107 protein-coding genes, 3 tRNA genes, 3 pseudogenes and 1 riboswitch (1 of these 114 running past the window's edge) are annotated in these 112,681 nt (G+C 69.1%); of the genes and pseudogenes, 72 read left to right on the top strand and 41 right to left on the bottom strand.

Annotated features, from left to right (window positions below; translation table 11 throughout):
• From ACF1B9_RS13005 to ACF1B9_RS12950, 12 genes are all read left to right on the top strand, one after another.
• Window positions 1-302 carry the end of an FAD binding domain-containing protein gene (locus ACF1B9_RS13005; protein WP_391743964.1) on the top strand. The gene continues 595 nt to the left of window position 1, outside the view, so the window shows 302 of its 897 coding nt (coding positions 596-897); its start codon lies off the left edge, out of view; it ends in the stop codon at window positions 300-302.
• Window positions 299-2,431, top strand: coding sequence for a 2Fe-2S iron-sulfur cluster-binding protein (locus ACF1B9_RS13000; protein ID WP_391743965.1), 2,133 nt, complete (start codon window positions 299-301; stop codon window positions 2,429-2,431). Before ACF1B9_RS13005 ends, ACF1B9_RS13000 begins: the two co-directional genes overlap by 4 nt.
• Window positions 2,428-4,764, top strand: a complete 2,337-nt coding sequence (locus ACF1B9_RS12995; RefSeq protein WP_391743966.1) for a xanthine dehydrogenase family protein molybdopterin-binding subunit — start codon at window positions 2,428-2,430, stop codon at window positions 4,762-4,764. The genes ACF1B9_RS13000 and ACF1B9_RS12995 overlap by 4 nt, the downstream gene beginning before the upstream one ends.
• 143 nt (window positions 4,765-4,907) lie before the next feature.
• Window positions 4,908-5,444, top strand: coding sequence for a hypothetical protein (locus tag ACF1B9_RS12990; protein WP_391743968.1), 537 nt, complete (start codon window positions 4,908-4,910; stop codon window positions 5,442-5,444).
• A gap of 1,657 nt (window positions 5,445-7,101) precedes the next feature.
• Window positions 7,102-8,394: a type VII secretion-associated serine protease mycosin gene (gene mycP / locus ACF1B9_RS12985; RefSeq protein ID WP_391743970.1), complete on the top strand. Its 1,293-nt coding sequence runs from the start codon at window positions 7,102-7,104 to the stop codon at window positions 8,392-8,394.
• A 530-nt stretch (window positions 8,395-8,924) separates the two neighbouring features.
• Entirely contained in the window at window positions 8,925-9,320 is a 396-nt protein-coding gene (locus ACF1B9_RS12980) for a hypothetical protein (protein ID WP_391743972.1), read from the top strand.
• Window positions 9,321-9,323: 3 nt separating this feature from the next.
• A complete protein-coding gene (locus ACF1B9_RS12975; protein WP_391743973.1) occupies window positions 9,324-11,045 on the top strand; it encodes an alpha/beta hydrolase in 1,722 nt (573 codons plus the stop codon).
• Entirely contained in the window at window positions 11,042-11,662 is a 621-nt protein-coding gene (locus ACF1B9_RS12970; protein ID WP_391743975.1) for a hypothetical protein, read from the top strand. Before ACF1B9_RS12975 ends, ACF1B9_RS12970 begins: the two co-directional genes overlap by 4 nt.
• A gap of 96 nt (window positions 11,663-11,758) precedes the next feature.
• Window positions 11,759-12,421, top strand: a complete 663-nt coding sequence (locus tag ACF1B9_RS12965) for a hypothetical protein (protein ID WP_391743977.1) — start codon at window positions 11,759-11,761, stop codon at window positions 12,419-12,421.
• Between the two features lie 532 nt (window positions 12,422-12,953).
• A complete protein-coding gene (locus ACF1B9_RS12960; RefSeq protein ID WP_391743978.1) occupies window positions 12,954-13,607 on the top strand; it encodes a Scr1 family TA system antitoxin-like transcriptional regulator in 654 nt (217 codons plus the stop codon).
• Window positions 13,608-13,724: 117 nt separating this feature from the next.
• Window positions 13,725-13,973, top strand: a complete 249-nt coding sequence (locus tag ACF1B9_RS12955; RefSeq protein ID WP_391743980.1) for a DUF397 domain-containing protein — start codon at window positions 13,725-13,727, stop codon at window positions 13,971-13,973.
• Window positions 13,970-14,551 (top strand): AAA family ATPase, encoded by a 582-nt coding sequence (locus ACF1B9_RS12950; RefSeq protein ID WP_391743982.1) that lies wholly within the window; start codon window positions 13,970-13,972, stop codon window positions 14,549-14,551. Before ACF1B9_RS12955 ends, ACF1B9_RS12950 begins: the two co-directional genes overlap by 4 nt.
• A gap of 324 nt (window positions 14,552-14,875) precedes the next feature.
• Here the strand turns inward: ACF1B9_RS12950 and ACF1B9_RS12945 are convergent, their stop codons facing one another.
• Window positions 14,876-15,448 (bottom strand): hypothetical protein, encoded by a 573-nt coding sequence (locus ACF1B9_RS12945; RefSeq protein ID WP_391743983.1) that lies wholly within the window; start codon window positions 15,446-15,448, stop codon window positions 14,876-14,878.
• 3 nt (window positions 15,449-15,451) lie between these two features.
• Window positions 15,452-15,865, bottom strand: a complete 414-nt coding sequence (locus ACF1B9_RS12940) for a hypothetical protein (protein WP_391743985.1) — start codon at window positions 15,863-15,865, stop codon at window positions 15,452-15,454.
• Window positions 15,866-16,343: 478 nt separating this feature from the next.
• On the opposite strand from ACF1B9_RS12940, the pseudogene ACF1B9_RS12935 reads away from it, so the two are divergent.
• The 3 genes and pseudogenes from ACF1B9_RS12935 to ACF1B9_RS12925 all read left to right on the top strand — a co-directional run bounded on the left by ACF1B9_RS12935 (window position 16,344) and on the right by ACF1B9_RS12925 (window position 17,611).
• Window positions 16,344-16,768, top strand: a pseudogene (locus ACF1B9_RS12935) (phosphotransferase).
• A gap of 98 nt (window positions 16,769-16,866) precedes the next feature.
• A complete protein-coding gene (locus ACF1B9_RS12930; protein ID WP_391743986.1) occupies window positions 16,867-17,382 on the top strand; it encodes a DUF1269 domain-containing protein in 516 nt (171 codons plus the stop codon).
• A 91-nt stretch (window positions 17,383-17,473) separates the two neighbouring features.
• Entirely contained in the window at window positions 17,474-17,611 is a 138-nt protein-coding gene (locus tag ACF1B9_RS12925) for a hypothetical protein (RefSeq protein WP_391743987.1), read from the top strand.
• Window positions 17,612-17,669: 58 nt separating this feature from the next.
• Here the strand turns inward: ACF1B9_RS12925 and ACF1B9_RS12920 are convergent.
• Window positions 17,670-17,744, bottom strand: a tRNA-Cys gene (locus ACF1B9_RS12920).
• 674 nt (window positions 17,745-18,418) lie between these two features.
• On the opposite strand from ACF1B9_RS12920, the gene ACF1B9_RS12915 reads away from it, so the two are divergent.
• The 4 genes from ACF1B9_RS12915 to ACF1B9_RS12900 all read left to right on the top strand — a co-directional run bounded on the left by ACF1B9_RS12915 (window position 18,419) and on the right by ACF1B9_RS12900 (window position 21,910).
• Entirely contained in the window at window positions 18,419-18,553 is a 135-nt protein-coding gene (locus tag ACF1B9_RS12915; RefSeq protein ID WP_391795905.1) for a hypothetical protein, read from the top strand.
• A 231-nt stretch (window positions 18,554-18,784) separates the two neighbouring features.
• The gene (locus ACF1B9_RS12910; RefSeq protein WP_391743989.1) at window positions 18,785-19,219 is read left to right on the top strand and encodes a hypothetical protein; all 435 of its coding nucleotides are present in this window, start codon (window positions 18,785-18,787) and stop codon (window positions 19,217-19,219) included.
• A gap of 16 nt (window positions 19,220-19,235) precedes the next feature.
• Window positions 19,236-21,323 (top strand): hypothetical protein, encoded by a 2,088-nt coding sequence (locus ACF1B9_RS12905; RefSeq protein ID WP_391743990.1) that lies wholly within the window; start codon window positions 19,236-19,238, stop codon window positions 21,321-21,323.
• 134 nt (window positions 21,324-21,457) lie between these two features.
• Entirely contained in the window at window positions 21,458-21,910 is a 453-nt protein-coding gene (locus ACF1B9_RS12900) for a hypothetical protein (RefSeq protein WP_391743991.1), read from the top strand.
• A 60-nt stretch (window positions 21,911-21,970) separates the two neighbouring features.
• Here the strand turns inward: ACF1B9_RS12900 and ACF1B9_RS12895 are convergent.
• A tRNA-Cys gene (locus ACF1B9_RS12895) sits at window positions 21,971-22,042 on the bottom strand.
• A gap of 209 nt (window positions 22,043-22,251) precedes the next feature.
• Here ACF1B9_RS12895 and ACF1B9_RS12890 point away from each other — a divergent pair.
• The 4 genes from ACF1B9_RS12890 to ACF1B9_RS12875 all read left to right on the top strand — a co-directional run bounded on the left by ACF1B9_RS12890 (window position 22,252) and on the right by ACF1B9_RS12875 (window position 26,284).
• Window positions 22,252-23,724, top strand: a complete 1,473-nt coding sequence (locus ACF1B9_RS12890) for an MFS transporter (protein WP_391743993.1) — start codon at window positions 22,252-22,254, stop codon at window positions 23,722-23,724.
• Window positions 23,725-23,764: 40 nt separating this feature from the next.
• Window positions 23,765-23,965, top strand: a complete 201-nt coding sequence (locus ACF1B9_RS12885) for a CopG family transcriptional regulator (RefSeq protein ID WP_391743995.1) — start codon at window positions 23,765-23,767, stop codon at window positions 23,963-23,965.
• Complete coding sequence (locus ACF1B9_RS12880) at window positions 23,962-24,351, top strand: type II toxin-antitoxin system death-on-curing family toxin (protein ID WP_391743997.1); 390 nt, start codon at window positions 23,962-23,964, stop codon at window positions 24,349-24,351. Before ACF1B9_RS12885 ends, ACF1B9_RS12880 begins: the two co-directional genes overlap by 4 nt.
• A gap of 151 nt (window positions 24,352-24,502) precedes the next feature.
• Complete coding sequence (locus ACF1B9_RS12875; RefSeq protein WP_391743998.1) at window positions 24,503-26,284, top strand: DEAD/DEAH box helicase; 1,782 nt, start codon at window positions 24,503-24,505, stop codon at window positions 26,282-26,284.
• Between the two features lie 218 nt (window positions 26,285-26,502).
• Here the strand turns inward: ACF1B9_RS12875 and ACF1B9_RS12870 are convergent, their stop codons facing one another.
• Entirely contained in the window at window positions 26,503-27,051 is a 549-nt protein-coding gene (locus tag ACF1B9_RS12870; RefSeq protein ID WP_391744000.1) for a hypothetical protein, read from the bottom strand.
• A gap of 274 nt (window positions 27,052-27,325) precedes the next feature.
• On the opposite strand from ACF1B9_RS12870, the gene ACF1B9_RS12865 reads away from it, so the two are divergent.
• The 4 genes from ACF1B9_RS12865 to ACF1B9_RS12850 all read left to right on the top strand — a co-directional run bounded on the left by ACF1B9_RS12865 (window position 27,326) and on the right by ACF1B9_RS12850 (window position 33,009).
• A complete protein-coding gene (locus ACF1B9_RS12865) occupies window positions 27,326-28,942 on the top strand; it encodes a hypothetical protein (protein WP_391744002.1) in 1,617 nt (538 codons plus the stop codon).
• Between the two features lie 289 nt (window positions 28,943-29,231).
• A complete protein-coding gene (locus ACF1B9_RS12860; protein WP_391744003.1) occupies window positions 29,232-31,166 on the top strand; it encodes a hypothetical protein in 1,935 nt (644 codons plus the stop codon).
• A 335-nt stretch (window positions 31,167-31,501) separates the two neighbouring features.
• Window positions 31,502-32,143: an IclR family transcriptional regulator gene (locus tag ACF1B9_RS12855; protein WP_148838225.1), complete on the top strand. Its 642-nt coding sequence runs from the start codon at window positions 31,502-31,504 to the stop codon at window positions 32,141-32,143.
• 77 nt (window positions 32,144-32,220) lie between these two features.
• The gene (locus ACF1B9_RS12850) at window positions 32,221-33,009 is read left to right on the top strand and encodes a S16 family serine protease (protein ID WP_391744005.1); all 789 of its coding nucleotides are present in this window, start codon (window positions 32,221-32,223) and stop codon (window positions 33,007-33,009) included.
• On the opposite strand, the gene ACF1B9_RS12845 is transcribed toward ACF1B9_RS12850, so the two are convergent.
• The 8 genes from ACF1B9_RS12845 to ACF1B9_RS12810 form a co-directional block, all read right to left on the bottom strand.
• Complete coding sequence (locus ACF1B9_RS12845; RefSeq protein ID WP_391744007.1) at window positions 32,948-34,330, bottom strand: MFS transporter; 1,383 nt, start codon at window positions 34,328-34,330, stop codon at window positions 32,948-32,950. The genes ACF1B9_RS12850 and ACF1B9_RS12845 overlap by 62 nt on opposite strands.
• Window positions 34,327-34,524 carry a hypothetical protein gene (locus ACF1B9_RS12840; protein ID WP_391744009.1) on the bottom strand — a complete coding sequence of 66 codons (198 nt, stop codon included), beginning with the start codon at window positions 34,522-34,524 and terminating at the stop codon, window positions 34,327-34,329. Before ACF1B9_RS12840 ends, ACF1B9_RS12845 begins: the two co-directional genes overlap by 4 nt.
• Before the next feature lie 241 nt (window positions 34,525-34,765).
• Window positions 34,766-35,374, bottom strand: coding sequence for a helix-turn-helix domain-containing protein (locus tag ACF1B9_RS12835; RefSeq protein WP_391744010.1), 609 nt, complete (start codon window positions 35,372-35,374; stop codon window positions 34,766-34,768).
• Between the two features lie 86 nt (window positions 35,375-35,460).
• Entirely contained in the window at window positions 35,461-36,441 is a 981-nt protein-coding gene (locus ACF1B9_RS12830) for a glycine betaine ABC transporter substrate-binding protein (RefSeq protein WP_391744011.1), read from the bottom strand.
• 2 nt (window positions 36,442-36,443) lie between these two features.
• Window positions 36,444-37,343, bottom strand: coding sequence for an ABC transporter permease (locus tag ACF1B9_RS12825; RefSeq protein WP_391744013.1), 900 nt, complete (start codon window positions 37,341-37,343; stop codon window positions 36,444-36,446).
• A complete protein-coding gene (locus ACF1B9_RS12820) occupies window positions 37,340-38,539 on the bottom strand; it encodes a betaine/proline/choline family ABC transporter ATP-binding protein (RefSeq protein WP_391744077.1) in 1,200 nt (399 codons plus the stop codon). The genes ACF1B9_RS12825 and ACF1B9_RS12820 overlap by 4 nt, the downstream gene beginning before the upstream one ends.
• 94 nt (window positions 38,540-38,633) lie before the next feature.
• Window positions 38,634-39,281, bottom strand: a complete 648-nt coding sequence (locus ACF1B9_RS12815; protein WP_351073458.1) for an ABC transporter permease — start codon at window positions 39,279-39,281, stop codon at window positions 38,634-38,636.
• A 15-nt stretch (window positions 39,282-39,296) separates the two neighbouring features.
• Window positions 39,297-39,770 (bottom strand): Lrp/AsnC family transcriptional regulator, encoded by a 474-nt coding sequence (locus ACF1B9_RS12810; protein WP_391744015.1) that lies wholly within the window; start codon window positions 39,768-39,770, stop codon window positions 39,297-39,299.
• A gap of 133 nt (window positions 39,771-39,903) precedes the next feature.
• On the opposite strand from ACF1B9_RS12810, the gene hppD reads away from it, so the two are divergent.
• Complete coding sequence (gene hppD, locus ACF1B9_RS12805; protein WP_391744017.1) at window positions 39,904-41,049, top strand: 4-hydroxyphenylpyruvate dioxygenase; 1,146 nt, start codon at window positions 39,904-39,906, stop codon at window positions 41,047-41,049.
• Window positions 41,050-41,166: 117 nt separating this feature from the next.
• Here hppD and ACF1B9_RS12800 read toward each other — a convergent pair whose 3' ends face one another.
• Complete coding sequence (locus ACF1B9_RS12800; RefSeq protein ID WP_391744019.1) at window positions 41,167-42,882, bottom strand: tetratricopeptide repeat protein; 1,716 nt, start codon at window positions 42,880-42,882, stop codon at window positions 41,167-41,169.
• A 97-nt stretch (window positions 42,883-42,979) separates the two neighbouring features.
• Here ACF1B9_RS12800 and ACF1B9_RS12795 point away from each other — a divergent pair, with 97 nt between their 5' ends.
• On the top strand, window positions 42,980-44,347 hold the full coding sequence (locus ACF1B9_RS12795; RefSeq protein ID WP_391744021.1) for an FAD-binding oxidoreductase: 1,368 nt from the start codon (window positions 42,980-42,982) through the stop codon (window positions 44,345-44,347).
• A 23-nt stretch (window positions 44,348-44,370) separates the two neighbouring features.
• On the opposite strand, the gene ACF1B9_RS12790 is transcribed toward ACF1B9_RS12795, so the two are convergent.
• Window positions 44,371-44,847, bottom strand: a complete 477-nt coding sequence (locus tag ACF1B9_RS12790; protein WP_391744022.1) for an SsgA family sporulation/cell division regulator — start codon at window positions 44,845-44,847, stop codon at window positions 44,371-44,373.
• A 212-nt stretch (window positions 44,848-45,059) separates the two neighbouring features.
• Here ACF1B9_RS12790 and ACF1B9_RS12785 point away from each other — a divergent pair, with 212 nt between their 5' ends.
• Window positions 45,060-46,676, top strand: coding sequence for an RDD family protein (locus ACF1B9_RS12785; RefSeq protein ID WP_391744024.1), 1,617 nt, complete (start codon window positions 45,060-45,062; stop codon window positions 46,674-46,676).
• Between the two features lie 194 nt (window positions 46,677-46,870).
• On the top strand, window positions 46,871-47,650 hold the full coding sequence (locus tag ACF1B9_RS12780) for an RDD family protein (RefSeq protein ID WP_391744025.1): 780 nt from the start codon (window positions 46,871-46,873) through the stop codon (window positions 47,648-47,650).
• 87 nt (window positions 47,651-47,737) lie between these two features.
• Here ACF1B9_RS12780 and ACF1B9_RS12775 read toward each other — a convergent pair whose 3' ends face one another.
• Window positions 47,738-48,103, bottom strand: coding sequence for a hypothetical protein (locus ACF1B9_RS12775; protein WP_391744026.1), 366 nt, complete (start codon window positions 48,101-48,103; stop codon window positions 47,738-47,740).
• A gap of 371 nt (window positions 48,104-48,474) precedes the next feature.
• Between ACF1B9_RS12775 and ACF1B9_RS12770 the strand changes: the two genes are divergently transcribed.
• Both ACF1B9_RS12770 and ACF1B9_RS12765 read left to right on the top strand, forming a co-directional pair.
• Window positions 48,475-50,874, top strand: coding sequence for an immune inhibitor A domain-containing protein (locus ACF1B9_RS12770; RefSeq protein WP_391744027.1), 2,400 nt, complete (start codon window positions 48,475-48,477; stop codon window positions 50,872-50,874).
• 124 nt (window positions 50,875-50,998) lie between these two features.
• Window positions 50,999-51,334, top strand: coding sequence for a hypothetical protein (locus ACF1B9_RS12765; protein WP_391744028.1), 336 nt, complete (start codon window positions 50,999-51,001; stop codon window positions 51,332-51,334).
• 67 nt (window positions 51,335-51,401) lie between these two features.
• Here ACF1B9_RS12765 and ACF1B9_RS12760 read toward each other — a convergent pair whose 3' ends face one another.
• Together ACF1B9_RS12760 and ACF1B9_RS12755 are read right to left on the bottom strand one after the other, a co-directional pair.
• Entirely contained in the window at window positions 51,402-51,986 is a 585-nt protein-coding gene (locus ACF1B9_RS12760; protein ID WP_391744029.1) for an isochorismatase family protein, read from the bottom strand.
• Window positions 51,987-52,099: 113 nt separating this feature from the next.
• On the bottom strand, window positions 52,100-53,428 hold the full coding sequence (locus ACF1B9_RS12755) for a nicotinate phosphoribosyltransferase (protein ID WP_391744030.1): 1,329 nt from the start codon (window positions 53,426-53,428) through the stop codon (window positions 52,100-52,102).
• Between the two features lie 78 nt (window positions 53,429-53,506).
• On the opposite strand from ACF1B9_RS12755, the gene clpS reads away from it, so the two are divergent.
• The 7 genes from clpS (at window position 53,507) to ACF1B9_RS12720 (ending at window position 58,633) form a co-directional block, all read left to right on the top strand.
• On the top strand, window positions 53,507-53,821 hold the full coding sequence (gene clpS, locus ACF1B9_RS12750; RefSeq protein ID WP_093900291.1) for an ATP-dependent Clp protease adapter ClpS: 315 nt from the start codon (window positions 53,507-53,509) through the stop codon (window positions 53,819-53,821).
• 49 nt (window positions 53,822-53,870) lie between these two features.
• Window positions 53,871-54,455 carry a DUF2017 domain-containing protein gene (locus tag ACF1B9_RS12745; protein ID WP_376208043.1) on the top strand — a complete coding sequence of 195 codons (585 nt, stop codon included), beginning with the start codon at window positions 53,871-53,873 and terminating at the stop codon, window positions 54,453-54,455.
• Between the two features lie 482 nt (window positions 54,456-54,937).
• Window positions 54,938-56,377 carry an amino acid permease gene (locus tag ACF1B9_RS12740; protein WP_391744033.1) on the top strand — a complete coding sequence of 480 codons (1,440 nt, stop codon included), beginning with the start codon at window positions 54,938-54,940 and terminating at the stop codon, window positions 56,375-56,377.
• A gap of 124 nt (window positions 56,378-56,501) precedes the next feature.
• Window positions 56,502-56,933, top strand: coding sequence for a M67 family metallopeptidase (locus tag ACF1B9_RS12735; protein WP_361451049.1), 432 nt, complete (start codon window positions 56,502-56,504; stop codon window positions 56,931-56,933).
• Window positions 56,934-57,122: 189 nt separating this feature from the next.
• Window positions 57,123-57,248 (top strand): putative leader peptide, encoded by a 126-nt coding sequence (locus tag ACF1B9_RS12730; protein WP_391744034.1) that lies wholly within the window; start codon window positions 57,123-57,125, stop codon window positions 57,246-57,248.
• A gap of 105 nt (window positions 57,249-57,353) precedes the next feature.
• Complete coding sequence (locus ACF1B9_RS12725) at window positions 57,354-57,683, top strand: MoaD/ThiS family protein (RefSeq protein ID WP_391744035.1); 330 nt, start codon at window positions 57,354-57,356, stop codon at window positions 57,681-57,683.
• A complete protein-coding gene (locus ACF1B9_RS12720; RefSeq protein WP_391744037.1) occupies window positions 57,683-58,633 on the top strand; it encodes a PLP-dependent cysteine synthase family protein in 951 nt (316 codons plus the stop codon). The genes ACF1B9_RS12725 and ACF1B9_RS12720 overlap by 1 nt, the downstream gene beginning before the upstream one ends.
• Window positions 58,634-58,738: 105 nt before the next feature.
• On the opposite strand, the gene ACF1B9_RS12715 is transcribed toward ACF1B9_RS12720, so the two are convergent.
• Entirely contained in the window at window positions 58,739-59,245 is a 507-nt protein-coding gene (locus ACF1B9_RS12715) for a type II toxin-antitoxin system PemK/MazF family toxin (RefSeq protein WP_391744039.1), read from the bottom strand.
• 177 nt (window positions 59,246-59,422) lie between these two features.
• Between ACF1B9_RS12715 and ACF1B9_RS12710 the strand changes: the two genes are divergently transcribed.
• Window positions 59,423-60,175, top strand: a complete 753-nt coding sequence (locus ACF1B9_RS12710; RefSeq protein WP_391744040.1) for an MBL fold metallo-hydrolase — start codon at window positions 59,423-59,425, stop codon at window positions 60,173-60,175.
• Window positions 60,176-60,275: 100 nt separating this feature from the next.
• Here ACF1B9_RS12710 and ACF1B9_RS12705 read toward each other — a convergent pair whose 3' ends face one another.
• Complete coding sequence (locus ACF1B9_RS12705) at window positions 60,276-61,541, bottom strand: PTS transporter subunit EIIC (RefSeq protein WP_391744042.1); 1,266 nt, start codon at window positions 61,539-61,541, stop codon at window positions 60,276-60,278.
• Between the two features lie 258 nt (window positions 61,542-61,799).
• On the bottom strand, window positions 61,800-63,113 hold the full coding sequence (locus tag ACF1B9_RS12700) for a PTS transporter subunit EIIC (RefSeq protein ID WP_391744044.1): 1,314 nt from the start codon (window positions 63,111-63,113) through the stop codon (window positions 61,800-61,802).
• Between the two features lie 222 nt (window positions 63,114-63,335).
• Between ACF1B9_RS12700 and ACF1B9_RS12695 the strand changes: the two genes are divergently transcribed.
• From ACF1B9_RS12695 to rdgB, 4 genes are all read left to right on the top strand, one after another.
• Window positions 63,336-63,569, top strand: coding sequence for a glucose PTS transporter subunit EIIB (locus ACF1B9_RS12695; RefSeq protein WP_014156020.1), 234 nt, complete (start codon window positions 63,336-63,338; stop codon window positions 63,567-63,569).
• 190 nt (window positions 63,570-63,759) lie between these two features.
• The gene (gene rph / locus ACF1B9_RS12690; protein WP_391744046.1) at window positions 63,760-64,497 is read left to right on the top strand and encodes a ribonuclease PH; all 738 of its coding nucleotides are present in this window, start codon (window positions 63,760-63,762) and stop codon (window positions 64,495-64,497) included.
• 102 nt (window positions 64,498-64,599) lie between these two features.
• Window positions 64,600-64,995 carry a hypothetical protein gene (locus ACF1B9_RS12685; protein WP_391744048.1) on the top strand — a complete coding sequence of 132 codons (396 nt, stop codon included), beginning with the start codon at window positions 64,600-64,602 and terminating at the stop codon, window positions 64,993-64,995.
• A 21-nt stretch (window positions 64,996-65,016) separates the two neighbouring features.
• Window positions 65,017-65,619, top strand: a complete 603-nt coding sequence (gene rdgB / locus ACF1B9_RS12680; protein WP_391744050.1) for an RdgB/HAM1 family non-canonical purine NTP pyrophosphatase — start codon at window positions 65,017-65,019, stop codon at window positions 65,617-65,619.
• Window positions 65,620-65,683: 64 nt separating this feature from the next.
• Here rdgB and ACF1B9_RS12675 read toward each other — a convergent pair.
• The 4 genes and pseudogenes from ACF1B9_RS12675 to bcp form a co-directional block, all read right to left on the bottom strand.
• Window positions 65,684-65,767: transfer RNA gene (locus tag ACF1B9_RS12675), tRNA-Leu, on the bottom strand.
• A 44-nt stretch (window positions 65,768-65,811) separates the two neighbouring features.
• Entirely contained in the window at window positions 65,812-66,822 is a 1,011-nt protein-coding gene (locus ACF1B9_RS12670) for an HNH endonuclease (RefSeq protein ID WP_391744051.1), read from the bottom strand.
• A gap of 267 nt (window positions 66,823-67,089) precedes the next feature.
• A pseudogene (gene proP / locus ACF1B9_RS12665) lies at window positions 67,090-68,584 on the bottom strand (glycine betaine/L-proline transporter ProP).
• A 183-nt stretch (window positions 68,585-68,767) separates the two neighbouring features.
• Window positions 68,768-69,235, bottom strand: a complete 468-nt coding sequence (gene bcp, locus ACF1B9_RS12660) for a thioredoxin-dependent thiol peroxidase (protein ID WP_391744053.1) — start codon at window positions 69,233-69,235, stop codon at window positions 68,768-68,770.
• 128 nt (window positions 69,236-69,363) lie between these two features.
• Here bcp and ACF1B9_RS12655 point away from each other — a divergent pair, with 128 nt between their 5' ends.
• From ACF1B9_RS12655 to ACF1B9_RS12645, 3 genes are all read left to right on the top strand, one after another.
• Window positions 69,364-69,684, top strand: a complete 321-nt coding sequence (locus tag ACF1B9_RS12655; protein ID WP_391744055.1) for a DUF3618 domain-containing protein — start codon at window positions 69,364-69,366, stop codon at window positions 69,682-69,684.
• Window positions 69,685-69,784: 100 nt separating this feature from the next.
• Entirely contained in the window at window positions 69,785-70,123 is a 339-nt protein-coding gene (locus ACF1B9_RS12650; protein WP_391744056.1) for a GroES family chaperonin, read from the top strand.
• Between the two features lie 54 nt (window positions 70,124-70,177).
• Window positions 70,178-70,241, top strand: a riboswitch (guanidine-III (ykkC-III) riboswitch).
• A 38-nt stretch (window positions 70,242-70,279) separates the two neighbouring features.
• Window positions 70,280-70,600: a DMT family transporter gene (locus tag ACF1B9_RS12645; protein WP_376208069.1), complete on the top strand. Its 321-nt coding sequence runs from the start codon at window positions 70,280-70,282 to the stop codon at window positions 70,598-70,600.
• Here the strand turns inward: ACF1B9_RS12645 and ACF1B9_RS12640 are convergent.
• The gene (locus tag ACF1B9_RS12640) at window positions 70,594-73,089 is read right to left on the bottom strand and encodes a transglycosylase domain-containing protein (RefSeq protein WP_391744058.1); all 2,496 of its coding nucleotides are present in this window, start codon (window positions 73,087-73,089) and stop codon (window positions 70,594-70,596) included. The genes ACF1B9_RS12645 and ACF1B9_RS12640 overlap by 7 nt on opposite strands.
• A gap of 177 nt (window positions 73,090-73,266) precedes the next feature.
• Here ACF1B9_RS12640 and ACF1B9_RS12635 point away from each other — a divergent pair, with 177 nt between their 5' ends.
• The 4 genes from ACF1B9_RS12635 to ACF1B9_RS12620 all read left to right on the top strand — a co-directional run bounded on the left by ACF1B9_RS12635 (window position 73,267) and on the right by ACF1B9_RS12620 (window position 76,869).
• On the top strand, window positions 73,267-74,067 hold the full coding sequence (locus ACF1B9_RS12635; protein WP_391744078.1) for an ABC transporter permease: 801 nt from the start codon (window positions 73,267-73,269) through the stop codon (window positions 74,065-74,067).
• Window positions 74,060-74,947 carry an ABC transporter permease gene (locus tag ACF1B9_RS12630; protein WP_391744059.1) on the top strand — a complete coding sequence of 296 codons (888 nt, stop codon included), beginning with the start codon at window positions 74,060-74,062 and terminating at the stop codon, window positions 74,945-74,947. Before ACF1B9_RS12635 ends, ACF1B9_RS12630 begins: the two co-directional genes overlap by 8 nt.
• 112 nt (window positions 74,948-75,059) lie before the next feature.
• Window positions 75,060-76,133: an ATP-binding cassette domain-containing protein gene (locus tag ACF1B9_RS12625; RefSeq protein ID WP_391744061.1), complete on the top strand. Its 1,074-nt coding sequence runs from the start codon at window positions 75,060-75,062 to the stop codon at window positions 76,131-76,133.
• A 31-nt stretch (window positions 76,134-76,164) separates the two neighbouring features.
• Window positions 76,165-76,869: a DUF1707 domain-containing protein gene (locus tag ACF1B9_RS12620; protein WP_391744079.1), complete on the top strand. Its 705-nt coding sequence runs from the start codon at window positions 76,165-76,167 to the stop codon at window positions 76,867-76,869.
• Between the two features lie 59 nt (window positions 76,870-76,928).
• Here the strand turns inward: ACF1B9_RS12620 and ACF1B9_RS12615 are convergent, their stop codons facing one another.
• Window positions 76,929-78,179: an SGNH/GDSL hydrolase family protein gene (locus ACF1B9_RS12615; protein WP_391744062.1), complete on the bottom strand. Its 1,251-nt coding sequence runs from the start codon at window positions 78,177-78,179 to the stop codon at window positions 76,929-76,931.
• Between the two features lie 145 nt (window positions 78,180-78,324).
• Between ACF1B9_RS12615 and ACF1B9_RS12610 the strand changes: the two genes are divergently transcribed.
• On the top strand, window positions 78,325-79,707 hold the full coding sequence (locus tag ACF1B9_RS12610) for a DUF445 domain-containing protein (RefSeq protein ID WP_391744064.1): 1,383 nt from the start codon (window positions 78,325-78,327) through the stop codon (window positions 79,705-79,707).
• Window positions 79,708-79,816: 109 nt separating this feature from the next.
• On the opposite strand, the gene ACF1B9_RS12605 is transcribed toward ACF1B9_RS12610, so the two are convergent.
• A complete protein-coding gene (locus tag ACF1B9_RS12605) occupies window positions 79,817-80,119 on the bottom strand; it encodes a hypothetical protein (RefSeq protein WP_391744065.1) in 303 nt (100 codons plus the stop codon).
• Window positions 80,120-80,296: 177 nt separating this feature from the next.
• Here ACF1B9_RS12605 and ACF1B9_RS12600 point away from each other — a divergent pair, with 177 nt between their 5' ends.
• Both ACF1B9_RS12600 and ACF1B9_RS12595 read left to right on the top strand, forming a co-directional pair.
• Window positions 80,297-81,808, top strand: coding sequence for an MFS transporter (locus ACF1B9_RS12600; protein ID WP_391744066.1), 1,512 nt, complete (start codon window positions 80,297-80,299; stop codon window positions 81,806-81,808).
• A complete protein-coding gene (locus ACF1B9_RS12595; RefSeq protein WP_391744067.1) occupies window positions 81,805-82,386 on the top strand; it encodes a TetR family transcriptional regulator in 582 nt (193 codons plus the stop codon). Before ACF1B9_RS12600 ends, ACF1B9_RS12595 begins: the two co-directional genes overlap by 4 nt.
• A 180-nt stretch (window positions 82,387-82,566) precedes the next feature.
• Here the strand turns inward: ACF1B9_RS12595 and ACF1B9_RS12590 are convergent, their stop codons facing one another.
• On the bottom strand, window positions 82,567-82,914 hold the full coding sequence (locus ACF1B9_RS12590) for a hypothetical protein (RefSeq protein WP_391741532.1): 348 nt from the start codon (window positions 82,912-82,914) through the stop codon (window positions 82,567-82,569).
• Window positions 82,915-83,265: 351 nt separating this feature from the next.
• Between ACF1B9_RS12590 and ACF1B9_RS12585 the strand changes: the two genes are divergently transcribed.
• The 5 genes from ACF1B9_RS12585 (at window position 83,266) to ACF1B9_RS12565 (ending at window position 88,945) form a co-directional block, all read left to right on the top strand.
• Entirely contained in the window at window positions 83,266-84,783 is a 1,518-nt protein-coding gene (locus ACF1B9_RS12585; protein WP_391741534.1) for a purine-cytosine permease family protein, read from the top strand.
• A gap of 111 nt (window positions 84,784-84,894) precedes the next feature.
• Complete coding sequence (locus tag ACF1B9_RS12580; protein WP_391741536.1) at window positions 84,895-85,941, top strand: agmatine/peptidylarginine deiminase; 1,047 nt, start codon at window positions 84,895-84,897, stop codon at window positions 85,939-85,941.
• Between the two features lie 115 nt (window positions 85,942-86,056).
• Window positions 86,057-87,745, top strand: coding sequence for an amidase (locus tag ACF1B9_RS12575; RefSeq protein ID WP_391741538.1), 1,689 nt, complete (start codon window positions 86,057-86,059; stop codon window positions 87,743-87,745).
• A 279-nt stretch (window positions 87,746-88,024) separates the two neighbouring features.
• Window positions 88,025-88,603: a TetR/AcrR family transcriptional regulator gene (locus ACF1B9_RS12570; RefSeq protein ID WP_391741540.1), complete on the top strand. Its 579-nt coding sequence runs from the start codon at window positions 88,025-88,027 to the stop codon at window positions 88,601-88,603.
• Between the two features lie 75 nt (window positions 88,604-88,678).
• A complete protein-coding gene (locus ACF1B9_RS12565) occupies window positions 88,679-88,945 on the top strand; it encodes a hypothetical protein (RefSeq protein ID WP_391741542.1) in 267 nt (88 codons plus the stop codon).
• 15 nt (window positions 88,946-88,960) lie between these two features.
• Here ACF1B9_RS12565 and ACF1B9_RS12560 read toward each other — a convergent pair whose 3' ends face one another.
• Window positions 88,961-89,839, bottom strand: coding sequence for an AraC family transcriptional regulator (locus tag ACF1B9_RS12560; protein WP_391741543.1), 879 nt, complete (start codon window positions 89,837-89,839; stop codon window positions 88,961-88,963).
• 86 nt (window positions 89,840-89,925) lie between these two features.
• Here ACF1B9_RS12560 and ACF1B9_RS12555 point away from each other — a divergent pair, with 86 nt between their 5' ends.
• Window positions 89,926-90,729: a sulfite exporter TauE/SafE family protein gene (locus tag ACF1B9_RS12555; RefSeq protein WP_391741545.1), complete on the top strand. Its 804-nt coding sequence runs from the start codon at window positions 89,926-89,928 to the stop codon at window positions 90,727-90,729.
• A gap of 178 nt (window positions 90,730-90,907) precedes the next feature.
• Window positions 90,908-91,417, top strand: coding sequence for a hypothetical protein (locus tag ACF1B9_RS12550; protein ID WP_391741546.1), 510 nt, complete (start codon window positions 90,908-90,910; stop codon window positions 91,415-91,417).
• Between the two features lie 240 nt (window positions 91,418-91,657).
• On the opposite strand, the gene ACF1B9_RS12545 is transcribed toward ACF1B9_RS12550, so the two are convergent.
• The 4 genes from ACF1B9_RS12545 to ACF1B9_RS12530 all read right to left on the bottom strand — a co-directional run bounded on the left by ACF1B9_RS12545 (window position 91,658) and on the right by ACF1B9_RS12530 (window position 94,951).
• Entirely contained in the window at window positions 91,658-92,446 is a 789-nt protein-coding gene (locus ACF1B9_RS12545; protein WP_391741548.1) for an ABC transporter permease, read from the bottom strand.
• Complete coding sequence (locus ACF1B9_RS12540) at window positions 92,443-93,429, bottom strand: ATP-binding cassette domain-containing protein (protein ID WP_391795910.1); 987 nt, start codon at window positions 93,427-93,429, stop codon at window positions 92,443-92,445. The genes ACF1B9_RS12545 and ACF1B9_RS12540 overlap by 4 nt, the downstream gene beginning before the upstream one ends.
• Before the next feature lie 76 nt (window positions 93,430-93,505).
• Window positions 93,506-94,351: a DUF4097 domain-containing protein gene (locus ACF1B9_RS12535; protein ID WP_391744316.1), complete on the bottom strand. Its 846-nt coding sequence runs from the start codon at window positions 94,349-94,351 to the stop codon at window positions 93,506-93,508.
• Window positions 94,352-94,432: 81 nt separating this feature from the next.
• Entirely contained in the window at window positions 94,433-94,951 is a 519-nt protein-coding gene (locus tag ACF1B9_RS12530; protein ID WP_391744317.1) for a toxin-antitoxin system HicB family antitoxin, read from the bottom strand.
• A 226-nt stretch (window positions 94,952-95,177) separates the two neighbouring features.
• On the opposite strand from ACF1B9_RS12530, the pseudogene ACF1B9_RS12525 reads away from it, so the two are divergent.
• Both ACF1B9_RS12525 and ACF1B9_RS12520 read left to right on the top strand, forming a co-directional pair.
• Window positions 95,178-95,636 (top strand): annotated as a pseudogene (locus tag ACF1B9_RS12525) (TetR family transcriptional regulator).
• A gap of 445 nt (window positions 95,637-96,081) precedes the next feature.
• Window positions 96,082-97,497: an FtsW/RodA/SpoVE family cell cycle protein gene (locus tag ACF1B9_RS12520; protein WP_391744319.1), complete on the top strand. Its 1,416-nt coding sequence runs from the start codon at window positions 96,082-96,084 to the stop codon at window positions 97,495-97,497.
• An 89-nt stretch (window positions 97,498-97,586) separates the two neighbouring features.
• Here ACF1B9_RS12520 and ACF1B9_RS12515 read toward each other — a convergent pair whose 3' ends face one another.
• Window positions 97,587-97,856, bottom strand: coding sequence for a hypothetical protein (locus ACF1B9_RS12515; RefSeq protein WP_391744321.1), 270 nt, complete (start codon window positions 97,854-97,856; stop codon window positions 97,587-97,589).
• A gap of 507 nt (window positions 97,857-98,363) precedes the next feature.
• Here ACF1B9_RS12515 and ACF1B9_RS12510 point away from each other — a divergent pair.
• The 5 genes from ACF1B9_RS12510 to ACF1B9_RS12490 are packed head-to-tail and all read left to right on the top strand — an operon-like array spanning window position 98,364 to window position 103,459.
• Window positions 98,364-99,248, top strand: a complete 885-nt coding sequence (locus ACF1B9_RS12510) for an ABC transporter substrate-binding protein (protein WP_391744323.1) — start codon at window positions 98,364-98,366, stop codon at window positions 99,246-99,248.
• Between the two features lie 8 nt (window positions 99,249-99,256).
• Window positions 99,257-100,228 (top strand): amino acid ABC transporter permease, encoded by a 972-nt coding sequence (locus tag ACF1B9_RS12505; protein WP_391744324.1) that lies wholly within the window; start codon window positions 99,257-99,259, stop codon window positions 100,226-100,228.
• Entirely contained in the window at window positions 100,225-100,998 is a 774-nt protein-coding gene (locus ACF1B9_RS12500; protein WP_391744326.1) for an amino acid ABC transporter ATP-binding protein, read from the top strand. Before ACF1B9_RS12505 ends, ACF1B9_RS12500 begins: the two co-directional genes overlap by 4 nt.
• Window positions 100,998-102,617, top strand: a complete 1,620-nt coding sequence (locus tag ACF1B9_RS12495) for an amidohydrolase family protein (protein ID WP_391744327.1) — start codon at window positions 100,998-101,000, stop codon at window positions 102,615-102,617. The genes ACF1B9_RS12500 and ACF1B9_RS12495 overlap by 1 nt, the downstream gene beginning before the upstream one ends.
• Window positions 102,614-103,459 carry a serine hydrolase gene (locus ACF1B9_RS12490; protein WP_391744329.1) on the top strand — a complete coding sequence of 282 codons (846 nt, stop codon included), beginning with the start codon at window positions 102,614-102,616 and terminating at the stop codon, window positions 103,457-103,459. The genes ACF1B9_RS12495 and ACF1B9_RS12490 overlap by 4 nt, the downstream gene beginning before the upstream one ends.
• A gap of 19 nt (window positions 103,460-103,478) precedes the next feature.
• Here the strand turns inward: ACF1B9_RS12490 and ACF1B9_RS12485 are convergent, their stop codons facing one another.
• From ACF1B9_RS12485 to ACF1B9_RS12475, 3 genes are all read right to left on the bottom strand, one after another.
• Window positions 103,479-104,402: a LysR family transcriptional regulator gene (locus ACF1B9_RS12485; protein WP_376217494.1), complete on the bottom strand. Its 924-nt coding sequence runs from the start codon at window positions 104,400-104,402 to the stop codon at window positions 103,479-103,481.
• A 9-nt stretch (window positions 104,403-104,411) separates the two neighbouring features.
• Entirely contained in the window at window positions 104,412-105,764 is a 1,353-nt protein-coding gene (gene lysA / locus ACF1B9_RS12480) for a diaminopimelate decarboxylase (RefSeq protein WP_391744330.1), read from the bottom strand.
• Between the two features lie 300 nt (window positions 105,765-106,064).
• Window positions 106,065-106,781 carry a TetR/AcrR family transcriptional regulator gene (locus ACF1B9_RS12475; protein WP_391744331.1) on the bottom strand — a complete coding sequence of 239 codons (717 nt, stop codon included), beginning with the start codon at window positions 106,779-106,781 and terminating at the stop codon, window positions 106,065-106,067.
• Window positions 106,782-107,106: 325 nt separating this feature from the next.
• On the opposite strand from ACF1B9_RS12475, the gene ACF1B9_RS12470 reads away from it, so the two are divergent.
• The gene (locus ACF1B9_RS12470; protein WP_391744332.1) at window positions 107,107-108,696 is read left to right on the top strand and encodes an MFS transporter; all 1,590 of its coding nucleotides are present in this window, start codon (window positions 107,107-107,109) and stop codon (window positions 108,694-108,696) included.
• 173 nt (window positions 108,697-108,869) lie between these two features.
• On the opposite strand, the gene ACF1B9_RS12465 is transcribed toward ACF1B9_RS12470, so the two are convergent.
• Window positions 108,870-109,469: a helix-turn-helix domain-containing protein gene (locus tag ACF1B9_RS12465; RefSeq protein WP_391744334.1), complete on the bottom strand. Its 600-nt coding sequence runs from the start codon at window positions 109,467-109,469 to the stop codon at window positions 108,870-108,872.
• A 91-nt stretch (window positions 109,470-109,560) separates the two neighbouring features.
• Here ACF1B9_RS12465 and ACF1B9_RS12460 point away from each other — a divergent pair, with 91 nt between their 5' ends.
• Window positions 109,561-110,541, top strand: coding sequence for an NAD(P)/FAD-dependent oxidoreductase (locus ACF1B9_RS12460; protein WP_391744335.1), 981 nt, complete (start codon window positions 109,561-109,563; stop codon window positions 110,539-110,541).
• Between the two features lie 75 nt (window positions 110,542-110,616).
• Complete coding sequence (locus ACF1B9_RS12455; protein ID WP_391744336.1) at window positions 110,617-110,733, top strand: thioredoxin family protein; 117 nt, start codon at window positions 110,617-110,619, stop codon at window positions 110,731-110,733.
• 234 nt (window positions 110,734-110,967) lie between these two features.
• On the opposite strand, the gene ACF1B9_RS12450 is transcribed toward ACF1B9_RS12455, so the two are convergent.
• Together ACF1B9_RS12450 and ACF1B9_RS12445 are read right to left on the bottom strand one after the other, a co-directional pair.
• Window positions 110,968-111,699, bottom strand: a complete 732-nt coding sequence (locus tag ACF1B9_RS12450) for an SDR family oxidoreductase (protein WP_391744338.1) — start codon at window positions 111,697-111,699, stop codon at window positions 110,968-110,970.
• Window positions 111,700-111,757: 58 nt separating this feature from the next.
• Window positions 111,758-112,657, bottom strand: coding sequence for an ABC transporter substrate-binding protein (locus ACF1B9_RS12445; protein WP_391744340.1), 900 nt, complete (start codon window positions 112,655-112,657; stop codon window positions 111,758-111,760).
• Window positions 112,658-112,681: the final 24 nt, after the last annotated feature.

Below are 112,681 nucleotides of genomic sequence, written 5' to 3'. Positions count from 1 at the left end.
CGATCGTCCTCGACCCGGCCCGGCGCGGGGTGCGCTGCGCGGTCGGCGCCATCGCGCCGATGCCGCTGCGCCCGCTGGAGGCCGAACGCTGGATCGCCTCACTGATCGACTGGGACGGCGAACGGGGCCTGGCCCCCGACGCGCTGGCCGCCTTCGGCGAGTACGTCGCCGCGGCCTGCATCCCGGACCAGGCACCGCCTGCCGACGGGGGAGAGGCGCCACCGCTGCCCCCCGCCGTACTGCATCTGCGGCGTACCGTCGCCGCGCTGGCCCGACGCGCGCTGGGGAGGGCACTGTCGTGAGCAACGAGGAACACAACGAACAGCACGGGCAGCGGGAGCAGCCGCAGCACGGGGGCTGGCAGCCGACGCCGCAGGGCGGCGAGTACGACGCCGAGGCGACCGCGTTCGTCCACCTGCCGCCGGAGGACCTGGCGAACATCCCGCTGGCCGCGCCCGGCCAGGGCTACGTACCGCCGATGATCGTGCCGCTGACACCCGCGGCCGGACTCGACCCGGCGGCCACGGGCAGCTGGGTCGTACAGGCGCAGGGCCGGCAGGAGCGGGGTACGGGAGCGGAGCAGCCGGAACCGGGCGCGGTGCACTGGCCGGACCCGAACCAGCAGCCGCAGTACGGGTACGGGTACCCGCAGCAGGAGCAGTACCCGGGAGCGTCGGCCGCGACCGGCCAGTGGAACTTCACCGAGTCCGCGCAGGCCGCCGGATCCACGGAGTTCGGCGGGCACGCCGACCATGCGGCCCCTGTCGACCAGGGCGGTCATGTCGACCACGGTGGTCACACCGGCCACGGCGGTCACACCGACCACGGTGGTGTGGTCAGCCACGGTGGCCATGGTGGCCATGGTGACCACGGCGGCCATGGGGGTGCGGTCGGCCACGGTGATCATGGTGGCCCGGTCGGCCACGGCGGTGCGGCTGGTCACATCAATCACGCCGACCACACGGGCCAGTCCGGACCCGCCGACCACACGGGCCAGTCCGGCCACACCGGTCAGTGGACGATTCCGGTCGCCGACGGCGACCTCCCGGAGGAGTCCGGCGAGTTCGCGGCCTCGGCCCTGGCCGCCCAGTGGTACCCGGACCGGACTCCTCCGGCCACGTTGCCGGGCGGTGCTCCCGCACCGTGGGCGACACAGCAGCCGGCCGCGGAGCCCGAGGTCGAGGTCGGGCCCGAGGCCCCGGTGGAGCCGGCCCCCGGCGCGGACATCGAGCCGCAGCACGCGCCGGAAGCTGATTCCGCACCCGATGCGCAGCATTCCGCGACGCCTTCCGCAGCATCCCCGGAGACCGCGCCCGCATCCCGTTCCGCGACGCCCACGGCGTCTTCCGTGGCGTACAGGGAGTCGCCGCAGGTCCCCGAGGCGGCATCGGAGACACCGGTCACCGCCGCGGAGGACGGCCCCGTACCCGCTGCCAGGGACACTCCCGTTCTCGGAGTGGACCTCACGCAGGTCCCCGCCGCCGCCCCGGCGGTCGACGGACTGCCCGAGCAGCGCCCGGCCGAGCCGTCGACCGGCGCGGCGCCCGACCCCGAGACGGGTACGACAGCCGACACGGACTCCGACACACCTCTCGGGAGCACCCCGGGAGAGGCGCCACTGCCCCAGGCCCCACCGCTCGAAGCGCAGACCGCCGAAGCCCGTCCCGCCGAAGCCCGATCCCCTGAAGAGCAGATCTCCGCAGCTCGATCCCACGAGGCCGAGCCGCCCGGAACCGAACCCGTCGGAGATCAGCTCCTCGAAGCCCATCCCGCCGAGGCCCAGCTCCTCGAAGCCCATCCCGTCGAAGACCAGCCCCTGGATGTCCCCAGCGAGCACCCCGCCACCTCCTACGTCCTGCACGTGAACGGCGCCGACCGCCCCGTCACCGACGCCTGGATCGGCGAATCGTTGCTCTACGTGCTGCGTGAGCGCCTGGGCCTCGCCGGTGCCAAGGACGGCTGCTCGCAGGGCGAGTGCGGCGCCTGCAACGTCCAGGTGGACGGCCGTCTGGTCGCCTCCTGCCTGGTCCCGGCGGCGACCACGGCCGGGAGCGAGGTCCGTACGGTCGAAGGCCTGGCCGTGGACGGTGAGCCGTCCGACGTCCAGCGCGCCCTCGCCAAGTGCGGTGCCGTCCAGTGCGGTTTCTGCATCCCCGGCATGGCCATGACCATCCACGATCTCCTGGAGGGCAACCATGCCCCCAGCGAACTGGAGACACGTCAGGCACTCTGCGGCAACCTCTGCCGCTGCTCCGGCTACCGGGGCGTCCTCGACGCCGTGAACGAGGTCATCGCAGGCCGCGAGGCCGGCGCCGAACCCGCCTCGTCGGACTCTTCGTCCCCGGAGTCCGACGAGGCCCGCATTCCGCATCAGGCCGCCGCCGGCGCCGGTGGTGTCCAACCGCACTCGCAGGACGGAGGCATGGCGTGAGCAACGACGCAGCCACCGCTGCCAACGCGACCAGCACACGGATCACCGCCCCATCGGTCGAGGGTCCCGACACCGAGCCGCCCGCACTCGGCCTCGGCGTCTCCCTCCAGCCCGCCGACGCGCGCGCCAAGACCGAGGGCACCTTCCCGTACGCCGCCGACCTCTGGGCCGAGGGCCTGCTCTGGGCGGCCGTCCTCCGCTCCCCGCACCCGCACGCCCGCATCCTGTCCATCGACACCTCGGGCGCCGCCGAGATGCCGGGGGTACGAGCCGTCATCACGCACGCGGACGTCCCGGGGGAGGGCGCGTACGGACGCAGGGTCGTCGACCGTCCGGTCTTCGCCTCCGACCTGGTCCGCCATCACGGTGAGCCGATCGCCGCGGTCGCCGCCGACCACCCCGACACGGCCCGGCTCGCCGCCGCGGCCATCGCCGTCGAGTACGAGGTCCTCGAACCGGTCACCGACCCGGAGAAGGCGTTCGAGGCCGAACCGCTGCACCCCGACGGCAATCTGATCCGCCACATCCCGCTGCGCTACGGCGACCCGGAGGCCACCGGCGAGGTCATCGTCGAGGGCCTGTACCGCATCGGCCGTCAGGACCCGGCCCCGATCGGCGCCGAGGCCGGACTCGCCGTGCCCCGGCCCGACGGCGGCGTGGAGATCTACACGGCCTCCACCGACCCGCACACCGACCGCGATCTCGCCGCCGCCTGCTTCGGTCTGGAACCGGACCGGGTGAAGGTCGTCGTCACCGGTGTCCCCGGCGCGACCGGCGACCGGGAGGACCCCGGCTTCCAGCTCCCGCTGGGCCTGCTGGCCCTGCGTACCGGCTGCCCGGTCAAACTGGCCGCCACCCGCGAGGAGTCCTTTCTCGGCCACGCCCACCGTCACCCGACGCTCCTGCGCTACCGCCACCACGCGGACGCCGAGGGCCGGCTGGTGAAGGTCGAGGCGCAGATCCTGCTCGACGCGGGCGCGTACGCCGACGCCTCGTCCGAGTCGCTGGCCGCGGCGGTCGCGTTCGCCTGTGGCCCGTACGTCGTCCCGCACGCCTTCATCGAGGGCTGGGCGGTCCGTACGAACAACCCGCCGTCCGGCCATGTACGCGGCGAGGGCGCGATGCAGGTCTGCGCGGCGTACGAGGGCCAGATGGACAAGCTGGCCGCCAAACTCGGCATCGACCCGGCCGAGTTGCGTCTGCGCAACGCCCTGTCCACCGGCGACATCCTCCCCACCGGCCAGACGGTGACCTGTCCGGCGCCGGTGTCCGAACTCCTGGAATCCGTAAGGGACTTCCCTCTTCCCTCTCTCCCCAAGGACTCCCCGGAGGACGACTGGCTGCTCCCCGGCGGCCCGGAGGGCGCGGGCGAGCCCGGCGCGGTGCGCCGGGGCGTCGGCTACGCGCTGGGCATGGTCCACATGCTCGGAGCGGAGGGCGCCGACGAGGTCTCCACGGCCACCGTCAGGGTCCACGACGGCGTCGCCACGGTCATCTGCGCCGCGGTGGAGACGGGTCAGGGCTTCTCGACCCTCGCCCGCCAGGTGGTCCAGGAGACCCTGGGCATCGAAGAGGTCCATGTGGCGTCCGTCGACACCGATCAGCCCCCGGCGGGCCCCGCCACGCACGGTCGCCACACCTGGGTCTCGGCCGGAGCGGTGGAACGCGCCGCCAAGATGGTCCGGACGCAGCTTCTCCAGCCCCTGGCCCACAAGTTCGGGATGTCCACGGAGCTGCTGCAGATCGCCGACGGCAAGATCACCTCCTACGACGGGGTGCTGTCCACGACGGTCACGGAAGCGATGGACGGCAAGGAACTCTGGGCCACCGCCCAGTGCCGCCCCCACCCGACCGAACCTCTGGACGAGTCCGGCCAGGGCGACGCCTTCGTCGGCCTCGCCTTCTGCGCGATCCGCGCGGTGGTGGACGTGGACATCGAACTCGGCTCGGTCCGGGTCGTGGAGATGGCGGTCGCCCAGGACGTCGGCCGGATCCTCAACCCGTCCCAACTGGCGACCCGTATCGAGGCGGGCATCACCCAGGGCATCGGCGCCGCCCTGACCGAGAACCTCCGCACCGCCCGCGGCCTGATCCGCCACCCCGACCTCACCGGCTACGCACTGCCGACGGCCCTGGACGCACCGGACATTCGCATCGTCAAACTCATCGAGGAACGCGACGTGGTGGCCCCCTTCGGCGCCAAGCCCGCCTCGGCGATCCCCGTGGTGACTTCCCCCGCAGCAGTGGCCGCAGCGGTTCGAGCCGCCACCGGCCGCCCGATCAACCGCCTCCCGATCCGACCCCAGGCCGCGGTGGCGGCGCCCAAGTCCTGATCCCTGCACGGTTGGCGTGATCCCATGCGCTCCGGGTTGCAGGTGCAACCCGGAGATGCACACTGTCACCGCTGCTGGCTAAGGTGAACCCCAAGGCTGAAGCCGAAGCGTCAATCGGCTGTTGCTAAACGGGGGAGGGTGCTGTGGGACAGAGTGATCCGGAGGCGGAGCTTTCGGCGTACGCAATGGGAGTCGCGGGCGGTCTCGGAGCCATGGGCGCCGTCGCCCCGGGCGCCGTGGGCGAACTGGTCACCGAACTTTCGTCGTTCACCAAGTTCCGCGAACGCGTTGAGGAGATCCTGCGCGACCTCAAGGCGTCGCCGGCGGGGCCGGGGAAGGTCGGCGAGGACCTTGTCTCGCGCTCGCACTTCGGCGGCGACGACGGTAAGTGGGCGGAGGCGGGGAGCGTTTACCAGTCGTACTCCAGCGTCATCAAGGAGCTGGAGAATCTGTCCAGGCTGCTGTCGGACTCCATCGAGGGTATGAGCATCGCGGTCCTCGCGTCCCACAAGGGCTACGAACACGTCGACCTGGACGTACGCGACCGCATGCTCGCCATCCAGCACAGCACGAACGCCCACCACGAGGCGGGACAAGCGGCGGCTGAGGCGGCGAAGAAGCAGAAACACTCGGTCGAGCCGAAGGAACCGGTGGATACGTCCGGTGGCGCAGGCGCTTGATGCGACACGACTTGCCCTGTAAGGGGACCACGGGGACAGGGAGAGAGACGGCGTCATGGGTACGAACTTCGACAACAGGACTCACAAAGAGATGCTGCAGTGGCTGGATCACGCCAACAGTGCCGAGATCCAGGCTGCGGCAGATCGTCTGGCGAGCGCGGCTACCGAGATCCGAAAGATTGCCACGGATCTGAAGATCCGTCCGCAGTATGTGGAGTGGAAGGGGCAAGGGGCCGACGCCTTCCGTACGTGGAGCGCGGACCTGGCCAATGCGACGCTGCGCCTCGGGGATTACGGCGAGGGCGCTTCGAAGTGGCTCGGTGAGGTGTCGAACGCGATCCTGTTGGCCCAGGCGTCGACTCCCCGGACAGATGCGAGTGCGCAGGCGGATCTGGAGGCGGCACTCGCGGCGCGCAACGATCCGGATGCGTCGGCGGTGGCGAAAAGGTCAGCGGAGACGTTGAACGCGGACCGGGAAGCGGCGGCTGCACAGATGCGGAAGCTGTCGGAGACGTACACCTTCTCGTCGTCGCAGATGACGGATCTGGCGAAGCCAGTGTTCCCGGCCGTTCCGGGGGCGATTGCACCGCAGTCTGGCGAGAGACGTGACGGAGCGCAGGACGGGCACGTTGGCCCTGGGACAGGATACGGATCTGTTGCGAGTGGTACTGGTTACGCCGTCGCACCGGGGCACAGCTCAGAAGCAGCATCTGGTGTGATCTCCCCAGTGGGGTGGACGGGCGTCTCCACGCACTCAGTGTCGCCCTCGGCGCCGCGGCCGGTCGACATGGGGATTGATGGGTTGGCCGTGCTGCCGGATGCTCCACCCTCCCCTACTGGTCCAGTGACGCCGCCGACCGCGCCTCGGTCCGACACTGTTCTCCCGCCGACAGTGGGCATCGTTCCGCCCGTTCCCAATGCCAGTCCCTCCCCGCTGCGAAGCACGAATGGCGGGGGCAGGACGATAGGGACGCCCCGTCCGCCAATGTCTGCCCCAGCCGTGGGACCGTTTGGCCCTGGGCCTGTGGGCCGACCTGCCGGGCCTGACGGGATCACCGGTGGCCGCGCGGTGCCCTCTGGCTCAGGGCGTTCTTTGGCCGGAATTCCGCGTGGCACGGTAATCGGCAACGAGAACCCCCATGGGACGGCGCCGATGGGTCGTGCACCGGGCATGAGCGGTGGTATCGGTCCAGGCACCTCTCCGCATGCTGCCAATGGTGGCGGTCGTCGACTGGCTGGGGAGACAGGTGGTGTGGTCGGCGGACGTCAGCAGCAGGCGCGCGGGGGATCCAGCCCGTTCACACCGGGAGGGTCGGGTTTGGTGAGAGGCAGCGCCTCGGGAGACGCAGAGCGCGGTACAGGTCTGGCAGGACGGGGTGGCGGGATCACCTCTAAGGGATCTCGAACGCATGAGGCAGGACGCGACGAGGGCAGCGAACGGCCGGACTATCTGGTCGAAGACGATGAAATCTGGCAGCAGGGCAGCCGACGGGTCGTCCCGCCGGTCATCGACTGATCAACAGGGAACTCACGAGGGATCCGGATGCGCATCAGGAGCAAGGGACTCACACGACGGCGATGCATGCTGTCAGCAGCCTTGGGCCTACTGCTGGTGGGTGTCGCTGCTGTGCCCGCGTCCGCGGACTCCACGCGTTCTATGCAGTGGCATCTCGATGTCATGAGGGCTGAGGAGATGTGGAAGACGAGTACGGGCAAGAGTGTCATTGTTGCCGTGCTCGACAGTGGTGTGGACCCGGCGAATCCGGACCTCGTCGGGCAGGTGCTCAACGGCAAGAACCTAGAGCCGGATGTTGCGGGTGACGAGCACACCGACTACGACGGCCACGGCACGAGCATGGCTGGGCTAATTGCAGGGACAGGTCGGAGCAACGGGGGCAACGGTGCGTTCGGGCTGGCTCCGGGGGTCAAGATTCTCCCGGTCCGTATGCCTGACTCCGGTGTAGGGGCAACCCAGGCAGAGGGGGACGCGAAGTTCAATCGGGTTGCTCCCGTGGCGATTCGGTATGCGGTTGATCGTGGTGCCAAGGTCATCAACATTTCCCTTGGCGCCCAGGCGGGGTCGCAGGCGCTGACGGACGCAGTGAAGTACGCGCTCGACAATGGCTCTTTGATCTTTGCTGCTGCTGGTAACAGTGGTAACGGAGCCAACCTGATTGAGTACCCGTCCGGGACACCTGGGGTCGTCGGTGTGGGTGCGGTCGGCCACGATTTCAAGAAGACCAGTGAGTCCCAGCACGGGCCGCAGGTCGATCTCACGGCACCAGGCATCGATATGGTTCACCCCTGCACCGGCGGGACCCAGTTGTGCAAGACCAGTGGAACCAGCGACGCCACTGCCCTCGCCTCCGCCTCCGCCGCCCTCATCTGGTCCAAGCACCCTGACTGGACCAACAACCAGGTCCTCCGCGTCATGCTGAACACGGTCGGCGCCCCGACCAGCGGAGCCAAGCGCAACGACTATGTCGGCTACGGCATCGTCCGCCCCCGCATCGCTCTGAAGAGTCCGGGCGACCCCGGCCCGGCGGACGTGTACCCGCTCCCTGATCTTGCGCCGGCCGAGAAGCCCAGCCCTTCCTCCGAGCCTTCCAAGGCGACCGGAAGCTCAAAGGACACCGACAAACCCGCCGTAGCAGCCCCCACATTCGACGACAACAGCAGCAACACCGGCCTCTGGATCGGCATCGGAATCGGCGCAGTCGCGCTCGTCGGCGCAGTGGCCGCCGCCCTGACCATCCGCTCCCGCCGCCGCATGTCTGCAGCCGCAGCCGTTACGCCCGCTTATACGCACCAACCCCCGTACCCCAATCCGTACCAGCAGACCCCGCCTCAGCATCGGCCCACGAACCCGCCTTACGGGTCCATTCCCGCCGCTTCCTCTGATTTCAAATCGTCTCATGACAGGCATCCCTACGATGAAAGGCGAAGCTAAAGCGCCAACTTGATACACATGGCGACCTCGCTTAGTCATCAACTGTCACTTACGGTGAAAGCATTGTGGGGGGCGTCGCGAGGACACCCCGAGCGAAGGGGATGCCCCGGCCGCAGAGAAGCCAGTTCTTGATATCCATTGCGAACGGGCCAGGCGGAGTTGCTGCGGAGAGGCCTGCCAAGCGGTCACGTCGGTGACCGCGTAGACGTTCTGGCGGGTGAGCCATCCGACCTTGGCGTCGGTGTACAACCGCCTGATCCGCGCGGCCTTGCACTGCGCCGGGTATGCCCACGCCGACCCGGTAGTCGTCGGCGCTGCGAGCACCCGCAGCTCACGCAACTCGTGTCCGGCGTCGCGCTCCGCGTGACGGGTGGCACGAAGTTTCGTTATGTACGGCATGGGCGAAACCCACCGCTGACCAGCACGGACTTTGCAGGCGCCCTGCGCTGGACTTAAGTATGCGTACTCAAGTCCTGCGCAGGGCGCGCTGTTGGCCTGCTTCAGCTTGAACACCGACCGAGGGGGAGCGTATGTCGACACCGATCGGCAGCCCCACACAGGGGTTCTGGATCGAACACGGCGAGGTGCGGAAAGCGGGCGAGGCGGCCCACAAGGTCGCCCAGGACATACCGGAGGACATCAAGGTCCTGTTCACGCCGACGGACGCGGCGGTCGCAGGGCTGGTCGGCTTCCAATCCGCCCAGGCGATCGACGACTGCCTGGAGGCGTGGACGAAGGCGCTGCGTTCATTGGCAGGCATGGTGGGGGGCGCAGCGGACGCGGTCATCAGCTCCAGCATGAGCTTTACTCACGAGGACCAGGAGCGCCGGAAGTTTTTCCTCGGCCTTGGCCCGTACGGCCCGGACTCCTCCGGCCCGCACGCTCCTGGGCTCAACGGGCTCCCCTTGACGCATGGAGGGCACTGACACATGCGAGTCTCGGAGCTCCGTGACGCCAAGCCACTCCTGCTGACCGACGCCGGCGATGCCTGGGACGGACTGGCAGAGAGTTTCACCGCTCAAGCCCTGGACTTCGGAAAATATCTGCACCGCCCTCTCGCTCAGGAGGGGGTCTGGGGCGGGGCGACTGCTGAATCCGCTGCTGACCGACTCGCCCGTATGCACCGCGACCTGAACGTCGCAAAGCAGGAACTCGACGGCGTGGGCACGGTGTTGCGAACCTGCGGTGAGGAGTTGGCCGCCCATCAGGGCCGCCTCAAGGCCGCCGTCGCCGATGCCACGGAGGCTGGCTACAAGGTCGCCGACGACGGTACGGTCATGGTCCCGACCGCCGACACCAGCCACATGATGGCGGACGACGTGGCGATGATGAACCGCGATCAGGCCACACGTGCTCAAGAGTTCGCCGACCGAATCGGCGATGCTCTGAGCGCGGCTCGGATTGCCGACAAGGAGTATGCGGCCGCGATCAAGCTCTTCACTGATGCGGCCAACCGGTGCGCAGGAGGCAAGTGGAGCACTGGCCTACTGGAATTGGCGACTGCGAACGAGCTTGACCGTGAGCTGCTGTCCGAACTCGGTATGCCGGACAAGAAGGCTTCACCCGACGCCGTACAGACGTGGTGGGCGGGTCTTTCCCCCACCCTTCAGGCCGAGTTGATCCACGACTACCCACAGCAGATCGGCAACCGTGACGGGATTCCGGCAACCGACCGCGACCGAGCCAATCGAACCTACCTGCCCCTGCTGTTGAGCAGCCTGGAGACCGACTATGCCGGGGCGGTCGGCGACGAAGCGGCAGCCCTCAAGGACAAGATCGATGGTGTGAAAGGAATCCAGCAGCAGCTGGACCGGGGACGCGAGCCCCGGCCCTATCTGCTCGGCCTCGGCCCGGAAGGTAATGGCCGCGCCATCGTGTCGTTCGGCGATCCGGACAGTTCGAAGAACGTCTCCGCGTATGTGCCGGGTCTGAATACCAAGCTGAGTGGGCATTTCGCGTCATCCGACGTGGACCGGGCCTGGAATGTCGCGCACGCCGCGAACAAGCTGTACCCGGATACCACGACCGCATCCATTGTCTGGCTCGGTTACGACGCACCCCAGCTGGACGGCCTCAAGTGGTCGGCCACCGACGTCATGGGTGACGACAACGCCGTGGCCGGCGCCCCGGCCTACGACAGCTTCCTGCGGGGCATCCGAGCCACCCATGAGTCCGGCTCACCGCATGTGACAGCTGTCGGGCACTCATACGGGTCACTGACTGTCGGTCAGGCTGCACAGCTGCCAGGCGGAATTCCCGCCGACGAGTTGGTCCTCGTCGGAAGCCCGGGTGTCGGTGTCGACAAGGCCGCCGACCTCGGGATGGGCGCCGACCACGTCTATGTCGGAGCGGCGGAGAACGACCAGGTGACCAACCTGCCCACGCCCAATCTTCTTGAGTATGTCTCTCCGGGAAGTGAGTACGGGCCCAAGAAGAATTGGTTCGGCACGGACCCCGCTGACAACCACTTCGGAGGCCATCATTTCAGCGTGGCCCCTGGAGAGGACACCGGCGTTGCAGGGCTTGTGGCTGGAGATCTGCCCGCGCATTCGATCTACTTCGATCCAATCGACGGCGGCGACTCCCTGAACAACATCGCAAGCGTCGTGGCCGGCCGCGGGGACAGGATCCAGTCTGTGGCGCCGAGATGACGCGTTTGGGCGGACCGGTACGACTACTGGGTTGTGCGCTGTTGGTGGCGGCGCTCGGGGCATGTGGAACCGACGATGGACAGAATGCCACGAAGGGCCAGAGCAAGAAGGAACAGAAGGTACCCACGATGGATATGCAGCAAGCCGGGCAGCGCTCGGAAGCAATCCTCGACGGCACGCTGGCGGCCATCCGCCCGCCGGTGAAATGGGTCTATGGTGCCCCTGCGGAGGCGGCCTGCAGCACGGATCTCAACGAGCCGACCGGCAGTACCACCGTCACCCGCAGCAGGAACATCCTCACTGTGGTTTCGGAGCACCGGCGCGGCAATTTGTTGGGAGTCGTACAGCGGTACTGGGAGCGGCAGGGCTTCCGGGTCGTCAGCGTCAACTCCGACAAGGACATGCCCTGGATCCGGGCCAAGGGCCCCGATGGGCTCACCGTCTCCATGGAAGTCGGCAGCATCGGCAACGTATCCCTCAGCGCAGGACTCAGCTGTGCCGAGAACTCTGCAATGACCTATCCGACGGGTACACCCGGCCGCCCTGGCGGACCGAAGGCGGAGGAGCTGAGACCGCGGGAACAGTCGGCCTTCTGGTCGTCCCGAGAGAGTCGTTGATCGCAGGTCGCCCCGTGTCCCGTCCGCCGAGCCGGTCCCTTGGCCGCTGCCGGCCGCGGCCTCGGCGTATCCGGGCCGGGGCCCTACGATCAAGGCATGGCGAAGCGCAAGGTGCACCAGAGGGCCAAGAAGGTGCTGGGTGCGGAACCGTTGGCCCTGGTGTGGTGCACCATCCCCCGGGCCATGCCGAAGCCGCCCAAGGACGTGCACCAGGCAGCGGGCAAGGGGCGGCTGAAAGGGCGCCACCACTGGCTGGTGTACGTGGGCGCGGTGGTGTTCTGTGCCGTCATCATCCCTATCTTTCTGATCGACATGCTCGGGAAGCAGATCGACAGGCTGTTCCGGGGTCGGGCGCGGCGCAGCGAGCCCGACCGGAGAAGAGAGACGCCGACCGCAGACCGCGGGCCCGGGGACGGTGTCTTCGACGGGGGCTGGAACCTGGCGGCAGGTCAGCTGCTGCTGCGGTGGTTCTCGCAGTCGCCCAGCCCGCGACGGCTGGTCCTGTTGGACCGGGACCGTATCTGTGTCGCGGCCTCGCCGCGCCGCCGTCTTGCGGCAACGAAGGCCAACGACTTCGGGATCGTGGCGGAATTCAGGGCCGACGAGGCGCGCATCGAGGCGGAAGCGGGGCAGCCGAGAGGCTTCGCCACGTTCCGTATCCGTTTCGCGGACGGCTCCTGGTTGGAGCTCGGCAATCTGGCCGAGCCCGAGGACGCCGACCACTTCCTGAGGACGGCGGCGGCCGGGGCCACAGGCTGAGCTCGGCCGCGGAGCCCTCGCGGGCACGTCGAGCGGGCTGCGTCGATGGAACAGACCGTGGTGCCGGGATGACGTGCGTGGTGAGATCGGTACAACTTCTGCGATGTGTGCCTCGGGTGTCGGCACACGCGGCCTGAGGGACCGACAGTGAGCAGGGGCAGGAGCACCTCGCTCCCGGCGGCCAGTCGTACTCCTTGCTCGATCCGGGCGGGATCAGGAAGTACGTCCACCGAGAGCCCGCGACCTCCCGTACGACCGGGCCCGGTTCGCCTTCGGTGAGCGTTCCGAGGTGCTGAAACACTGCCTCGCCCCGAACGCCTCGTAGCCGGATGGCGTCGAAGTGGATGCCGGCCAGGTGGAGTTGGAGCCCGGCGGCGGGTACCCATTCGGGGAGTCTCTTGCTCGTCATGACACCAAGGATTCCGGCGACTGCGTAGCGTGACCAGGAGGACGCGGTCCACATCGACGGGATGTGGTGAGGGTGGTGGTGGCTGTGGGGACGAGTGGTGAGCCGTCGCAGGTGCGGAGGCTCGTGGGGGAGCTGATTCGTATCCATCGGGTGCGGGCCGGGCTCACGCAGAAGGATGCGGCGGACAAGCTGTTGATCTCGGAGTCGCTGATGGGGGCGGTCGAGCGTGCGGAGCGCATTCCGGCGCTGGAGTTGCTGGCCGACGCGGACCGGGTCTTCGTCGCCGGTGGTGCGTTGAAGGCGTGCATCGAGCTGATCGACGAGGAGAAGTACCCGGCGAAGTTCCTGGACTGGGCGCGGCTGGAACGGCAGGCGCGGGTCATCAGTGCGTACGAGACGATGCTGATCCCGGGGCTGTTGCAGACGGAGGCGTACGCGTACGCCCTGTACCGGGCACGCAAACCCGCGTACACCGAGGACGAGATCGTCAGGCACGTCGAGGCGCGGCTGGAACGGCAGGCGGTGCTGACGCGCACGCCGCCGCCGTACGTCGGGTTCGTCATCGAGGAGTCGATCCTGAGTCGGACGCTCGGGGGTGCGGAGGTGTTGAAGGAGCAGTTGTTGCATCTGCTGGAGTGCATGCGGCGGATGAACCACCTCACCGTGCAGGTGATGCCGTCGGATCAGCACACGCACGCGGGGTTGAACGGGCCGATGCAGTTGATGTGTACGGCGGAAGGCCAATCTGGTCTTCGCGGAGGGCCAGGGCGGCGGTAGGTTGATTGCCAAGCCGGAGCAGGTGGTTGACACGTTCGATCTCTTCGGCATCCTGCGGGCCCAGGCGCTCAACCCCTGGAAGTCGGCGGAGATCATCGAAACGAAGGCGAGGCAACTGTGACCACCGGGCCCGAGCTCTCCTGGTTCAAGTCCAGCTACAGCAACAACGAGGGCGGCGCCTGCGTCGAAGTCGCCTACGACTGGCGCAAGTCCAGCTACAGCGGCAATGAGGGCGAAGCCTGCGTCGAGGTTGCCACCTGCCCCCACACCGTCCATGTCCGCGACTCCAAGGTCGTCGACGGCCCCACCTTCGCCGTCGCCCCGGCCGCCTGGACCGCCTTTCTGGCCGGCGCCGTCGCGGGATGACCGCGAGCGAATTGCGAGCCGCTGATCCCGGCCCCGCCGTCGTCCTCATCACCGGCGTGATGGCCTCCGGGAAGTCCACCGTTGCTCAGGCCCTGGCCGAGCGGCTGCCGCGCGCTGTCCATGTGCGAGGGGATGTCTTCCGGCGGATGGTGGTGTCCGGGCGGGCCGAGATGGTGCCGGGGGCGTACGACGAGGCCGTCGCCCAACTCCGTCTCCGGTACCGGCTGTCCGCGATGACGGCCGACGCGTACGCGGACGAGGGCTGGACCGCCGTGGTGCAGGACGTGGTGCTGGGGGAGGAACTGTCCGCATACGTCGAGCGCGTGCGGACCCGACCGCTGTACGTCGTCGTGCTCGCGCCGGAGCCGCAGGCCGTTGCCGAGCGGGAGGCCGGGCGGAGCAAGAACGGCTACGGGGCCGGCTGGACGGTCGAGTCGCTGGACCGGGTGCTGCGGGAGGAGACGCCGCGGATCGGGCTCTGGCTGGACACGACCGGGCAGAGCGCGGAGCAGACGGTCGACACCGTCCTCGCGGAGCTCGAAGGCGCGCGGGTGGTGGGTGCGTCAGAGTCGGACTGAGGTCCTGCTTGATGCGGCGACTGCGCTGGCGGCCGGTGATTCGCCAGGGGTTCGGTGTCCGGACGTACATGAGACCTGGACCATGCGGCTGCCGCTGTCCGGGCATCGGCTCGGCCTGTCACGCCGTGGCTGTCTGCTTGCCCCGCACCAGCCAGCACGCCTGGCACCTGGCCTACGCCCGCCTCGGCGGTCTCTCTTTCGACACGGCCTGGCGCCACACCTGAGTGTGCCTCCACCCCGACGAAGCGCGCTTCCGCCAGGCCGCCCATTGCGCCGACGTGCAGCGGGGCCCGTGGACGACGACTGCCCCCGCTGACGCCGGTCCTACGCCTCGCAGTCGTACTTCTTGGCGAGTTTGGCGGCGGCTTCCCGCACCACGGCCGCGCTGTTGCGGGTCGCGGTGTCCCGGTCGACGAGGCCCTTCTTCTCCGCCTGCGAGGGCGCGCTGAGCGACACCGTGATGTACGGGGCGGTCGAGCCCATACGGGCGGCGCAGCCGGCCGGCAGCGTGGCCTCGGCCTGGTCGGGGAGCGCCCAGCCGGTGAATCCGGGGCCGAGGGGGACGGAGCCCTTCTTGTGGTAGGGGGCGCTCCGGGTGTCCTCGATAACCAGATTGTAGATCCCGCGGGGGTAGTCGTTGTCCGGGTTGGCGCGCAGCACGTTGCACGCCTTGAACACCGCGTAGTCAGAGCTCTTGCCCTTGCTCTCCCACTCGTCCGCGCTGGCCTCGCCCCCCTTGCCGTCGTCGATCAGTTCCGCCGTCTCCCGGCTGAGCGCCCCGTGACACAGGGTCTGCGGCAGCGGCGGCTTCTCCTCGTCAGGCCAGAAGCTCGCCGTCACGACGGCCACCCCGGCGGCGCCGAGCACGATGGTCAGCGGCAGCCACTTCTTGTCCATCGGTTACTGTCCCATCCACTTGTCGGCGTCGCCCATGCCGTTCTGGTACCACTGCACAGCGATCGACTGGAGGTGGTCCTCGTACTCACCGGGGCTCGCGTCCAGCTCCGGCTCCTTGAACCCCTTCTCCATCGCCATCTTCCGCAACATGGCGTACATCTGGCGCTCGCCGTCGTCGTAGTGGTTGATCATATTGTTGCGGGCTTCGGCATCGACCTTGGCATTCAGCTCGTTCATGTACGCGGCCGTGCCGACGTTGACCGTGAGCTGGATGGCATCGCTGGCGATGGGGACGACAGCCAGAGGCGCGCCGATGATGTGGTAGTTCATCATCTTGTTCCAGTCGTTCTCGTCCTTCTGTGCCTGTCCGAGGTCGTAGATGATGTCGCCGCGCACACAGTCGAGGTGACCCAGCACCGCCGAGGACTGTTTGATCCAGGCACGCAGCTCGGGGTCCTCCTTGCGGTGCGAGTCCGCCGGGAAGCGGTCGAGTCCGTCGGCAGGACATGCCCCTGGAGGTCGCCGTGAGCGATCCCGGGTTCGACCCGGCCCTGCGCGGGAAGCTGCTGACGACATATGCGCGAACGCTCACGGATGGATTGGGGTGCACCAACGCACTGCAGATCCCGAGCACTCTTCCTGGGTGAGCGAGCGGCGTTCACAGCAGTAACGCACACGGAAGCCCTTGGGCTCGCCCTTGCGTCCTCGATGGACGCGGAAGCTGTAGATCGGCCGCGAACGCTCTCCGTTCTTGTAGCAGGTCATTCCGGCCATGGAGGCGCATCCGGAACCCCGGTCCCATACCCGGACCACTGGCGTCTGGCCGACCCGGCCCCAGGTCCCGGCCCGTGGCGGCCTCAGTGACTGGCTGGCCTCGTCCGACGCCTTCCAGCGGATGGTGGTGCCCGGGCGGGCCGAGATGGTGCCGGGCGTACGAGGGGCCGTCACCCAACTCCGGTTCCGGTACCGGTTGTCGGCGATGACGGCCGATGCGTATGCGGGTGAGGGCTGGACCGCGGTGGTGCAGGGCGTGGTGCTGGGGGAGGAGCTGGCCGGCTACGTCGGTCTCGTACGGACCCGGCCGTTGTACGTCGTCGTGCTCGCCCTGAGCTGCGGGCCATTGCCGAGCGGGAGGCCGGGCGGGGCAAGAACGATTACGGGGCCGGGTGGACGGTCGAGTCGCTGGACCGGGTGCTGCGGGAGGAGACGCCGCGGATCGGTCTCTGGCTGGACACGACCGGGCAGACCGTGGAGCAGACGGTCGACACGGTCCTCGCGGAGCTCGGGCGGGCGCGGGTGGTGGGAGCGGCGGAGAACTGAAGAGGCTGGAGGGCCGATGCATTCGGACTTAATGTCTTATTTAACAACAGTTCCTCTATAGTTGGTGCGGTAAAGCACCACGAGGAGGAGTCAGCCGCATGAGCAATCTGTTCGTCATCGCCTACGACGATCTCGCCACTGCCGACCAGGTCCGCGACAAGCTCCTGTCCATGAACCGCGAGCACCTCATCGAGCTGGAGGACGTCGTCGTCGTCGAACGGCGTGAGAAGGACGGCAAGATCAAGCTGCATCAGGCCGTCAACCACGTGGGTACCGGTGCCGCTGGCGGCGCGCTGTGGGGGAGCGTCATCGGGCTGCTCTTTCTCGTGCCGTTCCTCGGTGCCGCAGTGGGCGCCGCGGCCGGCGCCGCCGGAGGGTCCGTCGTCGACACCGGTGTCAACGACGACTTCATGAAGGAGCTGAGCGCCAATCTCCGGCCCGGCGCCGCCGCCGTCTTCGTGCTCGTCAAGACGTCCGTCCGCGACAAGGTCGTTCCCGAGATCGTCAAGTTCGGCGGTCAGCTGGTGCAGACCTCGCTCAGCAATGAGGACGAGGCACGCCTGCGGGAAATGATGAAGGAAGCGTTCAAGGAAGAGCCGACGACCGCCTCCTGATCTTCGGATCATACGAGAGAAGGCGACTGCCCGCGCCGCGCGCAGGGTGGTCGCCTTTCGTGTGTGGGGACCCGGTGCAGATCAGGTTTCGGTGCGGAAGTACGCCGTCCTTGTCGAACTCGGCGAATCCAAGCCGGTACCCGAGGGCGTCGTCGACCGCTGCGAAGCGCTGAAGGAATTCATCAACGGTTTCGTACTGTCCGCGGTCAAGGCCCAGGGCTGTTCCTGAAGAACGCCGACGCCCGTCCGGCGCAACGTATGACGCGTGCTGGGCGGGCGTACGGGCGTGGAGGCCGTGACCGGATTCGAACCGGTGTAACTCGAGTTGCAGTCGAGCCCCTGAACCACTCGGGCACACGGCCGTGTGTTCCTCGTCGTGGTTCGACCGTAGGGGCGGGGGTTCTCGGTACTCAAGGGTGCGGGGCGGGCTGCAATGCGACTGCCATACCGCGTTCACGATCGAGGTCTGTCGCCGCCCGCGCGGCACGTCGCGGTCCCACGACCAACGTACGAACGGCGGACCGTCTCGCGACAGGGGCCAAATGATATCTCGCCCCTTACTCTTGGGCTCATGAGTGCCCTGGGGTCAGGAGACGCTGGTGCCCGGTACCGACACATCCGCCGACGCGCGCATCCACCCCACCGACCACGATCGCGGCGGCACCCCGGCTACTCCTCGTCGTCCTCGGCGCAGTCGCCCAGCACGTCGGAGAGGTGCTGGGTGATGGGGTTGCCCAGCTCATCTTCGGTGCGGAACAGTCTGTGCACGGCGCCCATTGGATAGATGGCCTCCCCCGTGCCCCCTCCGGGCATCCCCAGTAGGGGCGAACTACCCGCTCTGTCAGGCTGGTTGACACGCCGCTCCTCAACAACCCGAACCCAAAGCGGCCGCGAAGGAGAAAGCCCGTGGTGGCGACGGACCTGTGCGGCGGTGTTGTGTCTGCGGATGCCTCGAAGACATTGCCGTTGATTTTGGAGGCAGTGGAGTTCTGGCCGGGCCGATGCGTACGCGGGCGAGGGCTGGACGGTCGAGTCGGTGGACCGGGTGTTAGGGGAGGAGGCGCGGCGGACCGGGCTCTGGCCGGACATGACCGGGCAGATCGTGGAACAGGCGGTCGGCACGGCCCTTGCTGGGCCCGAATGGGCGCGGGTGGTCGGTGGGGCGAGCTGAAGTCGCTTGGTGAGATGACAGGTTGTGCGGCCTGCGGAACTCGCACGTCATTCCGTGCGCGCGGGAACGGCGCGGACCTCGAGTTCAAGGGCTCCACGCCCAATGGGCCGACAGGATGTCCCCGCCCCCCGCCCCCGACTCCCGCGGACAGATCCGAGTGGATAGCGTGGGCGCTCGACGAATGCGGAGCTGAGGCTTCGGTGGTGCTCGAGATGTTGATACGGGGGAATCGTGACGTTCGACGCAGAATGGGCGGCGCTTCGGGCGGAGTCGGCGCAGCGGGTCGATATGCGACTCAACAGTGCCAGTGGTGGCGGTGGAGGGCAGAGCGGGCCTGCCGCGCCGGATCTGGCGGTCAACCAGGGCGACCTCGGTGCCATCGGACATGACGCCTACGAACTGCGTACCCGACTGTCCAAGGATGGTGACCAGGCCCGGCCTTCGACGTTCGACGCGTCGATCGCGCTCACCAACGGCAACTTCGAGAGCGGATCCGCGCTTCTGAAGGTCCACGACCGGTGGAACACGCAGCTGCACACTCTGCTCGACGCCTGTGCACAGATCTCGAACCATCTCAACTACACCAAATCGGCCCATGCGAAGGACGATGTCCAGATCGGCGGCGATCTGATCTCCGTGTCCAAGCTCAACGACTACCTCAAGTAATCAACGGAGAACGGACATGCTGAAGTACGAGGACATCATCGACGCACCCGTCGGCCCGCTCCAGACGGCGGCGGACGCATGGTCGGACATGGTCACCCAGTTGGACCTGCTCGCAACGGACGCCTCTGACGGCATGAAGGCCAAGGCCGACAAGGCCGAGTGGGAAGGCGCCAACGCGGGGGTGACCAAGGCGTTCATAGGCAAGACCTCGAAGGAGTTCAAGGACGCCGCCGCCGAGGCCAAGGGTGTCAAGGCCCTTCTTGAGGACGCGCACACCGCCATCAAGCAGGCCAGGGACGATCTGGTGCGTATCCGCGACGACGAGGGCCCGGGGGCCGGCATCCATGTCGACGCCAAGGGGAAGGTGAGGGCGCGGCACCCTCTGGAGGAGGATGCCGGGGCCCGCCACGACCCGGACTACCCGGACGCCTTGCGAAAGCAGCGGGCCGCCGTCGACGCCTGGCAGAAGAAGATCGACCTGATCGTCGAGAAATGCAGGGAAACCGACGAATCCTTCAAGCGCGCACTCGAAGCCAACGTGACGGACCGTCCCGACTTCAACGCGCCCGAGTACGACAGCCTGGGTGAGGAACAGAAGGACGCCGCGGAGGCGATCAAGTCGGCCGAGGACATGGCCCGGCTCATCAAGCAGAAGGGGGACGACATGTCCCCCGAGGAGTTCGACAAGTTCAACCAGGCGCTGGCACGGTACAAGGACAACCCGGTCTTCCAGGAGAAGTTCGCCACCACGCTCGGTGCGCGGGGCACGCTCGACTTCTGGGCGGATCTGGCCGATGTCAGCGACGGCGGGGATCTGATGAGGGCCCGCCGCGGTGACATGGCGGAAATGCAGAAGAACTTCAGCCTGGTCCTCGCGGGAGCGACGCAGTCCGACAGTCCCGCGATGCAGACATGGGAACGCGACATGGTGAAGCTCGGGGAGGAGCAGATCCAGACCCGGGGCTCCCGTGTCTACGGATTCCAGATCATGAGCAACTTCATGCGGGTCGGGGACTACGACGACAAGTTCCTCAACGACTACGGTAATGCGCTGGTGACCACTGAGAAGAAGATGAAGCTGCCGTCCCACTACTGGAACGACGGGATGGGCGGGCCGGGCAAACTCAACTTCATGGGGGAGGAGTTCGGACGGGATCCGATGACAGGCTTCATGAAGGCACTGTCCAACAGTCCCGACGCGGCAACGGACTTCTTCAACACGACGGAACCGAACGACAATGCCCAGTACCTGCTCTCGGGCAAGCGCGACGTGTTCGACGACACCCCGCTGAACCACGGCGACTCGAACCAGGCGAATGATGCCACGGGCAAGGCCCTGCTCGCCGCGGCCACCGGAATGAATCCGAACGACCCCGATGCCCCGCTGGTGGCGCACGGTCCGCAACACCGGGAAGTACTGGAGCGGTCACTCAAGTACATCGCGGAGGCGGGGGACGACTTCCCGTCCGAGATGCGCGACGACATGGCCATCGTGCTGGGTAACCATGCGGACGAAGTCCACTACTCGGCGAGCGCTCTGGCGGACGACGAGCGTGATCCGGCGCTGTTGGACCGGCACCATCTGATCGAGGTCGCCAAGCAGATCTCCCGGGACCAGGACGCCTACGGCATCCTCAACGAGTCCCTGAACCAGGAGATGGTCAAGGACATTCACCAGGACCACCCCAAGGACCCCGAGGAGACGCTGTTGCGGGCGGGGCGCACCACCGGCTTCCTGGAGGAGGCGCGCTACCAGGCACTGAAGACCGACAAGGAGGACCCCTCCTGGGACGCGAAGTGGCTGTATCACGGCTTCGGCGGTGCGGCGAACTTCATTCCGGTGGCGGGGGACGCGGTCCAGCGTGGCGTGGACGCTCTGGCCTACCAATGGCAGCTGGAGGAGCAGGGCCGGATCGACGAAGAGATCCAGCACGACAACTCGAAGACCTTTGACGTGCGCGAGCGGCAGCTCGCGGAACTCGCCCGACAGTGGTGTGCCGTCAATCCGAACACTGGAAAGAGTGAATACACGGCGACCGATGCCATCAGTGGCGCGGCGTACGACGGCAATCACCTTTTCCGTGGCCTGCTAGGAGACCAGTGAGCATCCATAGGAACGACTCGGCGCCCGCCTGCGCCAAGGGTCGCCGACGGCTCGGTGGTCGCTCTGCGACAATCGCCGGCCTGTGCGTGGCTCTCCTGTCCGTGGCGGGCTGCGGTGGTGGGCGGGACTATGCGGTGCCCGACCGGCTCTGCGGTGTCAGGGTCAGCCCCGACACCTTGGCCCCCTTGCTACCGGACGGTGCCGAGTTCAAGGAGAAGAAATACGACTTCAGCCCGGATCGGCCGCGCTGTCGGCTGATTGTTGACAAAAAGGTTGTGCTGCACATCAGAGGAGACGTGGTGAGTACGGACACCGATCCTTTCGAGGTCCGTGCCCGGAGTCTGCGGATGGGGGGTAATCCTGCTCCGGCGACCGGCCCTCTGGGACGGGACGCGCGCATCACGGACAGCTGGGCGATCGCTGTCAAAAGCTGTCACTACCAGGGTTCACCACACAAGTACGCCATTGAGGTCGAGCTGACTGCCGGGAAGTTGGTACCGACGGACACCGCCAAGCGCCGTAAGGCTCTGGAGGCGTTCCTCGACGGGTACGTGCCTACTGCACTCAAGGCCCAGGGCTGTTCCTGAAAACGCCGACGCCCGCCCGGCGCAACGTATGACGCGTGCTGGGCGGGCGTACGGGCGCGGAGGCCGTGACCGGATTCGAACCGGTGTAACTCGAGTTGCAGTCGAGCCCCTGAACCACTCGGGCACACGGCCGTGCGTTTCTTGCTGTGGTTCGACCGTAGGGGCGGGTGTTCTCGGTGCTCAAGAGCGCGGGGCAGGTCGCAATACGACTGCCACACCGCGTTCACGATCGGGTTCTGCCACCGCCCGCCCGGCACGTCGCGGTCCTACGACCAAGGGACGAGCGGCGGACCGTCTCGCGACAGGGTCCATATGAGATCTTGCCCCTTACTCTTGGGCTCATGAGTGCCCTGGAACCACGAGACGCCGGCACCGATACCGGCACCGCCGTCCCTGCGGCGATATCGACCCCGCCCGCCGCATCCGAAGGCGTGCTCGGGCGTACCTATCGGGCGCTCAGTGTCGGCATCGTCTCCGTCGTGTTCCTGATCGCGTTCGAGGCGACCGCCGTGGGGACCGCGATGCCGGTCGCCGCTCGGGAACTGCACGGCATTCCGCTCTACGCGTTCGCGTTCTCCGCGTACTTCACCACCAGCCTGTTCGCCATGGTGCTCTCCGGGCAGTGGGCGGACCGGCGTGGGCCGCTGGCGCCGCTCGCCACCGGGATCAGCGCGTTCGGGGCGGGGCTGCTGCTGTCGGGCACGGCAGGCGGCATGTGGATGTTCATCGCCGGACGGGCCGTCCAGGGGCTCGGCGGCGGGCTGGTGATCGTGGCGTTGTACGTGGTGATCAGCCGGGCCTACCCGGAGCATCTGCGGCCGTCGATCATGGCCGCGTTCGCCGCGAGCTGGGTGATCCCGTCCGTCGTCGGGCCGCTCGCCTCCGGGAGCGTGACCGAGCACCTGGGGTGGCGGTGGGTCTTCATCGGCATCCCCGTGCTCGTGGTCTTCCCGCTGGCACTCGCGCTGCCCGCCATCCGGCTCCGGGCGTCGGGGCCGGCCGATCCGGCGGCGCCCGTCGAGCCGTACGACCGGCGCCGCATCCTGCTCGCGCTCGGGATCTCGGTGGGGGCGGGGCTGCTCCAGTACGCGGGGCAGGAGCGGAACTGGTTCGCGCTGCTCCCGGCGGTCGCGGGTGTCGCTCTGCTCGTTCCCGCCGTGCGCGGGCTGCTGCCGCCGGGGACCGGCCGGGCGGCGCGCGGGCTGCCGTCGGTGGTGCTGCTGCGCGGGGTCGCGGCCGGGTCGTTCATCGCCGCCGAGTCGTTCGTACCGCTGATGCTGGTGACCGAGCGCGGGCTGAGCCCGACGATGGCCGGGCTCTCGCTCGCGGCCGGGGGCGGGACCTGGGCGCTCGGTTCGTACGTGCAGTCCCGGCCGCGCCTGGAGCCGTACCGGGAACGTCTGATGGTGGGCGGCATGGTGCTGGTCGCCGCGGCGATAGCGGCAGCGCCGTCCGTGCTGATCGACGCGGTGCCGGTCTGGACCGTGGCCGTGGCCTGGGCCTTCGGGTGCTTCGGCATGGGCATGGTGATCGCGTCGACGAGCGTGCTGCTGCTGAAGCTGTCGGCGCCCCAGGAGGCAGGGGCGAACTCGGCCGCCCTTCAGATCTCCGACGGGCTGTCCAACGTTCTGCTGCTGGCCGCGGGCGGGGCGGCCTTCGCCGCACTCGGCGGCGGCGCGGTGGGGGCCGTGCACGAGGCGGCGGAGGCGGGGGCCTCCGGGTCTCATCCGGGGGCGTTCGCGGTGGTCTTCCTGCCGATGGCGGGGGTGGCGCTGGTGGGGGCGTGGGTGGCGGGGCGGGTGCGGACACGGTAGCTGGTACCACTCTGGCCCCACTCCGCGGTACCGTTTTGGTATGGCTATGAACCTGCGTCTTCGTGCCGATCAGACCGAAGCACTCAAGCAGCGCGCCGAGCAGGAGGGGACCAGCATGCACGCCATAGTGCTGCAGGCCGTGGACGACTACCTGGCCAGGACCGCTCAGCAGGCCATCGTCCGCAAGACGGCCAAGGAGCAGGCGGCCAAGTGGAGCGAGCTCATGGAGCGGCTCAAGTGACCTGTGTCTACCTGACCTCCGAGGACACCCTCGTCATTGCCGAACATGCCTGCGCGGACATGCACGTCGTCGTGCGCGACGCCGGGCTCCTCGAATCGGCGGCCCATCGCCCCTCCGCGGCGATGTTCGGCGAGGAGGCATACCCGGATCCGATCGACAAGGCCGCCGCGCTCCTGCAGTCCTTGGCGATCAACCACCCGTTCTTCGACGGCAACAAACGCACGGCCTGGCTGTCGTGCGTGACCTTCCTCGCGATGAACGGGATCGATCTGCGTCCCGACATCGATGCCGCGGAACGCCTGGTCATCGCGGTGGCCACGGGGGAAATGGACGAGGTGAAAGTGATCTCTCAGGGGCTGCGCGAGCTGGTCGTCGACGACGTGTGACAGCCATCGCAATTCTGTGCGGGGCGGCGTAGTTCGAGGCGGTTCACGCAGCGCCCCCCGGTAAGGTGGCCCGGTTGTCGTATCGCGTACGGGTCCATCCCGGCCTGTACGGACAGCGCCCCACGTACCCGAGAGACCCGAACCGGAGACCGTGACTACTACCGCCTCCCACCACCTCTCACCCGCCTTTCCCGGCCGCGCCCCCTGGGGCACGGCCGGCAAGCTGCGAGCCTGGCAGCAGGGCGCCATGGAGAAGTACATCCAGGAGCAGCCGCGCGACTTCCTCGCGGTCGCCACCCCCGGCGCGGGGAAGACTACCTTCGCGCTGACCCTCGCGTCATGGCTGCTGCACCACCACGTCGTGCAGCAGGTCACCGTCGTCGCGCCGACCGAGCACCTGAAGAAGCAGTGGGCCGAGGCAGCGGCCCGGATAGGGATCAAGCTCGACCCCGACTACAGCGCGGGCCCGCTGAGCAAGGAGTACGACGGCGTCGCGGTCACCTACGCGGGTGTCGGCGTCCGCCCGATGCTGCACCGCAACCGGTGCGAGCAGCGCAAGACCCTCGTGATCCTCGACGAGATCCACCACGCCGGTGACTCGAAGTCCTGGGGCGAGGCGTGCCAGGAGGCGTTCGACCCGGCCACCCGGCGGCTCGCGCTCACCGGTACGCCGTTCCGGTCCGACACCAATCCGATCCCCTTCGTCGTGTACGAGGAGGGCAACGACGGCATCCGGCGCTCCTCGGCCGACTACACGTACGGCTACGGCAACGCGCTCGCCGACGGCGTCGTCCGGCCCGTGATCTTCCTCAGCTACAGCGGCAACATGCGCTGGCGCACCAAGGCCGGTGACGAGATCGCCGCCCGGCTCGGCGAGCCGATGACCAAGGACGCCATCGGGCAGGCCTGGCGTACCGCGCTCGCGCCCACCGGGGAGTGGATTCCCAATGTGCTGAGCGCCGCCGACAAGCGGCTGACCGAGGTGCGCAAGGGCATTCCGGACGCCGGTGGGCTGGTCATCGCCACCGACCAGGAGTCGGCGCGCGCGTACGCCAAGATCCTGAAGCAGGTCACCGGCGAGAAGGCCACCGTGGTCCTCTCGGACGAGAAGGCCGCGTCGAAGAGGATCGACCAGTTCAGCCAGGACGAATCCCGCTGGATGGTCGCGGTCCGCATGGTGTCGGAGGGCGTCGACGTGCCGCGTCTCGCCGTGGGCGTGTACGCGACCACCATCTCCACGCCGCTCTTCTTCGCGCAGGCCGTCGGGCGTTTCGTGCGCTCGCGCAGGCGCGGCGAGACCGCTTCCGTCTTCGTACCGACCATCCCGATGCTCCTCGACTTCGCCAACGAGATGGAGGTCGAACGGGACCACGTCCTCGACAAACCGAAGAGCGGCAGCGACGAGGAGAACCCGTTCGCGGAGGAGGACAAGCTCCTCGCCGACGCCGAGAAGCTGGAGGACGAGGAGACCGAGGACCAGCTGCCCTTCGAGGCCCTCGAATCCGACGCGGTCTTCGACCGGGTGCTCTACGACGGTGCCGAATTCGGCATGCAGGCGCATCCCGGGAGCGAGGAGGAGCAGGACTACCTGGGGATTCCGGGGCTGCTGGAGCCCGACCAGGTGCAGCTGCTGCTTCAGAAGCGGCAGACGCGTCAGATCGCCCACAGCCGTCAGAAGCCGGCCGGGGAGGCCGATCTGCTGGAGAAGCCGGCCGAGGCGCGGCCGGTGGTCACCCACAAGCAGTTGCTGGGGCTGCGCAAGCAGCTCAACACCATGGTGTCGGCGTACACGCACCAGAGCGGCAAGCCGCACGGTGTGATCCACACCGAGTTGCGCCGGGTCTGCGGCGGGCCGCCGAGCGCAGAGGCCACGGCCGGGCAGATCCAGCAGCGGATCAAGAAGGTTCAGGAGTGGGCCACCCGTATGACGTGAGGTGACGTGTCAGCGGTGTGCGGGTGCCGGCCCGGGGTGAGGACAGTGGTCCTCGCCCCGGGCCGGCGTCGTGTCCGCGGATCGGGTGGGGAGCGGATCGGGTGGGGAGCAGGGATCCGTGGTCCCCACCCCGTTCCCGTCCCGCTCCCGCCTCGTCCCTGGCCGGCGTCGTCCGGGCGGGCCGGGTGCGGTCGGCTACCGGACGGGCGCCGGGGCGGCTACCAGACGAACGCCGCGGACTGGTTGACCGTCGCCACGCACGGAACCGTGGCCGACGTCGGGGACGAGGCCACGATCTGCAGTGACCAGTTGGTGGCGCTCGGCGGACCGGACAGCACCACGGAGTTCGTGGTGTCACCCGCCGCCAGGGTGCCGGAGGTGAGCTTCAGCGGCCCCAGGGTGATCGGGTTGGGGCTGGTCATGCCGGGGTTGGTCTTCCCGGAGAACTGCACCTGACTGGTGACGCCGCCCGAGGTCTTGGTGAGCTTGAGCGTCGTCGTGATGCTGTTCGGGTCGGCGCTGGTGCCGGGCGGCATGGTGATCGCGGTGGAGTTGATCTTGATGGTCTTGGACGTGCCCGAGTCGGCCGCGGTCAGGGTGGCGAGACCGCTGCCCCAGGTGCCGCAGTCGTACGTGGCCGTCGCGGTGAGCGGGGCCACCGCCTGGGCCGTCGGTGCCAGGGCGAGAGCCGCGACGATGGAACACGCCGCGGCCGGCGCGAGCAGGAGGCGTCTTCGGTTCGAAGACAGCACTGAGGGGATCGACATGACGGGGAGAACTCCTTCCGGTTGAATTCCGCAGATTCGCGGTGAGTGCGGATCTGCGTGCCGGGCCCGGCATGTCGGGTGCAGTGAAACTGTGATCTTCAGAGATGTCAAGAGATGCCAACAGGTGCACTTAAAGTGCCCGCGGAAATGCTTTTCGGGCATTTCAGATAAGGATCAGTCAATTCTCTCTTGACTTCTCCGCACGCGACCTCCTCAATGTGCGCAATCAATGGCCATGGAGGGGTGTCTGGTGATTCGACGACGAAGACCCGGCGTGACCGGTCTGCTCGCTGCCTGCTTCGTACTGTCCCTGAGCTGCGTCGGCGCCACCGCCCAGGCCGCACCGCCGCCCGCGCCGCAGACCGCCGGTACGGTCGCTCCGACCGTCCACTGCGCCCTGCCCGCCGGTCAGGGCGAGGCCACCGGGCCGCAGCAGATGACCGTCGAACTGTCACCCGCGGTCGTCGCCCCGGGCGGCAAGGTGCACGCGAAGGTCACGCTCGGGCCGTCCCCCGCCACCAGCGCTCTCGCGCTGGACGACGTGCCGACCATTCCCAGCCTCGACCTCGCCATGTCCGGCGGAGCCACCGGCACCGTCACCGTGCGGGGCGCCGAGTTCACGATGGACATCCCGGCCGGCAAGCCCATCGAACTCCCGCCGTACGAGGGGGACTTCCTGGTTCCGGCGGACGCCTCCGGCGAGATCTCCTTCGCCCCGGTCCGTACGCTGACACAGACGAAGGTGCTCGGTTCGGTCTTCGAGACGCCCTGCGACGTGGTCGACGGGGGCGGCTCCGTCGGCACCGTCACGGCGGAGGGCACCGGCTCCGAGCCCGCACACCTGATCGCTCCCGCCGACCCCGCACGTCCCAACACCGCCGTGACACTGGGTGGTTCGGGATGGACGCCGGGCGGCGCGCCCGTTCCCTCGCTCTGCGCGGTGGGCGGTGGCGGCTGCGATCCGCTGAAGTTCAAGAGCCACACTCTCACCATCGACAGTTACGGAACGCTGCACGGCACGGCCACCCTCGCGGAGGCCGGTGCGGTGCCGGACGGCGCGTACGAGGTGAAGGTCAACGACGGCACGAAGGAAGCCACCGCTCCCCTCACCGTCAAGGCCGTCGCGGCCGGCGACCGCGAGATCTCGCTGTCGCGGAGCAGCGGACCGGTCGGCAGCGTGATCACGGTCAGCGGCAAGAACTACAACCCGGACCGCTGGATCAATGTCATCGGCCTCGACGCGACGGGCACCGGGCTCGACGACAGCGCGGTCTACGTGAAGAGCGGCCCGGACGGCACCTTCGCCGTCGAGTTCACCGTGATCTCCGACGCCGTCGTCGCCGTCCAGGCCGACGAGGGCAATGATCCGGCGACCGTACGGACCGCCCCGTTCACCGTCTCCACGGGCGAGGGAGGGGGCGGCGGCAGCGCCGACCAGAAGCTGAACACCTCGGTCCGGGCCGGGACGCTGTCCATGGTCCAGGACGGCGACACCGTCGACTTCGGTACGACGGTCCTGGGCACCGGCAGCGGTGTGCAGCGCTCCCGGCTCAACCGGGTCGAGGTGGAGGACGGCCGAGGCGTCAACAGCGGCTGGTCCCTCACCGCCACCCTCACCGGCTTCACCAGCGCCGACGGGGGCACCATCCCGGCGGACGCCGTCCGGTGGGCACCCAGATGCACGGCGCAGAACGGAAGCGTGGGGGTGCCGGTGGCCGGCTCGCCCGCCGTGCTCGGGAGCGAGGCGGCGAGCCTGTGCCGGATGAATCCGGACGGATCCCGCCCGTTCACGGGCGGCCGGTTCGACGCCGATGCCGATCTCACTCTGACGGTGCCCGGATTCACCCGGCCCGGAGATTACAGCGCCACCCTGACACTCACTCTTCTCTGAGATCCGTCACCGCCAGGGAAGTAAGGGAAGTCAGGGAAGTCAGGGAAGACAGGGAAGCCAGGGAAGCCAGGAAAAGTACCGGAGACGCCCGCCTGCTCCGTATCGCGATGGAGCAGGCGGGCGCCGCCATTTCGAATTCGAAGAATTTCCGTAGTCACGAAGGAGCCGCATGTTCGTACGGCCGAGATCGAGAAGACCGGAAACGAGATCGAGAGGACCGGTAAGGCCGGGGAGGCGAGGAGGGCCGCGCGCGGTATTACGTCGTGCCGTCGCGCTCACCGCGGGGACCGTGCTCGTCTGGACCGGTGGGACCGTCGTACTCGCCCCCGCCGCCCACGCGGGTACGGTCACCCCGACCGTCCACTGCTCCCTGCCCGCCGGTCAGGGCGAGGCCACCGGGCCGCAGCAGATGAGCGTCGACCTCTCGCCGGCCATCGTCGACCCCGGCGGCAAGGTCCACGCCAAGGTCACCCTCGGGCCGTCGCCCGCGACCAGCGGGCTCAGCCTGAGCAATGTGCCCACCACCCCCAGCATCGACTTCGCGATGTCGGGCGGCGCGACCGGCACGGTCACCGTCACCGGACCCCAGATCAACCTCGACATCCCGTCCGGGAAGCCCATCGAGATCCCCCCGTACGAAGGGGACTTCATCATCCCGGCCGACGCGAGCGGGCCGATCTCCTTCACCCCGGTGCGCAATCTGACGCGTACGAAAGTGCTCGGCTCCACCTATGAGACCCCGTGCGACGTGGTCGGTGGGGGCGGCTCCATCGGTACCGTGACCGCCGAGGGAACCGCGGGACATCCGGCCACCCTGACCGCGCCCGCGACCGCCGTCCGGCCGTCCACGGCCGTCGCCCTGACCGGCAGCCTGTGGACCGTCGGCGCCACCCCCGTACCGTCACTGTGCTCGGCGGACGGCGGTGGCTGCGACACCGGCAAGTTCGTCTCCGGCACCCTGGCGATCAGCAGCTCGGGGGAGCTGACCGGAAGCGCGGTCCTCGCCCCCGCGGGCACGGTGCCGGACGGCTCGTACCTCGTGAAGGTCGGCGACGGTACGAAGGAGGCGACCGCGCCCCTGACCGTCAAGGCGTATGTCCCCGGCGGGCCGCGGGCCATCGCGCTCTCCCGCGCCGGTGCGCCGGTCGGCAGCGTCGTCCAGGTCACCGGCAGCAACTACTTCCAGGACCGCTGGATCAACACCGTCGGCCTGGACGCGAGCGGGGCGACGCTCGACGACACCGCCGTCTATGTGAAGAGCACCCCCGACGGCACGTTCAGCGTCGACTTCACCGTCTCCGACCCGGCCATCGCCGCGATCCAGGTCGACGAGGGGAACGACCCGGCCACCGTGCTGACCACGCCGTTCACCGTGACCGACGCCTCCGCGACGCTCTCCGCGGGCGCGGCGAAGGTCAAACCCGGCGGGACGATCACCCTCTCCGGCGGTGACTGGCCCACCGGCACCACACCCGTCGCCGCGCTCTGCGCCGCCGACGGCAGCGGCTGCGACAGCGCGCGGATCAGTGGCTCCACCCTCCGGATCAGCGCCGACGGAACGCTCGCCGGTACGGTCACCGTGGCCGGATCCACCCCGCGTGCCGTGTACGCGCTCCAGGTCACCGCGGGAGGAGCGCAGGCGGTCACCCCGCTGACCGTGGCCCCGTCCTTCGTCGTCCTCACCCCGTCGGCCGGCCCGAAGGGCACCGCCGTCACCGTCCTCGGTCAGGGCTTCGCGAAGGTCGCCACCGTATCCATCGTCGGTCTGCGGGCCGACGGATCGCAGACGTCCGACCCGGCGAGGACCAAGGTGGTCGGGCTGGACGGGGCGTTCTCGCAGACCTTCACGGTCGACGCCACCGACACCGTCGCGATCCGGGTCCGGGAGGTCCTCGTCAACCCCCGTACCGAGACGGCGGCGTTCACCGTGCAGGACGGGAGCGTTCCCGCCGGGCCGGCCTTCGCGCTCTCGCCGCCCGAGGGCCCGGTCGGCACGGCGGTCCAGGTGACCGGGCGGGGCTTCGCCCCCGTTGCCACGGTCTCGGTGACCGGCCGCACCGCGGACGGGAAGCAGACCTCGGACTCGTACGTCACCCGGGTCATCGGACTGGACGGCACCTTCGCTCTCAACTTCACCGTCCGCGACCCGGCGACGAAGGCGATCAGGGCCTGCGAGGTGCTCGTGAACGGAAAAATTGTGCAACAGTCGTTCACGGTGAGCTGACGCCCGTTCACGTCCGGTGCACGGAGCGTCGCCGAGACGTCGGCCGACCTGGACGCGCGTAGACGTCCAGGCTTCGGCCGGCGCCGCGCTGACCGGCCCTTATGCTTCTTCACCACAACTCCCCTTCCGCTGACGCCCGGATTCTGGACGAGGTCTTCCGCTGAGCGGACTGGCTCGCTACTGTCCCCAAAAATGAACGCCCCGTGGCAACGCCGCCGCGGAGCGCAGCCGGTGCCTTGGCCAGGCCGGCGGCCTCTCCGTGCGCAGCCGCTGGGACCGGCGGCGCACTTTCCGTGGGACCAGCCGCCGCCGCTCACCAAAGAGGAGAGGGCGTCGTGACCGCGGAAACCTCCCAGACGCTCGACCGGGGACTGAGGGTCCTCAAACTGCTCGCCGACACCGACCACGGCCTGACCGTCACCGAGTTGTCCAACAGACTCGGCGTCAACCGGACAGTGGTCTACCGTCTGCTCGCCACCCTGGAACAACACGCCCTGGTGCGCCGCGATCTGGGCGGCCGGGCCAGGGTGGGTCTCGGCGTGCTGCGCCTGGGCCGCCAGGTGCATCCGCTCGTCCGGGAGGCCGCGCTCCCCGCGCTGCGCTCCCTCGCCGAGGACATCGGTGCCACCGCTCATCTCACGCTGGTCGACGGCAGCGACGCGCTGGCGGTCGCGGTCGTCGAGCCGACCTGGACCGACTATCACGTGGCCTACCGGGCCGGCTTCCGCCACCCGCTGGACCGGGGCGCCGCGGGCCGGGCGATACTCGCCGCCCGCCAGAAGCCGGTGGGGGAGACGGCCTTCACCCTCACCCACGGCGAACTGGAAGCCGGGGCGAGCGGGGCCGCGGCCGCGCTGGTGGGGGTGACGGGGGTCGAGGGCAGCGTGGGTGTGGTGATGCTCGCCGACTCCGTACCCGAACGGGTCGGCCCACGTGTGGTGGACGCGGCCCGTGAGGTGGCGGACGCGCTCAGGTAGGGCTTTCGGCGGGTGCGGGCCGGGGCGCCCGCGCCACCCGGCCCGCGCGCGCTCGCCCCGGCGGTTAGATTGGGCGGGTGCTCACTCGTCTCTCGCGCTCCCGCACCCTCGTCCTGTGCGCCCTGCCCGTCCTCGCCCTGTTCGGTGTGGCGGCCTTCGCGCCGCTGCCGTTCACGCTGGCGCAGCCCGGCACGACCGCGAACGTGCTCGGGAACGATCACGGCACGCCGGTGATCAGCATCAAGGGCGCGCCCGCCCGCCCCACCAAGGGCGAGCTGCGGATGACGACGATCGTCGCGACCGGGCCGACCGCCGATGTCGGTGTCGGCGATGTGATCGACAGCTGGTTCCGTACGGACCGCGCGGTCCTGCCCCGCAATTCCGTCTACCCGACCGGCGGCTCCGAGAAGGAGATCGAGAAGCACAACCTCGAAGACATGAGGGAGTCGCAGAACTCCGCCGTCGACGCGGCCCTGAACTACCTCGGCAAGCCCAAGGGCTCGGTCGACGTCACCCTGCACCTCGCCGATGTGGGCGGGCCGAGCGCGGGACTGTTCTTCGCGCTCGGCATCGTCGACAAGCTCGCGGGCGACGGCTCCGGCGGCGATCTCACCGGTGGCCGCACCATCGCGGGCACCGGCACGATCCAGGCGAACGGCGAGGTCGGAGCGGTCGGCGGGGTGTCGCTGAAGACTCAGGCCGCGCATCGCGACGGCGCGACCGTCTTCCTCGTCCCGAAGGCCGAATGCACCGAGGCGGGCGCCGAGCTTCCCAAGGGGCTCCGGCTGATCCCGGTCACGACCCTCAAGAACGCGGTGTCCTCGCTCCGGGCACTGGAGCAGGGCCACAAGGTACCGAGCTGCTGACCTCGGCGGCCGGTGACGGTACGGCGGCGTCCACCGCTCCCACCGCCCCGGACCCCGGCCTCTCGTCGGCCCCGGACCCCACCTCGTCCATCGTGCGCCACACCGGGAACACCACCGGGCTCAGCGTCGCCAGCAGATACACCGCGCCCATCGCCAGCAGCGCGCCCCGCGCACCCGTGCTCTCCACCAGCAGGCCCGCCGCGAGACCGCCCACCGGCATGGCGAGTTCGCCGCCCGCCGTGAGGACCCCGGAGACCCGGCTGCGCAGTTCGTCGGGCACGCTTCCGTAGATCACCGTCGTCAGGACCGGGTTCAGCACCCCGCCCGCGATGCCGCTCAGCGCCATGGTCACGGCGAGCGGCAGCGTCGTACCGGTCAGCGCCGCGACGGCGTACCTGGGCGCACCGCACAACAGCACGCACACCGTGAACACGGCCCGCCGCGAGAAACGGTCGCCGAACCATCCGTAGAGCAGCGCCCCGGTCAGTCCACCGGCGCCGAACAGTGCGGTGAGCAGCCCGATGTCGCGGGCCCCGCCCAGTTCGGCGGAGGCGTGCACCGGCAGCAGGACGGCGTTCCAGCCCTGATCGGTTCCGTTCATGAACATGACCATCACCACGACCGCCAGCAGTAGCCGATTGCCCAGCAAGTAGGCGTATCCCTTGCGCAGTTCGGTGCGGTACGCGCGCAGCGACACCGGTGCCGCGGCCTTGCGGGGTTCGGCCGCCCGCACTCCGCGCACCCCGAACGCGATGAGCAGCGCGGACGTCAGAAACGTCGCGGCGTCCAGCAGCAGCACGGTCTCCGCGCCGACCAGTGCGATCAGCAGGCCGGCCAGCGCCGCGCCGACCATCCGGGCGCCGCGTGAGACGGCGTCGAAGAGGCTGGCGGCACGGGCGAGGGTGGTCCCGGCGTGCTCGGCGAGATCCGGTACGAGGACGTAGCGTGCCGTGTTGCCCGGGGTGTGCAGGAGCCCGCTGACGGCCATCAGCGCGCACAGCGTCCAGAACGCCAGGGCGTCCGCGTAGTGCAGCAGTGGGATGGCGGCGACGGCGAGGCCGCACACCAGGTCGGAGGCGACGGAGACCCGGCGCCGTCCGATCCGGTCGATGACGGGCCCGCCGATCAGCGCGGAGACGACGATCGGCAGCGTCGCGCAGAAGGCGACGACACCGGCCCGCCCCGCACTGCCCGTGGTCTCCAGGACGAACCACGGAACCCCGATCAGCGTGAGCGAAGTACCGGCCGTGGAGATGGAGTTGGCGGACAGTACGGCGATGAGCGGGATGCGGTCGCGACTGCGGTCCCCCCGGCCGCTCATGCCGTACCGGGCACGGCGGTGGGGCGGTCGGGGCTGCGGGGCATGATGCGCAGCCCCGACTCCACGAGGAGCCAGCCCAGCCGGGCGCGCAGCGAGGCGCGCGGATCAGCCGGAGCGAGATCGAAATCCGTTGCCCGCTGCCGTAGTTGGGCAGAGCGCTGGTGGTGCAGCAGCAGATGGGTGTCGGGGTGCATGGCGGTGTCCTTCCGGTCGCAGGGGCTCGTTCCTCGGCGACTTCGTTCCACGGTGACTTCGTCGCACGGCCGGCTCGGTGCCCGGCGGCTTCCCGCACGGCCGGCCGGCGGCGTCGCGCGGTGGTCGCGTCCGCCGGACGGGTCCGTCGCCCTTCGGGCCGTTGCCCGGTGGGTTCGTTACTCGACGGGCTTGTTGCTCGGTGGGTTCGTTGCTCGGTGGGTTCGTTACTTGGCGGGTTCGTTACTCGGCGGGGCGAGGGAAGAGGTGCACATGGCTGCGGACGGTGGCCGAGCCCTCCGTGCCCTCCGGGACCCGGCCCTCATAGCTCGCGATGAGATCGTGGATCTTCCCGATCAGCTCCCTGGTGAGATCGGGGGTGAGGCGCACCTTGAAATCGCTGGCGTCCCAGCCGTGCAGCCACTCCTCGGGCCATTCGTGCATCGTGCCGAGCCAGGTGTTCAGTTCCTGGGCGTGTGTGGTGGCGATCTCGTGGAGTACGACGCCGACGGCGCCGCGCACCTCGGGATCCGGGTGACTCAGGAATCGGTCGCTGTTGAAGGCGGTGCCCGTGTGGACGGCCCGCCACCAGCGTTCGCGGCCCTTGCCGCGCTCGGGGTCGTCCTCGACGAAGCCGTACGTCGCCAGCTGCCTGAGGTGGTAGCTGGTGGCGCCGCTGGACTCGCCCAGCCGGTCCCCGAGACCGGAGGCGGTGGCGGGGCCGAACTCGCGGAGCGCGCTCAGCAGGCGCAGTCGCAGGGGGTGGGCGAGCCCGCGCAGGGTGCGGGCGTCGACCGTGTGGACCTTCGGACCTGCGACGGCGCTCTCGCCGTCGTCCTCTGTTGCGGGCATGGCTCAACCGTAGAGTTGCAAAACTCTCTTTGCAACGGTTTTTTTGCAGCGATTTCTTTGCGTCTGGCCCGGAGGGTCGCGACGGCTCACCCCTTCCTGATGAACCCCTCCTGGATCAGCCACTCCTTCGCCACGTCGTGCGGGTCCTGGCCGTCGACGTCCACTCTGGCGTTGAGCACTTGGGCGACCTCCGTCGTCAGCTTCCTGCTGACCGGGTCCAGCAGCTCCGCGATCTGCGGGTACTTCTCGAAGGTCTTGCTGTGGACGACGGGCGCCGCGTTGTAGTTGGGGAAGAAGTGCTTGTCGTCCACGAGCACTTCGAGGTCCATGGCCTTGATCCGGCCGTCCGTGGTGAACACCTCGCCCAGCAGGCAGGAGTTGGACTTCGAGACCTGGGTGTAGATGATCCCGGCGTCCATCTTCTTGATGTTGGCGGCCGGCAGCGTCATCCCGTACGCCTTCTCCATGCCCGGCAGCCCGTCGTCGCGCGAGGCGAACTCGTTCTCCACGCAGATCGTCACCGCCGACGGGTTCTTCCCGGCGAGCGCGGCGACGTCGGAGAGCGTCCTCAGGTGGTACTTCGCGTTGTTCCTCCGGCTGATGGCGAGCGCGTAGGTGTTGTTGAGGGTGGACGGCGGCAGCCAGGTCACGCCGTTGCGCCGGTCCTCGTCACGGACCGCCTCCCACTGCTTCAGCGGGTCGGCGATCGGCTTCGCGTGGCCCAGGTAGGTGATCCAGCCGGTGCCCGTGTACTCGTACATGGCGTCCGCCCCGCCCTTGACGATCGCCTCGCGCGCGCTGATCGACCCGGGCAGGTTCGTCCGGTCCAGGACCTCCGCCCCGGCGGCCTTGAAGACCAGGCCGATCATCTGGCCCAGGACGATGTTCTCGCTGAAGTTCTTCGAGGTGACGGTCAGCGAGGCGCCGGACAGCGGCTTTCCCCGGCCGACGGAGCCCGGCACCACGTCGTCCACCATCGGCGAACCGCTCTTCAGCCCGCACCCGGAGAGCAGCAGTGCCAGGGCGAGCACCCCCACGAGCCCGGCACGCACCTTTCGCGGGCCCATCCTCAGCCCACCTCCAGTCCACGCGGCGTCAGTGCCAGCTCGACCAGCGAGGCCAGCCAGTCCACCAGCAGCGCCAGCACCACCGTCAGCACGGAACCGAGCACCAGCACCGGCATCCGCTGGGTCTGGATGCCCGAGGTGATCAGGTCCCCGAGGCCGCCGCCGCCGACGAAGGTGGCCAGGGTCGCCGTACCGACGTTGAGCACCAGCGCCGTCCGTACACCGGCCAGGATCAGCGGCACGGCGAGCGGCAGTTCGACCTTGGTGAGCGTCCCCATCGCGGACATGCCGATGCCGCGCGAGGCCTCGACCAGGTTCGGTTCGATCGCCTTGAGACCGGCCACCGTGTTCGAGAAGACCGGCAGCACCGCGTAGATCACCATGCCGATGATCGCCGTCGACGGGCCGATGCCCAGCCAGATCACCAGCAGTGCCAGCAGGCCGATCGCCGGGGTCGCCTGCCCGATGTTGGCGATCGCGGTGACCAGCGGGGCGCCCCTGCGCAGCCCGCGCCGGGTCAGCGCGATCCCCAGCGGGATGGCGATGATCAGCACCCAGAACGTCGAGATCGCGGTCAGCCTCACATGCTGCCACCAGCGCAGCTGCACATTGCCGCCGGTGAGCGAGTTCCGTGCGATCGAGTCGAGGTGGACGCTGGTGATCCATAGATAGGTGACGGCCAGGACGACCGCGAGCGCGAGCGGCGGGAACACCAGCTTGGGCCAGGTGACCCGGCGCGGTGGCCCGGCCGGTGGCGGTGCGGGTTCCTCCTCCTCGTCGCGGAAGGCGTGGCCCCTGACGTCGTGTTCGCCGGGCGGGCGGTCCTTGTCGGACGCCGGCGCCGGACGGAGGGTGCGCCGGGACCGGTTCGATTCGGGATTCAGCGGGGAGTCGGGAGTCATGCGTCCGCACCGCCCTCCAGCTCCTGTTCGGTCTGGTGGGTGCGGAGCTCCTCCAGGTCGTGCTGGTGCTCGATGGCGGCGAGCCGGTCGGCCTCCAGCAGTTCATGGACGGAGTTCATCAGGGTCTCCATGTCGACGACCCCGATGAACTCGCCGCGCCGCCCCGTCACCGCGACCCGTCCGCCGCTGTCGGTCAGCACCGCCTCCAGCGCGTCGTGCAGCGTCGCGTCGCGCGTCACGGTGTCGTGGACCAGTTGCCCGGCACGCGCCAGCGAACCCCGGGCCCGCATCAGGTCGCCGCGCCGCAGCCACTTGTACGGGCGGTTCCTGCGGTCCAGCATCAGCAGTTCGTTGTGCGGACCGCCACGCAGCCTGTTGAAGATCGACTGGAGCGGGTCGTCGACCGTCACCGTCGGGAACTGGGCCATCTCCACATCCCGTACGCGGGTGAGGTTGAGCCGCTTCAGCGCCGCCCCGGCACCGACGAAACCCGAGACGAAGTCGTCCGTCGGGTTGGTGAGGATCGCCTCGGGGGTGTCGAACTGCGCGATGTGCGAACGCTCGCGCAGCACGGCGATCCGGTCACCCAGCTTGATCGCCTCGTCGAAGTCATGGGTGACGAAGACGATCGTCTTGTGCAGTTCGTGCTGGAGGCGGATCAGCTCGTCCTGGAGGTGGTCGCGGGTGATCGGGTCGACCGCGCCGAACGGCTCGTCCATCAGCAGCACCGGCGGATCGGCCGCCAGGGCCCGTGCCACGCCCACCCGCTGCTGTTGTCCGCCGGACAGAGCCCGCGGATAGCGCCCGTGGAACTCCCGCGGATCCAGGCCGACCAGATCGAGCATCTCCTCGACACGGTCCTTCACCTTCGACTTCGACCAGCCGACCATCCTCGGTACGAGGGCGATGTTCTCGGCGACCGTCATGTGCGGGAAGAGCCCGGACGACTGGATCGCGTATCCGATCTTGCGGCGCAGCTTCACCGGGTCGATGTCGGTGACGTCCTCGTCGTTGATCCTGATCCGCCCGGACGTCGGCTCGATCAGCCGGTTGATCATCTTCAGGGTGGTGGACTTCCCGCAGCCGGACGGGCCGACGAAGATCACCGTCTCGCCGGCCTTGATGTCCATCGAGACGTTGTCCACCGCCGGGCTCGGATTGCCCGGGTAGCGCTTGGTCAGGTTGTCCAGGTGGATGGTGGCGCCGGACGTGGTCCGCGTCGTCGCGGCGTCGCCGGCGGCCGTGCTCCCGTGGGCGGCGCCGGAACCGGCGCCTTCGGAATCGGCGGTCTCAGACACGAATCCCCCTGGGAATGGTGAGCCGCCCGAGCAGTACGTACGCGGCGTCGAAGAGCAGGGCGAGGACGACGATGCCGAGCGTGCCCGCGAGCACCTGATTGATCGCGTTGGCGCTGCCCAGTGAGGCGATGCCGCGGAAGATCTCGTTGCCCAGGCCGGGGCCCGAGGCGTACGCGGCGATGGCGGCGATGCCCATCAGCATCTGTGTGGAGACCCGGATGCCGGTGAGGATCGGCGGCCAGGCGAGCGGCAGTTCCACCCGGCACAGCCGGGCCGTCCGCGACATCCCGATGCCCCGCGCCGCGTCGACCAGCGCCGGATCGACGCCGCGCAGCCCCACGATGGAGTTGCGGACGATGGGCAGCAGCCCGTACAGCGTCAGTGTGATCACCGTGGGCGCGACCCCGAGCCCGACCAGCGGGATGAGCAGACCGATCGCGGCGAGCGAGGGAATGGTGAGGACCGTCGCCGTCGAGGTGATGGCCAGCGACCCCGCCCATCCGCTGCGATAGGTGACGACGCCGATCAGGACGCCGAGCAGCGTGGCGATGACCATGCACTGGAACACGGCGCTGACGTGCTGGTACGCGTCGGTGAGCAGCTGTTGATGCCGGTTGCCCAGATACTCCCAGAAGCTCACACGTCACTCCTCGGCTCAGTCGTCGTCCTCCGCGGCCTGCTCGACGAGCGGGATGACGCGCAGCGGAACCGGGTTCTCCATGACGATGGCCGTGGAGGCCCGGACGATGCCATCAAAACCGACGACCCGGTCGATCACCCGTTGAAGATCGGCGTTGGAACGCGCGACGAGACGGCAGAGCATGTCGCCGTGCCCCGTGGTCGTGTGCAGCTCCAGGACCTCCGGAACACCGGCCAAGTGGGCCCGTACATCGACCCCTTGACCCTGCTTGATCTCCAGGGTCGCGAACGCGGTGACGGGGTAGCCGAGCGCCGCCGGATCGACGGTCGGACCGAATCCGCGAATGACTCCATTCGACTGAAGCCGGTCGAGGCGGGCCTGCACCGTCCCGCGTGCCACGCCGAGCCGGCGCGATGCCTCCAGGACGCCGATACGGGGTTCGCGGGCCAGCAGTACGATGAGCCGCCCGTCCAGATGATCGATCGCCATGGTCCGCCTCCGGGGGTCGCTGTGATGGTCATCATGTACAGATAGCCCGGCCATCGTCCCTTTCGGCTGTGCAGATTGCCCAGTGAATTCGCGAACTGTTGCGCACCTTGCGAAGCGGCGAGAGCCTTCGAACATGACTGAGACTCTGCACACCACCCCCGACACAGCCCGGCAGGCCGACCCCTTCCCGGTCAAGGGAATGGACGCGGTCGTCTTCGCCGTCGGCAACGCCAAGCAGGCCGCGCACTACTACTCGACGGCCTTCGGCATGAAGCTGGTCGCCTACTCCGGACCTGAGAACGGCAGCCGCGAGACGGCGAGTTACGTCCTGACCAACGGGTCCGCCCGTTTCGTCTTCACCTCCGTCATCAAGGCGTCCACCGACCACGGCCGCTTCCTCGCCGACCATGTCGCCGAGCACGGCGACGGTGTCGTCGACCTGGCCATCGAGGTCCCGGACGCCCGAGCGGCCTACGCGTACGCGGTCGAGCACGGCGCCCTCGGTCTCGCCGAACCGCACGAGGTCGAGGACGAGCACGGCACGGTCGTGCTCGCCGCCATCGCCACGTACGGCAAGACCCGCCACACCCTCGTCGAGCGCACCGGCTACGACGGCCCCTACCTGCCCGGCTTCGTCGCCGCGGCCCCGATCGTCGAGCCGCCCGCCAAACGCTTCTTCCAGGCCATCGACCACTGCGTCGGCAACGTGGAACTCGGCCGGATGAACGAGTGGGTCGGTTTCTACAACAAGGTCATGGGCTTCACCAACATGAAGGAGTTCGTGGGCGACGACATCGCCACCGAGTACTCCGCGCTCATGTCCAAGGTCGTCGCCGACGGCACGCTCAAGGTCAAGTTCCCGATCAACGAGCCGGCCATCGCCAAGAAGAAGTCCCAGATCGACGAGTACCTGGAGTTCTACGGCGGCGCGGGTGTCCAGCACATCGCGCTCGCCACGAACGACATCGTCGCCTCGGTACGTGCGATGCGGGCAGCCGGCGTCCAGTTCCTGGACACCCCCGACTCGTACTACGACACCCTCGGCGAGTGGGCGGGCGAGACCCGGGTCCCCGTGGAGGTCCTGCGCGAGCTGAAGATCCTCGTCGACCGCGACGAGGACGGCTACCTGCTGCAGATCTTCACCAAGCCGGTCCAGGACCGCCCGACCGTCTTCTTCGAGATGATCGAACGCCACGGCTCGATGGGCTTCGGCAAGGGCAACTTCAAGGCCCTGTTCGAGGCGATCGAGCGCGAGCAGGAGAAGCGCGGCAACCTCTGATCCCCAGGGCGTGACAGCGGGGCCTCCGGCGAAACCGGGGCCCCGCCCCAGGTGCGGCCGGCACCGGGCGGGCACCCCCGGCACACGGCGCGCGGGCGGATCGGCCCCGGCGGCCTGTCAGCGGCTGCCCGACGCGTGTGTGCCAGGGCCGGGCACTCCCGCCGCCAGCCGCAGGTTTGGATCCGGCGGTTGCGGCCCGGCACCCGGCGCGCTCGGCTCCGCTACCGGGGCCGCGGCTCTCGCGGGCGCCTGCCGCTGCGGCGCCGGCGCGGGTCTCTCCGGCTCGGCCCGCGCAGCCGGCTCGGGTTCCGGGGCGGGCCGCATGTCCTGCGGGACACCGGCCGGGAGCCGGCCCAGCGAGTCCAGTGCCCTTTGGGACGCCGGGGCCTCCAACGGTGAGAAGTGCGGATTGGTGCGCAGTGCCGCCGCCAGATTGCGGCGCGCCGGACCGTAGTCCTTCAACGCCTGCTGAATCGCGCCCAGGTGGGACATGTACGAGGCGTTCCGCCCGCCCGTGTCGACCGCCTGCGTCGCGTACTTCAGCGCGGCGGACGAATCGCCGGAGCGGTGCAGCGCCCAGCCCAGCGCGTCCGCCACGGCCGCGCTGCGGTGCGATCGGCCCCACTCCGCCTGCAGCAGCTTCACCGCCACCGCCGGATTACCGTGAGCGGCCTCGAAACGGCCGCGCAGCAGCGCGTTGTCCACTCCCTGGGCGTCGCCGCGCGTGAGAGCCTCACCGAGCTGTCCGTACTGGCTCCGGGCCTCGTCGTCCCGTCCCAGCGACTCGTACAACTCGCCCAGTTCGAGCATGTACTCGGGCCGGGGAAGGTGAGCCAGCGCCGCCCGGTAGTCGCGCAGCGCCTCGTCCGTACGGCTGAGCGCGGCCAGCGCCCTGGCCCGGCCCGCGAGCGACGGGGGATGGGCACGGTCGGTCCGCAGCGCCGCGCCGTACTGCGCCACCGCCTCCTCGGGCTCGCCGCGCTCCCAGGCCAGTTCGCCCAGCAGATACAGGCACTCCGCCTTCTGCGCCGGGGCCGTGGCCCGGTCGGCCGCGCCCTGCGCGTTCGCCAGCGCGTCCTCCCGCCGGCCCCGGTCCCGGTACATCCGCGCCGTACGCAGCAGCGCGGCGCCGCCGGGGCGCAGCGCCGTGAACTTCCCCACCGCCGCGCGCGAGGCCTTGTAGTCACCGAGGCCGTTGTACGCGTCGATCAGGGACGGGTAGACCGCCCACTGCTTAGGCTCCCGCGCACGGACCTTCTCGCCCCACTTCTTCGCCGCGCCGAAGTCGCCCCGGGCATTGGCGAGCGTCGCGAGTCCCACCCAGGCCGCGGTGTTCCCGTTCTCACCCGGCTCGACGTTCAGCGAGCGCTGCAGCGCCTGCTCGGCCCGGCCGTAGTACGCCGCGTCCGCGGAGCGCTGCCCCCACTCCACGTAGGACGTACCGAGCAGGGCCCACGCCCCCGCGTCGGAAGGATGCGTGCCCACCCACTGCTGCCGGTCCCCCATCAGCGCCGTCAGATCCGAGAGCGAGGGGGGATAGCCCAGGTCCGTCGCCTCCAGGGCCCGCGAGACCGGACCCGGCGCGGGCGGTGGCGCGGACTTCTTCTCGTCCTCCGGCACGGCCACCACCGCACCCGTCACCAGCACCGCACCCGCCACCATGCCCATGGCGGCCCTGCGCAGCGTCGTCCGCAGCGACAGGGGTGGCAGCTCGTCCGACGACGCCGGGTCCGACGACACCGGGTCCGGAGGTGCCGGCCGGGTTCCGGGGGGCTCAAGGGGGGGCTCGGTCGAATCGGGGGACTCCGGAGGCTGCTGCGGCATGACATCCATGCCGATCACTCTGCGTCAGTACGAAGAGCACACCGCGTCTTGCGTAGGCAGCCGCAGACGGGTTCACACCAATGGGCCCGGGTGTCACGCTCAGATCATGAACGGTCTTCTCGAACGACTGCGTGCGGGGCTGCCCGACGAGGCCCTGATCACCGATCCCGACATCACCGCCTCGTACGCGCACGACATGGCGAGCTTCTGCGCATCGGGCACACCGGCCGTCGTCGTGCTCCCGCGCACGGTCGAGCAGGTCCAGCACGTCATGCGCACGGCCACGGCCCTGCGCGTCCCGGTCGTCCCGCAGGGGGCCCGCACCGGTCTGTCGGGCGCGGCCAACGCCTCCGACGAGTGCATCGTGCTCTCCCTGGTGAAGATGGACCGGATCCTGGAGATCAGCCCGGTCGACCGGATCGCGGTCGTCGAACCGGGCGTCGTCAACGCGGTGCTCTCGCGGGCGGTCGAAGAGCACGGTCTCCACTACCCGCCGGATCCCTCCAGTTGGGAGACGTGCACCATCGGCGGCAACATCGGCACCGCTTCCGGCGGTCTGTGCTGCGTGAAGTACGGGGTCACCGCGGAGTACGTGCTCGGCCTGGACGTCGTCCTCGCCGACGGGCGGCTGCTCACCACCGGCCGCCGCACCGCGAAGGGCGTCGCCGGCTACGACCTCACCCGGCTCTTCGTCGGCTCGGAGGGCAGCCTCGGCATCGTCGTCAAGGCCGTGCTGGCGCTGAAGCCCCGGCCGCCGCGGCAGCTGGTCCTGGCCGCCGAGTTCCCGAGCGCGGCCACCGCCTGCGACGCGATCTGCCGGATCATGGAGCGTGGTCACACCCCGTCACTCCTCGAACTGATGGACCGTACGACGGTCCGTGCCGTCAACCGGATGGCGTCCATGGGCCTCCCCGACACCACCGAGGCGCTCCTGCTCGCCGCTTTCGACACCCCGGACCCGTCGGCCGACCTGGCCGCCGTCGCCGAGCTGTGCACCGCTGCGGGCGCCACCGAGGTGGTCCCCGCGGCGGACGCCGCCGAGTCCGATCTGCTGCTCCAGGCCCGGCGGATGTCGCTCACCGCGCTGGAGACCGTCAAGTCGGCCACGATGATCGACGACGTCTGCGTTCCGCGCTCGAAACTCGGCGCGATGCTCGAAGGCACCGCCGCCGTCGCCGAGAAGTACGGCCTCACCATCGGTGTCTGCGCACACGCGGGCGACGGCAACACCCACCCCGTCGTCTGTTTCGACCACACCGACGCCGACGAGTCCCGGCGGGCCCGTGCGTCCTTCGACGAGATCATGGCGCTCGGCCTGGCACTCGGCGGCACGATCACCGGCGAACACGGGGTCGGGGTCCTGAAGAAGGAGTGGCTCGCGCGCGAACTCGGCGAGGTGGGCGTCGAACTGCACCGGGGCATCAAGCAGGCGTTCGACCCGCTGGGGCTGCTCAACCCGGGCAAGGTGTTCTGACGGCCTGTCGGCGCCGTGGCCGTTCACGCGTCGCCGTCCTGCGCATCGTCCGGCCCCCACGGGTCGCTCAGCCACAGATCGTCGGCCGGCAGCGGCGCGAGCAGCTCGGCGAGACCCTCGTCGATGCCCAGCCGCTCGGACTCCGTGCCCGGCGGGACCAGCCGCAGCGTCCGCTCCACCCAGGCGGCCACCGCGGCGGACGGCATCTCCAGCAGCGCGTCGCCGTCCGGCGAAGTCAGCGCCACGAAGATGACGTTGCGGACGTCGACCTTGGTCGGCCAGATCCGTACGTCCCCGTGGCCGCACGGCCGGAACACGCCCTCGACCAGCAGCTCGCGGGCGAACGTCCAGTGGACGGGGAGCTCGGAGCCGATGTGGAAGGCGACGTGCACGGCGTACGGATCCTCCGTGCGATACGTCAGCCTGGCAGGGACGGGGATGCTGCGCTCGGGCGACAGAACCAGCTTGAACTCCAGGTCGCGTTCCACGACGGTGTGCATGAGTGCGTCCTTCCAGTGCCTGTGGGCCGGTCCCGTGACCGGTCCGCACTGGGAGAGAGCGCCCTGCCCGCCACCTATGACGCGACTTCGGGAAAAAATTTCCGGGTGACCGGAAAGTGGCCCAATCCCCTGGAGCCGCCCAGGGGTACGCGGGCGTCTGATAGATGTGGACCCGTTGAATTGCGGCCTCGAAGAGATACGGGACCACGGTGATGAGCGCCCCAACCCCGGCACCCGGTGACGAAAGCCCCCGCGAGGGGTACTACCCCGACCCGTCCATTCCCGGATACGTCCGGTACTGGAACGGCGCCTCGTGGGTGCCCGGCACGAGCCGGCCCGCCCCTCCGCAGGGCGATTCGGCGCCCGCGGCGCCCGCCGGAGCGGCGGGTGGACCGCAGCCGACGGCCCCGGCACCCGCGTCGGCCGACGCACCGGTGGACGAGACCGGTCCGGTCTTCCTCGACGAGGAGCCGCTCACGGACAACCGTCCTGAACCGGCCACCGCCTGGCAGGCGGACGCGTCCCGGCAGACCGGCTTCGGCGGAGAACGCGACCGGCGGGTCTCCTGGGGCGGCACCGGGCACCCCGGCGCGCAGGACGAACGCGGTGAGCGGAGTCGGCGGTCGGGGCCGGAGGCCGACCGTCTCCCCGCGGTCCGGGCGCCGGGCGGCCTGGTCCCGGCCGATCGCGCCCCCGCGGTCCGGGCGCCCGTCGACGGTGCTCCCGCGGACCCGCGCCGGCCGGCTTCCCCGGACCCGACGGCCGGTGCGCTGCCCGCCGTGCGCGACGGCGGCGGCCAGGCACCCGAGAACACCGTCGCGATCCGCAGCGACCGCACGGGCCGCCCCGGTGGCAGCGGTGCGGGCAGCGGCGGCGAAGCCGGAGGGCCGCCCCCCGACGGTACGGTCGCGATCCGCGCCGTGGGCCGGGGCGCCCGCCCGCCCGCTCCCAGGACGACGGAACAGCCGCCCGCGGACGGGACGATGGCGATCCGCGCGCTCTCCCCGGGGACCGGTCCGCGGCCTCCCGCGCAGACCCCGGCGCAGCCCCCCGCCCCGGCTCCGGACCCGCGTCCCGCGCGGGCCCCTGCCCCGGCCGCCCCCGCCCCGGGCGAGCCCCGCGGCCCTCTCGCGCCGGGTCCGGGCGGTGGTGCGGCCTCCTGGGCGCAGCACGTCCATCAACCGGCCCAGCCCGAGCAGGCCGCCCGCCCCCAGCCCCGGCTCCCGCTCCAGGCGCAGCAGCCTCATCCGCAGTTCGGTGCGCAGGGTGGGCAGCCGGATCAGCCCGTCGTGCCCTGGAAGCCCCCGGTCGACGACCCCTTCCAGCAGCTCGCGCAGGCCCAGGCATCGGCGAGGCCCGCCGGACTCGGCAAGCGGTTCGCCGCCCGGCTCGTCGACACGGTGGTGCTGGCCGCGCCGGTCGGCGCGATCGGGTTCCCGCTCGTCTCGCGGGCGATGGACCACATCGACGAGAAGATCAGCGCGGCGAAGCTGTCCGGCGAGACGGTCACCGTCTGGCTGGTGGACTCCACCACGGCCGGTCTGTTCGGCGCGGTGCTCGGCGCGTTCCTGGTGCTCGGCGTCCTGCTGGAGGCGCTGCCGACCGCCAAGTGGGGCCGTACGCTCGGCAAGAAGCTCTGCGGGCTCGAAGTACGGGACATCGAGTCCCACGGGGCCCCGGCCTTCGGTGCCGCGCTGCGCCGCTGGCTGGTCTACGGCGTGCTGGGCGTCCTGGTGGTCGGGGTGGTCAATGTGCTCTGGTGCCTGTTTGACCGGCCGTGGCGGCAGTGCTGGCACGACAAGGCGGCGCACACCTTCGTCGCGGGCTGACACCCCGGGCGCCGACCCGTCGTGCCGACCACGCGGGTCGGCTTCGGGGCATCGGGGCCGACCCCGTGTGGGGAGCCGCCGAGCGCACTCGTCCGGCTGACGGCCCATCGGGTGAGGGGTTGCGCGGGAGGCACCGTTCCCCCGAACGCACCTGAGCCGTTGCGGGCGCCCGGAGGCCGGGATGCACTGCCCCCATGAGCAACGATCAGCCGACGTCCGGTGAGCCGCCCGAGGACGACCCGTTCCTCAAGAGGCCGCAGGGGGCACAAGGGCCTCAGGAGCCTCAGGGGCCTCAGGGGCCTCACGGGCCTCAGGGGCCGCAGGGGCCTCAGGAGCCTCACGGGCCTCAGGGGCCGCAGGGGCCGCAGGGGCCTCAGGAGCCCCAGGGGCCGTCATCGGGTTCGCCCTACGGCGGCGCTCCCCCTCCGCCGCCGTACGAACCCGGTCCCTATGGCGGCGGTGGCCCGTACGGGGGCGTCGATCCGCTGGCCGGTATGCCGCCGCTCGGCGAACCGGGAAAGCGGATTCTGGCCCGGCTGATCGACTTCCTGATCATCTCGATCCCGCTGTACCTGATCTCGTTGCCCTGGGGCGGCGCGGTCGAGGTGACGAACGACAACACCAGCAACAACGGTGTCGGCAACGTCTTCAGTCAGACGTACAGCAGTCACCAACTGATCTGGTCGCTGATCGGGCTGGTGGTCTACGTCGCGTACGACACGTACTTCACGCACAAGGACGGCCGGACCATCGGCAAACGGCTGCTGAAGCTGCGGGTCGCGATGCTCAACGACGGCCGGGTGCCGGACACCGGGGCGGCGTTCCTGCGGGCCGTGGTGCTGTGGCTGCCGGCGCTGCTGTGCTGCCCCTGCCTGTGGTGGCTGATCAACATCGTGCTCATGTTCACGGACAAGCCCTACCGTCAGGGCCTGCAGGACAAGGCGGCGAAGACGGTGGTCGTCCAGACCAACTGAGGCAGGCCCTCGCCCCACGCCACAAAGGCATCGGCCTTCGTACGGGCTCGTTCGTCGAACCCGTACGGAGACCGAGGCCTTTGAGCGTCAGCGCCTCAGGGAGTGCTCGTTCAGGCGCTGCTCCGCACGCGCCGTCACGCGCTGCTCGGCCGCACGGGCCGCCGGGATCGGGGCATGGACCCCGTCGCGGGCGAGGCCCTCGGCCTCTACGGCGGCGGAAACCACGTCCTGGTTCGTACGGGCTGCGGCCCCGGCCCTCGACGACTTCGCTGTTTTCGCCCGGGACGGGAGGGGTACGGTCACGGCCACCAGCAGGCCGAGCGCGAGCGCCGCGGTCCCGATGACGGCGATGCCGAGGCCCGAACCCGTACGGGAGAGCAGCAGCATGGCGAGGGTCGAGAAGACGACGGTGACCGAACCGTAGGAGAACTGTGCGGCAGTGATACGCGGCATGGCGGTATCCGTCCTCGGGGCATCGGATGGGCAGTCTCTCAACACGGTCGCACTGTCAAGCGACTCTACGACGGTGGATGCCCGAGCGGAGCCGGTGGTAAGCGTGGCCTAACCCACGGTGCCGGTGCACGGGGGGCGCACGGAGTCATTCCGCGCTCCGGGCTTGGGCTGTGACGCGCCGGTTGCCTGCCCGGTGAACGTCCGGATAACGGAAATGTGCTCCTGCATAGTGCACTTGGCCTGTTCAAGTCAAGATCTGTCTTTTCTCTCGTAACTCCGGTCGAATGTCGTCACTTGTGACGCGTATCCGCGCGCGGCCCCACCACACCACCCCAGGCCGCAGCCGCGGGCGCCGGGGAGGACTGCATCAAGTGACCACTCACAGACGGGCGCTTCGCGCCGCGGCGGTTGTCGTGGCCATGGCCGCCACTGCCGCGACGGCGTCAGCTTTCGCCACCGCTCAGGCGGATGACCAGGCATCAGCGGCCAAGGTCTCCGCGGTCGAGCGCCGCGACCCGGGCTCGGCCAAGGGCAACGAGCACGATCTGAAGGGCCCGTTCAGCGAGCAGCAGGACGCGCAGCGTCAGGCCGCCCTGGAAAAGGTCATATCGGGCGACAAGAAGATATCGAAGCGGAACGGCTCCCAGGTCGTGAAGCTCGACGACAAGAAGTACGTCGAGCTCGGCCGCGAGAAGACCGACAAGATCTTCACGATCCTGGTCGAGTTCGGCGACAAGGTCGACGACACGACCATGTTCGACCCGGACGGAGACGGGCCGAAGCCTCCTGTCAAGAAGTACGGCGGCACGCCCGGCCCGGCGCACAACACGATCGCCAAGCCGGACCCCAAGAAGGACAACAGCACCGCCTGGCAGGCCGACTACAACCAGGCGCACTTCCAGGACCTCTACTTCGGTGAGGGCGCCGGCAAGGACTCGCTGAAGACCTACTACGAGAAGACGTCCTCCGGGCGCTACTCGGTCGACGGCGAGGTCTCCGACTGGGTCAAGGTGCCGTACAACGAGGCGCGTTACGGTTCCAACTACTGCGGCGCGACCAACTGCGCCAACGCCTGGGACATGATCCGCGACGGCGTGAACGCCTGGGTCGCCGACCAGAAGGCCAAGGGCCGTACCCAGGAGCAGATCAAGGCGGATCTCGCGCAGTACGACCAGTGGGACCGTTACGACTACGACAACGACGGCGACTTCAACGAGCCCGACGGGTACATCGACCACTTCCAGATCGTCCACGCCGGTGAGGACGAGTCCGCGGGTGGCGGCGCGCAGGGCACCGACGCCATCTGGGCGCACCGCTGGTACGCCTACGGCACCAACGCCGGTGCGACCGGCCCGGCCGAGAACAAGGCCGGCGGCACCGAGATCGGTGACACCGGCTTCTGGGTCGGCGACTACACCGCGCAGCCCGAGAACGGCGGCCTGGGCGTCTTCGCCCACGAGTACGGCCACGACCTGGGCCTGCCCGACCTGTACGACACCACCAACACCGCCGAGAACTCGGTCGGTTTCTGGTCCCTGATGTCGGCGGGCTCCTGGCTCGGCACCGGCAAGAACCAGATCGGTGACCTGCCCGGCGACATGACCGCCTGGGACAAGCTCCAGCTGGGCTGGCTCAACTACGGCGAGGCCAAGGCCGCGACGAACTCCACCCACAAGCTGGGCGTGTCCGAGTACAACACCAAGGACAAGCAGGCGCTCCTCGTCACGCTGCCCGACAAGCCCGTCACCACCGCTGTCACGAAGCCCGCGGAGGGCTCCAAGCAGTGGTGGAGCGACATGGGTGACAACCTGAACAACACCCTGACCCGCTCGGTCGACCTGACCGGCAAGTCCAAGGCCTCCCTGGACCTCGCGGGCTGGTGGGACATCGAGAAGGACTACGACTTCCTCTACACCGAGGTGTCGGACAACGGCGGCACCAGCTGGACCGCGATCGACGGCACGGCCGACGGCAAGGCGATCCCGCGCGACGCCAGCGACAAGCCGGCCCTGACCGACGTCTCCGGCGCGTACCGGAAGCTCTCCTACCCGCTGGACGCCTACGCGGGCAAGAAGATCGACATCCGCTTCCGTTACACCACCGACGGCGGTGCGGGCGGCGTCGGCTTCGCCGCCGACACCATCGCGGTCGACGCCGACGGTGCCGCGCTCTTCACGGACAACGCCGAGGGCGACGACAACGGCTGGACCGCCAAGGGCTTCTCCCGCGTCGGTGAGTCGTTCACCAAGGACTACCCGCAGTACTACATCGCGGAGAACCGCCAGTACGTCAGCTACGACCGGACCCTCAAGGTCGGCCCGTACAACTTCGGCTTCTCCAAGACCCGTCCGGACTGGGTCGAGCACTACCCGTACCAGAACGGTCTGCTCATCTGGCAGTGGGACCGTTCCCAGAAGGACAACAACGTCTCGGCCCACCCGGGCAAGGGCCTGATCCTGCCGATCGACGCGCACGCCAAGCCGCTGAAGTGGGCGGACGGCACGATCATCCGGAACAAGATCCAGCCCTTCGACGCACCCTTCAGCCGGTACGCGACCGACGGCTTCACCCTGCACAACGCCGATGTGCCGGTGCAGATCAAGCCCCAGCTCGGCATCCCGGTCTTCGACGACCACAAGGGAACCTACTGGTACAAGGAGAACAAGACCGGAAGTGTTCAGGTCACTGACACGAACACCCGGATCACGGTCGTCAGCGAGCCGCGCGACGGCTCGACGATGATCGTCAAGGTGGGACCCTCGCACAAGTAGTTCCGCATCACCGCAGGTCAGAGCTTGATCGGCCGTCGCCCTCTAGCGGGCGGCGGCCGATCGTGTTTAGGTGCCTCTTGTTCAGATCCTTATTGACATGACGTCTCACGGGGGAGCGCGGAGCATGGCAGGTGGAGGGTTCAGCAAGTTGCCGAACGGCACGGTGGTGGTGGCGATCACCCTGACCGGTCCGACGGACGGAACGGGTCCGGGCACCCCGGTCCGGGTCCTGGTGCACGCGGCCAACCGGGCCCGCGCGCTGACCCGGCTGCGCAATCTGGGCCTGCGCGCCGTCTATCTCCGCGGCAACGCCGAGCCGCCCACCCCCGACGAGATCACCGCCGTGCTCCACCACCCCGACGGGATGCTCTGGCGGGCCCGGCCCCAGCGGGCGCAGGAGCTCTGGCATCCGATCCGGGCGCTGCTCCGTCCGTCCGTACCGGCCCGCCGCCCGGCCTGAGGCCGGGGCGACGGCGGGGGCGGGGGCGGGGGCGACGGCGGGGGCGGCCCGAGGCTGATCCGCCCGGCTACACCACGGGCTTGCCGGAGAGCTTCACACCCGCCCTGCGGAGCTCCTCCAGCGCCCGTTCCGTGGTCTCCTCGGCGACCCCCGCGGTCAGGTCGAGCAGCACATGCGTCGTGAGGCCGGCCCGGACCGCGTCCAGCGCCGTCGCCCGCACGCAGTGGTCGGTCGCGATGCCGACCACGTCGACCTCGGTGACGTGGCGGTCCCGCAGCCAGTCGGCCAGTCCCACACCATTCTCGTCGAGGCCTTCGAAGCCGCTGTACGCCGCGGCGTAGGCACCCTTGTCGAACACCGCGTCGATCGCTCCCGAGGCGACCGCGGGGGCGAAATTCGGGTGGAAGCCCACCCCCTCCGTGCCGGCGACACAGTGCGCGGGCCAGGAGTGCTCGAAGTCCGGCTGTGCGGAGAAGTGGCTGCCGGGGTCGATGTGGTGGTCCCGGGTGGCCACCACATGGCGGTACCCGGGCTGGGCCTCGCCGATCAGGTCGGTGATGGCGGCGGCGACATCGGCGCCGCCCGCCACGGCGAGGCTGCCGCCCTCGCAGAAGTCGTTCTGGACGTCCACGACGATCAATGCGCGGTGCATGGCGGGTGTCCTTCGGTGGGGGACGGGTCGGCGGTCATGAGGGACGTGTTCGAGCCTAGAGACTCGGGAGCGGTTCAGGGAGCGGCCCGGTCACCTTCCCCGCGCCCGCCCCGTCACACGAACTCCGTGGGGATCACGGGCTCCCCGCGGGACAACTGCATCGCCGACATCGGCAGCCCCGCCCGCGCCGCGACGTGCCGCTCGCGTGCCGCGTCCAGCGGCTCACGGGCGATCGCCTCGCCGCCCCTGACCAGCTCGACCAGCAGTTGCCGGTCGGCCAGCTCCGGGGGTACGGGACCGGTGCCGATCACCTCCGCCTCGGCCACCCCGTTCTCGTCCAGCCTGCGCGCGGCCCACTTGCGACCGCCCACCGACGCCTTCGAGCCGAGCGACTTCTTCGCGACCGGACGCAGCGGCTCCGCGGGGTCGGCGGATCCGGCGCGGGCGACCAGCTTGTAGACCATCGAGCAGGTGGGCTGCCCGCTGCCGGTCACCAGCTGCGTGCCCACCCCGTACGCGTCGACGGGCGCCGCGGCCAGCGAGGCGATCGCGTACTCGTCCAGATCCGACGTCACCACGATCTTCGTCCCGGTGGCGCCCAGCTCGTCCAGCTGCTGCCGCACCCGGTGCGCGACCAGCAGCAGGTCCCCGGAGTCGATGCGTACAGCACCGAGGTCGGTCCCGGCGACCTCGACCGCCGCACGGACCGCCTCGGCGACGTCGTACGTGTCGACCAGCAGCGTCGTCCCCCGGCCCAGCGAGTCGACCTGGGCCCGGAACGCGTCGCGCTCGGTGTCGTGGAGCAGGATGAAGGCGTGGGCGCTCGTCCCGACGGTGGGGATGTTGTAGCGGAAGCCCGCGGCCAGGTCGGAGGTGGTGTCGAAGCCGCCGATGTACGCGGCACGCGCCGACGCCACCGCCGACAGTTCATGGGTGCGGCGTGCACCCATCTCGATCAGGCCGCGTCCGCCGGCCGCCGCGGACATCCGCGACGCCGCCGCGGCGATCGCCGAGTCGTGGTTGAGGATCGAGAGGATCACCGTCTCCAGCAGCACGCACTCGGCGAACGAACCCTCGACCCGCAGGATCGGCGAGCCGGGGAAGTACACCTCGCCCTCCGGGTAGCCCCAGATGTCGCCGTTGAAGCGGTAGTCGGCCAGCCAGGCGAGCGTGGGTCCGTCGACGACGTCCTGTTCGCGCAGGAAGGTGAGCATCTCGTCGTCGAAGTGAAAGTTCTCCACCGCGTCGAGCACCCGTCCGATGCCCGCGACGACGCCGTAGCGCCGGCCCTCCGGCAGCCGGCGGGTGAATGCCTCGAAGACCGAGCGCCGGTCGGCCGTGCCGGCCTTCAGCGCGGCCTGCACCATCGTGAGCTCGTACTGGTCGGTGAAGAGCGCCGTCGACGGCACACCGACCCGTCGCCCAAGGTCCGCAGAGTTCATGCTCCGGATGCTACCCCTATTTCGTCAGAGTGACGAGATCTCGGGTCGTTTGTGCGATGACCCCTCCCGAGTGGCAGCATGGGGTGGGTGAGCGTCGCCCCCACAGAGATCGAGCGTCCCGAATCGGCCGAGGAGAGTCTTGTCGTCCCCGAGCCCGACGTCCCCTGGGTGACGCTGGTCCACAACGACCCGGTCAATCTCATGAGCTATGTGACCTATGTCTTCCAGGCCTACTTCGGCTACTCCAAGGACAAGGCCCACAAGCTGATGCTGGACGTCCACCACAAGGGCCGGGCCGTCGTCTCCAGCGGCAGCCGCGAGGAGATGGAGCGTGACGTCCAGGCCATGCACGGCTACGGGCTGTGGGCCACCCTCACGCAGGACCGCAACTAGACCGATCAGATCCCCTCTGCCCCGCCCGACCCACCATCGGAGAAAACCCATGGCCGGCCACTTCGAGGCCACCCCCGGCGGCGGCGCGGCCGTCGCGCTCGACGACGTGGAGATCGCGATCCTGCGCTCCCTCGCCGTCCAGCTGCTGGAACTGATCGGCCCCGGCGACGAACCCGCCGACGGCGAGGACCCGCTGGCCGCCCTCTTCGCGGAAGGGCCCAGTGAACCGCCCACCGACCCCGCGCTGGCCCGCCTCTTCCCCGAGGCGTACGGCGACGAGGACAGCGAACTGCGAGCCGCCTCCGCGGAGTTCCGCCGCTTCACCGAGAACGACCTGCGCGCCCGCAAGCGTGATGACGCCCTCACCGTCGTACGCACCCTGGACGCCCTGTCCGTCGCCGAGGACGGCGGCGCCGTACTCAAGCTCTCCGGCGACGAATGCCGTCACTGGCTCGGCGCCCTCAACGATCTCCGGCTCACCATCGGCACCCGTCTGGAGGTGTCCGACGACGACGAGGGCGAGGCCGGATCGCTCTACCGGCTTCCCGACAGCGATCCGCGCAAGCCGATGGTCATGGCCTACCTCTGGCTCGGCGCGCTCCAGGAAACCCTGGTGGAAACCCTGATGCCGTAGTTCCCGGCTTTCCGGTCTCCCGGCCCCGGCCCTGGTTCTGCGGGCCTGCCGGGCGGTCCAGGTTTCCGCGCTTCCCCGCCCCGCTTTACGTGCTTCCAGGCCCCGATTCAGTCGCGGCTTTCGTGCCTCTCGGCCCCGATCCAGGTTTCCGGGCTTCCCGCATCCCGATTCATCGGCTCCCGGGCGAGGCGCGTTCGCTCAACGGATGCTCAAATCCGAATAACGATCCCGTCACCTGAACGGTCGCATATATGGCGACTGAAAACCCTTGTCCGCTTTTTCCTGTGCTGTGCACCACATCAGCTCCGATGATTCACCCGTGTGCCCGTGATAAATCTTCACGACCACTCGGGGACGCCACCCTTGTTCCCGAGGGCGCTACAAGCCGGCGACCGCCGGTGGCACTCCATCCATATCCGGGGGGACCGGGACCCGGTCCGCGGCTTCGACGGCGCGGATCAGCGTGGAGAAAGGCGCAGCACATGACATCGGCGCAGGTCGACAAGGGACAGAGCGGCCGGCAGGCCGCACCGGCCGCGGGTGCCGGCGCGACGGGCGAGGGGTACCAGCGGGCCCTCGGCGCCCGTCAGATCCAGATGATCGCCATCGGCGGGGCCATAGGCACCGGCCTCTTCCTTGGGGCGGGAAAGGCGATCTCCAAGGCCGGCCCCAGTCTCGTCCTGGCTTATGCCGTCGCGGGCCTGGTGATCTTCTTCATCATGCGCGCCCTGGGTGAACTCCTCATGTACCGCCCGGTATCGGGGTCCTTCTCGGAGTACGCCCGCGAATTCATCGGGCCCTTCGCAGGCTTTGTCACCGGCTGGACCTACTGGCTGTTCTGGGTCGTCACCGGAATCACCGAAGTCACTGCCGCCGCCCAGTACATGACATTCTGGTTCGACATTCCGCAATGGGTGTCGGCACTGGTCTTCACGGTCATCCTGTACGGCGTGAACCTGATCTCCGTAAAGCTCTTCGGGGAACTCGAATTCTGGTTCTCGATGGTCAAGGTGACGGCCATCGTCGGCATGATCCTCATCTGTGCCGGAATTCTCACCCTCGGCTTCTCCGACGCCGGGGACACCGCGTCCGTCGCCCACCTCTGGGACGACGGCGGCTTCTTCCCGCACGGCATCAAGGGCACCCTGATGACCCTGCAGATCGTGATGTTCGCGTTCCTCGCCGTGGAGCTCGTCGGCGTCACCGCGGGCGAGTCCAAGGACCCGAAGACCGTCCTGCCCAGGGCCATCAACACCGTGCCGTGGCGCATCGCGGTCTTCTACATCGGGGCCCTCGTCATGATCCTCTCCGTGGTTCCGTGGGCCGAGTTCCAGCCCGGCGTCTCACCGTTCGTCGCCGCGTTCCGGAAAATGGGTCTCGGTATCGGCGCCGGCATCGTCAACTTCGTCGTACTGACCGCGGCCCTCTCCTCCTGCAACTCCGGCATGTACTCCACCGGCCGCATGCTCCGCGACCTCGCGCTCAACGGACAGGGCCCGAAGTTCTTCACCCGGCTCACCAGGAGCGGTACCCCGCTGGTCGGCACCACCTTCTCCGCCGCCCTGATGCTCGTCGGCGTCTGGATCAACTACCAGTGGCCCGGTGACGCCTTCACCTACGTCGTCTCCTTCGCCACCATCTCCGGCATGTGGGCCTGGATCATGATCCTCGTCTGCCAGATCCGCTACCGCCGCCTCGCCGACCTCGGCGTACTCCCGCGATCCGGCTTCCGGGCCCCCGGTGCCCCGTACACCAGCGTCTTCGCACTGGCCTTCATCGGCCTGGTCGTCGTGATGATGGGCATCGACAAGGACACCAGGGTCTCGCTGTACTGCGCCCCGCTCTGGGCGGCCGCCCTCGGTGTCTCGTACCTGGTGCTCAGGGCCCGCAACCCCGAGAACAAGGCCTTCGCGAAGAGCTGAGGCCACTTCGTACGACCCCCGAACCATCCCCGGGCGACCGCCGTCCCCACGGCCGCGTCCACCATGCGGGCCCCTGCGTACCACTCCTCGGTACGCAGGGGCCCGCCCGCCTATCCTGGGCGCCATGCTGACCATCACCCAGGCGCTCTACGACCAGATCGTCGCGCACTCCCGCGCCGACCACCCCGACGAGGCGTGCGGCGTGGTCGCGGGCCCGGCCGGAACCGGCCGGGCCGAACGGTTCATCCCCATGCTCAACGCCGCCCGCTCGCCCACCTTCTACGAGTTCGACTCGGGCGACCTCCTCAAGCTCTACCGCGAGATGGACGACCGCGACGAGGAGCCGGTGATCGTCTACCACTCCCACACCGCGACCGAGGCCTACCCCTCCCGCACCGACGTCACGTACGCCAACGAACCCGGCGCGCACTACGTCCTCGTCTCCACCGCGGACACCGACGACGCGGGCCCCTTCCAGTTCCGCTCCTACCGCATCGTGGACGGCGAGATCACCGAGGAGCCCGTCGAGGTCGTCGAGGCGTACGAGCCCGCCTGACCTCCTCGCACCGCCCGACCCCGCCGCCCGACCCCGCCGCCCGACCCGCCGCCCGACTCCGGCGCCCCGGCGCCCCGTCGGCCGGGCGGGGGCGGGCCCTTCGCGGCCCTGTCCGCCTGGCGAACATCAATCATCCATCAGGTGAGATCACACTCCGGATCACGGACCGGGAATCGATACGATGACCGCATGGTTCCCCATGACGTGAGCGAGAAGACGCCGGGCATGCTGCTCGTTGCGCGGCTGCACGTCGACCTGTGCAGGCTCTCCAGCGCGATCTGTACGAGCCGCCTGCCCGCCGGCCGCCAGGCCTGAGCCGGGCCCGCGGCCCGAACACCCGTCCGAAACGCACCAACCCCCGCGCGGGGGCAGAGCCGCGCGCCCCACGCCACCTCTCCGCACCCGACAGGAGCCCACGCCATGGCCATCGAGGTCCGCATCCCGACCATCCTCCGCACGTACACCGACGGCGCCAAGGCCGTCGAGGGCGACGGAGCGACCCTCGCCGACCTCTTCACGGATCTGGACAGCCGCCACAAGGGGATCCGCGAACGCATCGTCGACGGCGACGAGATCCGCCGCTTCGTGAACGTCTACCTCAACGACGAGGACGTCCGCTTCCTGGACGGCATCTCCACCAAGCTCAGCGACGGCGACAACGTCACCATCCTCCCGGCCGTCGCCGGAGGAGCCGCCGGGGCGACGCCCCGTCCGGCCGAGGCGGCCGGGCGACGGGCGGGCATGAACTGATGCGGTACGACAGCCCGCTCGCCGCGGTGGGCAACACACCGCTCGTCCGCCTGCCGCGGCTGTCGCCCTCGGCCGACGTCCGTCTCTGGGCCAAGCTGGAGGACCGCAACCCCACCGGCTCGATCAAGGACCGCCCCGCGCTCCACATGGTCGAACAGGCCGAGAAGGACGGCCGGTTGACCCCCGGCTGCACCATCCTGGAGCCCACCAGCGGCAACACCGGCATCTCGCTCGCCATGGCGGCCAAGCTCAAGGGCTACCGCATCGTGTGCGTCATGCCGGAGAACACCTCCCAGGAACGCCGCGACCTGCTCGCCATGTGGGGCGCCGAGATCATCTCCTCCCCGGCGGCCGGCGGCTCCAACACGGCCGTACGCGTGGCCAAGGAACTGGCTGCCGAGCACCCCGACTGGGTCATGCTCTACCAGTACGGCAACCCCGACAACGCGGGCGCCCACTACGCCACCACCGGCCCGGAGATCCTCGCCGACCTCCCGTCCGTCACCCACTTCGTGGCGGGCCTCGGCACCACCGGCACGCTCATGGGCGTCGGCCGCTACCTGCGCGAACACAAGCCCGACGTCAAGATCGTCGCAGCCGAGCCGCGCTACGACGACCTGGTCTACGGGCTCCGCAACCTCGACGAGGGCTTCGTGCCCGAGCTGTACGACGCCTCGGTCCTCACCACCCGCTTCTCGGTCGGCTCCGCGGACGCCGTCACCCGTACCCGCGAACTCCTCCAGCAGGAGGGCATCTTCGCGGGCGTCTCCACCGGCGCCGCGCTCCACGCCGCGATCGGAGTGGGAAACAAGGCCGTCAAGGCGGGGGAGCAGGCCGACATCGTCTTCGTCGTGGCGGACGGCGGCTGGAAGTACCTGTCGACGGGCGTCTACACCGCCCCGACGACGGAAGCGGCCATCGAAACGCTGCACGGCCAGCTCTGGGCATAGTCCCTCGTACCCGATCGCCGGACGAGCCGAACAGACCGAACCACCGGCCCGTCCGGCGATCGGGCCCGTCTCCGGGCCGCTCCGAAGCCGCCGCGCCCCCCGACCTCAGCCGAGCCCGCGCACCCGCTCCCACACCCCCGGGTCCACCACCCCCACCCGCCGCCGGAACCCCCGCACGGCAACCTCCCGCAACTCGTCCGTCTCCAGGAAACTCGCCCGCGCCCGCGCATCCCCCACCGTTCCCGCGGGCAGCGCGATCACCCCCGGCCGCTCCTGGTGATGCTTGCTGGTGATCTTCGCGACGCGCGCCGAGCCACCCCGTACCGACAGCACCAGACAGGGCCGGTCCTTCACCCCGGGCCCGTCCTCGTAGGGCACCTCGGCCCACCAGATCTCACCCGGCCGCGGTCCGCGCTCCGGCCCTGCCCCACGCCCCGGCCCCGCCGGCGGGCGCATCCGCCCGCCCGGACGCCCGCCCGAGCGCGTCCCCGCCGACCTGCCGGAACGCCCGCCCGGCCGCCGCCCTCCCCGCCCCCGCCCATCGGCGAGCGCCGCCACGAGCGCGAGCAGCACGACAACAGCGAACGCGATCCACCACCAGGACATGTCCATGTCCCGACCGTACCGGCGTTCCCACCTCTTCCATCGAACCGGTGACAGAGCAGGTGAGTTCCCCCACAACGGACGGCCGTGAAGGAGCGACCGGCTCTTTCGCGCTTTACGCTCGACAAACCGCTCAACAGACCGCACGAACCCTCCCCGTTCCCACGTCTCGGAGGTTCACGCTCCATGAAGCTCACCGTCGTCGGCTGCTCCGGCTCGTTCCCGTCCCCGGGATCGGCGTGTTCGAGCTACCTCGTAGAGGCCGACGGCTTCAGGCTGCTCCTCGACATGGGCAACGGCGCCCTCGGCGAGCTGCAGCGCCATGTCGGTCTCTACGACCTCGACGCCGTCTTTCTCAGCCACCTCCATGTCGATCACTGCATCGACATGTGCGCCTACTTCGTCGTCCGTTACTACCGGCACGACGGTAGCCCTGCCGTCCCTCTCCCGGTCTACGGTCCCGACGGCACCGAACAGCGGCTGACCACCGCGCACGGCGACACCCCGTCCGAGCGGGCGATGAGCGAGGTCTTCGACTTCCACACGCTGAAGCCGGGCTCGTTCGAGATCGGCCCCTTCTCGGTCCGTACGGAGAAGGTCTGCCATCCCGTCGACTCCTTCGCCATCCGGATCGAGCACGGCGGCCGCTCGCTCACGTACTCCGGCGACACGGGCGCCTGCGAGGCCCTGGACGAGCTCGCCGAGGGCGTCGATCTGTTCCTCTGCGAAGCATCGTTCATCCATGGCAAGGAGGACATCCCGGACCTCCACCTCAACGGCCGCGAGGCGGGCGAGATCGCCGCTCGCGCCGGAGTGGGACGTCTCGTCCTCACCCACATCCCGCCCTGGACCGACGCCGACCGCAACCTGGCCGATGCCCGCATGTTCTTCGACGGACCGGTCGAGGTGGCGGCACCGGGCGCGGTCTACGAGATCTGAAGCCCGACCCACCCCGGGGACACGACGAAGCCCTCACCTCCCGCCGGGGAGGTGAGGGCTTCGAGCCGTTGCGGCGTACGGGCCGGGCCCGCGCCGAGGGCTACTTCGCCTCGGCCTTGAGGAGCTCGGCCAGCTCCTCGTCGGACTCGCGGCCCGGGGTCGGCAGGTTGAATTTGGTGATCGCGAAGCGGAAGACCACGTAGTAGACCACCGCGAAGCAGAGACCGACCAGCACCAGCAGCCATGGCTTGCTCGCGATGCCGAGGTTCAGGAAGAAGTCGACCGCACCGGCGGAGAAGCCGAAGCCGTCCTTCATGCCGAGGCCCCAGGTGAGGGCCATCGAGACACCGGTGAGCACCGCGTGGACCGCGTACAGCGCCGGGGCGATGAACATGAAGGTGAACTCGATCGGCTCGGTCACACCGGTGACGAACGCGGTGAGAGCGAGGGAGAACATCATGCCGCCGACGACCTTGCGGCGCTCGGGGCGGGCGCAGTGGACGATGGCGAGGCAGGCCGCCGGAAGGGCGAACATCATGATCGGGAAGAAGCCGGTCATGAACTGTCCGGCCGTCGGGTCACCGGCCAGGAAGCGGTTGATGTCGCCGCTCTTGCCGTGGTACTCACCGGCCTGGAACCACGGGAACGAGTTCAGCAGGTGGTGCATGCCGACCGGGATCAGCGCACGGTTGGCGACACCGAAGATGCCCGCGCCGACCGCGCCCGAACCGACCAGCCACTCACCGAAGTTGTGCAGTCCGGTGCCGAGCACCGGCCAGATGTAACCGAAGACGATGCCGATGACCAGGCCCGCGAACGCGGAGAGGATCGGGACCAGACGGCGGCCGCCGAAGAAGCCCGCCCAGGCCGGCAGCTTCGTCCGGTAGAACCGCTGGTAGAGCAGCGCGACGACGATGCCCATCACCACACCGCCGAGGACCTTGGCGTCCACGGGGGCGTCCGTCATGACCACCTTGCCGTCGACGACCGTCGCGACCTGCGGCAGGTTGCTGTCGGTGAAGGTGGCGAGCACCTTCTGGAAGACCAGGTAACCGGTGACGGCTGCGAGGGCGGTCGAGCCGTCCGACTTCTTGGCGAAGCCGATCGCGATGCCGACGGCGAACAGCAGCGCCATGTTGTCGAGGATCGCGTTGCCACCCGCGGCCATGAAGCTCGCGATCTTGGTGATGAAGCCCGGGAACGAGTCCCTGCCGAGCATGTCGTCGTTGCCGAGACGGACCAGGAGCGCCGCCGCGGGCAGCACCGCGACCGGCAGCATGAGGCTGCGGCCGATGCGCTGCATGACCGCCATCACGCCGGCGCCCTTCTTCTTGGTGACCGCGGGCGCGGTGTCTGCCGTGGACATCAATTCCTCCATTGGACAAGGCGCCGCCCAGGTCGATGAGGGGGGAGACGGCGACTCGAAGAACGCGGCAGATCGCCACGTGGTCTGAACCACTCAGTGGTGTAGACCAGTTGTAGCACGGTGTGGGCGAGATAAGGAACCTTCGCAATCAGACTACTTTGCATGAGTTATCGTCCACGCTCGGTGACATGGCGAAGGCCCCTGGATCCAAGGGTCCGAGGGCCTTCGTCGATGGGGCCGAAAGACCCACCTGATCTGCTATTTCGTGAGATCCCTCTCGATCTCCGCTTCCAGCTCATCGGGCTCCCGGCCCGGCGTCTGGAGATTGAATCTGGTGATCGCGAACCGGAAGATCACGTAATACGCGGCCGCGAAGGCCAGGCCGATCGGGATGATCAGCCATGGTTTGGTCGCCAGGCTCCAGTTGATGACGTAGTCGATCAGACCCGCGGAGAAGCTGAAGCCGTCCTTGACCCCGATCGCCCAGGTCACCGCCATCGAGACGCCGGTGAGCACCGCGTGGATCGCGTACAGCAGCGGTGCGACGAAGAGGAACGAGTACTCGATCGGCTCCGTGATGCCCGTCACGAACGACGTCAGGCCGACCGAGAGCATCATGCCGCCGACCGCCTTGCGGCGATGCGGCTTGGCGCAGTGGTAGATCGCCAGCGCCGCCGCGGGCAGGGCGAACATCATGATCGGGAAGAAGCCCGAGGTGAACTGACCGGCCGTCGGGTCACCCGCCAGGAAGCGGTTGATGTCACCGTGCACGACCGTACCGTCCGGCTTGGTGAAGTCGCCGAACTGGAACCAGACGAACGTGTTCAGGAACTGGTGAAGACCGATGACCAGCAGCGCGCGGTTGGCGACACCGAAGATGCCGGAGCCGGCCCAGTCGAGGTCCACCAGCCACTTGGAGAAGCTGGTCAGACCGTCGCCGATCGGCTGCCAGAGCCAGGCGCACAGCGCGGCGAAGAGCAGGCCGACGAACGCCATGATGATCGGGACGAGCCGGCGGCCGTTGAAGAAGCCCAGCCAGTCCACCAGCTTGACCCGGTGGTACCGCTGCCAGAACCAGGCGGACAGCAGGCCCATCACGATGCCGCCGAACACCCCGGGGTTCTGGTACTGCGCGGCCGTCACTTTGGCGTTGCCCGTGACGCAGGTGCCGAACCAGGTGCCGCCCGAGGTGAACGTCGAGCCGGGCGCGCAGTCCACCGGGAAGGCGTGCAGCACCGCGTAGTAGACGAGGAAGCCGGCCACCGCGGCGAGCGCGGTCGAGCCGTCCGACTTCTTCGCCATGCCGATCGCCACACCGATGCAGAACAGCAGCGGGAGGCCGAGCCCCGAGTCGAGCAGCGCACCGCCCGCGGCCTCGAACACCTTGGCCACGTTGCCCCAGCGCAGGCCCTCGTCGCCGAATACGTCCGGCTGGCCGAGCCGGTTGAGAATGCCTGCCGCGGGCAGGACGGCGATCGGGAGCTGGAGGCTGCGGCCCATCTTCTGGAGGCCTTGGAAGAAGCCGTTCCACCATGTCCTCCGCGGTACTGCGGCGCTGCTCGTCGAGCTCATCGGCGTCCTCCCGGAACACGGCGCGGCCGGCGGTTGTTGCACACTGGTGTAGACCAGTTGGGGTACGGTGCGTAACCCGCCTGGAAGACAGGGCATCGATGATCGTCATCATTGGGGACGGTCCAGACACTCGCTCGCGAAGCTGGGCCAAACGTGCGTTACGGTGACGAAACGGACCCAGGGTGGGCCGTCGCACGCATGTGAACAACCAGGGAGAAGGCCATGGCCAGCAAGGCTGAGAAGATCGTCGCCGGGCTCGGCGGTATCGAGAACATCGACGAGATCGAAGGCTGCATCACACGCCTCCGCACCGAGGTCCACGACCCCAGCAAGGTCGACGAAGCCGCGCTCAAGGCCGCCGGAGCCCACGGCGTCGTCAAGATGGGCACCGCGATCCAGGTCGTCATCGGCACCGACGCCGACCCCATCGCCGCCGACATCGAAGACATGATGTGACCGGCCCTCGAACCCTCCGCATAACCCCCCGCTGAGCCGGCCCGCTCAGCGCCACGCAGGCCCCGCCCGCCCGGACGGGGCCTGTGCCGCACCGCAACGGAAGCCGCGCCCGCCCCCGCACCGCAACGCTCCGGCAGCCGCCCCGGGCACCCGAACGGACGCCGCCCACGCACCGGATACAGTCGACGCCATGTCTCGTATCGACGGCCGCACCCCCGAACAGCTCCGCCCCGTCACCATCGAACGCGGATGGAGCAAGCACGCCGAAGGCTCCGTACTCATCTCCTTCGGCGACACCAAGGTCTTCTGCACCGCCTCCGTCACCGAGGGCGTCCCCCGCTGGCGCAAGGGCAGCGGCGAAGGCTGGGTCACCGCCGAATACTCCATGCTGCCCCGCTCCACCAACACCCGCGGCGACCGGGAATCCGTACGCGGCAAGATCGGCGGCCGCACCCACGAGATCAGCCGGCTCATCGGCCGCTCCCTGCGCGCCGTCGTCGACTACAAGGCCCTCGGCGAGAACACCATCGTCCTGGACTGCGACGTCCTCCAGGCCGACGGCGGCACCCGCACCGCCGCCATCACCGGCGCCTACGTCGCCCTCGCCGACGCCGTCACCTGGGCCCAGCGCAAGAAGCTCGTCAAGCACGGCCGCAAGCCACTGACCGACACCGTCTCCGCGATCAGCGTCGGCATCGTCGACGGCACCCCCCTCCTCGACCTCTGCTACGAGGAGGACGTCCGCGCCGACACCGACATGAACGTCGTCTGCACCGGCGACGGCCGCTTCGTCGAGGTCCAGGGCACCGCCGAGGCCACCCCCTTCGACCGCAAGGAACTGGGCGTCCTCCTCGACCTCGCCACCGCCGGCTGCGCGGACCTCACCGTCTTCCAGCACGAGGCGCTCGCGCGCACCCTGGGCGAGTAAAGAAGCAACCACATACGCACCACAACGCGTCGTTACGAGCACGGGCGCACGGGTCGAACCGTGCGCCCGTCCGCGTATCCGCACCCGGGGAGGAACCGCACCATGGCCAAGGCCCGCCACCGCCGCACCACCGTCGCGCTGACCCTGACCGCCCTCACCCTCACGCTCACCGCGACAGCCGGCTGCGGCGCCGTCGACAAGGCACTCGACTGCGTGCGAACCGCCGACGCCATCGCCACCAGCGCCGACAACCTCCAACAGGCCGTCTCCAACGCGTCCGACGACCCCACCCAGGCATCCGAAGCCCTCGACGACATCGAGAAGGAACTCGGCAACCTCGGCGACAAGACCGACAACGCCGACCTCGGCAAGGCCGTCGACCACCTCCGGGCCGGCGTCGGCAACGTCCGCGACGCCATCGACAAGGGCGACACCACCCCCGACATCACTCCCGTCACCGACGCCGCCAAGGAAATCGGCAAGGTCTGCACGCCCTGACCACCCCCGATACTGGGTGACATGACCCGCCTCATCCTCGCCACCCGCAACGCCGGGAAGATCACCGAACTCCACGCGATCCTCGCCGACGCAGGCCTCGACCACGAACTCGTCGGCGCGGACGCATACCCGGACATCCCCGACGTCAAGGAGACCGGCGTCACCTTCGCCGAGAACGCCCTGCTCAAGGCCCACGCCCTCGCGAAGGCCACCGGCCACCCCGCCATCGCCGACGACTCCGGCCTCTGCGTGGACGTACTCGGCGGCGCCCCCGGCATCTTCTCCGCCCGCTGGTCCGGCACCCACGGCGACGACCGGGCCAACCTGGACCTGCTCCTGGCCCAGCTCTCCGACATCGACGACGCCCACCGCCGGGCCCACTTCGCCTGCGCGGCCGCCCTCGCCCTCCCCGACGGCACGGAACGCGTGGTCGAGGGCCGCCTGACGGGCACCCTGCGCCACACCCCGTCCGGCACGAACGGCTTCGGCTACGACCCGATCCTCCAGCCGGAGGGCGAGACCCGCACCTGCGCCGAGCTGACCCCGGCCGAAAAGAACGCGATCAGCCACCGCGGCAAGGCGTTCCGGGCGCTGGTGCCGGTGGTGCGGGAGTTGGTGGGGTGACAGCGTCTCGGTGAACGCGACAGGCCCAGCTCGCTGCAGAAGCGAGCCGGGCCTGTCACCGGGGTGCGCGAGGAGGGACTCGAACCCTCACGCCGCTAGGGCACTGGTACCTAAAACCAGCCTGTCTCACCAATTCCAGCACTCGCGCGTCTCCGGCAGTCTACAAGGGAAGGCCGCAACAGACCCGAAGACCTATATGGCGGCCGATTTAGCAGGGCGCCGGTTCCTGCACCATGTGTCAGTGAGCGCGTGGCAGTTGGGACAGAGGTAGCGAAGGTTCTCGGCCCGGTTGTCGAGCCACTCACCGTTGATGTGATCGATCTGGAGCGTGAAGGACTGGCCCAGCCACTTGCCCGGGTTGCCGCAGGATTCGCAGCGGTACGCGACACCTATCTCCTGAAGGGCGCGGTGCAGCCTTTCCCGGTTTGTGCGTGTTGACCCTTGAGGCCTGACCACCAGGGTCGTCGGCGCGATCGCTTTGGGCTCGCGCGGCTCGCGCACCTGCGTCGAAGCCCAGGGGCGGCGAGTGAAGTGGCGTGTGTCGAGCTGCAGCTGAAGGACCTTGCGCCGCACGCGGCGGTGGTTCGTGTCGTTGACCTCAAGGCTGAGTGCACGCATGACGTCCGCGTAGCTGGTAGCTCGCGGGACGGCGTCCCGCAGAGTGTCCTCCGGGATCGCAACGCGTGCCTTGCGGAAATGTGAGGTATCGACCCCTCTCCTGCGTAGCAGGCTTGCCAGCGAAGAGCGTGACTGACTGTCGTCGCCCATTCCAAGGCTTCGCGCCACTCCGCGAACGCTCTCGGCGGCGGCCGTGGCGGTCCGTAACTCCTCGGTGGTGAACAGCAGGGCCAGTTGCGGACGGTTCATGCCGGGGAAGTGGCTGACATCGATCCCCGCGGCCGTGATGCGGCGGCTTATGTGGGACAGCGTGCCGCTTGCCGGTGGTGCACCGAGTTTGGTGACGACCTCGCGCAGCGACGACGAGGATGCAACAGCGGCCTCAATGGCCGAGTCCGGGTACTTCCGCCACGGACTTCGTTGCTTGAAATGGGCTGTGTCCAGCCCGTACCCGGCTACCTTCTCCTGCAGTACACGCCGCTGGCCGCCGCTCTTCTTGAGTCCGAGTCGGCGCATCAGATCCGTCCAGTTCTTGGACTCGGCGACGGCGGCGGTGAGCCTCTCCCGCTCGTACACATCAGACATTTCTCCCCCTCGTGCAAGCGGGACCGAGGCGTTGGTGTGCGACGTCGCGGTCGACACCTTCCGGTAGCTCGCGGGTATACCGAACCGGCATGTTCCCCTCCGCATCCGACCGCACGTTCGCGGCCTCGTACGGATCAACGAGCCGTTTATCGGAGAGTCACGTCCGATATCCGACAAGATGCGGAATGGCCCGCACCGCTTCAACGTCGATTGATGCGGTGCGGGCCGATCCGGCGTGGGGCACCAAAGAGGCGCGGAGGCCCCGGGTCAGAACTTCGGCTCAGGTGTCTGGGCCGCGCACAGTTCCGCCGCCTCCTCCTCCGTCTCCACCGACGGCGGCGAGCCGGCCAGGGGCTGCTGGGCGGTCTCCTTCATGCAGGCCACGGCGATCACGCCGACCAGGGCCGCCGCCATCGCGTAGTAGGCCGGCATCAGGTTGGTGCCGCTCCAGCTGATCAGGGCCGTGATCACCAGCGGGGTCGTGCCGCCGAAGAGGGAGGCCGAGAGGTTGTAGCCCACGGAGAGGGAGCCGTAGCGGACATGAGTGGGGAAGAGCGCGGGGAGCGCGGCGGACATGGTGCCCAGCATGCAGACCAGCGAGAGCCCCAGCATCAGCATGCCGGTCGTGATCGCGGGGATGCCGCCCTGGCGGATGAGGAGGAAGGCGGGGAGGGAGAGGAAGAAGAAGCCGAGCATGCCGGTCATCAGGAGCGGCTTGCGGCCGAAGCGGTCGGAGAGCTTGCCGACCTGGCTGATGATCAGTATCAGGAAGACCATGACGACGAGCAGGACGAGCAGGCCGTGCGTCTCGCTGTAGCCGAGTTCGTCGGAGAGATAGGTCGGCATGTACGACAGCAGCATGTAGTCGGTGATGTTGTACGCGCCGACCAGGCAGATGCAGAGGATCAGCGTCGGCCAGTACTGCCGGAAGATCTTGGCGAGGTCGCCCTTGGCGGTGGTCTCGACGCCGTCGGCGGCCTCGGTCGCGTGTGCGGTGCCGCCCTCCAGTTTCTGGAAGGCGGGCGTCTCGTCCAGGCGCAGTCGCAGGTAGAGGCCGACCAGGCCGAGCGGTCCCGCGACGAGGAACGGGATGCGCCAGCCCCAGGCCTCCATGGCCGGAGTCGAGTATCGCGGTCAGGGCGGTGACGAGTCCGGCGGCGCCCACGTAGCCGGCCAGCGTGCCGAATTCGAGGAAGCTGCCGAAGTAGCCGCGGCGTTTGTCGGGGGCGTACTCGGCGATGAAGGTGGAGGCGCCGCCGTACTCACCGCCGGTGGAGAAGCCCTGGACCAGCCTGAAGAAGATCAACAGGGCGGGGGCCCAGAGTCCGATGGAGTCGTGCGAGGGGATGACTCCGATCGCGAAGGTGCCGACCGCCATCATGATCATGGTGAGGGCGAGGACCTTCTTGCGGCCGATCTTGTCGCCCATGGGGCCGAAGAACATTCCGCCGAGGGGCCTTACGAGGAACGCGACGGCGAAGGTGGCGAAGGAGGAGAGGAGCTGGGTGGTGTCGTTCCCGGACGGGAAGAAGACATGGCCCAGGGTGACGGCCAGGTAGGAGTAGATGCCGAAGTCGAACCACTCCATGGCGTTGCCGAGCGATGCCGCCTTCACCGCCCGCTTGACCGCCCGGTCGTCGGTGACGGTGATGTCCGTCCGGCGCAGCTTCGGGTTCTTCCGCTGCCGGATGGCGCGGAAGAGGGTGGGGTGGCGTTTGACCGCTTCCGGATCGGCCGCCTGGTGGGGGTCGGAGGCCGCCATGGTCGGGTCCTTTCCTCGGGTGGGTGTTCAGGAAAGGCTTCTGCGCGGCCATGGCGGTCGCAAACCGATTCGGTGGCCGAATGGGATGTCCCTCACATCCTTTCGGCCGTCCGGGGGGCTTCTCGGCTCTCTGCGGCGGTCAGGGGGTCCGTCGGTCGCGGGAGCCGTTCCCGGCGGGGCGGGTCAGATCCCGAGGTCCTTGATGATCTTGGCTACGTGGCCGGTGGCCTTGACGTTGTAGAGGGCTCGCTCGACCTTGCCCTCCTCGTCCACGACGATCGTGGAGCGGATGACGCCCGTCACCGTTTTGCCGTAGAGCTTCTTCTCGCCGAAGGCGCCGTATGCCTCAAGGGTCTCCTTGGAGGGGTCGCCGACCAGGGTGACCTTGAGGTTCTCCTTCTCGCGGAACTTGGCGAGCTTCTCGGGCTTGTCGGGGGAGACGCCGATGACGTCGTATCCGGCGCCGGCGAGCAGTTCCAGGTTGTCGGTGAAATCGCAGGCCTGCTTGGTGCAGCCGGGGGTGAGGGCGGCCGGGTAGAAGTACACGACGACCTTGCGGCCCTTGTGGTCGGCGAGCGAGATCTCGTTGCCGTCGGCGTCGGGGAGGGTGAAGGCGGGGGCGGTGTCGCCGGGCTGGAGTCGCTCGCTCATGGTTCTCCTCAGGTGGCACGTGGGGTGTACGGGACCGAGCGTAATAGGGGTGCCGCCGGGTGCGTGGGCGGTGGAGCTGACAGACTGTCGATGAAGGTTTACCGGACGAGGACCACGGAGGCGGCGCGGTGTCGGATGCCAGGACCCCTGCGCAGATCGAGGCGGACATCATCAGCAGGCGTGAGCAGCTTGCGGTGGTGCTCGATGAGATCGGGGTGCGGGTGCACCCGAAGACGATCATGGGTGATGCGAAGGCCAAGGCCGCCGAGGCAGTGGACCGGACGGCGGGGCGGGCTTTTGTCGCGGTGAACCGGACGGTGTCGGACGTGAAGGCGCAGTTCGTGTCCGAGGACGGTGCTGCGCGTCTGGAGCGGGTGATCCCGGCGGCGTTGCTGGCGGTGGGTGTCGTGGGCCTGGTCGTGGTGTCGAAGCGGCGCAGGAAGAACTGATCAGGAAGAACTGATCAGGAAGAACTGATGAAGAACTGATGCCGCGATCCGCGTACCCCGGGGGCGTGCGGAGCCGCGGCGGGCAGGTAGGTTGCGGGGCGTGAGCGAGAACAGCGACGACAAGCTGCCCATCCGTATGCTGCACGACCGTGTGCTGGTCCGGTCCGATACGCCGGAGGGCGAGCGGCGGTCGGGCGGCGGCATCCTGATTCCGGCGACGGCAGCGGTCGGCCGTCGGCTGGCCTGGGCCGTCGTGGTCGCGGTGGGTCAGAACGTGCGGACGGTGGAGCCGGGCGACCGGGTGCTGTACGACCCCGAGGACCGTGCGGAGGTCGAGGTGCGCGGTGTGGCGTATGTGCTGATGCGTGAGCGGGATCTGCACGCGGTGGCGGCGGACCGGTTCGAGGGGTCGGTGGATTCCACCGGGTTGTATCTGTAGGCCGTGGCAGTCGCGAGTGACCTGGTGACCGGTGTCACCAGGTCTTTTGCTTGTTCTTTGCTACGGTGGAGCCACCCGACGAGACGCGCCGTACCGGGCTTCGCAAAGACGACGCACCCCGTGTTGTTCGCGTTCTGTCTTGTCGGAGGTGCTGTCGTGGCGTGGGTTCTGCTGGTTGTCGCCGGTCTGCTGGAAGTGGCCTGGTCGATCGGGATGAAGTACACGGAGGGGTTCACCCGGCTGTGGCCGAGTGTGTTCACGGGGCTCGGGATCGTGGCGAGCATGGTGATGCTGTCCCATGCGGCGAGGACGCTCCCGATCGGTACGGCGTACGGCGTGTGGGTCGGTATCGGGGCGGCCGGTGCGGCGGTCCTCGGCATGGTGGTGCTGGGTGAGCCGGCGACCGCCGCCCGGATCTTCTTCGTCTGTCTGCTGTTGGTGGCGGTCGTGGGGCTGAAGGCGACCTCGGGTCATTGACGCGGTGTCACGAGCGCCGGGGGCGCCGGCGGTGCCACGGGTGCCGGGGGTGCCGCGGGCGCCGCGGGTGCCACGGGTGCCGAGGGGGCGGGGGTGCCCGGGGCGCCCGGGAGCAAGTCGTAGCCGTTCCCGGCGCCGGGGCCGCCCGGACCGCCGATGTTCCCGTCGCCGTTCACCGCACCGCCGTTCACCGCGCCGCCGCCGGTCGGGCCGCCGGTCTCCGTGCCGCCGATGGCGGGTCCGCCGGTTCCGGGTCCGGGCGGGCCGCTGGGCGAGGTGTTTCCGGTGCTGCCGGGCGGAGTGCCGACGGGGGGCCCGGATGGTGTCACGGTGCTGCCGGGGCTGCTGCTCTGTTCCGTGGGCAGGGCGGTTTCCTCGGCGCCGCTTTCGAGGTTGAGGCCGAAGTCCTGGACCATGGTGCCGCGGAGCGCGGCCTCGGTGTACTGGGCCCAGGTCCGGGCGGGTGTGTCACCGCCATTGAGGCGGTCCAGCCCGAGTGCTCCGTAGAGTGATTTCTGCACGCCGGTCTCGGGGTCCTGGCCCATGACGGCGATGACGGTGGTGAGGTCGGGGGTGTATCCGGCGAACCAGGCCGCCTTGTCGTCCTCGGCGGTGCCGGTCTTGCCCGCGGCGGGGCGGCCGGCCGCCTGGGCGGCGGCGCCGGAGCCGCTCTCGACGACGCTCTGGAGGATCGCGGTGGTGGTGTCGGCCGCCTCCCGGCTGACGGCCTGCCCGGTGCTCCTGCCGGGGAGCTCCAGGTCCGTGCCGCCCTTGCTGACCCTGTCGACGAGGACGTACGCGCCGTGCCTGCCGTGGTCGGCGAGGGTGGCGTATGCCTCGGCCATGTCGAGGACGCTCGCGGTGGCGACTCCGAGCGCGATGGACGGGTACGGGGTGAGGTCGGGGGTGTTCTCGGGGATGCCGAGGTCGATGGCGGTCTGCTTGACCTTTCCGGGGCCGACGTCCTCGGCCATCTGGGCGTAGACGGCGTTGACGGACTTGTCGGTGGCTCTGCGGACGGTGATGGGGCCGTAGTCGATGTCGTCCTCGTTGGCGGGGGAGTATCCGGTAGGTCCGTCGGGGCCCTCGACCATGCGCTTGTTCGTGCCGTCGTAGACGGTGTTGGGGGTGATGAGCTGCCCGTCCTGGGTGGTGGAGCCGTTGGCGACGGCGGAGGTGAAGACGAACGGCTTGAAGGTGGAGCCGACCTGGTAGTCGCGGCGGGTCGCGTTGTTCACGTACTGCTTGGTGTAGTCGACACCGCCGTACATGGCGACGACCCGGCCGGTGCCGGTGTCGATGGAGGCGCCGCCGACGCGGACGTTGCGGTCGGCCTCGCGGTCGGGGCTCGTCTGGGACATCACGTTGTCGTCGACGGCTTTGACGAGCGCGTTCTGCTTCGTCCTGTCCAGGGTGGTGGTGATCCGGTAGCCGCCGGTGGCCAGGGTGTTCTCATCGATGATCTTGTTGCTGGTGAGGTAGTCGTCGACGGCCTGGACGACGTAGCCGCGCTGTCCGGAGAGTCCGGTGGGCGGCTTGACCTTGCCCGGCACGGGGAACTTCATGGCGGCGCGTTCGCCGGCGCCGAGCCACTTCTCCTTGACCATGCCGTCGAGTACGTAGTTCCAGCGCGCGAGGGCCGCGGTCTTGTTCTCGGGGTGGACGACGACGTCGTACGCGCTGGGGGCATTGAGGAGGGAGGCGAGGTAGGCGCCTTCGGCGGTGGTGATCGAGCCGATGTCCTTGCTGTAGTAGGCCTGGGCGGCGGCCTGGATGCCGTAGGCGTTGCGGCCGAAGTAGCTGGTGTTGAGGTACCCCTCGAAGATCTGGCTCTTGGACTCCTCGCGGTTCAGTTTGACCGCGATGAAGAACTCCTTGATCTTGCGGGCGACGGTCTGTTCCTGGCCGAGGTAGTAGTTCTTGACGTACTGCTGGGTGATCGTCGACCCGCCCTGCGTGCCCTTGCCGGTGAAGGTGTTCCAGGCAGCGCGGGCCATGGCCATGAGGTCGACGGCCCGTTCGGAGTAGAAGTCGCGGTCCTCGGCGGCGAGGACCGCGTGCTGGACGGTCAGTGGGACCTGGGCGAGTTCGACGTTCTCCCGGTTGACCTCGCCGGAGCGGGCGATGACGCTGCCGTCCTTGTAGAGGTAGACGTTGGACTGCGCGGTGGCGCTGGCGTTGGCGGGCGGGATGCCGACGAGTTCGTACCCGGCGATGAAGCCGCCGATCAGGAGGGCGACGACGACGAGGACGGCGCCGACGACCATTCGCCAGGTGGGGACGGCGCGGCGCCAGCCGGTGCGCTTGGGTTTCTTCGTCCTGCCGCGTCCGCCGCCCTGTTCTCCGCCGTGGCCGCTGTGACTGCTGTGGCTGCTGTGACTGCTGTGGCTGCCGTGGCCGGCGTGAGCGCTGTTGTCGTCGTGGGCGGACGGATCCCTGGGGGCCCAGGGTTCGTTCTCCCCGCTCGGCTGCTGTGGCTCGTCGCTCATGTCCGTGCAGACTCCTCGGCCGCGGTCAGTTCCCTCATAGTGCCCTTTTCCATGGAATAAGCCGCGGATCGACCCCCGAAAAGCGGTCGCGGCGGCTGCCTCCACTGGTCTAAGGTCTTGCGCTTTGGTGTCCAACGCCGTTGGGCGCCTGAGCGATGAGCGACGGGGGTGAACGCGGTGCGGCTGTACGCGGTGGTGGCGGCGGGCGGGTTCCGGCGCTATGCCACCTACCGGACGGCGACGGCGGCGGGAGTCTTCACCAACACCGTCTTCGGTTTCATCATGACGTACACCTATGTGGCGCTGTGGGAGCAGCGTCCGCGGCTCGGCGGTTACGACATGCCCGAGGCGCTCACCTATGTCTGGCTGGGGCAGGCTCTGCTGATGACTTGCGCCATGATGGGCGGCGGTTTCGAGGACGAGCTGATCGAGCGAATCCGTACCGGCGATGTCGCGGTCGATCTCTACCGGCCCGTGGACCTCCAACTGTGGTGGCTGGCCGGAGACTTGGGGCGGGCGGCGTTCCATCTGCTGGGCCGCGGCATCGTCCCGATGCTCCTGGGCTCGCTCGCCTTCGAGCTGGCGCTGCCCGGCTCGCCCGGGATCTGGCTGGCCTTTCTCCTCTCGGTGGCGCTCGGTGTCGTGGTCAGTTTCGCCATCCGCTATCTGGTGGCGCTCTCCGCGTTCTGGCTGCTGGACGGGGCGGGGGTGTCGCAGATGACGGCCCTGGCGGGGATGTTCTTCTCCGGGATGCTGCTGCCGCTGACGCTGTTCCCCGGCGTGTTGGGCGAGGTGGCGCGGGCGCTGCCGTGGTCGTCGCTGCTCCAGGTCCCCGCCGATGTGCTGCTCGGCAAGCACACGGGGTGGGGTCTGGTGGAGGCGTACGCCTTCCAGGGCGGCTGGGCGGTGACGCTGCTGCTGGTGGGGCGGTTGGTGCAGTCGGTCGCGACGAGGAGGGTGGTGGTCCAGGGTGGCTGAGACGGCCGGGGCGGTGAAGGCGGCCGGGGCCGGGACGGCGGACCCGCCCGAGGTGGTGTTCGTCGAGCGGTCGAGGCTCGTCGAGGGGGTCCGGGCATACGGGCTGATCGCGGCGATGTGGCTGCGCTCGACGATGGCCTACCGCGCCTCGTTCGCGATGACGGCGTTCGGGAACTTCGCGGCGACCGCCTTCGACTTCGTCGCGATCCTGCTGATGTTCTCGCACGTGGACGCGCTGGGCGGGTACTCACTGCCCGAGATCGCCCTGCTGTACGGGGCCTCGGGCACCGCGTTCGGGCTCGCCGATCTGGTGATGGGGTCGATGGACCGGCTGGGGCGGCGAGTGCGCGACGGCACGCTGGACACGCTGCTGGTACGGCCGGTGCCGGTGCTCGCCCAGGTCGCGGCGGACCGGTTCGCGTTGCGCCGGCTGGGGCGGATCACCCAGGGGGCGCTGGTTCTCGGGTACGCACTTGTGGTGCTGGACGTCGACTGGACGCTGCTGAGGGTGGTGATGATTCCGCTGATGCTGCTGAGCGGGGCGGCGATCTACGCCGCGGTGTTCGTGGCCGGGGCGGCGTTCCAGTTCGTCGCGCAGGACGCCTCCGAGGTGCAGAACTCCTTCACGTACGGAGGGAACACGCTGCTCCAGTACCCGCCGTCGATCTTCGCGAAGGATCTGGTGCGCGGGGTGACGTTCGTGGTGCCGCTGGCCTTCGTGAACTGGCTGCCCGCGCTCTACGTGCTGGGCCGCGACTATCCGCTGGACCTGCCGGACTGGGTGGCGTTCCTGCCCCCGGTGGTGGCGGGCCTGTGCGGGCTGCTCGCGGGTCTGGCCTGGCGCACGGGTCTGCGCGCCTACCGCAGCACGGGAAGTTGACGGAACACGGGCAGGACAGGACAGGACGGGACAGGGCAGGGCAGGGCAGGACAGGGCAGGACAGGACAGGGCAGCGCAGGCCGGGGCAGGGACAAGGTCAGGGATGAGGGACATGGACGCGGGACCCGACACCGATACCGCTGTCAGCGGTATCGACACCACCGACACCACACGCACCGGCGCCGGCGCCGGTTTCATCGAGCTCGACAACGTCGAGAAGGTCTTCGACGTGCGCCGCAAGACCGGATTCATGCGTGGTGAACGCCACCAGGTGCGCGCCGTCGACTCCATCAGCTTCCGTGTCGCGCGGGGCGAGATGGTCGGCTACATCGGGCCGAACGGTGCCGGGAAGTCGACCACGATCAAGATGCTGACCGGCATCCTCACGCCGAGCGGCGGCCGGCTGCGGGTGGCGGGCATCGACCCGTCCAGGGAGCGTACGAGGCTGGCGCACCGGATCGGGGTGGTGTTCGGCCAGCGCACCACGCTCTGGTGGGACCTGCCGCTGCGCGACTCGTACCGGCTGATGCACCGGATGTACCGGATTCCTGATGCCCGCTTCCGCGAGAATCTGGACCGCTGCGTCGAACTCCTGGACCTGGGCGAGCTGTTGGACGTACCCGTGCGGCAGCTGTCGCTGGGGCAGCGGATGCGCGGTGACATCGCGGCGGCGCTGCTGCACGATCCCGAGGTGCTGTACCTGGACGAGCCGACGATCGGCCTGGATGTCGTGTCCAAGGTCAAAGTCCGCCAGTTCCTGCGGGACTTGAACGCCGAAAGCGGTACGACCGTGCTGCTCACCACGCACGACCTGACGGACATCGAGCAGCTCTGCAAGCGCGTGATGGTGATCGATCACGGCAGGCTGATGTATGACGGCGCGCTCGCCGGGCTGCACGAGGTGGGCGAGAGCGAGCGGACCCTGGTGGTCGACCTGGAGCGTGAACTCCCTCCGATCCGGCTGGACGCGTCGCCTTCGGTCCGCACGGTGAAGGTGGAGGGGCCGCGCCAGTGGCTGGCCTTCCCGGCCTCGGAGTCGGCCGCGCCGCTGGTCGCCCGGATCGCCGCGGACTACCCGCTGGTCGACCTGTCGGTGCGCGAGCCCGACATCGAGGCCGTGATCGCGAAGATGTACGCGTCGTCCGGCGGCCGGCGGGTCGGTGACGGGAGCGTACGCGTTCAATAGGCTGCGCGGTATGACAAGTGACCTTCCGGAAATGCGTGCCTCCGATACCGAGCGTGAGCGTGTCGCCGAGACCCTGCGCGAGGCGGTGGCCGAGGGCCGGCTGGAGATGGAGGAGTTCGAGCAGCGGCTCGAATCGGCCTACAAGGCGCGTACGCACGGGGAGTTGGAGCCGCTCGTACGTGACCTTCCGGCGCCGGGCGCGGAGGTGCCTTCGTTGAGCCCGGCCCCGGTACGCGCGGCTACAGGATCGGCGGTGCGCTGGGCGGACCGGGTTGGCAAGCCCGCTACGTCGAGCGGGGCCTTCGCGTTCTGGGGCGGGTTCGGCCGCCGGGGGAACTGGACGGTGGGCCGGAAGTTCACCGCGTTCGCGATGTGGGGCGGCGGTGAGATCGATCTGCGCGAGGCCGACTTCGAGGACCGTGAGGTCGTGATCCGCTGCATCACGATCATGGGTGGCATTCATGTGGTGGTGCCGCCGGAGCTGAATGCCGACGTCAGGGGCATCGGCATCATGGGCGGCTTCGGCGAGCACGCGAAGGACGAGGGGGTTGTGTCGCCGGATTCTCCGCGGGTGCGGATCACCGGGTTCGCGCTGATGGGCGGCGTCGGTGTGGAGCGCAAGCGGAGCAAGGCGGAGAAGCAGCGGCTGAAGGAGGCCGAACGGGCCCGGGAGCTGGACCGGCGGCGCGGCGGGTCGGAGAAGGACGAGGGGGCCTCGGGCCGGTTCGAGGACTGAGCCCGAAGGCCGTTTCGTCCCCCGTCCGGCCCTCTGCCGCGGCGGCCCCGCCCTTCTCGTCAGAGCTGGTCGGAGACGGGCTGTCCGTGCTGCAGGGCCGCCAGGTCCACCAGCGAACCCAGCCGCCGGTAGCCCGTGTCGTTCAGGTGGAGGTGGTCGCCGGAGTCGTAGGACGGCAGGAGCCGGGAGGGGCGGTACGGGTCGCGGGCCGCCTTGTCGAAATCGATGACCGAGTCGAAGACCCCGCCCGCCCGGATGAGGTCGTTGACCTGTTCCCGTACGGCGTTCTGGACGGGCGTCCAGGTGCGGAACCCCTCGTACGGCATCAGCGTCGCCCCGACGACCCGCAGTCCGCGTGCGTGGGCGCGCTGGGTCAGGGACCGTAGGGCGTCCGCGATGCGCCGCGGGTCGGTCTCCTGCGGGGACTGCTGCACATCGTTGATGCCCAGCGCGATGACGACGGTCCTCACCCCGGCGACGTCCAGTACGTCGCGGTCGAAGCGGGCACTCGCCCGCACGCCGCGTCCGTCGCGCAGGATGCGGTTGCCCGCGATGCCCGCGTTGGCCACTGCGTACCGGTCGTGCAGCCGGTCGGCCAGGACGTCGGGCCAGCGGCTGTTGGCGTCGAGGGTGGAGCCGGTGCCCGCCGTGAGCGAGTCGCCGATCACGGCGATCGTTCCGGCGGCGGTCTCGTTGTGCACGTCGACGGCGGTGAGGTAGCGCCAGTCGGTGGTGCGCCAGGTGCCCCGCTCGTCCTCCACGTACGACGTCTGGTGGGTGCCCGGGTGGATCGTGACGGGACCCTCGGCGGTGGGAGTGCGCAGGGCGACGACGAGATCCGCGTCGGCGGCGACCGGGACGACGACCGGGTCGCTGACGACCCGCCCGCCCGCGGCGACGGTCACGGCGGACGCGCCGCGGAAGGTCACGGGGCGGGTGTTCACCGTGGCGTGGTCTATCACCAGGGGGCGCGTACCGAAGAGGTTGGAGAGGGTGATGCGGGCCGCGTCGCCCCCGATGCTGGTGTGCACGACGTTACGGATGGTGCGCCGGGCCGGGTCACCGCCGTGGTACGTGTCGATCACGCCGGCGGTGGGTGCCGCCGTCCAGGTGCTGAGCCAGAGGCCGGTGGAGTGGGCGGGCGCGGCGGGCGTACGGGCCACGGACCGCCGATCGGGTGCGGCGATCTGCTTGCGGCCGGTGCCGGAACCCGAGAACAGCAGCGGGCCGGCGAACGCCACCCCGGCGGCGAGTGCGGCGGTGCCCGCCACGAGGGCGATGAGCAGGGCGTACCCCTGACGCCTGGGCATGGGCGGTGTGTCTCCTCGTGGTTGTCGGGCTGATCCCATGATGGGGCAGGGCTCCGGGAACTCGACGTGCGGCCCGGGAGTAGGTCAGGTAGGGACAATGCGTACGGGACACCGGGGGCGATACGTACGCGGACGGGTGGAGCGGATGGAACGGATCGATCGGACCGGACCCGGGGAACAGGGTGCGGGGCAGGCGGAGCGTGCCCACGAGCAGGCGGCGGGCGCGGCCCGTTCCGGGACCGGCGGCCGTCCGGCCCCCCTTGCCTCGTTCGCGTACACCGCCGCGGACGAGGAGAAGCGGCGCGGCGTACGCCGGATGAAGACCACGGCGACGGGCCTCCTTCTGCTGGTCGCGCTGGTGTACGTCCTCGCCACCTGGGCGAAGAACGTGGGCGTGGGCGGCTGGCCGGGCTTCGTCGCCGCGGCAGCCGAGGCGGGGATGGTGGGTGCGCTGGCCGACTGGTTCGCCGTCACGGCGCTGTTCAAGCGTCCGCTCGGCCTGCCGATCCCGCACACCGCCATCATCCCCACCAAGAAGGACCAGCTGGGGGCCTCCCTGGGTTCCTTCGTCGGGGAGAATTTCCTTTCCGGCGATGTCGTGCGCAGCCGTATACATGCTCTCGGCATCGGTGGCCGGCTCGGGGCCTGGCTGGCCGAGCCGCAGCACGCCGACCGGGTCACCGCCGAGCTGTCGACCGCGCTGCGCGGTGCGCTGACGGTGCTGCGGGACTCCGATGTGCAGGCCGTGGTGGGCGAGGCGATCACCCGGCGGGCCAACGCGGCGGAGATCGCTCCGGGCCTCGGCAAGATGCTGGAGAAGATCGTCGCCGACGGCGGCCACCGCAGGGTGGTGGACCTGATCTGTGTGCGCGCCCACGACTGGCTGGTGCTGCACGGCGATTCGGTGATGAACGCGGTGCAGGGCGGCGCGCCGGGCTGGACGCCGCGGTTCGTCGACAAGCGGGTGGGGGAGCGGGTCTACAAGGAGCTGCTGCGCTTCGTCACGGAGATGCGGGACATGCCGGGGCACCCGGCGCGCGCCTCGATCGACACGTTCCTGACGGACTTCGCGGCCGACCTCCAGACGGATGAGGACACCCGGGCGCGGGTGGAGCGGCTGAAGTCGGAGATCCTGGGGCGTGCCGAGGTCCAGGAGGTCATCGCTTCGGCCTGGTCGTCCGTACGCACGATGATCATCACGGCGGCGGACGACGAGCAGAGCGAGCTGCGGCTGCGGGCGCGGGCCTCGTTGCTGACGTTCGGCGCGCGGCTGGCGACGGACGGGCGGATGCAGGCCAAGCTGGAGGGCTGGCTGGAGGACGCGGCGGTCTATGTCGTCACGACGTACCGCACGGAGATCACCTCGCTGATCAGCGACACGGTCGCGAGCTGGGACGCGGACCAGACGTCGAAGAAGATCGAGGCGCACATCGGCCGCGACCTGCAGTTCATCCGGATCAACGGCACGGTGGTGGGTGCGCTGGCCGGGCTGCTGATCTACACGGTGTCGCGGGCGCTGGGGGCGTAGGACGCAGGGCGCGCGGAGTCCGGGGCATCCGGTCCCAGGGAAGCCGGGGCCCGGCGCGCCCCCGGTCCGGTTCGCGAGGGCGGGCGCCGGGCGCCCGGAGGGGCCTGGGTCAGGCGGCCCGGCGTGTGACCGCCCACGACGCGGCGGCCACGCCGCCCGCCACGGCGAAGACGGCGGGCCAGGCGCCGACCTTCTTGGCCAGCGGGTGCGAACCGGCGAACGCGGCGACATACGCGGCGGTCAGCCCGGCGGCCGCACGGGGTCCCGCCTGCCGGTTCCACTCGTACGCGGCGACGCTGCCCGCGGCGGCGAGGGCGGCCCCGCCCAGCGGCCGCTTCTTCGTCCACCGGGCGACGGCGTACCCGCCGACCAGCCCGCTCGCCGCCACCGCCGCTGCAGGAACCTTCGCCATCGCAGCCACCTTCGCCTTCTCGTTCGTGTCGTCCGGGCCCGGAGCCCGGGTCTTCGAGGCTAACGCGGCGTTTGTACTTCCTCTCGCCGAGGGGGTGCACAGGCGTTTACCCAGAGGGGGTGAACGCTCGTGCACCCCTGCGCGACGCCCTGGCCGACGAGCACCGTACGGAGAGCCATGCCCGCGGACATACCCGCCCCGACCGCCGCCACCATCACCGGTGAACAGGCCCCGCATTCCCGTTTCGCCGTCGGCGTGCTGGCCTTCTGCGGCGTCGTGGTCGCGGTCATGCAGACGATCGTCGTACCCCTGCTTCCACACATCCCGGCGCTCACCGGCGCCTCCCCGGCCGCGGCCAGTTGGCTGGTCACCGTCACCCTGCTCACCGGCGCCGTCTTCACACCCGTCCTGGGCCGCGTCGGCGACATGTACGGAAAGCGGCGGGTGCTCGTCGCCTCGCTCATGGTGCTGGTGCTGGGTTCGGTGCTGTGCGCGGTCAGCTCCCACATCGGGGTGCTGATCGTCGGCCGCGCCCTCCAGGGCGCCGCGCTCGCGGTCGTACCGCTGGGCATCAGCATCCTGCGTGACGAACTCCCGCCCGAGCGGGTGCTGTCCGCCGTGGCGCTGATGAGCTCGACACTCGGCATCGGCGCGGCGGTCGGGCTTCCGGTCGCGGCACTCGTCGTCGAGCACTTCGACTGGCACACGATGTTCTGGGTCTCGGGAGTGATCGGCGTCATCGACATCGTGCTGGTGCTGTGGTGCGTACCGGAGTCCCCGCTCCGCACGCGCGGCCGTTTCGACGCCGTCGGCGCGCTGGGCCTGTCCGGGACCCTGGTCTGTCTGCTGCTCGCCGTCACCCAGGGCGCGGACTGGGGCTGGACATCGGCCCGTACGGTCTCCCTGCTCGTCGCGGCCGTGGTGCTGGCGCCGGTCTGGGGCGCGTACGAGCTCCGCGTGCCGGCGCCCATGGTCGACCTGCGCGTCTCCGCCCGCCCGGCCGTCCTGCTGACCAATGTCGCGGCCCTGCTGATCGGCTTCGCCTTCTACGCCAACTCCCTGGTCACCGCGCAGATGGTGCAGGAGCCGAAGGCGACGGGATACGGGCTGGGCGCCTCGCTCGTCGTCAGCGGGCTGTGTCTGCTGCCGGGCGGCGTGATGATGGTGGCGCTCTCACCGGTCTCGGCGCGGATCTCCGCGAAGTACGGTCCGAAGGTCAGCCTGGCGCTGGCGGCGGGGGTGATCGCGGCCGGATACGTGGTGCGGTACTTCACCAGCCACAGCCTCTGGTTGATCATCGCCGGTGCGACGGTCGTCGCCTCGGGCACGGCCATCGCGTACTCGGCGCTGCCCGCACTGGTGATGCGCGGCGTCCCGGTCAGCGAGACGGGCGCGGCCAACGGTCTCAACACCCTGATGAGGTCGGTCGGGCAGGCGTTCTGCAGTGCGACGGTGGCCGCGGTGCTCGCCAACCTCACGTTCCTGGCGGGTGGCCGGACGGCCCCGACGCTCCACGCCTACCAGGTGGTCTTTTTGATCGCGGCGGGCGCGGCGCTCGCGGCGCTGCTGGTCACGCTGTTCCTGCCCGGCGGCCGTAGGTCCGCGACGGGTACGGTCGAAGGGAGCCGCAACGCCGCCCGCGACCGGGAGGACGGTGTGCGGACGATGTCGATCCGGGAGGGCACATGACCAGCGGGCAGGCCACCGTACCGGCACCGGGTGCCGTGGACGCGGCGGGCACGGGCCGGGACGCGATCCTGCGCGCCGCCCGCCGGGCGTTCACACAGCGTCCGTACGCCGAGGTGACCATCAGGGCCATAGCGTCCGACGCGGGGGTGAGCCCGTCGCTGGTCGTCAAGCACTTCGGCCGCAAGGAAGAACTCTTCAACACCGTCGCCGACTTCGGCCCCGCGGCCGCGGAACTCTTCGACGCACCGCTCGGCACGCTGGGCCGCCACATGGTCGTGACGCTGGTGAGACGACGCCGGGAACTGCAGTCCGATCCCTTGCTGCGGGTCGTCTTCTCGCTCGGCAACCGCGACGAACGCTCCCTGCTGCGCGACCGCTTCCACGAACAGGTCACCGACCCCCTGGCCGCCCGCCTCCCCGGCCCCGAACCCGCTCTGCGGGCCGAACTGATCGCCGGCCACCTCCTCGGCCTCGGCGCCACCCTCAGCCTCCACCGCGACGGCGCCGGCGCGGAGGCCGGCCCCGAACACATCGCGGACCTGTACGCGCCCGCGCTGCAGACCCTGATCACCGGCTGAGGAGCGGGCGGCACCGGACCCGCGGTGTGACGTCGGGCCGCCCGGAGGAAGCCCCGTCGGCCCTCACCCGCAACGACCACCCCGTATCTGTCCGCAGCGACTTCCCGCCCCCGTGCGACCGCACCCCGGGACGAGCGCGGTGCGGCTCGTACCGGGGTGCGGTCGCACGGGGGTGACGGATCAGCTGAAGACGACGGATCGCAGCTTCAGCCGGCTGGAGGCGTGGCCGCCGTCCGGCCGGAGGGTGAAGTAGTCGCCCTCGCAGTCGACACCGGAGAAGACGGTGGCGGTCGCGTCGGTGTGGTTCCACGGCGTGTGGGCGGGGCTCGACGCAGCGGGGTCGGCGACCTCGGGCAGGGTGATGCAGACCCCGCTCGGCGGGTTGAACAGGAGGCCGATCTGCGGGGCACCGTCGAGGCCGCTGTACGTGTAGCCGAAGTCGCCGGAGGCCGCGTCGGCGGAGGCCGGCACGGCGACGACGAGCGCGAGCGCTCCGAAGGCGGCAGCCATGGTGGAACGAAGACGCATGAAAGGCACTCCTTGTGCGGGAGAAGAAAAATCGGAACCGGCCCAAGTCTGTGTCTCTGACCTGCGGTTACCAACGAATAAGGGATTTCTTCACCCGGACGGGAACTGCTGAATCGGTTCTGCCGACGGCCGTGCGGGTCACGTGCGAACCGTCGCTGGCGGTGGTCCCCGGGCCCGGCCTGGCCGAACGACGCGAGGCCCGGATTCCTTGAACCTCTGGCTGCCCGCCCCCGCCCCCGCCCAGCCGACCGCCGCGGCCGAGCGCGTGGAGTTCCTCACCCAAAATCCTTGACTGACTTTTCAGTCAGTCCTACTGTCGTGTGCCGATGACGATGTAGGGAGGGCTGAGGTATGAGCAGGGCGAAAGTGCAGGCAGTGGCCGCTTCTTCCGGGCAGGTGGACGACGAGTTCGGGCGTGTGGAGCGGGCCGGGGTGGAGTTCTTGCCGGTCGCGGAGCGGCAGTCCGCGCCGCGGAATGTGTTCGGGGTGTTCGTGGGTGGAAACCTTGCGTTCTCGACGATCATCTTCGGCTGGCTCCCGATCACGTTCGGGTTGAGCTTCACGCAGGCGATGGCGTCGAGTGCGGTGGGTTTGCTGCTGGGGCTGTCGCTCATGGTGCCGATGACGTTGCTCGGCCCGCGGACCGGTACGAACAACCCGGTGTCGAGCGGCGCGCACTTCGGCATGCGGGGCCGACTCGTGGGTTCGACCTTGACCCTGTTGTTCGGGATCATGTACGCCGCGATCGCCGTCTGGACATCGGGTGAAGCGCTCGTGGCCGGTGCGCACCGGCTTTTCGGTACTCCCCAGGGTGATCTGGCGAATCTGATCGGTTACGCGATCGTCGGCTTCGAGGTGGTACTGATCGCGCTCTACGGGCACGGCACCATCGTGGGCCTGCAGAAGTTCATCATCCCTGCCGCAGTGGTCCTGCTGCTGCTCGGCGTCTTCGCGTATGCACCGGGCTTCGACCCGGGCCGCAGTTCGGGCGAGTATCTGCTCGGTGGTTTCTGGCCGACTTGGTTCTTCGCCGTAGCCGTCTCGATGGGCGGCCCGCTGTCCTATGCTCCCTCGGTCGGTGACTACACCCGTCGGATCTCCCCGAAGCGCTTCTCTGATCGGCAGATCGCGGTTGCGGCATCAGCGGGCGTGTTCGTCGGGCTGTTCGTCGCGGCAGCCTTTGGCGCGTTCACCGCCAGCACGTTCGAGACCTTCTCCCCGTCATATGTCGCCGACCTGGTGACGACGTCACCGGCGTGGTACGTGGTGCCGCTGCTGCTTGTCGCACTGCTCGGTGGGTGCGGTCAGGGCGTGATCAACATCTACGCGAGTGGCCTGGACCTGGAGTCGATCATTCCGCGCCTGAGCCGGACACAGACGACACTGATCACTTCTGGGATCGCGCTCGGTGTGATGTACCTCGGTGTGGTCGCGGTCAACGCGATCGATTCGATCACCGCGATGACCGTCGTTCTCAACGCACCCGCAGGTGCCTGGGTGACGATCAACGCGATCGGGTTCCTCGTCGCGCGGCGGGGACGCTACGACGTCGTCGCCCTCCAACGGTTCGGGTTCGGAGTGACAGGCGGCCGGTACTGGTTCACCGGCGGCTGGAATTTCCGGGCTGTCGTCCCGTTCTTGCTCGGCTCGCTCGTCGGGCTATTGACGGTGAGCAATGAACTGTATGTGGCGCCGTTCGCGAGCGTCGTCGGCGGTGCGGACATCAGCCTTCCGCTCTCGATCACCGTGTCCGGCGGTCTCTATCTCCTCGCGTTGCGGCTCTGGCCTGAAGACAAGACGGTCAACCTCGTCCCGGTAGCCGACGACGCGAACAGCGCACCGGCCGACGAGAGCCTTCCCACCCGCTGAATGGCGTCCCGGCATCGCCCGCGCGGCAATGCCGGCAGCCCGACGACGCCGCTGCAGTACCCACGCTTCCCGAACCCGACACTCACCATTCAAAGCAAGGAGCGATCCGACATGACCACCCCGAGCAGCACCTGGCGTATGCCGAGCGAGACCGTCGAGCAGGAGCGCGTCTACATGGCCTTCCCGCCCAAGGGGGAGTCTTTCGGCGCATCGGACGAAGAGGCCCGGTCCGCACGTGAGACCTGGACGGCGGTGGCGCACGCCATCGCGGACTTCGTGCCCGTGACGATGCTCGTGGACCCGGTCGACAGCCAGGTCGCGCAGCGGCTCCTGTCCAGTTCGGTGGAGCGTGTGGAGGCTGTGCTGGACGACGCTTGGATGCGGGACATGGGACCCACGTTCGTCCTCGACGGGGACAGCCGACTCGGGGCGATCACCTGGCAGTTCAACGGCTGGGGACAGCAGGAGTGGGCCCATTGGGAGAACGATCAGCACGTCGGCAAGCTCGTCGCGGAACTCGCCGGCGCCGAGATCGTCCCCTCCGGCCTGGTGAACGAGGGCGGCGGCATCAACGTCGACGGGCTCGGCACCGTCCTGCTCACCGACACTGTGCAGCTCGACAGATTCCGCAATCCCGGTTGGTCGCGCGATCAGATCGAGGCGGAATTCGCCCGCACGATCGGCGCCGAGGAGTGCATCTGGTTCCCGCGCGGGCTCCACCGGGACACCAAGCGATTCGGGACCCGCGGGCACATCGACATCGTCGCGACGCTCTCGCAGCCCGACACGATGCTCCTGCACCGGAAGGAGAACCCGGAGCACCCCGACTTCCACCTGAACGAGATCTACGACGAAGTCGTCGCCGGATCGACCACTGCCGCCGGTGCCGCGTGGAAGGTGCTTGACCTCCCTGCCCCGGTCCAGTTGCGGGACGACGCCGGATGGGTTGATTACAGCTACGTCAACCACCTCGTCACCAATGGTGCCGTGATCGCCTGCACCTTCGACGACCCCAACGACGCCAGGGCGCTCGAAGCGCTCGGAGAAGCCTACCCAGGCCGCCAGATCGTCGGCGTGGACGCACGGAACATCTTCCGCTACGGCGGCGGCATCCACTGCATCACCCAGCAGCAGCCGCGCAGCGCCTCCACGAAGTAACCACCAGGGACGGACAGCACCGGCAGCATTCGGGCCCTCACCGCCCAGGGCACACCACGGCCGGGAGCCAACCGCACCCATGGGATACGAGAACGATCTACCGAGGAAGAACAGAGTGGGAACTCAGCTCGACTCCGCATCCATCAGCGAGCTCCGCACCGCCATGCGCGACGGCACGCTCACATCACGCCGGCTCGTCGAATCCGCACTCTCGCGCGTCGACTCCCTCAACCCGGCCCTGAACGCCGTCGTCGTACTCGACGCCGAGAACGCGCGACGACTTGCCGCAGAATCGGATCACCGCTACCAGGCAGGTACAGCCAGGCCGTTGGAGGGCATCCCGTTCACGGTCAAGGACAGCTACCTCATCAAGGGTCTCACCGCCGCGAGCGGCTCACCGGCCTTCGAATCGCTCATAGGTGGCTGGGACGCCTTCACCGTCGAACAACTGAAGAACGCCGGGGCGATCCTGATCGGGAAGACGAACATGCCGCCGATGGCCGACGGCGGCATGCAGCGCGGCGCCTACGGGCGCAGCGAAAGCCCGTTCAACCCGGACTACCTCCCAGCGGCCTACGCATCCGGGTCGTCCCACGGTTCCGCGGTCTCCGTGGCAACCGGCATGGGCGTCTTCGGGATGGGCGAGGAGACCGTCTCGTCGGGCCGGAGCCCCGCCTCGAACAACGGCATCTGCGCCTACACGCCCTCCCGGGGCGTGCTCTCGCTGCGCGGGAACTGGCCACTGTTCCCCACTCGGGACGTCATCGTCCCGCACACCCGCTCGATCGCGGACATGCTCGAAGTGCTCAACATCCTCGTCGTCGACGACCCGGAATGCCGAGGAGATTTCTGGCGTCAACAGCGCGCGATCCGCCTGCCCGCACCGTCCGAGGTGAGACCGGACGACTACCTCGAACTCGCCACTCCCGACGCGTTGCACGGCGTCAGGCTGGCGGTCCCGCGCCGCTACCTCGGGAACGACGCCAGACAGCCCATTGACGTCCACGCGGACGTGCTCACCCTGTGGGAGTCCACTCGATCCACCCTCGAAGCACTGGGGGCCGAGATCGTCGAAGTCGACCTCCCTCTCATCGAGCTCTACGAGCAGGACAGCCCCTCCTTCGACGCGTTCCACCGAATCCCCGGTATCCCGGACGGGTGGGCCGTTCACGAGTTCACCACCCTGGTCGCGGCCGCCTGGGACGAATTCCTTCGCGCCAACGCAGACCCACGCTTCACCAGACTCGCTGCCATCGACCGGAAGTCGATCTTCCCGGTGCCGGACGGTCAATTGCCCGACCGATACGCCGAAGTCGAAGACAACCACGACCGGTACCGTTCGGTGTACGAGGTGCTCGCCGGGATCCCTGACGCGCTTGCAGCGGACGGGCACCGCCTCGACCCGGCCGCGATGATCCCTGAGTTCGCGCAGGCACTCAAGTGGATCGAACAGATTCGGAAGGTCCACCTCGAAGACTGGCTGCAGGACCAAGGATTCGACGCGCTCGTGTTTCCCGCGAACGCCGACGTAGGCCCCGCCGACGCAGACACCGACCACGAATCAGCCGATCTCGCCTGGCGCAACGGAACTCTGTACTCCCACGGGAACAACGCCATCCGCCACCTCGGAATCCCGACCGTGACAACGTCCATGGGCATCATGCCCACCACGGGCATGCCGGTCGGCGTGACATTCGCCACGAAGGCCTACCGCGATTCCGACCTGCTCGCCTACGCCTACGCCTACGAGCAGGCGCGCGGCACCCGGCCACTCCCCACCGGGCTGCCCTCCGTCGACCGGTGAGTCTCCCGGCACGGCGTGAGACCGGATCAAGGGCATCCCCGTGAGTCCGGATGAGTTCGACACCAGCAGGGCGGTGCCTCTGGCGTCCCCGTTGGGGCGATCACCTGGGAATCACGCCTTGGTCCGCGCATCGAGAGTTCCGCGAGATCGGCACAGACTTGATGCGCGGACCGCCGCGATCGCTCGCGCGGTGCCGGCGTTTGGTGTGACCGCTCTGCGCAGGACAAGATGGGTGACACCCGGCCACCAGTGACCAGCCCGGAGGGGAAGGAGACCAGGATGAGTGACGAAGCCAAAGAGAAGATCCTCGAAGCGGGAAGCCGGTGCGTTGCACAAAACGGGATCCGCGGCCTCCGGGTGAGCGACGTGGCCAAAGAGGCCGGCGTCTCTAACGGCCTCATCTACTACCACTTCGTGGACCGGCAAGGCCTGCTGACCGCGATGCTGGAGTACGTGCACCGCCGCTCCCGCGACCGGCTCACCCAACGCCCCGACTCCGAGACCGTCGACGACATCCTCGACGTGCTGTTCGTCGACGTCAGCGAGGACCAGGAGGTCCGCGACAACTCCGTCGTCTGGAACGAGGTCCGCGCCATCGCCGTGTTCGAGGAAGACCTGCGACAGGCGCTGGCCACCGTGACACGCCTGTGGGAGCGGGACACCGCGAGCGACCTTGAACGGTTGACGAGCGTGCAGAACCCCGAACGGACAGCACTGGTACTCACTGCACTCGTCGAGGGCCTCTCAAGTCGCTGGCTCACCGGCCAACTCACTGCGGACGAAGTGAAAGACATCATCCGCGCCGTCGCCACCCAACTCGGCATCCTCAGGACGGAGAGAACGAGACTCGCGCGATAGCGGCCGTGGTGGAACCGTCGGCTTTCCCTTCGGGACACGAGTATCAATGTCAGTGGTCGATGCGATCCTGCCCGCATGGACGAGCTCATGCGGCGCCGGGTCTATGGCGCCGACCACGACGACCCTGATCCCGGACCGCAGCCCGGCCACGAGTACGTGGAACTGGTCGGCGGCCCCCTCGACGGGCTGCTGCTGGATGTGACCGGGTGGACGGCCGAGCAACGTGCGACCGGAGCCATGCTGATCACGGAGATCGGCGCCTACGGTCCGGGCGGCCACGCCGAGTACGGGCCCAGGCCCGGCACACCGGACAGGTGGGACTGGCAGGGGGACGTGCCGTAGCTCATCGCGTCCGGCTCACTGCCGGCGTTCCCCGCCGCCCTCCCCGGCGCGGTCGGGAGCGCCGCTTCGGTGGCTGGTGCTGTGACCGGAAGGGTTCACCGGCTCGCGACGCCCGGCGTGATCCGAACGAGAGACCCTGGCGGCGAAGCGGGACGGGGGCACGCCGAAGGTGCGCGTGAAGGCGGCGGTGAACGCGGCGGGAGAGGCGTAGCCGAGACGACCGCCGACCTCGCTGACCGAGGCGGTGCGCAGCAGCGGGACGGCCGCGAGCAGGCGGGCGCGGGCCCGCCAGACGGCGGGGCTGTCACCGACCTCGGAGCGGAAGCGCCGGGTGAAGGCCCGTTCGCTCATGGCCGTCCTCGCGGCCCACGCGGCATTGGTGACGCCGGCGTCAGGGGCGGCCAGGTACTCCCGGCAGAGCCTCGCAAGATCGGCGGAGGCGGGGATCCCGACGTGGAACGGGAGCGGGGAGAGCTCGGCGATCTCGTGCAGGAGGAGCGCGGCGATGCTTCCCTCCCGTCCGGAAAGGCTGTAATCGGCCTCGAACTCGACCGCTGCCAGCAGCAGTTCGCGCAGCAGCGGCGACACGTCCACGACCGTGCAGGTGCCGGGCCACCAGGGGACGGCATCCGGCTCGATGTACAGGCTCCGGGTGCTCACCCCCATCATGCGGACCCGGTGCCGAGTGGCGGCCGGAATCAGTACGGCGCGCTCGGGCGGAACGGTCCAGCTGCCGTCGGCGGTGTCGACGACCATGACCCCGGTGGCGCCGTAGAGGAACTGCGCGCGCCGGTGTTCGTGCCAGTCCAGTACATGGCCGGGCGGGTAGTCGGTGCCGATCGGCAGGACGGCCCGGTCGACGTGGTCGACGCCGTCCAGGGAGACGTTCTTCACCCCAGCCACCCTACTGGCCGAGACGCGAAGGAATGGTGCCGACCATCGCATGCGGGAACTCCGTAGGAGCTGGTGGAGTGGGGACCATGGACGTTGTGGCATTGATCGGGATCGGACTCCTCACCGGGACGACGACGGTGTTGTTCGGATTCGGCGGCGGATTCGTCGCGGTGCCGGTCGTGGTGTGGGCGGACGCCGCACTCGGAGCGGACGCGATGCGGGTGGCGACGGCCACCTCGGCGCTGGTGATGCTGGTGAACGCGGGGTTCGCTACGGCCGTCACACCACGGCGGGTCCTCCTCGCGCTCCGTGACAGCGGCGCGCTGCTGCTCCTGCTGGCGGCCGGTGCCTCGGCCGGCGCGCTCGCCACGCGCCTCGCCCCGGCCGATCCGGTCCGCTGGGCGTTCGTCGCGTACGTCGCTCTCACCATCGCCGACCTGCTCCTGCGCCCCGGCTTCCTGCGCCCGCGCACCCAGGTCGAGGCGACCTCCGATGCTCCACGTCCGCCGTCGGCCGTCCTCGGCGCGCCGATCGGTGCGGTCGCGGCGTTCCTCGGCGTGGGAGGCAGCGTCATGACCGTCCCCGCGATGCGGCGGGCCGGACACACGATGCAGGTGGCGACCGCGCTGGCCAACCCCCTCACCCTCGCCATCGCGCTCCCGGCCACCGCATTGTCCCTGGGCGGCGCCGCGGTTCCCGCCGCCGCGGACGCGCATGTGCACCTGGTGGGTCTCGTCGACCTCCGCGCCGCTTCGGCGCTGCTCCTCGGAGCGCTGCCGGTGATCGCGGTGCTGCGACGGCGCCCGCCGCGGATCCCGGACCGCACCTACGCCTGGGCGTACATCGGGCTGCTTGCCATGGTGACGGTCGCGATGCTGCTCCCGGCTTAAGAGCCTGGCCGATGGGGCGCGCGGCGGAACGGGGGTGTCGGCTTCCCTCTGTCATGGGCGAGGGGCCCCCAACACCGGATGACACGCAGTTGAGTGAACCCAACCCCCACTACGCCTAAATGCGGATCTGGTTGGACAACTTGCGGGAGTCATCTCTGATCACGACGTTGGGAGTTCCATGCGCCGACGCAGTGCCCTCATCGCTGCTGCCACTGCCCTTCTGCTCACCGCCCCGCTGCAGGCCGGCGCAGCTCAGCCAACGGAGGCAGCCCTCCGGACAGAAGGGGGGAGGTACCTGATCGTCAGTGAGAATCCCGAAGTCGGCAAGCTGGACTTCGCTCCTTTCACCGTGCCTGTCTACCCGCCCATCTACTTCATCGTCGGCTCACACGCCAAAGATCTCAAGGAGCAGTGGACGGTCGCACCGACCGGAAGTGGCACCTTCACGATCAACTCCACCACGCACCCAGGGGCATCCTGGTCCCGCCGCGGGGACGGTGTCGTCGCCTCCGAGGCGAGCTGGAGCCAGTTCGCTGTCGAGCCGGCAGGTGAGGGGACCTATCGCATTCACACACCCGGTGAGGACGCAGTGGTAACCCTCAACGATTCGGGCCGCGAGCAGCTCCATGTGGAGCCTGCCAACGGCTCGGCCTCGCAGCGGTGGAGGTTCGTGCGCGTCGGCGAATAGAGGGCAGCCAAGGCCCCTGCGGGGTTGCGTGCTCCGGTCGTTGATCGCGGGCCCGCCCCACAGCGGGCCGAACCTCGTCCGTCGGACACGGGCCCTGCCCAGTTCCCGCCCACGGGATCGGCGGCCGGAACGATGTCGGCCTTGCACATGAACGGGGCGGCGTACGCCGACGAGGTGTCGGTGTGTACGCCGCCCTCGGGCGGGACGAGTTGCGGGAAGTGGCCCGCGTTGTCATGGCGGTTATTTCGGGTCGTTGTTGAACTTCGAGGTCGACCAGAGATAGCCGAGCACCGCGAGGCCCAGGCACCAGACGACGGCGAGCCATCCGTTGTTGCCGATCTCGGTGCCGAGCAGCAGGCCGCGCAGGGTCTCGATGGCGGGCGTGAAGGGCTGGTACTCGGCGATCGGCTGGAACCAGCCCGGCATCGCGTCGATGGGGACGAAGGTGCTGGAGAGGAGCGGCAGCAGGATCAGGGGCATTGCGTTGTTGCCGGCGGCCTCGGCGTTCGGGCTGATCAGACCCATGCCGACCGCGATCCAGGTGAGGGCCATGGCGAAGAGCGCAAGCAGTCCGAACGCCGCGAGCCAGTCCAGGACGGTGGCATCGGTGGAGCGGAAGCCGATGGCCACGGCGACGGCCGCGACGAGCACCACGCTCATCACACACTGCAGCACGCTGCCGATGACGTGTCCGGTGAGCACCGACCCGCGGTGGATCGCCATCGTGCGGAAGCGAGCGATGATGCCCTCGGTCATGTCGTTGGAGACGGAGACCGCAGTGCCGACCACGGTGCTGCCGATGGTCATCAGCAGGAGGCCCGGGACGATGTAGGCGATGTACGCGGAGCGGTCCGCGCCGCCGCCGATGCCCGCGCTCATCACGTCGCCGAAGATGTAGACGAAGAGCAGCAGCAGCATGACCGGCGTGAGCAGCAGGTTCAGCGTGAGGGAAGGGTAGCGCCGGGCGTGCAGGAGGTTGCGGCGCAGCATCGTGTTCGAGTCGCGGACGGCGAGGGAGAGGGGGCTCATCGGACGTTCTCCTTGGGCTGGTTGGGGATGCCGGCGCCGCCGGTGAGGGCGAAGAAGACGTCGTCGAGGTCGGGGGTGTGGACGGTCAGCTCGTCGGCTTCGATGCCGGCCGTGTCGAGCCGGTCGAGGATGGAGCGCAGTGCGCGTTGGCTGCCGTCGCTGGGGATGTGCAGGGTGAGGGATTCGTCGTCCCGGGTGGTGTCGTGCAGTGCGGAGGCGGCGTTTCGGTGGGCGGCCGGGTCGGTGAAGCGGAGCCGGACGTGCCCGCCGGGGACGATCCGTTTGAGTTCGTCGGCGGTGCCCTCGGCGGCGATCTTGCCGTTGTTGAGCACGGCGATGCGGTCGGCGAGTTCGTCGGCCTCGTCCAGGTACTGGGTGGTGAGGAAGACGGTGACGCCGTCGGAGACGAGTTCGCGGATGATCTGCCACATGTTGTGGCGGGAGCGCGGGTCGAGGCCGGTGGTCGGTTCGTCGAGGAAGATGATCCGCGGGCCTCCGACCAAAGTCATGGCGAGGTCGAGGCGGCGCTTCATGCCGCCGGAGTAGGTGGAGGCGGGCTTCTTCGCGGCCTCGGTGAGGTCGAACCGCTCCAGCAGCTCGGCGGCGGTGCGGCGCCCCTCACGCTTGGACAGGTGGTGCAGGTCCGCCATGAGGAGCATGTTCTCCTCGCCGGTGATCAGACCGTCGACGGCGGAGAACTGCCCGGTGACACCGATCGCGGCACGCACGGCCTGCGGGTCGGCGGCGAGATCGTGGCCCGCGACCTGGGCCTGACCGCCGTCGGCGGTGATGAGGGTGGACAGGATCTTGACGGCGGTGGTCTTGCCCGCGCCGTTCGGCCCGAGCAGCGCGAACACGGACCCGGCCGGGATGTGCAGATCGATGCCGTCGAGCACGGTCTTGTCGCCGTACGACTTGCGCAGACCGACGGCGCAGACGGCGGCCGGCGACGGGCGACCGTCACCCAGACTGGACGTGGGCATGACAGATGAAGCCATGGAGCCCTCCCATTCGAAGGCTGAAGTGGGTGGAGGATGGAACCGGTTGAGGATGTGTCGCTCAGGCCCTGGCACGGCGGATGTCGATGTTGCCGTGCCGGGTGCGGGCGCGGACCTTGACGGTGTCCTCGGTCTTCCCCGGAGCCTCGGACGCGGTGAGCGTGTTGCGTACCTGGCCGGAGCCCGAGCTGACGTCGAGCCAGGCAGCCGTGCCTTCCCGGATGCCGACCTCGATGGCGCCGTGGGAGGTCTCCAACTGGGCAGTTCCCCGGGCCACTTCGCCCACGCGCAGGGTGCCGTGGGCGGTGGTGGCGGTGACCGAGTCCTCGGCGCGCCGGATCTCGATGTCGCCGTTGGCGCCGCTCACCCGCAGCTCGCCGGTCGCGGCGCCGACGGTCGTGGTGCCGTGCGAGTTCTTCAGGACGGCGGGGCCGTCGACGAGCCCGACACGCAGGCTGCCGGAGCTGGTGGCGATCTCCGCCATACCCTCGACCCGGTCCACGGTGATCGAGCCGTGCGACGCGGTCAGCTTCAGCGGGCCGGTCATGTCGAGGCGGACGTCACCGGACGAGGTCTTCACGCGGACCTCGCCGAGCCGCCCCTCGCCGAGCACCTGGGCCCAGGCGCCGGTCATGTCGACACGCGAGCCCGTGGGCAGTTCGACCGTCACATCGACGGTTCCGGTACGCCCGACGAGGTAACGTGGTTTGGGCGTCCTGACAGTCAGTACCCCGCTCGCGTACGTGACCTCGGTCTGGTCGGCCGCCCGTACGTCCTGGTCCCGCTTCGGATCGCGGGGTTGCACCTCGACGACGGTGTCGAGGCGGTCGCCCGCGGTGAACTGGATGGAACCGGCCTCCACGTGCGCCGTGGCCGAGATCGGTTCGGGAGTGTCGAAAGAAGGCATGGCTGTCCCGTCCTTTGAGTCTTCTGGACGTCCCCGCTGGTGGGACGTGGTGTGGATGAAGTGGTGCGGGCGGGGGCGCGGTCAGCGCACCCAGCCGGTGAAGCTCTGTCCGACGGTCCGGGCCTTCTCCGCCGTACGCGGCCGGGTGCCGCCGTCGACCGCGGCCGACACGGCGCGCACCAGCCATGCGTTGACCGACAGGCCCTCGCGGATGGCGGCCTCCTCGGCACGGGCCTTGAGGTGGGCCGGCAGACGCAGGTTGACGCGAGCGGTGCCGCCTTCGTCACTGTCGGCCGGGGACAGGGTCCTGACCGGTTCGACGGGCGCGCCCGGCTCCATGAGGGCGCCGCCGTCAACGGGCGGCGGTGTCACCACGAAGTCGGGGTCGAGCCCGCGCAGCCGTACGTCGACCGAGCCGGGGGCGAGCTCGCGGGTGATCTCGTCCATCGCGGCGGAGAGGACGTTGAGCATGGTCAGCCGGGTCGCCGACTCCAGGGGAGCGGTGAGCCTCTCGGCCAGCTCGCGGGCTTCGTCGCCGCCTGCTTCGGCAGCCACCGCGAGTTCGCGGCGGAGGGTGTCGACATACGGGGTGAGGTCCATGACGCCATGATGGCACCACCATGGCGCCATCCGCAAGCCCAGGCGGCACCGCAAGTGGGCCGAGCCCCGGGGCAACTGCCCTGACCTGCGAAAATACAAAGAGGGCGACCTGAATCGTTGTGGCACCTTGCACGCTCATGGGCATTGCGGGAGCGCGGGACGGCACCAGGCGGTGCCGGATGGCACCAAGCTGCACCATTGATGCCACGTGGCACCATGTGACGCCATGCGATCTCGCAAGTTCGTCCCTGCTGCAGCTTGTGAACTCGCCGGAGAGATCAGCCGCGACGCGCTGACCGTGCCCGTGGAGGACCGGTGTGACACCGTCCACGGGCTGCCGGCGCTGGGGAGACCTGCAGGAACTCCTGTCCGATGTCGCGGTGGAGCGGCTCCGTCCGGAGACCGATCCTGCCGACATCGGCAGCCTTCGGGGCGCGCGTACGCCAGGGACGCGTTCCTCGGGGGCCCGGACGGCACCGACGCGGGTCGGTGCTCCGCCTACGCGGCGGAGCAGATCGACGTGGTGCCGAACCGTGTGGTGGGGCGGGGCGAGCAGGTGCGCGACACGGAACTGATGATCGACCTGACCGTGGCGCCGATCATGTACCGCATTCTCTTCCGCCCCAGCCGGCTCGACGCCGCGTACGCGCGCGAGCTCGTGGCGGACGCGCTCCACCGACTCTGACGGTCGGCTCCTGGCACCGAGGCGAGCGCATACGTGCGCGCGGCTCCCGCGATTTCGCCGCGACATCGCGGGGGTCCGTGGGGAGACGGGGAAGCCGGGAATCCGACCGGAAGGCGTCACTGCCCATCCCACCGCTCCAACCGCCAACCCTGCGAACCCTGCGAACCCATGCGGTCACAGCACTGCCAACCCTCAAAATCTCTGACACATCACACCAGGACAAGGCCGGCAGTACCACAGGCGCCTCAGGAACCACACACGCTTCCTTCACGTCTAAAGCGATACCCAAGGCAACAGCGCCGCCGACTCCGTGGCTTCGAAGCCGCCGCCCCAGACCACTACCGCACCCACTCCCAGTCCCGGACCGGCCTTTGAAGGAGAGCAGAAGGCCGTCTCCTCACTGGTCGGTAAGCAGCATGCAAGCCGTGAGAGGCCCCGTCGCATCATGAGCGGTACCACAAACGCGTCGACGCACCATACGTCCACGATCGGCGCACCGAGCCGACGCAACACCGAGCTGGCGCTGCTGGTGTTCGCCGTCGTCATCCCGGTGTTCGCCTACGCCAACGTGGGCCTGGCCATCAACAACCAGGTGCCGTCCGGCCTGCTGAGTTACGGCCTGGGCCTGGGTCTGCTGGCCGGCGTCGCCCATCTCGTCGTACGGAAGTCCGCGCCGTACGCGGACCCGCTGCTACTGCCGCTGGCAACGCTGCTGAACGGACTCGGCCTGGTCGTCATCTGGCGGCTGGACCAGTCCGAACTACTGCAGTCGGTCAAACAGGCCGGAACGGCCGCCCCGAGACAGCTGATGTACACAACGATGGGCATCGCCCTCTTCGTCGTTGTTCTGATCTTCCTCAAGGACCATCGCGTCCTGCAGCGCTACACCTACATCTCCATGGTGGGCGCCCTGTTCCTCCTGCTGCTGCCACTGGTCCCGGGCCTGGGCGCCAACATTTACGGCGCCAAGATCTGGATCCATGTCGGCAGCTTCAGCATCCAGCCCGGTGAGTTCGCCAAGATCGTGCTCGCGGTCTTCTTCGCCGGCTACCTGATGGTCAAGCGCGACGCGCTGGCCCTGGCCAGCCGCCGCGTCATGGGCCTGTACCTGCCGCGCGGCCGCGACCTCGGCCCGATCCTGGTCATCTGGTTCCTCTCGATCCTGATCCTGGTCTTCGAGACCGACCTCGGCACGTCTCTGCTGTTCTTCGGAATGTTCGTCATCATGCTGTACGTCGCCACCGAACGGACCAGCTGGATCGTCTTCGGTCTGCTGATGTCCGCGGCCGGTGCCGTCGGCGTCGCCTCATTCGAGTCGCACGTCCAGCAGCGTGTCCAGGCTTGGCTTGACCCGATGAAGGAGTACGCGCTCAGCCGCCAGGGCGTGGGCGGTCACTCCGAGCAGTCGATGCAGGCGCTGTGGGCGTTCGGCTCCGGCGGCACCCTGGGCACCGGCCTCGGCCAGGGCCACTCCGACCTCATCCGGTTCGCCGCCAACTCCGACTTCGTCCTCGCCACCTTCGGCGAGGAGCTGGGCCTGACGGGCATCATGGCAATCCTGCTGATCTACGGCCTGGTCGTGGAGCGCGGCGTGCGCATCGCCCTCGCCGCCCGCGACCCCTTCGGCAAACTGCTCGCCATCGGCCTGTCAGGCGCGCTCGCCCTGCAGGTCTTCGTCGTCGCCGGCGGTGTGATGGGCCTGATCCCGCTGACCGGGATGACGATGCCGTTCCTGGCGTACGGCGGTTCCTCCGTCATCGCCAACTGGGCCCTCGTCGGCATCCTGATCCGCATCAGCGACACCGCACGCCGTCCCGCCCACGACCCCGACGCCGAGATGCCTCAGGTGGAACGCCCGTGAACAAGCCGCTGCGCCGGATCGCGATCTTCTGACTGCTCATCCATGGCTGACCGACCTCACCGAAGCGAACCGCCCATCACGGTCAGTGATCAGAACAGGGAATCATCGCCGACGCAGAACTCGGCTTCGGGGGTCCCCGAGGCGGAGAACATCGTGGCATTCGGCATCCAGGCGTCTCCCGCATCAGCCCTGAATGTGCGTCCGCCCGCCAGCAGGGACCGAGAACCGGGAAGCAGTGCCAAGTGGCTGGGCCGAACCCGGACATCCTTCAGCGGCGTGCGCCGCTCCTCCCGCCCGTCGGCGATGACGGACTCACCGGTGAACGGCGCGTTGAAGTACCGGCCCGTCTTCAGCGACAAGCGATCCATACTCGGTGTCCGTGGACAACGGAACGCTGCCGGCACCCGTCACACTCACCGAAGCGTCGCACCAGGGGAACATGACGAAGCCCTTCCCCGAAGAGGAGAAGGGCTTCGTGATCGAGCGCTGGGCAGGCCTTGCACCTGCATTTCCCCGCAGGAAGCGGGGTGTCTTTCCTTGGACCACCAACGCAGCGTCGGTCGCCGCGAGTTGCGGCGGACTTCCAAGATCGATCATAGCGCATGCGGGACGTCGACCAGCACCGGCCCACGCGCGGCCACGGACTTCGAGAAGTACCGCGCGAGCACCCCACCGGTGTCGAGCAGCAGCCAGTCGTCCGAGTGGCTGTCGCACGCGATGTCCCATTCCGTTTCGGGGTCCTCATCCGCAGAGATTCGGACCCGTATGGATTTCGATGGTCAGGCATGAATAGCTTCATCATCTTCCATTCACCCGGGCGCGACTGCCAGCATCGGCGCACCGCCACCCCGTGAGGGAGAAATCCGATGAATCGTCCCCGTTCTCTGCGCTGTCTGGCAGCCCTGGCCGTGGTGGCTCTTGCGGCCACCGCATGTGGACGCTCCGGCCAGGGCGACGCCCCGTCCGGCAGTTCCTCGCAGGCCGCCGCCGGCCGGACCGCAGCCGAGTTGCTCCCCGCGCAGTACCGGCAGAAGGGTGTGCTGCGGGTGGCCACCGCGGTGGGATATCCGCCGATGGAGATGTACGAGCCCGGGACCACCAGGCTCACAGGTGTCGACCCCGACCTGGCCAAGGCCATCGCCGAACGGTTGAAGCTGAAGCTCGAACTCACCAACGCCGCCTTCGACGGACTGATTCCCGGTCTGGAGTCCGGACGCTTCGATCTGGTCATGTCGTCCATGACCGACAGTGCCCAGCGGCGCCAGGCGGTCGATTTCGTCGACTACTTCCGTACCGGCGGCGTCATCATGACGAAGAAGGGCAACCCGCAGGGCATCAAGTCCCTCGCAGACCTGTGCGGAAAGGCCGTCGTCCTGGCCAAGGGCAGTTCGAACCTCCACATCGGCGAGGAGCAGAACGCCAAGTGCAAGCAGAAGATGCGGATCTCGCAGAGCGAGGACGCGCCGACCGGGCTGCTGCAATTGGACAGCGGACGGGCGGTCGCGACCGTCGTCGACTATCCCGTCGCCAGGATGTTCACAAAGAAGAGCAGCGCGTACGAGGTTCTGCCGACGCAGTACGGCACCGCTCCTTGGGGCATCGCAGCCGCGAAGAGCCAGGGCGGACTGCGCGACGCCGTCCGAAAGGCCCTGCAGGAACTGATCGACGACGGCGGCTACCGGAAGATCCTCGACACCTGGGGGGTCGGCGACAGCGCCGTGCCCGAGGCCACCATCAACGACGGGCAGTGAGTGCGGACATGACCCACCGCAAGATGCCCGGCGCCGCTCCCGGTGTGACACCGGCAGCCACCACCGCCGTTACGCCGCCGGAGGACGACCTCTCCCTGCAGGTGACCCGACGACCCCGTCCCGGGCGCTGGCTCGCGGTCCTTGCCGCCGCACTGTTCGCGGTGTGGCTCGCCTACACCGTCATCGTCAATCCCAACCTGCACTGGGACATCGTCGCCAAATACCAGTTCGACGGCGTGATCCTCAAGGGCCTCGGGGTGACCATTCAGCTCACGCTCGTCTCGATGGCTCTCGGCATCGTCATCGGGGTACTCGTCGCAGTGATGCAGCTCTCCGACAGTCCGGTTCTGCGTCTCACCGCCGGCGCCTACACCTGGTTCTTCCGGGGCACCCCGCTGCTGGTCCAGCTCATCTTCTGGTTCAATCTGGCCCTGTTGTTCCCGGTGATCAGCATCGGTGTCCCGTTCGACGGCCCGAAACTCATCAGCTGGCAGTCCAACCAGGTCATCACCGGCTTCGTGGCGGCTCTGCTCGGCCTCTCCATCAACGAGGGGGCCTACATGGCCGAGATCGTTCGGGCGGGCATTCAGAGCGTGGACCCCGGCCAGCGCGAGGCGGGCGCGTCCATCGGCATGTCGAACCGTCAGATCCTGTCCCGGATCATCCTTCCGCAGGCGATGAGGGTCATCATCCCGCCGTTCGGCAACCAGTTCATCTCCATGCTCAAGACGACCTCGCTGGTCTCCGTCATCGCGGGCGCCGATCTGATGACGGTCTCCCAGCACCTCTACCTCGCCAATTTCGAGGTGGTGGCGCTGCTCCTGGTGGCTTCCCTCTGGTACCTGGTGCTCACCACGATCGCCAGCATCGGCCAGCATGCCGTCGAACGCCGCTACAGCCCGGGCGCGGCCCCGCCGCTGCGGCGCAGGGTCCTGACGAATCTCGTACCCGGGCGTGACAGGAAGGAGGCGGCGGCATGAGCGAGGTCGTCCTCAGGGCCCGTGGGGTCCGTAAGCGGTTCGGTGACACCGAGGTGCTGAAAGGCATCGACCTGGATGTCCGCAGCGGTGAGGTGCTGTGCGTCATAGGCCCTTCCGGATCCGGGAAGTCGACGCTGCTGCGCTGCTTCAATCACCTTGAACAGATCGACGCGGGGCGGGTGTGGATGGACGGTGAGCTGATCGGCTACGAGCAGCACGGCCCGTCCGGGCGTGTCCTGCGCGAGCGGCGCCCCCGGGACATCCGACGCCAGCGCGAGCGGATCGGCATGGTGTTCCAGCGGTTCCACCTGTTCCCGCACCGCACGGCGGTGCAGAACGTGATGGAGGGGCCCGTCGCCGTCAAGGGTCGCTCCCGTGCGCAGGCAGAGAGGCAGGCGCGGGAGCTGCTGGACCAAGTCGGTCTCGCGGAGCGGGCGGACCACTATCCGGGGCAACTGTCCGGTGGGCAGCAGCAGCGCGTGGCGATCGCCCGTGCACTGGCCATGGAGCCGACGCTCATGCTCTTCGACGAACCCACGTCCGCTCTCGATCCCGAGCTCGTCGGCGAGGTCCTGGGCGTCATGCGCGACCTGGCCCGCAGCGGTATGACGATGGTCGTGGTCACCCACGAGATGGGCTTCGCCCGCGAGGTCGCAGACCGTGTCCTGTTCATGGATCAGGGCGCCGTCGTCGAAGCCGGGAGCCCGGAGCTTCTGTTCACCGACCCGCGGCACGAGCGCACGCGGGCCTTCCTGTCGACGGTGCTGTGATGGGGCGCCCTGTGGATCTGCTGCTGCGCGGCGGCACACTGGTCGACGGAACCGGCGCGCGCGCCAGAGAGGCGGACATCGCGGTGGTGGACGGACGGGTCGCCGTGCTGCCCGCGGGCACCCCGGCCGCGGCGGCCGAGACGCTGGATGTCGCCGGCCGGCTCGTCGCGCCCGGCTTCATCGATGTGCACACGCACTCCGACGCCCTCGCGGCGCCCCACGCCGCCGACGGCACCGCCGAGCCGATCGACGACCTTCGCCTCGCCCCGCTGCTCCAGGGCGTCACCACGGAGATCTGCGGCAACTGCGGGACGAGCCTGTTCCCTTCGCTACCGGAACGGCTGCCTTCACTCACCGAGCATCTCAGGGTGACGTTCGGGCTCGGACCTGTCCGGCCCGCTGTGGACTTCGACTCGTTCGCCGCCGGGCAGGATCCTGCGCTGCGCCGCACCCACATCGCCTCGCTCGTCGGCCACGGCACGCTGCGCGCCGGAGTGATGGGCTTCGAGGCCCGCCCGCCCCGGCCCGACGAGCTGGACACCATGTGCACGCTGCTCGACCGGGCGCTCGGCCAGGGTGCGGCCGGCCTTTCCACCGGGCTGATCTACCCGCCCGGCACCTACGCCGGCACCGAGGAGATCGTCGCGCTGGCCAGGGTCACCGCGCGTCACGGCAAGCCCTACGTCACCCATCTGCGCGACGAGATGTCACAGGTGGAGACCGCCCTGGAGGAAGCCCTGGAGATCGCGGTGCGTTCCGGCGCCCCGCTGCAGATCTCCCACCACAAGACCGCGGGCCGACACGCCTGGGGCGCCACGCTGCGTACCCTGCCCCGGCTGGAACAGGCCCGAGCCGAAGGGGTGGACGTGCTGTGCGACGTCTACCCGTACACCGCGGGCAGCACCGTCCTGCACGCCATGCTGCCGCCATGGACGAGCGAGGGCGGCGTCGGCGCCCTGCTGGAACGGCTGCGCCGGGGCGATACGCGCGACCGGATCCGGACGGACATCGCTCAAGGCGTCAAGGGGTGGGAGAACACCGTGGGCAACGGTGGCTGGGACCTCATCACCGTGGCCGCCGCACAGGCGCACCCGGAGGCCGAGGGCCGCAGCATCGCCGACCTCGCCGCCGGACGCGGCGTCCACCCGGTCGACTACGCGTGCGACCTGCTGCTGGCCGAGCAGGGCGAGGTGACCATCATCAGCCACTCCATGCGCGAGGACGACGTACGGCGAGTGCTCGCCAGCCCGCTTTCGATGATCGGCTCGGACGGCGTTCCCAAACCCGGTCGCCCACACCCTCGTTGGGCGGGAACTTTCGCCCGCGTGCTCGGCCACTACAGCCGCGACCAGCAGCTGATCCCGCTGGAGGACGCGGTACACAAGATGACCGGTCTGCCGGCCCGGCGGTTCGGACTCACCGGCCGCGGTGTGGTCCGCGACGGCGCCCTCGCCGATCTGGTCGTCCTCGACCCGGCGTCGGTGCGTGACACCGCCACCTTCGACCGGCCGCTGCTGGCGCCCGAAGGCATCGATACCGTCGTGGTGGCGGGACGGATCGCCGTGAGGGGCGGTTGCCCGACCGCGGCGCGGGCGGGGGAAGTGGTGAGGATCCGATGAGTCTGGCCCAAGTGGCCGCGGCGGCGCGGCGTTCGGCCGCGCTGCCGCTCACCCTGGCCGTCGCCGCGGTCGACATCGACGGCGGCGGGACGGTGGGGGTCGACGAGTGCACTGTGCTGCCGGTCGCATCCGCCTCGAAGCTGCTGCTGCTCGCCGAGGTGTCGCGCCGACTGGACACCGGGGAGCTGCTCGCCGACCGGCTCGTCGAGGTCCTCGACGAGGACCTGGCGGACGGGACCGGGCTGCTGCGCCGGATGAGCAGGCGCGGCTGGACCGTCGAGGATCTGGCCTGGCTGACCGCTTCGGTCAGCGACAACACCGCCACCAACGCACTGCTCCGCCTGGTGGGACGCGAGTCCACGGCCCGGCTGGCGAAGGAACTCGGGCTCGACCACCTCACACTGCACGACAAGGTCCGTGACATCCGCGGCCCCGATGTGCCGCCCGTCTTCGCGACCGGCACCGCACGGGATCTGGCACGGCTGGTGACACATGCGGTGCGCTCCACGCTGAGCTCCCCGTCGGCCTCCGCACGGCTCCTGCAATGGATGCGCGCCAACACCGACCACGGCATGGTCCCCGCCCTGGTGGATCACGACCCGTACGCCCCCGGCTTCCCGAATCCCCTGCCCGACGGGCTTCTGGTGGCCAACAAGACCGGCACCGACACCGGAGTCCGCGCCGATGCCGGTGTCATCATCGGTGCGCGTCGGCTGGCGTACGCGGTGGTGGCGCACTGGGACCCGGCGCTGGGTCCCAGCACGGAGCGGGCCGCGGTGCACGCCATCCGGGACGTCGGCCGCACCCTCGCGGCGTGTGCACGACGCCGCGCCGGCGAATGAGAGCGGTACGCCCCACCGGTCAGGACCATTGCATATCCAGCAGCGACCTGATCTCCTCGGCCGCCGACCGCAGCTCCGCGAGGAATATCCGAAGCAGCGGGTTGCGGTTGGTGGGCCGAGTGGCGACCCCGATCCGCCGATGCAGTCGGGGATGGTCCAGACGACAGACGTGCACACCCGTGGTGTCGCCGAGTCCGAGGGCCGGGACGAGCGCTATGCCCATTCCCGCGCGGGCCAGGTTGATCGTGACCTGGTAGTGATCGCTGCGGCAGCGGACCCGCGGCCGGAACCCCTCAGCCGCACATGCGCGTTCCAGGACCGGTTCGCCGGTGTGGCCGCCGTGCGTACCGATCCAGCTCTCCCCCTCCAGAGCGGCAAGCCGGACCGCGGTGCGCCGCCCGAGGCGGTGTCGCAGAGGGAGGACCACCAGCTGCGGCTCGTCGAAGAACATCTCCACGTCCACGGCCGCCTGCCGGCACCAGGGGTCCAGCGGATGCTCGAAGACGACCGCCGCATCCAGCCGGCCCGCTTCCAGATCGGGCACCAGCTCGTGCGGCTGCCCCAGGATCAGCTCCAGCTCGACCTGGGGCCGCTCGGCGGCGAAGCCCGACAGCGCCCGGGGAAGCAGCTCCAGGCCCGAGGAGGCGAAGAAGCCCAGCCGCAGTACCCCGGCTTCGCCTTCGGAGTGCGCCCGCAGATCGTCCTGTGCGACGGCCATCAGGTCGGCGACGGCCTGTGCGTGCTCGGCCAGTCGCACACCGGCCGCCGTCAGCCGCAGGCTCTGCGGCTGACGTTCCACCAACGCCACCGCGAGCTCCTGCTCCAGCCGGGCGAGTTGATGAGAGACGGCGGACGGGCTCAGATGCAGCGCCTGGGCCGCGGCCACGATGGTGCCCGTGCGGGCTATTTCCAGCAGGACGAGCAGTCGAGCACTGTTCAGCATCGGGTCAGATTAGGCCCTGCCGATGTACCGCGCCGCCCCGGCACCCGACCCTGCGGTCGCCGGTGGCACGTCGGGCCCGGCGGACTCGTCCACGTCCAGGCGCAGCAGGTCCTCCTCGGTCTCCCGCCGGACCACGGTGCGGGCACGGCCGTCGGACACGAAGACGACTGCGGGGCGCGGCAGCTTGTTGTAGTTGGACGCCATGGCATATCCGTATGCGCCCGTGACAGGCGTGGCCAGGAGGTCACCCACCGCGAGCTCGGACGGCAGGGCGGCGTCGTCGACGATCACATCGCCGCTCTCGCAGTGTTTACCGACCAGCCGTGCTCGCAGCGGTCGAGGGGCGCGGGGCAGGCGCGGCAGGAACACCTCGTAGCGGCTGCCGTACAGGGCGGGGCGCAGGTTGTCGCTCATGCCGCCGTCGACGCTGACGTATGTCCGTACGCCCTCGATGCGCTTGATCGTGCCCACCCGGTACAGGGTCAGCCCTGCGCGGGCGGCGATGGACCGGCCGGGCTCCACTGTCACGTCGCCGCCCCAGCCCGCATCGCGCACCGCGGTGCGCACCCGTGCCGCCCAGTCGGCGAACGAGGGTACGCTCTGCCCCGCCTCGTACGCGACTCCGAGGCCACCGCCGACCGTGAGCCGGTGCACCCGTGCCTCCGCCGCGAACCGTGCGACGGCCGCGGCTCCTGCCGCGAGTTCCGCCGTGTCCAGCACCTGGGATCCCACATGCGCGTGGACGCCCTCCAGGATCATCGCCGAGGAGCCGGCGGCCCGCCGCACGGCGGCTGCGGCGGTTCCGCCGACGAGGCCGAAGCCGAATTTCGAATCGTTGCCACCGGTCCGGATCGCCTCGTGTGCGCCTGCGGCGACACCGGGCGCCACCCGCAACTGAACCCGGGCGGCCGGCAGTTGTTCCTCGGCGTGCAGGCGCTCGATGCGGTCCATCTCGTCGAAGCTGTCGACCACCACGTGCCGTACCCCTGCCGACATCGCCGTGCGCAGCTCCGCCTCGTCCTTGTTGTTGCCGTGCAGCACGATCCGCCCGGCCGGAACCTCCGCGTGCAGCGCCACCCGCAGCTCGCCGCCGGAGGCCACATCGAGCAACACCCCCTCCTCGTGGGCCAGTCGGGCCATTGCCGTGCACAGGAATGCCTTGGAGGCGTACGCGACGTTGCCCTGGCCGAAGGCGGCGACCGCCTCCCGGCAGCGTCGGCGCAGGTGCTCCTCGTCGTACACGAAGAGCGGCGTACCCCAGCGCCGTGCCAGTTCGGTGAGCAGGACCCCTCCGACGGCGAGCCCTTCCGGGCGGACCTCCGCAGTGAAGGGCAGCAGACCCGTTTCGATGGCTGACGACATGATTCCTCCCCGCAGGCCGGTTCTCCGCCATCCTGCGGCCTTCAGGAGGAGTCACAAAAGCGCATTCTTCTATGGCTGAGCCTCATGGTTTTCGATTCTCAGGGGTGGCGAGTGTCGTGGGAAGGGCCGTGTACCGGGCCGGGGAACTTCCGTCACAAGTTGTGATCAGTCCTTTGTCGATGATGCAGTGCGATCCGACGATGTCGCCGGAACGGCCGCCCCACCTCAGTTCAGCCCCCTGCACGCTCCACACCCAAGCTGCCGACCGGCTCTACTGAAGAAGTCCGAGTAGCGCGAAGCTCAGGCGTCAATGCCCCGTCGCGCGAGATCGGCTGCGATGCCGTCCAGGACACCGGCAAGACCTGAGGCGAACAAGGCGTCGAGGTCCCAGGGGTCGGCGCCCGCGCGCATCGCGCGGGCGAGCCGGGGATACGCCCCGGGTTCGTACAGCGGGTTCTGCGCGTGGTCCGAAGCTTTCGCCCCCTGCTTCACGGCGATCCTCGACTGCCGCTCCGCCTCCGCATCGCTGACGAGGATCAGCGCCACGCCTTGCACGTAGGAGGCGAACATGAACATGTACCGGAAGACATCGGCGGGTTCGAGGTCGAGCCCGTCGAACGAGGAGATGGCGCTTTCGCTGTCCGCCGCGAGAGCCGGGCTGAAATACGCGCGGGTCGTCACCATGACCCTCGGCAGGATCCACGGGTGGCGGTGGTACAACTCCCAGTCGCGGTAGGCGGCGCGTTCAAGTCCGTGACGCCAGTTCCGCGATGGCGAGTCGGGCAGCGGCACGTCGGCCATCGCGGCTTCCACCATCAGGGTCACGAGGTCGCCCTTGGACGCCACATGCCGGTACAAGGACATCGTGCCGGTGCCGAGCTCCATCGCGACCCGGCGCATCGACAGCGCGTCGAGCCCCTCCGTGTCCGCGACGACGATCCCGGCCCGCACGATGCGCTCGATGGTGAGATGTGGCGCGCCGTCGTCCCCCTCCGAGACGTCGGCCGACGTCTCCACCCTGCGTGCCCGATAGGCCCTCGCCTGGCACGCACGGGAACAGTAGAGCCTCGGCCGCCCCCGGTCCGCAGGTTCCAGCGCCCTTCCGCACGACGCACATGCCGGCTTCACGGACATCGACGAGCTCCTTTTCGTCACACATCAAAGTTGTGTCGAAATTCTAGCCCGCCGACACAAACATGTGGGCCGTTCGATGTAAAACAGCAGTTCAAAAAGCTATTTACTCGATTCGACATGTATGCGTAATCTGCTTGTGTCGTTGCGTACAAAGTACGCATCCAGGGGTGGTTGAATCCATCCGAACCTGCACGGCTCAGGAGAGGGCATGACTGAAGAAGAGAAGAGAGCCGGAGCCGGGGAGTGGGTCGGTCTCGCCGTCCTGGTACTGCCCTGCCTCCTGGCGTCCATGGACATGTCCGTCATGTTCATCACGCTCCCGTCCCTGACGGCCGACCTCGGCCCGAGCAGTTCCGAGCAGCTGTGGATCATGGACGCCTACGGCTTCCTACTCGCAGGTCTGCTCATCACGATGGGCACACTCGGTGACCGCTTCGGGCGGCGACGCGTGCTGCTCACGGGCGCCGCGGCCTTCGGCGCCGCCTCGGTCCTGGCGGCCTGCTCGACCAGCCCCGAGACACTCATCGCGGCACGCGTGCTCCTGGGCATCGCCGGAGCCACGCTGGCTCCCTCCACTCTTTCCCTGATCCGGAGCATGTTCCACGACGCCGCACAGCGGGCCACCGCGGTCGGCATCTGGACAGCGGGCTTCGCGGGCGGTGCTGTACTCGGCCCGATCATCGGCGGTCTGCTCCTGGAGCACTTCTGGTGGGGATCGGTCTTTCTGATCAACGTGCCGGTGATGATCCTGCTGCTGATCCTCGGCCCACTGCTGCTGACCGAATACCGCGACCCCAAGCCTGGCCGTTTCGACCTGCTCGGCGCCGCCATGTCTCTCGTGGCCGTGCTCGGCGTCATCTACGGCGTCAAGGCGATGGCGGAGCACGGCTTCGGGTGGATTCCCCTGACATGCTGTGCCGCCGGTCTCGCCGTGGGAGCGGCATTCCTCCGCCGCCAGCACAGGGCCGCGAACCCGGTGATCGACATGATGCTGTTCCGCACACGTCGGTTCAACGTGCCACTTCTCATCGACGCGCTGGCGACGTTCGGACTGGTCGGCTTCAGCCTGTTCAACTGGCAGTTCATGCAACTCGTCCTGGGCATGGGTCCGTTGAAGTCAGCTGTGTGGTCCTTGCCCACTTTCCTCGTGATGCCCCTTGGTATCGCGCTGGCCACCGCGTTCGCCCCCCGCATCGGTAAACACAACGTGATCGCCGCCGGGCTGCTCGTGGCGACTGCGGGCTACGTCATGCTGGCCCTGCTCCAGAGCGATTCGGGAATCGTCCACCTCGTCAGTGGCATGACCGTGGTCTCGATCGGCATCGGTGCCGTCTCCGCAGTCGTCACCGAAGTGATCCTGTCCGCCGCACCACCGGAGCGGGCCGGGACGGCCTCCGCCATGGCCGAGACCTCTGCCGAGTTCGGCGGGGCGCTGGGCATCGCACTCCTGGGCAGCATCGGCACCGCCGTCTACCGTTCGGAACTGGCGGCCAATGCTCCTGACGACCTCACGTCCAAGGAACTTGAAGCGGCGAGGAGCACTCTCGGCGGCGCCGTCGAGACCGCCGCCGTCCTCCCGAGGGGCACCGCCGAATCCCTGCGGAACGCGGCCTTCGACGCCTTCGCCCGTGAGGCCCGCATCGCCTCGGTGGTCAGCGCCGCCCTGATGACCGGCGCGGCCATCCTCATCGCCACCCTGCTCCGCACCGCACGCACCCGGACCAAACCCCAGACCCCCCGCTCCAGAGCGGAGCATCATGGGGTTCACGGGCCCCAGAATGGCTTGAGACACGGCTGAAGGGCTGTCCCGTAATGATGGAGGTGCTGGCTGGGCGGCGAGCCGTAGTGGGCGGACAGGCTCTCTGCGTCGGCCACCGACCACGATGCCGCCCCGGACTGCTTGCGGCTGCGGGTCTGGTTTCGGCCTGATACCCGCCTCGGGCGGGGCCGGTCCTGGCGGCGGGCTTTCCGTCAGGACTCCGGCTCCGCCCGGGAGTGGGGCTTGGCCCGGACGTGCATGCGTTCTCCCTGGGGGCCGAACAGGTTGAGGACCTCCACGGGGGATTCTCCTGCGGGGCCGAACCAGTGCGGCAGGCGGGTGTCGAACTCGGCGGCCTCGCCCGGCCCCATGATCAGGTCGTGGTCGGCCAGGACGAGCCGCAGGCGTCCGGACAGGACGTACAGCCACTCGTACCCCTCGTGCGTGATGGGATCAGGCCGGTTGTGTTCCGGAGGGATGATCGACTTCCAGGCTTGCAGGCGTCCGGGCTGCGTCGACAGTGGGATCACCGTGCGGCCGTTGTGGACGCGGGGTCTGCAGCGGATCCGCGGGTCACCGACCTCGGGCGCCCCGACGAGTTCGTCCAGGGGGACCTGGTGGGCCTGCGCGATGGGCAGCAGCAGTTCCAGGCTCGGGCGGCGCTGGCCGGACTCCAGCCTCGACAGTGTGCTCTTGGAGATGCCGGTGGCCTCGGCCAGCGCCGACAGGGTCACGCCGCGCTGGGCGCGGACGCGCCTGAGGCGGGAGCCGACCTGGGCCAGCGTGGCAGCGATCGGTGATTGCTCGTCCATACTCCCATTCCACCTCCCACGTCCCAGAAATGGCAACAGAAGTTGTCACCCCATGGCCTGGCGCGCACTATCGCGCCAGGAGGTTGTTTCCATGATCGATACGACGAATGACCAGAACAGCAGGGCACAGCACGGCGACGCCGACGAGGTCCACGACGTGGTGGTGGTCGGCGCCGGGGCGGCCGGTCTGAACGCCGCCCTGCTCCTGGGCCGCGCTCGCCGCAAGGTAACGGTGATCGACGCAGGCGAACCGCGCAACGCGCCCGCCGCGCACATGCACGGCTTCCTGTCCCGCGACGGCCTGCCCCCGGCAGCCCTGCTCGACCTCGGGCGCGCCGAGATCGCCCGCTACGGCGTCCAGCTCATCCATGGACAGGTGGAACAGATCGACCACGGCCACTACGTCCGCATGGCGGGCGGAGTGGTACTCAAGGCCCGCCGCATCCTGATCGCAACCGGGCTGCGCGACGAACTGCCCGACATCCCCGGCGTCCGCGAGCGGTGGGGCAAGGACCTGCTGCACTGCCCGTACTGCCACGCCTACGAAGTCCGCGACCAGCCCCTCGCAGTCCTCGGCACCCACTCCGGAGCGGTCCACCAAGCCCTGCTCCTGCGCCAGTGGAGCGACGACGTCATCTTCTTCCCACACACCCTGGACCTGACCGCGCAGGACCGGGAGCGGCTGGCGGCGTGCGGCCTGCGCCTCATCGAGGGCGAGATCAAGCAGCTCGTCGTCGACGGCGACCGGCTCCGCGGCATCGAACTCGCCGACGGCCGCGTCGTGCCCCGCGCCGCCGCCTTCCTCTTCCCTCGCCCAGTGGCGCACGACGAACTGCTGACCCAGCTGGGCTGTGACAAGGACGACAACGGCTGGGTCACCACCGACCGCACGGGCCGCACCAGCGTCGTCGGTGTCTGGGCCGCCGGTAACGTCGTCGACCCACGAGCCCAGGTCGTCGCCGCCGCCGGCATGGGGTCCGCCGCCGCCTTCGCCATCAACACCGACCTGCTGGACGAGGACATCGACCGCGCCGTCGAGCAGCGCCGCCACGCGATTGCTGCCACCCGGTAGCCCACAGCGCGGCAACACCGGACCCTCACTCCCCCACCCGTACAGGACAGGGAGACCGCACACGGCCCACACCTGGTGGACGGCGTCACCGGGCAGACGTTCACCGCACGCGTCCCCCAGGTGGAGCGACCCGTCCTGGTCCAGTTCCGGTCCACCTGGTGCCACCCGTGTCGGATGGCCACTCCCAGCTGATTCACCGCCGGGCAGTCCGGCAGCCTGGACGTCGTCCGGGTCGACCTGGACGAGGAGCCCGAGCCGGCGGCCCGGATCGGCATCGGCTGTGTTCCCGCCTTCGTCGTCCGTACAGCCGGCCGGCCCGCAGGCCCATGAAGCAGGCAAGACACTCGAAGGTGTCCCGGCTGCGTCTGTCCAGGTGAGCGATCCGCACCGCCCGCCCCTCACCTGATGTTCTGCTGAGGAGGTCGTTCAGGAGAGCCAGTCGGTGTAATGGGTGGGGGCGATGCGGGCGTCGTTCCGGGCGGTGAGGGCGTCGCCGTGGACGACGGCGAACATGCCGGCGGTGTCGTCGGTGACGACAGAGTGCCCGTCGCGCTTGGCGGTGACGGTGAGCCGGCCGAGTTCGTCGAGGGGGTAGACGTCGGGACCTGCGATGTTGACCACGCCGTTCAGAGGGCTGCCTGCGGCGACTTCGGCGACGAAGCTGGAGACATCCGCGGCAGCGATCGGCTGGATCGGTGTGCTTGGCAGCCGGACGGTGTCGCCGTCGGTGGTCATGGACAGGGTTGCGTCCATGAACTCCATGAACTGCGTGGCGCGGACGATGGAATAGGGGATCGGCCCGGCCTTGAGGATGTCTTCCTGAAGTACTTTCGCCCGGTAGTAATCCAGGTCGGGGACGTGGTCCACGCCGACGATCGAGAGAATGACGAAGTGCCCGACGCCGGCCTTCTCGCTCGCGGCGAGAAGGTTGTCCATCGAAGTCTGGAAGAAGGCGAGCGAAGCGTCGTCGAAGGTCGGGGAATTCGCCAGGTTGATGACGACGTCGGCGCCCGCCACTGCCGCCTCCAGCCCCTGACCAGTAATGATGTTCACGCCTGTGGACAGGGAGTGCGGTACGGCTCGATGCCCGGCTGCGTTCAGGTTCTCCACGACTCGTGACCCGATCAGTCCGGTTCCGCCGATAACTGCGAATTTCATGGCATGTACCTTCTTTCGATGTTTGGTGCCCCGCTTGCACTCTATGGGGATCTGATTCCTATACAGGTGGCGCCGGCGTCGCCGGGCTCCCGGTTGCGGTGCGGTAGAACTCGGCTGCGGTGACCGTGGCGGGGACGGCGAGTTCGGCGGCGACCGCGGTGATCGCGGTCGCGCCGACGGCGAGGTCTGCTTGGCCGTCGGTGACGAAATACGGAGCGATGAACGTCTCGTAGTGGGCTCGGACTTCGTCCGCGGTGTGTCGGCCGAGGAACGTCTGGATGTACCGCACCGTGGTGTCGGGTTCATTGTGGATCATCTGCAGGGCGCGCCGGTGGGCTCGTACGACGGCCTGGACCGCAGGGTCGTCAGGGTGGACGTAGGTGGGGTCGACGGCCACACCTACGGTGGGGATCCGGAAATGGTCGCCGACCCACGCCAGCACTTGCCAGCCGTGCTCGGCGGCCATCGCCTCCGGTGCCATGGTGCTGCCGACCAGGGCGGCGTCGATCCTGCCCTCGTGGAGCCGGCGCAGGTCCATGCCGTAGTCGCCGGGCGGGCGAACGATCGTGTGGATGTCGCGGTCCGGGTCGAGGCCGACTTGGCGCAGCACGATCCGGGCGAAGCACCCGGGTGCGGTGTGGGGTGCGTGTACCGCCAGCCGACGGCCTGCCAGGTCGGCCAGGGAGGTCGGGCCTGGGCGCGCGAGGAACCAGAACAGCGGGCGGTCGGTGTTGACATTGAGTGCGACCCAGGGGATGCCATCGGCCAGTCGTGACAGCAGTGCCCGGCCGAGCCCGATGGTGGCGCCTCGGCGCAGTCGCTCATCACCCCAGGAGCAGCCGTCGCGCAGCGCTACGTGGACACCCTCGTCGGCGTAGTAGCCCTGCTGGTCGGCAATGTAGGCGACCAGTTCCTCATGCAGCCCCCGCCCGACATAGGCGAGATCGATCGTGTACATGGACGTTCTTCCTTGATCGTGTCA

The sequence above is a fragment of the Streptomyces sp. NPDC014727 genome, from assembly GCF_043083485.1.
Taxonomy (GTDB): domain Bacteria; phylum Actinomycetota; class Actinomycetes; order Streptomycetales; family Streptomycetaceae; genus Streptomyces.
The sequence above is the reverse complement of the archived record's forward strand: the minus strand, read 5'-3'. Positions and strand labels throughout refer to the sequence as shown.

Bases quoted from the DNA above. Each gene is read 5' to 3' on its own strand.
- mycP (WP_391743970.1), top strand. From the start codon at position 7,102: ATGCAGTGGCATCTCGATGTCATGAGGGCTGAGGAGATGTGGAAGACG.
- ACF1B9_RS12980 (WP_391743972.1), top strand. From the start codon at position 8,925: ATGTCGACACCGATCGGCAGCCCCACACAGGGGTTCTGGATCGAACAC.
- ACF1B9_RS12975 (WP_391743973.1), top strand. From the start codon at position 9,324: ATGCGAGTCTCGGAGCTCCGTGACGCCAAGCCACTCCTGCTGACCGAC.
- ACF1B9_RS12970 (WP_391743975.1), top strand. From the start codon at position 11,042: ATGACGCGTTTGGGCGGACCGGTACGACTACTGGGTTGTGCGCTGTTG.
- ACF1B9_RS12965 (WP_391743977.1), top strand. From the start codon at position 11,759: ATGGCGAAGCGCAAGGTGCACCAGAGGGCCAAGAAGGTGCTGGGTGCG.
- ACF1B9_RS12950 (WP_391743982.1), top strand. From the start codon at position 13,970: ATGACCGCGAGCGAATTGCGAGCCGCTGATCCCGGCCCCGCCGTCGTC.
- ACF1B9_RS12945 (WP_391743983.1), bottom strand. From the start codon at position 15,448: ATGGACAAGAAGTGGCTGCCGCTGACCATCGTGCTCGGCGCCGCCGGG.
- ACF1B9_RS12930 (WP_391743986.1), top strand. From the start codon at position 16,867: ATGAGCAATCTGTTCGTCATCGCCTACGACGATCTCGCCACTGCCGAC.
- ACF1B9_RS12905 (WP_391743990.1), top strand. From the start codon at position 19,236: ATGCTGAAGTACGAGGACATCATCGACGCACCCGTCGGCCCGCTCCAG.
- ACF1B9_RS12890 (WP_391743993.1), top strand. From the start codon at position 22,252: ATGAGTGCCCTGGAACCACGAGACGCCGGCACCGATACCGGCACCGCC.
- ACF1B9_RS12885 (WP_391743995.1), top strand. From the start codon at position 23,765: ATGGCTATGAACCTGCGTCTTCGTGCCGATCAGACCGAAGCACTCAAG.
- ACF1B9_RS12870 (WP_391744000.1), bottom strand. From the start codon at position 27,051: ATGTCGATCCCCTCAGTGCTGTCTTCGAACCGAAGACGCCTCCTGCTC.
- ACF1B9_RS12845 (WP_391744007.1), bottom strand. From the start codon at position 34,330: ATGAGCGGCCGGGGGGACCGCAGTCGCGACCGCATCCCGCTCATCGCC.
- ACF1B9_RS12840 (WP_391744009.1), bottom strand. From the start codon at position 34,524: ATGCACCCCGACACCCATCTGCTGCTGCACCACCAGCGCTCTGCCCAA.
- ACF1B9_RS12835 (WP_391744010.1), bottom strand. From the start codon at position 35,374: ATGCCCGCAACAGAGGACGACGGCGAGAGCGCCGTCGCAGGTCCGAAG.
- ACF1B9_RS12830 (WP_391744011.1), bottom strand. From the start codon at position 36,441: ATGGGCCCGCGAAAGGTGCGTGCCGGGCTCGTGGGGGTGCTCGCCCTG.
- ACF1B9_RS12825 (WP_391744013.1), bottom strand. From the start codon at position 37,343: ATGACTCCCGACTCCCCGCTGAATCCCGAATCGAACCGGTCCCGGCGC.
- ACF1B9_RS12810 (WP_391744015.1), bottom strand. From the start codon at position 39,770: ATGGCGATCGATCATCTGGACGGGCGGCTCATCGTACTGCTGGCCCGC.
- hppD (WP_391744017.1), top strand. From the start codon at position 39,904: ATGACTGAGACTCTGCACACCACCCCCGACACAGCCCGGCAGGCCGAC.
- ACF1B9_RS12800 (WP_391744019.1), bottom strand. From the start codon at position 42,882: ATGGATGTCATGCCGCAGCAGCCTCCGGAGTCCCCCGATTCGACCGAG.
- ACF1B9_RS12795 (WP_391744021.1), top strand. From the start codon at position 42,980: ATGAACGGTCTTCTCGAACGACTGCGTGCGGGGCTGCCCGACGAGGCC.
- ACF1B9_RS12790 (WP_391744022.1), bottom strand. From the start codon at position 44,847: ATGCACACCGTCGTGGAACGCGACCTGGAGTTCAAGCTGGTTCTGTCG.
- ACF1B9_RS12785 (WP_391744024.1), top strand. From the start codon at position 45,060: ATGAGCGCCCCAACCCCGGCACCCGGTGACGAAAGCCCCCGCGAGGGG.
- ACF1B9_RS12780 (WP_391744025.1), top strand. From the start codon at position 46,871: ATGAGCAACGATCAGCCGACGTCCGGTGAGCCGCCCGAGGACGACCCG.
- ACF1B9_RS12775 (WP_391744026.1), bottom strand. From the start codon at position 48,103: ATGCCGCGTATCACTGCCGCACAGTTCTCCTACGGTTCGGTCACCGTC.
- ACF1B9_RS12765 (WP_391744028.1), top strand. From the start codon at position 50,999: ATGGCAGGTGGAGGGTTCAGCAAGTTGCCGAACGGCACGGTGGTGGTG.
- ACF1B9_RS12760 (WP_391744029.1), bottom strand. From the start codon at position 51,986: ATGCACCGCGCATTGATCGTCGTGGACGTCCAGAACGACTTCTGCGAG.
- ACF1B9_RS12755 (WP_391744030.1), bottom strand. From the start codon at position 53,428: ATGAACTCTGCGGACCTTGGGCGACGGGTCGGTGTGCCGTCGACGGCG.
- clpS (WP_093900291.1), top strand. From the start codon at position 53,507: ATGGGGTGGGTGAGCGTCGCCCCCACAGAGATCGAGCGTCCCGAATCG.
- ACF1B9_RS12745 (WP_376208043.1), top strand. From the start codon at position 53,871: ATGGCCGGCCACTTCGAGGCCACCCCCGGCGGCGGCGCGGCCGTCGCG.
- ACF1B9_RS12740 (WP_391744033.1), top strand. From the start codon at position 54,938: ATGACATCGGCGCAGGTCGACAAGGGACAGAGCGGCCGGCAGGCCGCA.
- ACF1B9_RS12735 (WP_361451049.1), top strand. From the start codon at position 56,502: ATGCTGACCATCACCCAGGCGCTCTACGACCAGATCGTCGCGCACTCC.
- ACF1B9_RS12730 (WP_391744034.1), top strand. From the start codon at position 57,123: ATGGTTCCCCATGACGTGAGCGAGAAGACGCCGGGCATGCTGCTCGTT.
- ACF1B9_RS12725 (WP_391744035.1), top strand. From the start codon at position 57,354: ATGGCCATCGAGGTCCGCATCCCGACCATCCTCCGCACGTACACCGAC.
- ACF1B9_RS12720 (WP_391744037.1), top strand. From the start codon at position 57,683: ATGCGGTACGACAGCCCGCTCGCCGCGGTGGGCAACACACCGCTCGTC.
- ACF1B9_RS12715 (WP_391744039.1), bottom strand. From the start codon at position 59,245: ATGGACATGTCCTGGTGGTGGATCGCGTTCGCTGTTGTCGTGCTGCTC.
- ACF1B9_RS12710 (WP_391744040.1), top strand. From the start codon at position 59,423: ATGAAGCTCACCGTCGTCGGCTGCTCCGGCTCGTTCCCGTCCCCGGGA.
- ACF1B9_RS12705 (WP_391744042.1), bottom strand. From the start codon at position 61,541: ATGTCCACGGCAGACACCGCGCCCGCGGTCACCAAGAAGAAGGGCGCC.
- ACF1B9_RS12700 (WP_391744044.1), bottom strand. From the start codon at position 63,113: ATGAGCTCGACGAGCAGCGCCGCAGTACCGCGGAGGACATGGTGGAAC.
- ACF1B9_RS12695 (WP_014156020.1), top strand. From the start codon at position 63,336: ATGGCCAGCAAGGCTGAGAAGATCGTCGCCGGGCTCGGCGGTATCGAG.
- rph (WP_391744046.1), top strand. From the start codon at position 63,760: ATGTCTCGTATCGACGGCCGCACCCCCGAACAGCTCCGCCCCGTCACC.
- ACF1B9_RS12685 (WP_391744048.1), top strand. From the start codon at position 64,600: ATGGCCAAGGCCCGCCACCGCCGCACCACCGTCGCGCTGACCCTGACC.
- rdgB (WP_391744050.1), top strand. From the start codon at position 65,017: ATGACCCGCCTCATCCTCGCCACCCGCAACGCCGGGAAGATCACCGAA.
- ACF1B9_RS12670 (WP_391744051.1), bottom strand. From the start codon at position 66,822: ATGTCTGATGTGTACGAGCGGGAGAGGCTCACCGCCGCCGTCGCCGAG.
- bcp (WP_391744053.1), bottom strand. From the start codon at position 69,235: ATGAGCGAGCGACTCCAGCCCGGCGACACCGCCCCCGCCTTCACCCTC.
- ACF1B9_RS12640 (WP_391744058.1), bottom strand. From the start codon at position 73,089: ATGAGCGACGAGCCACAGCAGCCGAGCGGGGAGAACGAACCCTGGGCC.
- ACF1B9_RS12625 (WP_391744061.1), top strand. From the start codon at position 75,060: ATGGACGCGGGACCCGACACCGATACCGCTGTCAGCGGTATCGACACC.
- ACF1B9_RS12620 (WP_391744079.1), top strand. From the start codon at position 76,165: ATGCGTGCCTCCGATACCGAGCGTGAGCGTGTCGCCGAGACCCTGCGC.
- ACF1B9_RS12615 (WP_391744062.1), bottom strand. From the start codon at position 78,179: ATGCCCAGGCGTCAGGGGTACGCCCTGCTCATCGCCCTCGTGGCGGGC.
- ACF1B9_RS12610 (WP_391744064.1), top strand. From the start codon at position 78,325: ATGGAACGGATCGATCGGACCGGACCCGGGGAACAGGGTGCGGGGCAG.
- ACF1B9_RS12605 (WP_391744065.1), bottom strand. From the start codon at position 80,119: ATGGCGAAGGTTCCTGCAGCGGCGGTGGCGGCGAGCGGGCTGGTCGGC.
- ACF1B9_RS12600 (WP_391744066.1), top strand. From the start codon at position 80,297: ATGCCCGCGGACATACCCGCCCCGACCGCCGCCACCATCACCGGTGAA.
- ACF1B9_RS12595 (WP_391744067.1), top strand. From the start codon at position 81,805: ATGACCAGCGGGCAGGCCACCGTACCGGCACCGGGTGCCGTGGACGCG.
- ACF1B9_RS12590 (WP_391741532.1), bottom strand. From the start codon at position 82,914: ATGCGTCTTCGTTCCACCATGGCTGCCGCCTTCGGAGCGCTCGCGCTC.
- ACF1B9_RS12585 (WP_391741534.1), top strand. From the start codon at position 83,266: ATGAGCAGGGCGAAAGTGCAGGCAGTGGCCGCTTCTTCCGGGCAGGTG.
- ACF1B9_RS12580 (WP_391741536.1), top strand. From the start codon at position 84,895: ATGACCACCCCGAGCAGCACCTGGCGTATGCCGAGCGAGACCGTCGAG.
- ACF1B9_RS12570 (WP_391741540.1), top strand. From the start codon at position 88,025: ATGAGTGACGAAGCCAAAGAGAAGATCCTCGAAGCGGGAAGCCGGTGC.
- ACF1B9_RS12565 (WP_391741542.1), top strand. From the start codon at position 88,679: ATGGACGAGCTCATGCGGCGCCGGGTCTATGGCGCCGACCACGACGAC.
- ACF1B9_RS12555 (WP_391741545.1), top strand. From the start codon at position 89,926: ATGGACGTTGTGGCATTGATCGGGATCGGACTCCTCACCGGGACGACG.
- ACF1B9_RS12550 (WP_391741546.1), top strand. From the start codon at position 90,908: ATGCGCCGACGCAGTGCCCTCATCGCTGCTGCCACTGCCCTTCTGCTC.
- ACF1B9_RS12545 (WP_391741548.1), bottom strand. From the start codon at position 92,446: ATGAGCCCCCTCTCCCTCGCCGTCCGCGACTCGAACACGATGCTGCGC.
- ACF1B9_RS12540 (WP_391795910.1), bottom strand. From the start codon at position 93,429: ATGCCCACGTCCAGTCTGGGTGACGGTCGCCCGTCGCCGGCCGCCGTC.
- ACF1B9_RS12535 (WP_391744316.1), bottom strand. From the start codon at position 94,351: ATGCCTTCTTTCGACACTCCCGAACCGATCTCGGCCACGGCGCACGTG.
- ACF1B9_RS12530 (WP_391744317.1), bottom strand. From the start codon at position 94,951: ATGGACCTCACCCCGTATGTCGACACCCTCCGCCGCGAACTCGCGGTG.
- ACF1B9_RS12520 (WP_391744319.1), top strand. From the start codon at position 96,082: ATGAGCGGTACCACAAACGCGTCGACGCACCATACGTCCACGATCGGC.
- ACF1B9_RS12510 (WP_391744323.1), top strand. From the start codon at position 98,364: ATGAATCGTCCCCGTTCTCTGCGCTGTCTGGCAGCCCTGGCCGTGGTG.
- ACF1B9_RS12505 (WP_391744324.1), top strand. From the start codon at position 99,257: ATGACCCACCGCAAGATGCCCGGCGCCGCTCCCGGTGTGACACCGGCA.
- ACF1B9_RS12500 (WP_391744326.1), top strand. From the start codon at position 100,225: ATGAGCGAGGTCGTCCTCAGGGCCCGTGGGGTCCGTAAGCGGTTCGGT.
- ACF1B9_RS12495 (WP_391744327.1), top strand. From the start codon at position 100,998: ATGGGGCGCCCTGTGGATCTGCTGCTGCGCGGCGGCACACTGGTCGAC.
- ACF1B9_RS12490 (WP_391744329.1), top strand. From the start codon at position 102,614: ATGAGTCTGGCCCAAGTGGCCGCGGCGGCGCGGCGTTCGGCCGCGCTG.
- ACF1B9_RS12485 (WP_376217494.1), bottom strand. From the start codon at position 104,402: ATGCTGAACAGTGCTCGACTGCTCGTCCTGCTGGAAATAGCCCGCACG.
- lysA (WP_391744330.1), bottom strand. From the start codon at position 105,764: ATGTCGTCAGCCATCGAAACGGGTCTGCTGCCCTTCACTGCGGAGGTC.
- ACF1B9_RS12470 (WP_391744332.1), top strand. From the start codon at position 107,107: ATGACTGAAGAAGAGAAGAGAGCCGGAGCCGGGGAGTGGGTCGGTCTC.
- ACF1B9_RS12465 (WP_391744334.1), bottom strand. From the start codon at position 109,469: ATGGACGAGCAATCACCGATCGCTGCCACGCTGGCCCAGGTCGGCTCC.
- ACF1B9_RS12460 (WP_391744335.1), top strand. From the start codon at position 109,561: ATGATCGATACGACGAATGACCAGAACAGCAGGGCACAGCACGGCGAC.
- ACF1B9_RS12450 (WP_391744338.1), bottom strand. From the start codon at position 111,699: ATGAAATTCGCAGTTATCGGCGGAACCGGACTGATCGGGTCACGAGTC.
- ACF1B9_RS12445 (WP_391744340.1), bottom strand. From the start codon at position 112,657: ATGTACACGATCGATCTCGCCTATGTCGGGCGGGGGCTGCATGAGGAA.